Genomic DNA, 112,956 nt, shown 5'->3' on the forward strand with positions numbered 1-112,956 from the left:
CGGTGTACTCCCTGCGGACCTGCCTCCCCGTCGTGTCGACAGTGAGACCGAGGGTGTACCCGCCGGGCAGTGTCTCGGTGGTGAGGTTCCCGTCCGTGTCATAGGTCGCCGTGAAGGTGCCCGCCACGGAATCGGTGAGGTTCTTGACCTGGCTCCGGGTGTCGTAGGTGTAGGTGGTGGTGGAGGGCGCCGAGTCGGAGACCTTGGTGACCCGGTCGAGGGAGTCGTACGAGGTGGTCGTGGTGTTACCGGCTCCGTCCTCGTAGGAGACCAGGCGTCCCAGGGCGTCGTAGCTGTACCGCATGGTGCCGGCGGTGGTCGACTTGGTCGCGACCTGGCCGCCGGCCGGGTCGTACGTGGTGGTGAGGGCCGGAACCGCGGTACCCAGACCACCGGTCATGACGCTCTTGAGCGTCCGTCCCGCCGGGTCGTAGGTGAGGGTGAGCGTCCTGGACACCGAATTGATCGTCTGCGTCTGACTGACCTCACCGCCCCACCGGTTGTAGGTGTAGACCGTGCTGGCCAGCTTGTCGGGGTTGCTGCCTCCGCCGGTGATCGCGGCGGCGGGGTCGGTGCGGCACAGCAGGCCGGCCCACTCCGGGCGGCCGTGGCACTCGCCTGAGCCGGTGCCGTCGTAGTAGGTGTACTTGAGGGTGCCGGCGTCGGTGGCGGACGAGTCGGGCAGGCTCGTGCTCAGCAGCTTGCCGCCGTCATCGAAGGTGGAGCGCGTGGTGATGGCCGTGCCGTCGGCGTCCTCGGTGGACGAGGTCTCCTCCCCGGTGGACCAGTCGTAGGTGGTCTTCGAGACGAGCACGTCCGCGTCGGCGGTGTAGCCGTCCAGGGACGCGCCGGAGGCGGTGGAGGTCACCAGGTCCCGCAGGGACGCGTCCGAGGGACGCCCCTCGTCGTAGCGGTAGGCGGTGTGGGGGCGGGCGGGCACCGCGTCTCCCGCGTGCAGCGTCCCGTCCAGGTCGCGGGTCAGGGTGACGACGCGCACCGGACCGTAGGTGTCCGTCAGGCGCTGCCCGTCCTGGCTGAACACCGAGACGCTGGAGAGGCGGTAGGCGCGTTCGGCGGTGGAGAGGTCACCGACGCCCAGTTCACGCAGGGTGTCGTCGGCGTTCGCGGTCCGGCCGAGGGCCAGGTCACGGTTGGACGCGGTCAGCGAGCCGACGGTGTTGCCGAAGTCGTCGTACTCGGTGGTGGTGAGGCCGGCTCCGGACTCCGCCGTGTTGCTCTCCTCGCCGTCCGCGTTGATGTAGGTGATCGTCGCCTGACCGTAGACGTCCTTGGCCAGGTCGGCTCCGTTGTTCGAGGCGGGGACGTAGGCGGGCGAGAAGACCGCCGTGGCGTCGGTGGGTGCCTCGTCCTGGCCCCAGGTGGCGACGGTGGCGGCGTCCATCGTGTTGGGTGCGGCGCTGCCCGAGAGGGGCACGTCGTACACGAGGGAGGTGACCGCGTTGCCGGAGACCTGCGAGGTGGACCCCTCGGCCAGCGTGGGCCTGGAGGCGTTCAGCAGCATCCCCTCACCCGCTGTCGTGGCCGAGCCGGCCTTGCCGTAGGTGAAAGTCCACGGGAGCTGTCCGGCGTCGCTGAGGGTGCGCACCCGGCCGTCGGAGTCGTAGGTGTACTTGTCCTTCAGCGCGGGAGAGATGCGCGGGTCCCAGACCTCGACCAGTTTCCCGGTCGTGTCGTAGGTGTAGCGGGAGACCGTCTCCTGAGTCGCGTGGTCCGCGTCGGGGTCGGTCGCCCACAGCCTGAGCGAGGACACCTGCTGCTTGTAGTCGCCCGGGGTGGACGCGGTCGCGGTGGTCGCGGTCGCGTAGACGAACTCCAGGACGCGGCATCCCTTGGTGGACGGGTCGGCCTGGCAGGTGTCCGACGAGACCGCCTCGTTGGGGGAGATCACGTACTTCGGACGCGTCAGCGTCTTCCCGTCGACCGTGACCGCCTCGGAAGCGGTGACCACCGCGGAGTCGTCGACGGCCGAAGCGCTCGTCACCACGGTCCAGTTGGGCGTGGCAGCGGAGGCACGGGCGAAAACGGTGACGTTCGCCTCGTCGTCACGCAAGGTGAACTTCTGGTCGAACGAGCCGGTGAGCGTCATCGACTCGGCGCCGATCTCCGGCTTCCAGGTGCCTCCGGCGGCCGCGGTGAAGGCGGCCGACGAGCCGTCGGCGGAGAGGATCTCCAGCGAGGTGGCCGAGGTCTTGCGGAGCTGCGTGTACTCGGCACCACTGGTGGTGGCCGTGATCGAGGAGGTCCAGCCGGGCCCGAAGACGGAGGCGAGGCCCTCCTGCTCCGAGGAGTTCATCCGCGAGGAGAACGTCCGGGAGACGGTGGCGTCGAAGACCTTCACGTCGTTGCTGGACAGCGTGTAGTCGCCGGTCAGCAGGTTGACCGAACCAGGGCCGACGGCCCCCACCGGCGCGTCGCCGGCGTCCCGGTCCAACGTGGTCTCGACACTCTGGGAGTTGCCCGTGCTGCTGCCGTCCGTGAACGCGGCACGCAGCTCGACCACACCGTCCTCTGCGAGCGAATCGACCGTGTTCCAGACCAGCTTGGTCGCGACGCCGCCGGTGACCGGGACGGGCCAGGCGGAGACCGCGCTGCCCGACGCGGTGACGTCACCGACCGGGACCGTGTGCCAGTCGTCGGTCTCGCCGCGCCGGTACTGCCAGGTCACACCCGTGTAGGTGGACTTGCCCCGGGCGGCCAGGGTCAGCCGTCGTGCCGTGGTGTCGCCCTCCCTGGGGGAGATGACGGCGGCACCGTCCGCACCGACGCCGAAGCTGTAGGCGGTCGCAGTAGGAGAAACGTTTCCTCCGGAGTCGACGGTCTTGGCGTACAGCGTGTGCCAACCGTCGGCGGGAGTGATCGACACGGCGAGCGCGTCGCCGCCGGAGCCATTGGTGGTGTCGAGCTTCTTGTTCGGCACCGAGGCGTTGTCGAGACCCCAGTAGTAGCCGGCCCCGTCCGTGGAGTCGGTGTTCAGGGTGCAGGACACGGCGCCATCGGCCTTGGCGGTCCAGCCGTCCTGCTGGTACGGGTCGCAGGAGATGGCCGGTGCGTTCGGCAATCCGGTGTTCAGCACGAAGGCCGTGTAGCCGGACCAGGGACCGAAGTCCAGGCCGTCATTGGCGCGCACCCGGTAGCGCAGGTGCTTGCCCACCGGGAACGCGTTGCCCGAGGGGACGGTCATGGACGAGGTGGCGCCGGAGGCGACCGTCTTGCCGTAGCCGGTGTAGGAGTACGTGGTGTCGTCGACGGCCGGGTCCGGGGTGATCTCGAACTGGCCCTTGGTGCTGGAGCCGTCCGGATCGGCCACCTTCGCCGACAGCGTCGGCGTGAGCGAGGTGACGTACCGGTTGCCGTTGTACGCGTTGACCTGTGAAGGCGCGATGGTCGGCGAACTCGGCGTGTTCGGGTACGAGTTGTACGTGACCGTCAGGTGCGGCTCCATCGAGCCGTCGCCGGAGGTGTAGTTGGCCGAGCGGAAGCGGCGCCAGGTCAGGGAGTCCGTCTCCGACGCGCCCGCGATGCGCAGACCGTAGTTGGGCGAACCGTCCGCCCAGGCCTGCGTGATCGCGTCGATGTCGAAGTTCATCGTGCCCGCCGGGCACGAGCTGTCGTATCCGAGGGCCGCCTTGTTCACCACGGCGCCGGTGGCCGTGGTGGAGGGCTGGGCGGCCCAGGTGATGCCGGACGACGACCAGGACGAGGTGATCCGGCGCACCTCCGTGCCCGCCCCCGAAGTGGAGCAGGACGAGGAGTAGTACGAGTACAGCGCCAGGTTGGTGTCCATGATGCGCTTGCCCTTGAAGGCGGACACATCGAACTGCAGGTAGGAGCGGGCCTTGGTGGTGCCCGCGTCGTACGTGCCCGACTTCAGCTCGGCCGAGGAGACCTGGGAGTCGTTGTAGTTGGTGGCCACCCAGGTGTCGGTGGTCACAGCGAGCGTCGAGGTGGGGTCGACGACGACCGGATAGGTCAGGTCCTGCTTGAAGTAGCCGGCGTCCGGAGTCAGCACCAGGGTCTGCGTGCCGTCGTCGGACGTCTCGATCCGGGTGTCGACCCGGGCCAGGTGCTTCGACTCACCGGATGCAGCATCCTTGGACGCGTCCCACATCATCGGTGCCGGCGCCTCCGCCACCAGCTTGCCGGTGGAGTCCTTCAGCAGCAGGTGCCCGGACTCCGCCTGGGACAGCTTGAGGCCGTCGAGCTTGACGGGTATCCGGTACTCCGGCGCCTTCTCCGGCGCGGTGTCGAGGACCACGTTCTGGCTGAAGCCCTGGGACAGCGCCGTGACGGTGAGCTTCTGCCCGTCGCCCAGGTCGTACGAGGCGGTGTCGTCCTTCACCTTCGGGGTGGGGAGCTTCGCGTCCCAGCCGAGACCGAAGGACTTGTCCCCCTTGGACACGGTCGCCAGCGCCGAGTCACCACCGTCCGAGACGCTGATGTCGGCCGCCGCTACCGCCGGCTCCAGCGCCGGGCCGGTGTCGGCGAGCGTGGTGTCGATGTCCTGCCAGACACCGCCCACCTTCTGGCGCACCGGTCCGGGATAGGCCGTGGTCCGCAGCTCCCCCGTCGGCAGTGCGTACGTGGTCGAAGCGGCCGTCCGCTCGGACCTCACCTCGATCTGCCGGTCCTGGAGCCGCGCCATCAGCATGGCCGCTTCCACGGAATCCGCGGACGCCGGACCGGACTTGGCGTTGGCCGGCCGGGAGTCCGCCGCCGCCGCGTCGGACGCGGCCGCGAACGGCACTCCCGAGCCCAGCGAGACCAACGCCGCCTCTGTCAGCAGCACGGTGGCCACCGCCAGAGTCGCACGTCTCAGTACAGCGCGCGAAGGTGTCGCCCGCCCCCCGGAGACAGGGATACTCGTCCCCTTGTGTCTCATTTCCACCCTAGTTGTTCACTTGACGGAACCTTATGCTCCGTCAACTTGTGATCATAGGGTGAATGTTCATTGAACATAAAGAGACGGATTTCACGACACCGCAGGTCAGCGCGATGCGGTGAGCGGTGATGCGGTCGTGGTAGGGGCAGTTGCGCACTCCGCCCACACCACCTTCCCCGGCCCCTCCCCCCGCACATGCCAGTCCCAGGACGCGGCCAGCCGGGACACCAGCAGCAGCCCCCGCCCACCGTCCGACAGCCCCGGCTCCCCCAACTCCCCAGGCCGGGGCGGCACCCGCTCGCCCCGCGTATCGGAGACCTCGATACGGGCCGTACGCCCCAGCAGGGACAGCCGGAGGTGGAAGTCGCGCCCCGCCACATGCCCGTGCCGTACCGCGTTCGCGGCCAACTCGGCTGTGATCAGGACGATGTCGTCGTGGGCGTCGGTGCCGTACGGGATGCCCCACTCCTGCAACCGGACCCCGACGAGGCGACGGGCAAGGCGGGCGCCGCGTGGGGTGGACGTGAAGCGCATGGCGAATTCGGTCACCAACTGGTCCGTGGGACCACCGAGGTTGCTCATCATGGGCACCACGGTCCTCCCGGTGGCGTAGCGTGACCAGCGGTGACGCACTGACGCGACCCCGTTGTACGCGCGGTGCCGACGCCGGTACGAGCAGCACGGCGTGACGGCGCCCCCGCTACGGGCGTTGATCCGGGGAGGCGGTGGTGTGATGACTGACAACGAGACCAACCCCAAGTACGGCGGCGAAGGGCCCGACGACAGCGGGCCCCGTACAGCGGACAAGTCCGCGCAGGGCGTGGTCGCCGCGTTCGGACAGACCATGAAGACCCTGCGGCTACGGGCCGGCATGGACCGTGAGGAGCTTGGCAGGCGGCTCGGTTACTCGGCCGCCACCATCGCCTCCTTCGAGCAGGGGCGTCGCATTCCTCCGCCTCGCGCGATCGACCGGGCCGAGGAAGTGCTGAATGCGGGCGGGCTGTTGACGGTCTGGAAGGAGGAGGTCGAGAAGGCGCAGTACCCCGTCTTCTTCCAGGGCATGGCCCAGTTGGAGAAGCAGGCCCTGGAACTGCTCGCCTACGACACCCTCGTCGTCAAGGGATTGCTCCAGACCGAGGAGTACATGCGGGCACTCCTCGCCATGTGGCGTCCGCCGCTAGACGACGAGATCATCGAGCAGCGCGTGGCCGCACGCCTTGCCCGGCAGGACATTTTCGACCGGCGTCCGACGCCATTGCTCAGCTTCGTGATGGACGAGTCGGTTCTGCGGCATCAATATGGCGGAAAGGGCGTGCTGCGAGGCCAGTTGGAACACTTGCTCCTGATGGGCCAGCGGCGCAACGTCGAGATCCAAGTGATGCCGACCGTGTGCGACGACAACGCTGGAGTGGACGGTGCCTTCACCGTCGTCACCCGTAAGGACAGCAAGCGTTTCCTCTACATGGAAGCGCAGGTGACCAGCGCGTTGGAGACCGATCCCGAGCAGGTGAGCCTCGCCGCCGCACGCTATGGGATCATCCGTGCGCAGGCTCTCAACCCGCGAAAGTCGCTGGAGTTGATCGAGAAGTTGCTGGGAGAGCTATGAACACCACCGAGCCCCTCACCTGGTTCAAGAGCAGCTACAGCGGCACTCAGGGCGGCGACTGCGTAGAGGTCTCCCTCTCCTGGTTCAAGAGCAGCTACAGCGGAGCTGAAGGTGGCCAATGCGTAGAGATCGCCACCTGCCCCAACACCGTCCACGTCCGCGACAGCAAAGCCTCCTCCGGCCCCACCCTCCGCCTCACCCCCACCGCATGGGCCAACTTCCTCACCGCCGAGCGGTACATCTGACATCTGTACGCGCGAAGAGCCCTGCCCCTCCCCCCGAGCACGAGCGGAGCGGCAGGGCTCACCCGCGTCCCCTCAGGACCCGACCGTCAGCACCAGCTTCCCGGTGACCCGTCCCGTCTCCCCCACCGCATGCGCCTTGGCCGCCTCCGCGAGCGGGAACACCCCGTCGATGTGCGCCCGCAGCGCCCCCGAAGCCGCCAGCCCGGCAACCGCCTGCATGCCCGCCTGATCCGCCTCCACGAGCAACGTCTCCACCCGGACTCCCCGAGCCTCGGCCTTGGCCGGTTCCTCCGGATCGGTGCCCGGCAGGAGCGACACCAGCACGCCTCCGGGCCGCAGCACCTCCAGTGAACGCACCCGCGTCTCACCGGAGATGGTGTCGAGCACCACGTCGACGTCACCCACCGCGTCCCGGAAGTCCACGGACCGGTAGTCGATCACCTCGTCCGCCCCGAGCGACCGCAGGAACTCATGCTTGGGCTCACTCGCCGTCCCGATGACGTACGCACCCAGGGACTTGGCGATCTGCACCGCGAGATGGCCGACGCCGCCCGCCGCGGCGTGCACCAACACCCGCTGTCCGGGACGGACTTGCGCCGTGTCCACCAGCGCCTGGTACGCCGTCAGCGCGGCCAGCGGCAGCGCGCCCGCCTGGACGTGGTCGAGGGAGTCCGGCTTGTGGGTGAAGGCGCGGGCCGGGCCGGTCACGTACTCCGCGTGGGCGCCGACGCCGTACGGGTAGGGCAGCATGCCGAAGACCTCGTCGCCGGGCTTGAAGAGGGTCACGCCGTAGCCGACCTCCTCGACGACGCCGGAGACGTCCCAGCCGAGGACGAGCGGGAGCCGGTCGAGGAACAGGCCCCCGGTGCGGTGCTTCCAGTCGGTCGGGTTGAGTCCGGCGGCGCGGACGGCGACCAGGATCTCGCTCGGGCCCGGCTTCGGGCGGGGCAGCTCGGTCTCGTGGAGCACGTCGGGGGTGCCGTACTCGTCCTGGCTGATGGCGCGCATGGTGGCGTGGTTCGTCATACGTCCAGGTTCGCCGGGGCGGGGCCGGCGTACCATGGCATGAATGCCATCTTTCAACGGGATCGTGCCATGACCGCTCCGCACCGCGTCGTCGTCCTCGCCCTGGACGGGGTCTACCCCTTCGAGCTGGGCATCCCCAATCGCGTCTTCGGCACGGCCTGGGGCCGCTACGAGGTGCTGACCTGCTCGGCCGACGGCGGGCCCGTCGCCACCAACGCCGACTTCTCGGTCGCCGTCGGGCACGGTCCCGAGGTGCTGGCGACGGCGGACACCGTCGTCCTGCCACCGTTCGACATCTCCCTGGTCCAGCGCGGGCTGCCCCCGAAACTGGAGGCGGCGCTCGCCGCCGTACCGCCCGGCACCCGCATCGTCTCCATCTGCACCGGCGCCTTCGTCCTGGCCGCCGCCGGGCGGCTCGACGGCCGCCGCGCCACCACCCACTGGGCGCTCGCGGACACCTTCCGCGCCTGGTACCCGGCGGTGGACCTCAATCCGGACGTGCTCTTCGTGGACGACGGCGACCTCCTGACCTCGGCGGGCGCGGCCTCCGGGGTCGATGTGTGCCTGCACGTCGTACGCCAGGACCACGGCGCGGCCGTGGCCAACGACGTGGCCCGCGCGTGCGTCGTACCGCCGTGGCGGGACGGCGGGCAGGCGCAGTACATCCAGCACCCGGTGCCCGAGGAGCCGGCCAACGGCACCTCGGCCACCCGCCAGTGGGCGCTGGAGCGCCTGCACGAGCCGCTGTCGCTGGCCGAGCTGGCCGGGCACGCCCGGATGAGCCTGCGCACCTTCGCGCGGCGGTTCAACGAGGAGGTCGGCACGAGTCCGGGGCGCTGGCTCATCCAGCAGCGCGTCGCCCGCGCCCGGCACCTGCTGGAGACCACCGACCTCGCCGTGGACGACCTCGCGGCACAGGTCGGCTTCGCCACCGGCACCTCGCTTCGCGAGCATCTGCACGCGGCGATCGGGGTGACCCCGCTGGCATACCGGCGGACGTTCCGGGGAGCCGGGGTGGAGTAGACGCCGCAGCTCAGAGCAGCCTGGAGCTTCATTGGTGCCGCTGCGGGCACCCGTCTACGGTCGAGTGGGGAGCCGCTGTTCCCCGGACCTCAGAGTGCTTGGAGAGACCTCATGTCGAAGATCCTTTTCGTGGTGACCGGCGCCGACCACTGGACGCTGGCCGACGGCACCCAGCACCCGACCGGCTTCTGGGCCGAGGAGGCCGTCGCGCCGTACGAGGCGTTCAAGAAGGCCGGTGACGAGGTGGTCGTGGCCACGCCGGGCGGGGTCGTGCCCACCGTCGACCAGGGCAGCCTCGCGCCGGAGGTCAACGGCGGCCAGGAGGGCGCCGACCGGATCGCCGCCGCGCTGGAGGCCGCGCCCGAGTTCAAGCACCCGGTCAAGCTGGAGGACGTGGACCTCGACGGCTACGACGCCGTCTTCTACCCCGGCGGCCACGGCCCGATGGAGGACCTCGCCGTGGACGCCGCCTCCGGCCGGCTGCTGGTCGAGGCCCTCGACTCCGGCAAGCCGCTCGCCGTCGTCTGCCACGCCCCGGCCGCGCTCCTCGCCGCGACCCGGCCGGACGGCACCAACGCGTTCGCGGGCTACCAGGTCACCGCGTTCTCCAACACCGAGGAGGCGCAGGCCGGCTTCGCCGATAAGGCCAAGTGGCTGCTGGAGACGCGGCTCGGCGAGGAGGGCGTGAACGTCCAGGTGGGCGAGCCCTGGGCGCCGAAGGTCGTGGTCGACCGGAACCTGCTCACGGGGCAGAACCCGGCGTCCTCCGCGCCGCTGGCCGAGGAGGTCCTGAAGCGGCTGGGCTGACGGGGTCCGCTCAGGCGCCGGCCGCCTCCCGGCTGATGCGCTCGAACTGCGCGCCCATCGCCTCGGACAGCGCCTGAGCCGCCGAGAGGGGGCGGACCATGACGGTGAAGTCGTCGATCCGCCCCTCCTCGTCGAAGTGCAGGAAGTCGCAGCCCTGGATCTCCCGGCCGCCGACGGTGGCCGTGAACACGAAGGCGTGGTCGCGCCCGTCCGGGTCGGCGATCTCCTTCACGTACCGGAAGTCCTCGAACACCCGCAGCACGCCGCGCAGGATCGCGGCGGTGATCGGCTTGCCCGCGTACGGCTTGAAGGCGACAGGGCTGGTGAAGACGACGTCCTCCGCGAGGAGGGCCTCGATGGCGTCGGCGTCGCGGTTCTCCACGGCGGCACGGAAGGGATGCACTGGGTGCTCCTTACTCAACAAGTTGAATAGGTGTGTTGGAGAGTAGGGTGAGAACGTGACCCTGCGCAATGCGGTGATGGCCACCCTCCTGGAGGGCGAGGCATCCGGCTACGACCTGGCCAAGGGCTTCAACGCCTCGGTGGCCAACTTCTGGACGGCTACGCCCCAGCAGCTCTACCGCGAGCTGGACCGGATGGAGCGCGAGGGTCTCATCACCGCGCGCGTGGTCCGCCAGGAACGCCGCCCCGACAAACGCCTCTTCTCCCTCACCGAGGCCGGCCACGACACCCTCCGCGCCCACCTCGCCGACCCGATCACCCGCCCCACCGCCGTCCGCGACGGCCTCCTCGTCAAGGTCCAGTGCGCCGACATCGGCGAACTCGCCCCCGTCCAGGCCGACATCACCACCCACATGACCTGGTCCCGCGACAAGCTGGCGCGCTACGAGCGCCTGCGCGAACGGCTGCTGGCCGGCCGCACGGAGGAGGAGTTCCTGACGGAGGCGGACCGTGTGGGCCCGTACCTCACGCTCCTGCGGGGCATCGCCTTCGAGGAGGAGAACCTGCGGTGGGGCGAGCTGGCGCTGCGGGTGCTGGCGGCGCGCTCTTCGTGAACTCCCGTCCTGCCGAGGCCCATTGCAGGGCCCCGGCAGATACGCCACGGGTCAGGACCTGCCGGCGCGGCTCTCCTCGGCGAGCGTCCTCAGCTCAGCCAAGTCGTCTTCGTCCAGATCGAGTTGCTCCGCCGACTTCAGCAACGCGCCGATCTCGTCCCCCCGGTTCTGATCGGCGAGGAACTGCGCGTAGTAGACGTACGCGGTCTCGTCCTGGTGGGCAAGCGCCGCGCGGTAGTGCTGGTCGGCCCGGGCCCACTGCTCCAACTCCTCGTGGAGCAGGGCGAGGTTGAGGTACGCGTTGGTCTCGCCGTCCTCCTTGGCGGCCGCCTCGTAGTGGCGTACGGCCTCCTCGGGCGCGCCGGTGTCGGCCAGGTGGAGGGCGTAGGCGAAGTGGGCACCGGTGATGTCCTCGGCCAGGGCCTCGCGGAGGTGGGTGCGGGCCGACTCCAGGTCGCCCAGGGCGTGTTCGGTCTCGCCGAGTACGGCCAGTACGGAACGGTGCCCGGCGTCCAGGGCCTGCCGCAGCCAGGGCAGCGCCTCTTCGTACTTCTCCTCGTCCGCGAGGAGCCGGCCGAGGTTGCCGGACGCCATGGTGTCGCCGCGCTCGATGGCCCGGCGGAGCAAGTCGACCGCCTCGTCCAGCCGTTCGTCGTCCTCGCTGAGGAAGGCACCGTAGTCGTTGAGGGCGCGGGGGTTGTCGTCGACGAGCGCCTGCCGGTAGTACTCCTCGGCCTGCTGACGGTCCCCCAGTTCGTCGGCGAGGACGGAGGCGATCATCAGGGTGACGTCCCGGCCCCGGTCCGCCGCGGACCGGAGTGCCGTCAACGCCTCCTTGGGACGCTCCAGTTCGACCAGCAGTTCGGCGAGAGCCTCGTAGGCCGCCGGGTTGCCGCCCTGCGCCTCGGCCTCGACGGTCTTCAGCGCGGCATCGATGTCACCCCAGTCGGAGACGAGGTCGAAGATCTTCTCCGCCACCTCGTCGTCCGGACGGTTCCAGGCCCGCAGATAGAGGGAGAGGGCGGCGGCACGGTCCCCGGCCACGAGGCGCTGCGCGGCCTCGGCGGCCAGGTTGTTTTCTGTCATGGGGACATCTTCTCGAACCACCGTACGGGCGCTCGCCGCCACCCCGCCCTCAGCCCGCCCATCGATGCCGGGCACGCCCCATGTCCACCCGCGCGCCCGCCATCGGCACCCCTTCGTCCCGCAGCAACTCCGGCGCCCGTCCCTCGTGACAGGTGGCGGGCGTGCCGTCGGCGTGGACCACGCGCCACCACGGCACCCCGTCCCCGAGCAGGCCCATCACCCGCCCTACCTGCCGGGGCCCCACCCCGATCCGCCGGCCGATGTCGCCGTACGAGACGACTCGGCCGGCCGGGATCGTGGCGACGACCTCGCGGACCGCGTCGACGGTGTTCACGGGATCTTCGTCAGCGCGCGCCCCTTGTGCATGGCGACGTGATCCGTCTTGTCGCTCTTGATCTCGTACTGCGGGTCGCTCTCGCTGGCGTGGTGGGTGTAGCCCTTGTAGTCCACGTCGTGCGTGTGCTTCTTGATGATGACGCCCTGCACATGCCCCGCTTCCGAGTTCCACCGGACGTGGTCGCCGACACCGAATTGCTCCGACATCCCAGCTCCTTGGTCGTGGGTCGTGGGTCGTGGGTGACTCTCCATTGTCGGCCGTACGGTGGGCGAGCGAGAGTCGACGGGAAGAACCGCAGGTCAGGCGAGCGCGGTGGCCAGCAGGGCGAAGGCACCGATGAGGATGCCGACGCGGACGTAGTGGAAGCGGTCCCAGCGGCCCATCTGCTCCTTCCAGTCCTCGGGCAGGCTCTCGGTGACCCACACCTTGGTCCGGTTGTTGATCGGGACGAGCAGCACGATCGACATGATCACGCTCAGCATGAGCAGTCCGGCAGCGATGACGACGAGGCCGGCGCCCTGGTGGTGCCGTCCGGCGACGGCCCACACCACGCCGAGGACGAGCGAGCCGATGTACCAGAACGGCATCACGCCGCCGAGCATCCGTGCACCGTGGATGCGGCCGCGCAGCCCATTGTCGCCGGGGAGCCACACGCCGGCCGGCCGAGCGCATCGAGTACAGCCAGCCGGTCCTCTACAGCCACTTCCGGGGCAAGCGAGAGATCATCGGCGCGGTGGCCCTGGAGGGCGCCGCCGAGATGGCCGCAGCCCGCTGGCCGTGCCGTGACACGGGCGCCTTATCACACAAGTCGATCGCAAAGCTATTAGACATTGACAATATTGGTCGCTACACGCAAACTGGACGGAGTCTAAGTAGCTTTTGTCCGCTTCTGAGCGGTTACTTCGAGTTCAGGAGCGAACCCCATGGCATTCCCGTCCGAGAACCCGCGCATCACCCTCGCCGAGCACACCGCCGACCAGGTGATCCGGGGCGGCCGGCCGTTCCAGGTGGTCTCCCCGCACACCCCGTCCGGGGACCAGCCGCAGGCGATCGCCGGGCTGGAGAAGCACCTCCGCGCCGGGGAGAGCGACGTGGTCCTGCTGGGCGCCACGGGCACCGGCAAGTCCGCGACGACCGCCTGGCTGATCGAGAAGCTCCAGCGCCCGACCCTCGTACTCGCGCCGAACAAGACCCTCGCCGGCCAGCTCGCCAACGAGCTGCGCGAGCTGTTCCCGCACAACGCGGTGGAGTACTTCGTCTCCTTCTACGACCACTACCGCCCCGAGTCGTACGCCCCGAGCACGGACACCTACTTCGCCAAGGAGTCGGTCTCCAACAAGGAGGTCGACCGGCTGCGGCACTCGGCGACCTGGTCGCTCCTCAGCCGCCGTGACGTGATCGTCGTGGCGTCCGTGTCGTGCATCTACGGCCTCGGCACGCCCCAGTCCTACCTCGACCGCTCGTTCCAGTTGGCGGTGGGCGACACCGTCGACCGCGAGGAACTGCTCGCGGCCCTGGTCGACATCCAGTACACCCGCACGGACGGCGAGCCCGCCGCGGGCCGGTTCCGCGTGCGCGGCGACACCATCGACATCCACCCCGCGTACGAGAACACGATGCTCCGGGTGGAGATGTTCGGCGACACGGTCGAGCGGCTGACCGTCGTCGACCCGGAGACCGGCGAGGTGCGCGAGGTCATCGACCGCACCCGCGTCTTCCCGGCCACCCACTACTTCGCGGGCCCCGAGCGGATGCGCGCGGCGGCCGACTCCATCCAGGCCGAGCTGGCGGAGCGCGTCGCGGAGCTGAGCCGGGCCGGCAAGCTGCTGGAGGCCGACCGTCTGCGGACGCGGACGGAGTACGACATCGAGCTGATCCGGCACACCCAGGTGGCCTCCGGGATGGAGAACTACTCCCGGCACCTGGACGGCCGGGCACCCGGCGCGCCGCCGTCCACGCTGCTGGACTACTTCCCCGAGGACATGCTGGTCGTCATCGACGAGTCGCACGTCACGGTGCCCCAGCTCTCCGGCATGAGCCACGGCGACGCCGCGCGCAAGAGCACCCTGGTCGAGCACGGTTTCCGGCTGCCATCCGCGATGGACAACCGTCCGCTGACGTGGTCGGAGTTCGCCGCGCGCTGCCCGCAGCGGGTCTACCTGTCCGCGACGCCGGGCCGGTTCGAGCTGACCGCCGCGCGGGGCGCGGTCGTCGAGCAGATCATCCGGCCGACCGGGCTGCTCGACCCGCAGGTGACGGTCAAGCCGACCGCCGGCCAGATGGAGGACCTGCTCGCGGAGATCCGCGAGCGGTCCGCCCGGGGCGAGCGGACCCTCGTGACGACGCTGACCAAGCGGATGTCGGAGGAGCTGACCGACTACCTCGACGCGCAGGGCGTCCGCGTCCGGTACCTGCACTCCGGCGTGACCACCCTGCGCCGCGTCGAACTCCTCGCCGACCTGCGCCGCGGCGAGTACGACGTGCTGGTCGGCATCAACCTCCTGCGCGAGGGACTCGACCTGCCGGAGGTCTCGCTGGTCGCGATCCTCGACGCCGACCAGGACGGGATCTTCCGCAACGACACGGCACTGATCCAGATGATCGGCCGCGCGGCGCGCAACGTCAGCGGCGAGGTGCACATGTACGCGAACCGCCTGACCCCCTCGATGGCCCGCGCCATTGACGAGACCAACCGCCGCCGCACCCTCCAGGCGGCCCACAACGAGACCCACGGCATCCGCCCGACCGCGCTGCGCAAGAAGATCCGGCAGACGGTGTCCGCCCAGTACCCGGAGTCCCAGCACCCGACGACCGGCACGTCGTACAACCGGAAGATGGCGGCGTAGGCCGGTTACGCGGGGTCCAGCACGGGCTTCGGGGGGAGGCCGCCGTTCTTGTCGCAGCGGAGTTCTTTGGCCATGGCGAGGGAGAAGGAGTGGGCAACGGTGGCGTAGGCCCTCTTCAGTCCCTCTACGTTGTCCTGGGGGTCCCTCGGCATACCCCAGTACTCAACGGCGAGGGCGATTTGGGCGACACTGGTCGAGTCGAGCAGCCGGGGGCTCCGGCACGCGAAGAAGACATACGCCTTCTCCGTCGCCGCCACGGTCCGCTCGCCCATCTTCATCATGGTGAACTTCGAGGCGGGTTCACCCGTCGGCGCATGGTCCTCCAGGCTCCAAGTGATTCTGAGCTGAAAGTTCCGCGTGCCGAGGGGCAGGAAGATTCGGCAGGCGTCCTCTCTGCCGGTGACGGTCGGGAACACCTCGACAAGGTTCGTCGCGGCATGCGCGACGGTGTACTCCTTCGCGGATGCCTCGAAGCGCGATGACCCCGTGATCACCTTCAGCGCTTTGGACGCATCGGCCGAAATGGCCTGGCCACCGCACAATTGGGTCCCCGCGACTACCTTGTATCCCTTCGGAAGACCGTTCTTGTCCTCGTCGCCACCACAAGCCGTGGCTCCGAGAAGCAATGAACCGGCTACGGTCGCGGCAAGCAGTCCCCCGCGTACCGACCTGCAATTGAACACTGTTCGCATCCTCACGTGTCCTCGGCCGCCCACCGGCATCAGCCGGTCTCCGGGTCGTTGCCCTGCTGGTTCTCCCGGTCGTTGCCGACCCCGTAGCCGATCAGCATCGACTCGAGCAGGTCTTCCCTGAACTGGTCGTTCTTGCCCACCCCGTGGAGTGTCAGAAAATCCTGCGCGGGGGATTCGACCATGCTCTCGCCGGCGGTGTAGATCTTGATCCTCTCCTGCGCGGTGAGGTCCTCCAACTTCTCCTTGTGCTCATCCACCGAGCTGTCGGCGACGTCGCCGATCACTTGGCCGATAAACTGTTCCGCGGCCCCGCTCGCCGTGTCCGTCGCCAAGGGAATCAGCACCGCCGCGGCCCCTACCGCAGCGGTCGCGGGGAGGAAGGCGACGCCCGCCGCGATACCCGCCGTGGCCCCGAACTCGACCCAGCCCGCCCGCTTGGCGACCGCCTTCTCGTAGTCCTCGTGGGTTTTGAGGTTGGTCGCCTCGACCTGATCGGCCCGCGACTGGTCGAGCATGCCCTGTACCTCGGCGCCGGTGCGCACGGTCGCCCTGGCCTGTGCGGCGACCTCGTCGGTGATCTTTCCGTCCGGGCCCACCGCCCCTTCCAGCGCGCTGCGGGTGTAGACCTGCTCCGCCGCCGAGACCGTCGCGTACGCGTCCGGATGCTGACCCAGCGTGCTGAGGAAGCCCCGTACGACACTCCGCCCGTTCCCGTCCACCGTGTCCGAGAAGCTGACGTGCCCGTCCGGATTCTTGCCCGGCGCGAACACGCTGTCCGGATCGTTCTTGTCCAGCGCCCAGTTGATGTCGTCGATGTAGCCGGCGCCCATGACGCCCAGGCTGTCGGCCATCGCCTCGTGATGCTTCTTGAGCAGCTCGGGGTCGGAGGCGTACTTCTCCATGACCTTCTGCATGATCGCGGCGTTGTCCGCGTCCCGCACCACGTGCGCGTCGGGGTGCCCGGCCGGGTAGCCGAGGGTCGCCGCCTCCAGGGCGTGGCCGAGAGCGTCGGGCATCTGGTCGAGTGACGCCTCGTGCTCCTTGGGGTCCAGCGAGTTGACGTCGGGGAAGGACTCCCACTTCTCGTTGCCGAAGAAGTCGAGGTAGTTGTCGATCGCCTCGCCGTCCTTGTCCTTCCCGAGGTCGGCCGTGGCACCGTGGTTGACCGTGCCGTCCTCGTTGTACGCGGTCGGAGGGTCGGCGAAGAAGTGCTTCGCCGCGTCAGGGCTGTTGCCGAGCGCCTCCAGCATGGCGGTGGCCGGGTCGTAACCGGCTCCGTTCACACCGGAGGGGTTGAACGGGTTCTTCAACCAGCCGCTCACCTGCTTGTTCTCGGCGAACATGAACGGGTCCTTGGCATGCAGTTGAGCCACGTGCTCGGCGATGGGGTTGAGGAACTTGGCGTCGTAGTCCCCGTTCCGCATGATTCCGCCGAGGAGCTGGTAGCCGAACGGGCCGCCGTAGTCGTGCTTGGCCAGCGGGATGCGCTCGGTGCCCAACTTACGTAGTTCCGGACCCCACTTGTCGGTGAAGTCCTTGTCGTGGGAGGCGGTGGCCAGGTTGAGGCCGAGGTTCCTCTGGAGCTCCTGGACGTCCTTGAGGCGCTCCGGGTCGACCTTGCTGTACTCGTACGTGTCGGTGGAGAGCTGGCCGAAGAACGCGAGCGACTTCTCGGGGCCGAGCTGGTTGTAGAAGTCCTTGGCGAACTCCTTGGACGAACTGTTGTCCTTCAACAGCTCGTTGAGCTGCTGGAGTTCGGCGTGCGTCAGCTCCCGGCCCTTGGCGGCCAGAGCGGCGGCGCGGGCGGCCTCCTCCTGGTCCAGCTTGGTGTACGTGGGGGCGCTGAAGTCCTTGCGGTCGGTGACGTTGGCCTCGAGGGCGTTCTTGAGGGCGACGTCGGTGTCGTTGCAGTTGTCGACGATGAGGTCGATCTTCTTCTGCCACGACTCGATGTTCTTCCTCTCCTGCGCGATGAGGTCGATGTAGTCGGGATCGTGCCGCGCCATGTGCTGTTCGGACAACGGCTTCCGCGCCGTGACCTTGCCCTTGTCGTCCACGCGGATGCCGGCCGCGGGTCCCTCGTGATCCCGGATGCCGACCAGGTCGTCATGGGCCTGCTTGATGGCCGTGTAACCGTCTTCGAGGACCAGCTTCACACCCTTGGCCTCCGCTGCGGCGTCCTCGAACTCCTTGACGGTCTTGCCGATGAACGCCTTGGTGACACCCGCGTTGACGCCCTGCCAGTCGGCCTTGTCCGCCTTCGCCTTCATCCCGTCGGCGGCGTCGGCGGCGAGCTTGTCCAGCTTCCCGGCCATCTCCGACCAGTCGTCAACGGCTGCCTTGAGCTTCCCCAGCGGGGCGTCGACGATGTCCTCGTACTTCAGCATGTAGCGCGCTCCCCCGAGCCCTATTTCATGTAGTCCGTGAGTGCGGAAATCTGCGCCAGATCCCCGACGACCTTCACTTCGTCCTTGGCGTGCCGCGCCTTGCTGTAGTCGAGGTGGTTCGAGATCTGCGCACAGGCGTCCAGCAGCGTCTTGAGGTGCGTCTGCCAGAAGTCGTGCACCTTCAGTACGGCCGAACCGCTGACGAAGTTCCCGTTGGTCAACGCCGTGGCGGCGTCGAACGTGGACGCGCGGGCGATGTCGCCCTCTTTGCCCATCCGGCCCAGCAGGTCGTATGCGTCACTGCCGATGGCGCCGAGATCGTCCCGATTGACCACCAGGTCGTACCCGCCGCCACCGCCGCCCTCGGCCGGAACACCGTTGAGCCGCACGGCACTCCGCTCGGACGCCGCCGCCCGCATCGCTGCCCATTCCTGCTCGAACGCCACGAATACCCCCATGTCCATCCGGCAAAGCCACCCCACCATACCCACGCGCCAGCCGACCCGATCATCGCTCTTGTATAACCATCTGCCTACGGGACGGACATAACTGCCCGATTCCAGGATGACCTGCACGCCAGCCGCGCCAGCCGAGCCCCTATTCAAACCGCACAGTGAAGCGGTCTTCCCAGCCATAAGCCGCATCTTGCCTCTGAGCCCTCAGCAGAACATCCCCCAGATCGCCATAAGCAGACACCCCCATAACGTCTCGGCTACTCGCCGAGCTCTCGTCGGGCGACTTAATGTCCGCTCCATTGATATCGACAATGATGGCCATCACCCCTCGTCGGATATTTCACGCAGGAGGTCTGCGTACTCCGATTGACCACTTCCGGAGTGAACCACGACCGCCGGACTGCCACCGAACCGTGGCCTTCCGCGTGGATCTGAGACCGGCTTTGAGATCTGCCGTGGGGCGGGGTCGTAGAGCTCTGTGTGAGTGGTTCTGGGGGTGGGTATCCGTCGGACCTGACGGATGAACAGTGGGCGCTGGTGGTGCCGTTGCTTCCGTCGGCGCGGGTGGGTCCGAAGGGTGGTCGGCGGGAGAAGCACCCGCGGCGGCGGATCGTGGAAGCGATCTTCTACGTCGTGCGGACCGGCTGCGCGTGGCGGCAGCTTCCGAAGGACTTCGCCCCGTGGCCGACGGTGCGAGCATGCGGGACCGCGACGGCGCGAAGCGGCCGTTGCTGTGGACCAGGCTCGACCATCCCGGTGTAAAGAAGATCTGGGTGGACCAGGGCTTCGCCGGCCGCCTGGACGAGTGGGCCGCCCAGATCCTCGACCGCGACCTGGAGATCGTCCGCAAGGACTCTGACCAGCGCGGCTTCCAGTCCAGCCCAAGCGGTGGGCGGTGGAGCGGACCTTCTCGTTGCTCACCGCCCACCGCCAGCCCCCGGGCCGGTGCCGCGACGCGCCCCGGCCCACGACCGCTCGTGCGGCAATCCTCGGAGTGAGCCCGCCGACGCCCCGTCGGCGGCAGTTGCTGTCGCCGAGCTACCGAGCCAGGAACTCCTCGATCTCGCGTTTCAGGGCCGGCGGCACGTGGGCCAACTCCGAGGCGATCAACCGGACATCCCGTGCGAGTTCGGGGGCTTCCCTCCAGACCTCCGCACTCCTGGTGAGCACGGCGGCCAGCAGGTCGCCCTCGTACATGTCGCCTTCCGCCAGTGGGTCGGCCCGGAGGACCTCCACCGCCAGGGGCAGGAGATAGGCAAGGCCCACGTCTTGCCTGATCAGCAACCGCATGTCCTCGACCGTCAGGCCGCCGATCGGCTTGCACCGAAGCTCACGCACGGTCGCCATCAGCCGGGTTTCACTGCCCGACGGGGCCGACCAGCGGTCGCGCTCAAGCTCCTCAAGGGAGCGGTCACGGTTCACGAGTCGAGTCACCGACCGATCGTCCCATGTCAGATCTCAAACGCGGTCTGACGGGCTCACGGTGATCTGAAACAGATGGAGACCGAATCTCGAAGTCGCCCGAAAGACGAATCCCCATTCGACTTCACCGCATGCAGGAATTTCGCGAGCCCCGAATTCTCTCCCGACCAGCCAAGCAGCTTCTAGGTCCACGTTCCCCCATGGTTCACCGCGTCGAGCGCTCCGCCGTCTGCCGACCGGCGCAGCGGCCGGGTGACATGTTGCCCGCTTCGGACCAGTAGCGGCAGAGGCCGCCCGATCCGCACCCTCCCCTCCCCGCACTTGGCCGTCCGCGGCGGAGGCCGGCTCATCGTCACGTCGTCCGCCCAGGGCCAGCACGGCACGAAGCGGGGAGCCGCCCACTCGGCGTCCAAGTGGGGCCCGGCCGTCGTCTACCTCGCCTCCGACGCCGCCCGCATGGTGTCCGGAGGGCCGCGCTCCGCGCTGGGAGTGCGGCCCTCGGTGGGTGTGGTTACGAGGCCCAGCCGCCGTACGGCACGGTGATGAGTTCCATGGCGTGGCCCGCCGGGTCCATGAAGTACACGCCGCGGCCACCGTCGTTGTGGTTGATCGTGCCGGGCTGCTTCCGGTGGGGGTCGGCGTAGTGCTCGATGCCGCGCTGTCTGATCTGCGCGTACGCCGCGTCGAACTCCTCCTCGGAGATCAAGAAGGCGTAGTGCTGGGGGGTGATGCTGTCCGCGGGGACAGTGGCGAAGTCCAGCGTGACGCCGTTGCCCAGGGCGACCGCGATGAACGGACCCCACTCGGCGGTGATTTCAAGACTGAGCAGGTTCGCGAAGAACTCTGCGGACTCCCGGTTGTCCCGGGCGTGGACGATCGTGTGATTCAACTCGACTGACAAGGAATGCCTCCGAAGGCATGTCCCGACACCTCCATGTCTCACCCAGCCGGTGACCGACACGCGATGTTGCCGTAGACCATAGTCCGGTCGTCGTCCTGCCGTCCACGCAGCGAGTCGGCGGCAGTTGACGAAGGTCACGGGGTCACAGCAGCCGGTCGACCAGACCGTCGATGTAGTCCGGGGTGAGCGGGACCATGCCGAAGAGGACGCGGATGTACATCGGGGCCAGGATGTGGTCCAGCACGTCGAGTGCGTCGAGCGCGGGCTCGCCCCGGTCATGCGCGCGATCGAGCATGGACTGCAGTTGCCGGGTGCGTTCGGCGCTCAGAGCGGCGCCGGCCCGCAGGCCCTGCTTGCCTCCGCTCGACAGGGCGACGGCCAGGTGCAGCACCGCCGGACCGTCGGGTCCGGTGATCTCCCGGGCCACCTGGGCCGCGTAAGTACGCAGGTCACCGGCCAGGCTCCCGGTGTCGGGCATCGGTGACCGCGCGTTGAGGCGGGCGAGCGCCACCTCGGTGAGCAGGGTTTCCAGGCTGCCCCACCGGCGGTAGATGCTGCTGTCGGCCACGCCCGCACGGGCCGCGACATCGCCGACGGTGAAGTTGCCGTAGCCGCGCTCGCCGATCAGGTCGGTGACGGCCTGGTGCACCTGCGCGGCGACGCGGGCGCTGCGCCCGCCCGGCCGCCGGGCTCGCTCTTGTTCGTTCACGCCCCCACCTTAACGCAGTTGGCACTTGCGTTTGCATGGCGCACCCGCCTACAGTCCCTTAACGCAGTCGCCGACAGCTTTAGGGCGATCCGCTGTGTCGCCACCCGCGTCGCCTCCGACCGGGTGGACGTACCGATGGAAGGGAATCCCCATCACCGCATCGCATACGAGCGCAGGCAGTCGGTCGACCCGGGCCGTGCTGCTCACGGTGACGTCCCTGGGCCAGTTCATGGTCCTGCTCGACAACACGATCGTCGGAGCGGCGCTGCCCGATATGCAGCGCCGACTGCACACGCAACTGACCGGTCTGCAATGGATCGTCGACGCGTACGTACTGCTGGTCGCCATGCTGCTGCTGTCCGGCGGCGTCTTCGCCGACCGGTTCGGCCGCAAGCGGGTGTACCTGACCGGCGTTGCCGTGTTCACCGCCGCGTCCCTGGTGTGCAGCCTCGCGCCGTCGGTCGGCTGGCTGATCGCCGGCCGGGTGCTGCAGGGCATCGGCGCCGCAGCGCTGGCCCCCGCCTCACTCGCCCTGCTCGCCGCCGCCTGTCCCGCGCCGCAGGAACGTGTCAAGGCGATCGGGCTGTGGGCCGGCCTCAGCGGCATCGGCCTGGCCGCAGGCCCCGTCGCGGGCGGGGTACTGACGGACGCCTTCGGCTGGCCCGCCATCTTCCTGGTCAATCTGCCGATCGGTGCGGTCCTGATCCTGGTCGGTCTGCGCAACCTGGAAGAGTCCCGCAATCCGAGTGCCCCCGCGATCGACATCCCGGGCACGGCGCTGTCCGTTCTGGCGGTGGGGGCGCTGGCCTACGGGCTGATCGAGGGTGGTACCCGCGGCTGGACCTCGCCGCTGATCCTGGGAAGTTTCGCCGCCGCGGTGATCCTCCTCGCCGCTTTCGTCGCCGTCGAAGCGCGTTGCTCCGCACCGATGCTGCCCCTGCGGCTGTTCCGGCAGCGCCTGTTCACCGTGTCCAACACCGCCATGACCGTGGTGGGGTTCGCGCTCATGGGCTCGTCGTTCTTCTTCTCCCAGTTCTTCGTGTACGTCCAGGGCAGCTCGATCCTGCGCGCCGGCCTGCAGGCCCTCCCCGTCTCCCTCGCCATGGTGATCGTCAGTCCTTTCGCGGGCCGGCTCGCCGCCCGGCACGGCTTCCGCACCGTGGTCACCACCGGTCTCGCTCTGGCCGGCCTGGGACTCCTCACGCTCGGCATGGTGCACGCCGACACCGGCTACGGGAACGTGTGGTGGCGCCTGGCACTCGCCGGCACCGGCTTCGCCCTCGCCATGTCCCCCCTGACAGGCGCTGCCATCCAGGCCGTCAGCCCGCAGGAGGGCGGCCTCGCCTCGGGCATCAGCAGCACCACCCGGCAGATCGGCGCGGTGCTCGGCGTGGCCGTACTCGGAGCCGTCGTCCGCACCCGGCAGTCCGGGGGCGCCTCCTTCGAGACCGGCCTCGACAGCGCCTTCGTCGCAGCCGGTGCCGTCACCTTGGTGAGCGCGGTGTTCACCGGCCTGTGGCTGGCACGGTCCGAGCCCGCGGCGCCGCACCCTTCCACCGAGCCGAACGCGGTCACGGCCGCGAACGAGGCACCTGCGAACAGCCGTTGACTGTCGCGACCACCTCGGCCGGGAGAAGCCGCCCCGAACCCGCCCCTTGCCCGGCGCCGCTCCGCCAAGATCGTGTACGCCACTCCGCAACCGCCGAGCTTGCCCCCCGACCCGACCACTGTGCACCCGCTGGTCACCTCACCGAACATCACCGTGGGGTGAGCACACCTACTGCGACGACCCGGACGGCGCCACGGACTTCGAGCGGCGCAACGCCCTCTACGCCTACGGGCCGGAGCGCCTGATCATCGGGAAGTACCGCGCGCTCGCCTCGGGGAGCACGTCCCTGATGGCCGGCGCCGACCATCAGGCGATGTCGACGTACCCGTTCACCATGTTCGGCGGCCGGTGGACCGAGCAGACCCTCGACATCGTCACCGCCATGCCCAGCCGCGGCGACACGGTCGTCGGCGACGACGTCAGGTTCGGCTACCGGGCGACCGTCATGCCCGGCGTACGGATCGGTGACGGCGCCATCATCGCGGTCGGCGCCCAAGTCACCGCCGACGTCCCGCCGTACCGATCGTCGGCGGCAACCCGGCCAGACCGACCCGGCAGCGCTTCGACGACGCCGACATCGAACGCACCACCACCGAGCACGGATTGGGGAAGTCCCTTTGAGTCATGTGACCCAGGTGTCCATCGAGGAGCACACGGTGGCCAACGGCGCAGCGGGGCCCTACGCCCTCACCACAGGGCCGCACGGCGCGCTGTGGTTCACGCTCGTCCACAGCGGCCGGCTCGGCCGGCTCGTTCCCGGCGAGGAGCCGACCAGCCACCGACTCGCCCCCGACAGCGGGCCGACCGTCATCGTGGCGGGCCCCGACGGCGCGCTGTGGTTCACCGAGTACCGGGCGGACCGGATCGGGCGAATCACCACCGACGGCGTGATCGATGAATTCGGCCTGCCCACGCCCGGCTGCGGGCCGTTCGGTATCGCGGCGGGCCCCGACGGCGCGCTGTGGTTCGCCGAGACCGCCGCTGACCGTATCGGCCGTATCACCGTCGACGGCCACGTCACCGAGTTCCCGCTGCCCGTCACCGGCGCGTTCCCCTCGGCGATCACCGCCGGAGGCGATGGCGGGATGTGGTTCACCCTCAACCAGGCGGGCGCCATCGGGCGGATCGGCATGGACGGTGCAGTCGCCCTCCACCCCCTGCCGACGGTGGCGGCGGCGCCGGTCGGTATCGCCGCAGGCCGCGACGGGGCGCTGTGGTTCGCCGAGATCGCCGCCGGGCAGATCGGGCGGATCTCTCCCGACGGGCAGATCACCGAGTTCCCGCTGCCCGACCGGGCCGCCCGGCCGCACGCCGTCACCGTCGACGACGACGGGGCCGTGTGGTTCACGGAATGGGGAGGCAACCGCGTCGGCAGGATCACCCCCGACGGCTCGGTCACAGTCCACGACCTGCCCACCCCCCGCTCCGAACCGCACGGCATCGCCGTCGGCCCCGACGGCGCCCTGTGGACCGCACTCGAGATCGGCGCCCTCGCCCGCATCGCCCCTGCGGACAGTGCCGCCTGACCAGACCACCCACGTCCGCATCCCGCCAACGGCGATCGTCCGTACGGCGATCGGAGAGGAAAGCTCATGAAATTCGCCCTCGTGATCTTCGAGACCGACGAGTCGCGCCGCCGGGTCCAGGCCGACCGCGCCGCATACCGCAAGGAGTACGAAGGCTGGATCGGCGGCCTGGCCGCAGCCGGAAAGCTGGTCGGCGGCGACGCCCTGGAGACCGAGCACACCGCTCCCGCGACAGTACGAACTGCGGCCGACGGTACGTCGACGGTGACCGAGGGACCCGCCCACGCCGGCGCGGAGACCCTCGGCGGCTGGTTCGTCATCGACGTGGCCGACCGCCAGGAGGCCCTCGAACTGGCCAAGAGCCTCCCCACCCCGGAGACCGTCGAGATCCGCCCGATCCTCGAATCCGCCTGAACAACACCGACAGCCGGCCCGCCGGCACGACAGCACCAGGCCACAGAGCCGCCGTTGTCGCGCCGCCCGGCTTCGTCCAGGCCCCCCCGCTAAAGCCGCAGGTCAGCGGCCTTGTTTTAGGCAGGCTCCAGAACCACCACGCACTCCACATGATGCGTCATCGGAACCATGCCCGGATTCCCCGTCTGGAGAAGGCCGAAGGTGAGAGGGCCCTTTCCTGGCACCGGAACGGCCCACGCCGGGCCGGAGCGTCATATGAGCGTCACAGCCGCGCCCCCCTGACGCCGCCATTCGCCCCGTCCCGGCCACTTCGGCCGCCCTCCGCGATCGACGTCCTCCCGAGCCGGCCGCCGGATGGTCCGCCTGCTGCCCTTGATCAGCCCGCTTCGGTCAAGGCTGCGTACGCAGCGGCGAGGATCTCCCCGGAGAGCGGAGAGCCCTTGGTGGCCCGGGACAGGACCAGCGCACCGAACAGCGTGCAGAGCCGGACGATGCCGTCCTGGTCGTCACCGGCCAGGAAATCGGCGAAGTCGGCCACCCCCTCGGCGTAGACGCGACGGGCCTCGCGCCCCCCGCCCTCGCGCGCGATGTCGGTGGCGAGCGCGGCGACCGGGCAGCCGTCCGCCGGGTCGTCGCGGTGCTCGACGGAGAGGTAGGTGTCGATCAGCGCCTGCTGGGCGGCGGCGCGCTGCCCATCGTGCCGCTCGAGCCCGGCGCTGTGGCGTTGGGCAAGCTCGGCGAAGGCGTGGGCGGTGGCCTCGTCGACGAGCGCCTCCTTGGAGGCGAACTGCTTGTAGAAGGCGCCGTGAGTCAGACCGGCCGCCGTCATCAGGTCGGCGACGCTGACCTGCATGCCCTGCTCCCGAAACAGCCGGGACGCGGTGTCCACCACCCGCCTGCGATTCTCCTCCGCCTGCGCCTGCGATACGCGACCCATGACCACCTCCCATTTGGATGTCGACTGGCATCTATCATAGACCTGTGTTTAGATTGCATGCATAATCTAACCTGTGTGGGTGGCCGTCGGCGCCCGCCATGACCAGGAGCGAGAGCATGGAACTGAAGAACGCGGTCGCGGTCGTCACCGGCGCCAACCGGGGGCTCGGGCGGCACCTGGCCGCCCAACTCGTGGAGCGCGGCGCGAAGGTGTACGGCGCGGCCCGACGCCCCGAGACGGTCGACGTGCCGGGCGTCATCCCGCTGCGGCTGGACGTCACGGACGAGGCATCGATACGGGAGGCCGCGCGCGTGGCGTCCGACGCGACACTGCTGATCAACAACGCGGGCATCTCCACCGGCGCGTCGCTGATCGGGGGTGAAGTGGTTGAAGTGCGCCGGGAGATGGAGACCAACTTCTTCGGCCCGCTCGCCGTGACCCGATCCTTCGCCCCGGTCATCGAGGGCAACGGCGGCGGCGCCGTACTCAACGTCCTGTCCGTCCTGTCCTGGCTCCACCCGGCAGGACTCGGCTCTTACGCGGCCTCCAAGGCCGCCGCTTGGGCACTGAGCGACGCCACCCGTGAGGAGCTGGCACCACGCGGGATCACCGTCTCGGCGCTGCACGTCGGCTATATGGACACCGACATGGCCGCCGGTGTGCCCGCCGATCAGAAGGTCGCCGCCGCCGACGTCGCGACCCAGGCCCTCCACGGCATCGAGACGGCCCTGCCCGAGATCCTCGCGGACGAGACCAGCCGGTACGTCAAGCAGAGCCTGTCCGCGGCACCCAGGCCGAACGCGGACTGACGCTCACCCCTCCACCCCCGCGCGACCACCTTCACACCCCTTCATGCGAGGACACCTCATGCGTACACGGCCTTCGGCCGCCGGACCGGACTGCGCGTCTCCGAGTACGCGCTCGGCACCGCGAACTTCGGCACCGGCTGGGACACAGGCGCCGAGCCGGACGAGGCGCGCCGCATCTTCGACCGGTTCGCCGAGGCCGGCGGCACCTTTCTCGACAGCGCGGACGGCTACCAGTTCGGCGAGTCGGAGGAACTGACCGGAAAGCTGATCTCCGCCGACCGCGACCACTTCGTCCTGGCCACGAAGTTCACCCTCGGTGGAGGCCAGCCTGAAGCGCCTGGACACCGATCACATCGACCTGCTGTGGGTGCACTTCCCCGACGAGCTCACTCCGATGGAGGAGCTCCTGCGCGGACTCGACGACCTGGTGAGCGCCGGCGAGATCCACCACGCCGCGCTGTCCAACTTCCCCGACTGGCGCGTCTCGCGCGCGGTAACCCTCGCGGATCTGAAGGACTGGGCCCCGATCGTCGGCATCCAGCACGAGTACAGCCTCGTCGAGCGCACCGCCGACCGTGAGCTCCTGTCCATGGCCGAGAACCTCGGGCTCGGCGCCGCCCTGCGGTCTCCGCTCGGTGGCGGACTGCTCACCGGCAAATACCGCAGCTCCACCGAGGGACGCCTGAGCGACCTGGGCATGGTCATCCACACCGAGAGCACCGGCCAGAAGACCGCCGTCGTCGACACCGTCCTGGCGATCGCCGACGAGACCGGCGTGACGCACGCCCAGGTGGCGGTGGCCTGGGTGCGCGAGCGCGCCGCCCGTTCCGTGGCCACGCTCGTCCCGATCATCGGCCCGCGCGATCTCTCCCAGCTCGACAGCTACCTCAGCGCCCTCGACGTCCACCTGACCGATGATCAGTACACCCGCCTGACCGAGGTCAGCGCGGTGCCGCTCGGCATGCCTCACGAGGGGATCGCCAACTCCCTGGACCGCCTCCAGGGAGGCGCCGCCGACCACGTCATCGCCCCGGTCGTGCCGGTGGCCTGATGGGTGAACGCGGCTGAGGACGCCGGCGCCCACGCGCGGCCAGAACAACGACACGAACTGCCTCGTACTGGCAAGAGCCCAGGGCGAACGGAGACCCCGACCTTTCACGGACGGGAAACGGAACGGAGACGACGATGAAGGCTTTCATGGTCGAGAACTACGGCGACCAAGCCGGGATGCGCGCCGCCGAGATACCCGCCCCGCAGGTAGGTGCCGACGACGTCCTGGTGAAGATCCACGCGGCGGGCATCAACCCGCTTGACCTCAGGATCCGCAACGGAGACTTCAAGGCGTTCATGCCCTACCGTCTCCCGCTCGTTCTGGGCAACGACCTCGCAGGGACGGTCGTCCGGGTCGGCCCGTCCGTCACCCGCTTCGTGGTGGGCGACGAGGTCTACGCCCGGCCCGACAAGGACCGCATCGGCACCTTCGCCGAACTGATCGCCATCCACCAGGACGACTTGGCGCCCAAACCGGCCACCCTCACCATGGCCGAGGCCGCCTCCCTCCCCTTGGTCGCCCTGACCGCATGGCAGGCACTGGTCGAGCGGGCACGCGTGCAGCCGGGCCAGATGGTCCTCATCCACGCGGGCGCCGGCGGCCTCGGCTCCGTCGCCGTCCAGTTGGCCAAGGCGCTGGGCGCGCACGTGGCCACCACCGTGAGCACCGCCAAGGTCGACTTGGCCAAGGATCTCGGCGCGGACGTCGTCGTCGACTACCGCACCCAGGACTTCGAAGAGGTCCTCGACGGCTACGACGTCGTCCTCGACAGCCTCGGCGGCGAGAACCTCGCCAAGTCCCTGCGCGTTCTCAAGCCCGGCGGCACGGCCATCAGCGTCGCGGGCCCGCCCGACCCGGCCTTCGCCCGCGAACTCGGCGCGAACCCGCTCCTCCGCCTGGCCATGACAGCCCTCAGCTTCAAGACCCGGCGCAACGCCAAGCGCCACGGTGTGACGTACTCGTTCCTGTTCATGAGGGCCAGCGGCGACCAACTGCGCGAACTCACCCCCCTCATCGACACCGGGAAGGTCCGCCCGGTCATAGACCGCGTCTTCCCGTTCGAGCAAACCCTCCAGGCCATGGATTACGTGGAAAAGGGACGGGCAAAGGCCGGCAAAGTCGTCGTCGCAATGACGTAAGGGCGGTGACAAGTCGCAGGGGCCCGTCACCTCGTAGCCCTCGAACCCCGACAGGCCCGGCTCTTGGACCGCGTGGGACGCGACCCGCCGATGTGACGGGGCTTCAGGACGAGCGTCATACGAGCGTCAGCAGCCCGAGGAACGCGCGGACACGGCTTGCAACGCTGTCCCTACACCCGCCTGAATCCGTAGGTCAGGCGGGCCTTTACGGGCGATCGCCACCGTTCACCTGTTGGACGAGCGGAAACAGGTCGAGCAGGCTCCCCAACCGCAACCCGCAGGTCACGCGTCCTTCTTCACCGGCTCCAAAATCGCCACGCACTCCACATGATGAGTCATCGGAAACAGATCAAACGCCCGAAGCGTCCGCACCCGATACCCCCCCTCCCGGAAATACCCCAGATCCCGAGCCAACGCAGCCGGATCGCAGGCCACGTAAGCGATACGACGCGCACCCAGCGACGTCAGGTGCTCCACCGTCTTCCGGCCAGCCCCCGCCCGAGGCGGGTCCAGGACGATGAGGTCGACCTCGGTGATGCCGGTGCGGGGCAGGACGGACTCCACCTTGCCCTGCTCCACCCGCACCCGGGGAAAGTCCGCGAGGTTGTGCCGCGCGTCCTCCACCGCCCGCTTGCCGGACTCGATGCCGAGGACCGCGCCGGTCTCGCCGAGGCGGTCCGCGAGGGCGCCGGCGAAGAGGCCGGCGCCGCAGTAGAGGTCCAGCGCCATCTCGCCCTTGCGCGGGAGGAGGCCCTGCATGACGGCCGTCACCAGGGTGTCCGCCGCCTTCGGGTGGACCTGCCAGAAGCCGCCGCTGCCGACGCGGTACGTACGGCCGTCGGCGCGCTCGCGGACGAACGCGCGGCCGTGGACGCGGTGGACGCCGCCGTCCTTCTCGTCGACGCGCATCACCGACGCGGGCCGGTCCAGCTCGACGAGCGGCAGCCGGGCGCCGGGGCGGGGCTCCAGGATGACCATGCGGTCCTGCGAGCCCGTCGCGGCGATCGCGTCCACGGAGGCCATGCCGGACCAGTCCCGGTCCTCGATGCCCAGCTCGCTGACCCCCTCGGCGGCGATCATGCAGTGGTCGATCGGCTCGACCTCGTGCGAGCGGTGGCGGCGCAGGCCGGCGTTGCCGTCCGCGTCGACCGCGTACTGCATGCGGGTGCGCCACTGCGGCACCTGGCCGGCGGGCAGCTTGTCGCCCTCGGCCGGCATGACCGTGCCGTCCCAGCCGGCCTCCTCCGGGGTGAGGCCCGCGAGCCGCTGGAGCTGCTCGGCGATGACCTCGCCCTTCAGGCGGCGCTGCGCGCCCGGCTTCGCGTGCTGCCAGTCGCAGCCGCCGCACTTGCCGGGGCCGGCGAACGGGCACGGCGCCTCGACGCGGTCCTTGGACGCGTCCAGGATCTCCACCGCGTCGGCCCGCAGGAAGCGCGCGCCCTCCTCGCCCTCGGTCACCCGCGCCACGATCCGCTCCCCCGGCAGCGTGTGCCGGACGAACAGCACCTGGCCCTCGGCGGTACGGGCGATGCAGTGGCCGCCGTGGGCGACGGGGCCGACCTCGACCTCGTACTCCTCGCCCACCAGAGACTTCTTCTGTTCTGCCTGCATGGTGGGGTGACTCCAAGATCGGGGAGGGAGGGGCGGCGGACTGGCAACGGGCCCGCGCGGACAACAGCCGACCAGTCTACGGGGTTCCCGAGGCCCCCACGGTCACTCCTTCGCCCCCGCCCCGTCCTTCGGCCGCTCCGCCGGTCCACGCCGTACCGCGCCCGGCGCGCTCCACTCCTGCCTGCGGCGGGCCCGGTCGCGGGCCACCTGGGAGGACTCGAGCTGGTAGGGCACCGAGGTCACCATCACGCCGGGCGTGAACAGCAGCCGGCCCTTGAGCCGCAGCGCGCTCTGGTTGTGCAGCAGATGCTCGTACCAGTGGCCCACCACGTACTCCGGGATGATCACCGACACCGCGTCGCGCGGGGACTCCTTGCGGAGGTTCTTGACGTACTCGATGATCGGCCGCGTGATCTCGCGGTAGGGCGAGTCCAGCACCTTCAGCGGTACGTCGATCCCGCGCCGCTCCCACTCCTCGCGCAGCGCCCTGGTCTCCGCCGGGTCGACGTTGACGGTGAGCGCCTCCAGGGTGTCGGAGCGCATCAGCCGGGCGTAGGCCAGGGCCCGCAGCGTGGGGCGGTGGATCTTGGAGACCAGCACCAGGGAGTGCACCCGCGAGGGGCGCACGCTGTCGTCGGTGGGGCCGTCCACGGCGGCGATCTCGTCCGCGACCCGGTCGTAGTGCTTACGGATCGCGGTCATCGTCGCGTAGAAGATGCACATGCCCAGCAGGGCGACCCAGGCGCCGTGGGTGAACTTGGTGACCAGCACGACGACCAGCACCAGGCCGGTGAAGAAGGCGCCGAAGGCGTTGATGGCGCGCGAGCGGACCATGTGGCGGCGCTTGAGCGGGTCCTTCTCGGCGGCGAGGTGCCGGTTCCAGTGCCGGACCATGCCGGTCTGGCTGAGCGTGAAGGACACGAACACACCGACGATGTAGAGCTGGATCAGCCGCGTCGAGTCGGCGCCGTAGATCACCACCAGCAGCATCGCCGTACCGGAGAGCAGCACGATGCCGTTGGAGAACGCCAGGCGGTCGCCGCGGGTGTGGAGCTGGCGGGGTAGATAGCGGTCCTGCGCCAGGATCGAGCCGAGCAGCGGGAAGCCGTTGTACGCCGTGTTCGCCGCGAGGAAGAGGACCAGCGCGGTCGCGGCGGCGAGGACGACGAACAGGAAGCTGCCCTTGCCGAACACCGCCTCGGCGACCTGGGAGATCACCGGGTTCTGCACGTAGCCGGAGCCGACGGGCATGCCGTGGAGCAGCAGGTCGGTCGCCGGGTACTCGGCCATGCGGACCTTGGTGGTCATGGCGAGCGCGATGATGCCGCAGAACATGGTGACGGCGAGCAGGCCCATCATGGCCAGCGTGGTCGCCGCGTTCTTCGACTTGGGCTTGCGGAAGGCCGGGACGCCGTTGGAGATGGCCTCCACGCCGGTGAGCGCGGCACAGCCGGAGGAGAAGGCCCGCAGCAGCAGAAAGACCAGCGCGAAGCCCGCGAGGCCCTGGTGCTCGGCCCGGATGTGGAAGCCGGCCGTGGGCGCGCGCATCGTGTCCCCGAGGACCAGCCCGCGGAAGGCGCCCCACGCGATCATGATGAAGACGCCGCCGACGAACACATAGGTCGGGATGGCGAAGAGCTTGCCCGACTCCTTCACCCCGCGCAGGTTCATCAGCGTCAGCAGGAGGATCACGGCACAGGCGCACAGCACCTTGTGCTCGATCACGAAGGGCACCGCCGAGCCGAGGTTCTCGATGCCGGAGGCGATGGACACGGCCACGGTGAGGACGTAGTCGACCAGCAGGGCGCTGGCGACGGTCAGCCCGGCGCGGGGGCCGAGGTTGGTGGTCGCCACCTCGTAGTCACCGCCACCGCTGGGGTAGGCGTGCACGTTCTGCCGGTAGGAGGCGACCACCGTGAACATGAGCACGACGACCGCGACGGCGATCCAGGGGCTGAAGTGATACGCCGACACACCCGCGATGGACAGGACCAGCAGAACCTCCCCCGGCGCGTAGGCGACGGAGGACAGCGGGTCGGAGGCGAAGACGGGGAGGGCGATGCGCTTCGGCAGAAGCGTCTCGCCCAGCCGATCACTGCGCAGTGCGCGCCCGATCAGAATCCGTTTGGGCACGTCGGTCAGTTTGGACACGAGAGAGGATCGTAAGGCTTCGAACAGGCGGGCGCGCAACCGGTGGCCGCGTTCTGCCTCACGAGTGAAATCGCAGGCGCCCGGAAGTGGGGTGTGCGGGGCGCGCGCGCCCCCGTGCCTAGATGACAGCTCCGGCCCGTCGTCGCACTTCGGAGGTCCCATGCCCGCCGCCGCTGAGCTGCTCGGAGCCGTGCTGGCCCTGGCCGGTCTCGCCGTCCTCACCGGGTGCAGCGTGCGCAGCATCACTCGACGCCGGGCGCCCGGCGTGACCGCGGTCACGGAACAGCGCAGATGAACGCCGTCACGGCGGGTTGACGGCGGGCGGGACGCGCACGCGTGTGCAGCTTTGGGCCCCGGTCTGAGACCCTGATGCCGAGCAGCAACTTTTGGACACCGGAAGGACGGTCGTGCACATCGTCATCATGGGCTGCGGCAGAGTGGGTTCCGCTCTCGCCCAGACCCTGGAGCAACAGGGACACACGGTCGCGGTGATCGACCGGGACCCCACCGCCTTCCGCAGGCTGGGACCCGGGTTCGGCGGCCGCCGGGTCACCGGTGTCGGTTTCGACCAGGACACCCTCCGCGAGGCGGGCATCGAGGAGGCGGGCGCCTTCGCCGCCGTCTCCAGCGGTGACAACTCCAACATCATCTCCGCCCGGGTGGCCCGCGAGATGTTCGGCGTGGAGAACGTGGCCGCCCGGATCTACGACCCCCGCCGTGCCGAGGTGTACCAGCGCCTGGGCATCCCGACCGTCGCGACGGTCCGCTGGACCGCCGACCAGATGCTGCGCCGGCTGCTGCCCTCGGGCGCGGAGCCGCTGTGGCGCGATCCCACCGGCGGGGTCCAGCTCGCCGAGGTGCACGCCTCCGCGAAGTGGGTCGGCCACAAGATCAGCAAGCTCCAGGAGGAGACGGGCGTCCGCGTGGCGTTCCTGACCCGGCTGGGCGAGGCCGTGCTGCCCACCTCGCAGACGGTCCTCCAGGAGGGCGACCTGGTGCACGTGATGATGCGGACGGACGAGGTCCAGAAGGTCGAGGCCGCGTTCGCCGACGGCCCCGAAGAGGAGGGCGGTCACTGATGAGGGTCGCCATTGCCGGAGCCGGGGCGGTCGGCCGCTCGATCGCGGCGGAACTGCTGGAGAACGGCCACGAGGTCCTGCTGATCGACAAGGCGCCCACCGCCATCTCGGTCGAGCGGGTGCCGCAGGCGGAGTGGCTGCTGGCCGACGCCTGTGAGATCACGGCCCTGGACGAGGCCGCGCTCCAGCGCTGCAACGTCGTGATCGCCGCGACCGGCGACGACAAGGTCAACCTGGTCGTCTCGCTGCTCGCCAAGACGGAGTACGGCGTCCCGCGCGTCGTCGCCCGGGTGAACAACCCCAAGAACGAGTGGCTCTTCAACGAGTCCTGGGGCGTGGACGTGGCCGTCTCCACGCCGCGTCTGATGTCCGCGCTGGTCGAGGAGGCGGTGAGCGTCGGCGACCTGGTCCGGCTGCTGCGCTTCAGCCACGGCGACGCCAACCTGGTCGAGCTGACCCTGCCGGAGGAGTCGGCGCTGGCCGGCACCCAGGTCGGGGACGTGGAGTGGCCCGAGGACACCAGCCTGGTCACCATCATCCGCGGCACGCGTGTGCTGACGCCGTCCAAGGAGGACTCCCTGGAGGCGGGCGACGAACTCCTCTTCGTGGCCGCGCAGGCCCGCGAGGAGCAGTTGGAGGACCTGCTGTCGGTCCGCCGCGACAGCGCCTGAGGCACCACGTGAAGAGGGCGCCCCCGGATCTCTCCGGGGGCGCCCTCTTGGTGTGTGCTCACGCGCCCCTGCGGTGCCGTCCCGCGGCGGTCTCGCCGTCCTCGGCGGCGGCGGGCCCGGCCTTCGCCGCCTTCTCGGCCTCCTCCGCCTTCTCGGCGGCCTCCATCTCGGCGAACACGTCGATCGGCGGCGGCGCCTTGGCGAGGAAGACCCAGGTGAGCCAGACCGCCAGCAGGAAGGGCGGGATCTTGAGGATGACCAGGACCCAGCCGAGCTGCGTGGTGTCGGCCCACCAGTACAGCGGGAAGAGGATCGCGCACTTGGCCAGCAGGATCAGGCCCCAGGCCCAACTCGACTTGGCGTACGCCTTCTTGCGGCCGGGGTTGCGGGTGCGCCAGGAGAGGTTCTCCTTGAACACGGGCCCCAGCATCAGACCGATCAGCGGCACCCCGGCCAGCGTCGTGATGATGTACGCCAGCGCCAGGCCCAGGGTGTAGAGCATGCCGGGCAGGTAGAAGTCCTTGGCGTTGCCCGTGAACATCGCGAACACGACACCGAAGGCGACCCCGAAGACACCGCTGAAGGCGTGCTTCACGGTGTCCTTGCGCAGCAGCCGGACCACCAGCATGACGACCGAGACCGCCAGCGCGGCGATCGCGGAGAAGTGCAGGTCCTTGTTGATCGTGAAGATCGTGACGAAGATCAGGCCGGGCAGCACCGTCTCGACCATGCCGCGGATGCCGCCGAACGCCTCGAACAGCGCGGCCTCGGTAACCGTCCGGGAGTCATGGACTTGGCCGGCCTCGCGGCCGCCGTCCGGCGGGCTCTGTCCGGCGTCTTGGGTCGGCTTGTCGAGGGACGTCACCGGCTACTCCCGTCCGAGGGGTCGCAGTTCGTATTTCGGGTTGAACAGCACACGGCGGCCCCGGCTCATCGAGATCCGGCCCGATGCGATCAGCTTGCGTCCCGGTTCTATGCCCGTGATGGAGCGCCTGCCGAGCCACACCACGTCCAGCGCGGCGGTGCCGTCGAACAACTCCGCCTCCAGCGCCGGGACTCCCGCCCGCGGTCGCAGGGTGACCGTGCGCAAGGTACCAGTTACGGTGACGATCTGCCGGTCGTGGCAGTCGCCGATCCGGGTGCAGCCCGCGGTCTCGGTGTCCTCCCGCAGCTCCTCCGACTCCAGGTCCTCCTGGGAGGTGGAGAGCCGGTCCAGCATGCGACGGAACCGGCCTGCCGGCTTTTCGGATCGAGGAACGCCACTCATATCTGAAGCGTACCGGGGTGTGCCCGTCAGGCCGTACTCCAGAGGGACCCCGGCCGAACACCGGTTCACTTCTCGAAGCGGTAGCCCATGCCGGGTTCGGTGATGAAGTGCCGGGGGTGGGCCGGGTCGGCCTCCAGCTTGCGGCGGAGCTGGGCCATGTAGACCCGCAGATAGTTGGTCTCGGTGCCATAGGAGGGCCCCCAGACCTCCCGGAGCAGTTGCTTCTGGCCGACCAGCCGGCCGGTGTTGCGGACCAGCACCTCCAGCAGATGCCACTCGGTCGGGGTGAGCCGTACGTCCCTGCCTCCCCGGTCCACCTTCTTGGCGGCCAGGTCGACGGTGAAGCCGGCCGTCTCCACCGTGGTCACCTCGTCCTCGCCCGGCCCGACCGGCTCGGCCCGGCGCACGGCGGCCCGCAGCCGGGCCAGCAGTTCGTCCATGCCGAAGGGCTTGGTGACGTAGTCGTCGGCGCCCGCGTCCAGTGCCTCGACCTTCTCGTCGGAGGAGTGCCGGGCGGACAGCACCAGGATGGGCACCCGGGTCCAGCCGCGCAGTCCCCGGATCACCTCGACGCCGTCCATGTCGGGCAGGCCCAGGTCCAGGACGATCACGTCGGGGTGGCGGGAGGCGGCGAGCTGGAGCGCGGTGCGGCCGTCGGGGGCCGAGTCGACGTCGTACGAGCGCGCCTTGAGGTTGATCACGAGGGCCCGCACGATCTGCGGTTCGTCGTCGACCACCAGCACCCTGGTCATTGCGGCTGCCTTTCCTGTTCTGCGGTGTCCTCCCCGGCGCGCGGCGGCTCGGGGCGGGGCCGGGCGGCGCAGAGGCTGAGCACCATGGTGAGTCCGCCGCCGGGGGTGTCCTCGGCGGTCAGGGTGCCGTCCATGGCCTCGGCGAAGCCGCGTGCCACCGCGAGGCCGAGCCCGACCCCGGCGCCGCGCGGGGCGTCGCCGTACCGCTGGAACGGCTCGAAGATACGGTCCTTCGCGTCGTCCGGCACGCCGGGCCCCCGGTCCACGACCCGCACCTCGACCCGGTCCACCAGGGCGCTGGCGGACACGGTGACACGCCGGCCGGGCGGGCTGTACTTGACGGCGTTCTCCACGAGGTTGGCGACCGAGCGCTCCAGCAGGCCGGGGTCGACGGCGACCATGGGCAGCGTCTCGGGCACGTCCAGGCCGACACTGTCCTCGGGGACGCCGACCAGCGCCATCGGCACCACCTCGTCCACGTCGATCTCGCGGATCAGCGGGGTGACGGTGCCGGTCTGGAGGCGGGACATGTCGAGCAGGTTGCCCACCAGGTGGTCGAGCCGGTCGGCGCCCTCCTCGATCCCCTCAAGCAGCTCGGCCCGGTCCTCCTCGGACCACGCCACGTCGTCCGAGCGCAGGGAGGAGACGGCGGCCTTGATCCCGGCGAGCGGGGTGCGCAGGTCGTGGCTGACGGCGGCGAGCAGGGCGGTGCGGATGCGGTTGCCCTCGGCGAGCGCGCCCGCCCGGTCGGCCTCGGCCTTCAGGCGGCGCCGGTCGAGCACGACGGCGGCCTGCGCGGCGAAGGCGGCCAGCACCCGGCGGTCCTCGGCGGGGAGCACGCGGCCGGTGAGCGCGAGCGCCATGTGGTCGCCGACCGGCATGTCCACGTCGGCGTCCTCGGGCCGCTCCAGCGGGGGCCCGACTCCGGCGCGCCCCGCGCAGGTCCACGGCTCCAGGTCGCCCGCCCGTTCCAGCAGGGCGGCGGACTCCATGGCGAAGGTCTCCCGGACCCGCTCCAGCAGCGCCTCCAGGCTGGTCTCGCCACGCAGGACGTTGCCGGCGAGGAAGGAGAGGATCTCCGACTCGGCGCGCAGCCGGGACGCCTGGTGGGTGCGGCGGGCGGCGAGGTCGACCACGGAGGCGACCGCCATGCCGACGCCGAAGAAGATCGCGATGGCGACGATGTTGCGCGGGTCGGAGATGGTCAGCCGGTGCAGCGGCGGGGTGTAGAAGAAGTTCAGCAGCAGGGAGCCCAGCGCGGCCGAGGCGAGCGCGGGCAGCAGTCCGCCGAGCAGGGCGGCGGCGACCGTGACCGCCAGGAACAGCAGCATGTCGTTGGCGAGGCCGAGGTCGACGGCGCTCAGCAGCAGGGCCAGCAGGGCCGGGCCCGCCAGCGCCATCGCCCAGCCGGCGACGATCCGGCCCCGGCCGAGCCGGGAGCCGCGCGCCACGGGCAGTCCGCGCCCCTTGGCGACCTCCTCGTGGGTGACGATGTGCACGTCGATGTCGGGTCCGGACTCGCGCGCGACGGTGACGCCGACGCCGGGTCCGAAGACGTACTGCCAGGTCTTGCGACGCGAGGAGCCGAGCACGATCTGGGTGGCGTTGACGCCACGTGCGAAGGCCAGCAGGGCGGCGGGTATGTCGTCGCCGACGACGTGGTGGAAGGTGCCGCCGAGGTCCTCCACCAGGGTGCGCTGGAGGGCGAGTTCCTTCGGGGAGGCGGCGGTGAGGCCGTCGCTGCGGGCTATGTAGACCGCCAGCACCTCGCCGCCGGCGCCCTTCTCGGCGAGCCGGGCGGCGCGGCGGATCAGGGTGCGCCCCTCGGGTCCGCCGGTCAGGCCGACCACGATGCGCTCGCGGGAGCCCCAGATCCGGGAGACCCGGTGCTCGCTGCGGTAGGCGTTCAGATGCTCGTCGACCCGGTCGGCCACCCACAGCAGCGCCAGCTCGCGCAGGGCGGTGAGGTTGCCGGGGCGGAAGTAGTTGGACAGGGCCGCGTCGACCTTGTCGGGCTGGTAGACGTTGCCGTGCGCCATGCGGCGGCGCAGGGCCTGCGGGGACATGTCGACCAGCTCGATCTGGTCGGCCCTGCGGACCACCTCGTCGGGCACCGTCTCGCGCTGGCGGACCCCGGTGATCGACTCGACCACGTCCCCGAGGGACTCCAGGTGCTGGATGTTGACGGTGGAGACGACGTCGATCCCGGCGGCGAGGAGTTCCTCCACGTCCTGCCAGCGCTTGGTGTTGCGGGCTCCGGGCACGTTGGTGTGCGCGAGTTCGTCCACCAGGGCGACGGCGGGCGCCCGGCGCAGTACGGCGTCGACGTCCATCTCCTCGAAGGAGGCGCCCCGGTGCTCCAGCCGGCGGCGCGGCACCTGCTCCAGGCCGTGCAGCAGCGTCTCGGTGCGGGGACGGCCGTGGTGCTCGACGTACGCCACCACGCAGTCGGTGCCCCGCTCCAGTCGGCGGTGCGCCTCGGCGAGCATGGCGTAGGTCTTGCCCACGCCCGGTGCCGCGCCGAGGTAGATCCGAAGCTTGCCGCGTGCCATGGCCCCATTGTCTTCCGGTCACTGCCGTCTACGCCGGGTCGACCTTACGGCGGGCGGTGCGGACAAAGCGGACGGGGGGCCGCGCGACGGGACGCTTTGACGCAACCCTGACGCCTCGGGCGCGCGCGAAGGGCCGTACCCCCGGGGGTGCGGCCCTTCGCGGATGTCTCTCGACTCAGCGCACCTCAGTGCTCAGCGGACCTCGGTGATCTCCGGGCCGCGCTGGAGCTGGCCCATGCCGCCGGAGAAGCGGGAGCCCTCCTCCTGCTGCTGGACGCCCTCGGGGACCATCTGGGCGTCGTTGGGCAGCTTGAGGACGATCGGGTCGCGGGGCGCCATCGGGCCCTCGCCGCGCACCACGACCGTGTCCCGGAAGATCTGCTCCAGCAGTCCGGCGGCCTGCGGCTGCACCGCGCCCTGACCGGAGATCACTCCGCGCAGGAACCAGCGGGGGCCGTCCACGCCGATGAAGCGCACGACCTGGAAGCCGCCCGTGCCGTCGGGGAGCTGCACCGGCACCTGGGCCCGCAGCTCCCAGCCGAGGGGGCCCTCGACCTCGTCGACGATGCCGCCCTGCTGGGTGATGCCGCCCGCGATCTCTTCGCGGACCTCGCCCCAGATGCCCTCGCGCTTGGGGGCGGCGAACGCCTGGAGCTGGACGGCGCTGTCGCGCAGTACGACGGTCGCGGCGACGATCGCGTCACCGGCGACCTCGACCCGCAGTTCCATGCCGTCGACCCCGGGGACGAACAGACCGCCCAGGTCCACGCGGCCCTCGGCCGGGTCGCGCACCTCGGTGGAGTCCCAGGGTCCGTCGGGGCGCGGCTCGGGCTCGAGCCGTACCCGCGTCTGCTCTTCCGCCTCGGTGTCGACGCTGTCGACGACCTGCTCGGCCTCGCCGGCCGCGTCCTCGGCGGCACCCTTCTTGTTGCGACGTCCGAACACGTCACTGTCCTTCCCGGTCGGATACGACCGAAGCGTATCGATTCCCACCCGCCCGGCCACCCGCGGCGGCCGGACCGTCGTGCCGCGCTAGCCGTCCACCGAGGCGTGGCCTCCGGTGGACCCGAAGCCCCCCTCGGCCCTCACCGAACCGGGAAGTTCCGCGACCTCCTGGAAGCGGACCCTCTCGACCTGCTGGACGACCAGTTGGGCAATCCGGTCGAAGCGCTCGAACCGCACGCTGTCGCGCGGATCGAGATTCACCACGATCACCTTGATCTCTCCACGGTACCCGGCATCAACCGTCCCCGGGGCGTTCACAAGCGCCACTCCGCAGCGGGCCGCGAGACCCGAGCGGGGGTGCACGAAGGCCGCGTACCCCTCGGGCAGCGCGATGGCCACGCCCGTGGGCAGTACGGCCCGTTCGCCGGGCTTGAGTTCGCAACGCTCGGTGGTCCGCAGATCGGCCCCGGCGTCACCGGGGTGCTCGTACGCCGGAAGCGGTACGTCGGGGTCGATGCGGCGGAGTCGGACGTCCAGCGGCCGGCTCACGGGTTCACCTCGAAGGCGCGGGCGCGCCGGATCTGGTCCGGGTCGCTCATGGCGGCCTGGATCTCCTGCTCGCGGCCGTGCTCGGTGAAGTGGCCGACCTTCACCTCGACGAACAGCGCCTCCGCGCGGACGGCGACGGGGCCCTCGGGGCCGCCGATGCGGCCGGTCGCGCGGGAGTAGATCTTGCGTCCGGCGACCGCGGTGACCTCCGCCTGGAGGTGCAGCACGGTGCCGACGGGCACCGGGGCCACGAAGTCGGTCTCCAGCCGTCCGGTGACGGCGATGGTGCGCAGCAGCCAGTTCAGCGAGCCGAGGGTCTCGTCCAGGGCGGTGGCCAGCACGCCGCCGTGCGCGAGGCCGGGGGCGCCCTGGTGGGCGGGCTGGACGGTGAACTCGGCGGTCAGCGAGACGCCGTCGCCCGCGCGTGCCTCCAGGTGCAGCCCGTGCGGCTGGCCGGGCCCGCAGCCGAAACAGTGTTCGTAGTGGGCACCGAGCGGCTCACCGGGCGCGGGGGCGTCGGGGTGCCGGACGGGGCGCTGTGCGTCGGCGGGGGGCTGGAGGCTGGCTGAACTCACAGGCGCAGACCTTACCGCTCCGCCCTGTGGCCGCCACCACGCCGCCGCCCCGGCGTCCGGGATGTCCGTCCCGCGTGCCAAGCTTGGCTCATGCAGCCCTCCGCCGCCCCCTACGAAGAACGTCTGACCGCACCGCGCTCGTGGTGGCTGATCAGCGTGCTCGTGGGCGTCTCGTTCGCCCTGATCCTGCTGCCCTTCGGCACCCTGCCGCTGCTCGGCGGCCTGGTCGGCGGCACGGCCGTCGCCGCGGTGATGGCCAGCGCGTACGGCTCCCCGCGCATCCGCGTGGTGGGCGACGCGCTGATCGCGGGCGACGCGCGCATCCCGGTGTCGGCGCTCGGAGCGGCCGAGGTGCTGGACGCGGAGGAGGCCCGCGCCTGGCGCACCTACAAGGCCGACGTGCGCGCGTTCCTGCTGCTGCGCGCCTACATCCCGACGGCGCTGCGGGTCGAGGTGACCGACCCCGAGGACCCGACGCCGTACCTGTATCTGTCGACGCGGGAGCCGGAGCGGCTGGCGGCGGCCATCGCGGGCGCGAAGACCCCGGCGGCCTGAGCAGCGCCTGGTCAGCGGGGCGTCAACTGCCGGTGCCCCCGGGGTATCCGGTGATCTTCAGCGGGTCCTCGGGCTCCTCCAGCGGCGGCAGATCGGCCAGCCTGTCCCAGGGCACCTGGCTCTTGCGCAGGTCGGCCCGGACGCGTGCGGCGAGCTTCCTGGTGTCCCGGCGGTTCATGACCGCGCCCACGGCGGCGCCGACCATGAACGGCATGAGGTTGGGCAGGTTGCGGACCATGCGCTTCATGATCCGCTGGCGCAGTTCGCGCTTCATCCGGCCGCTGAGGGCGACGTCGATGGACGCCGGCTTCATCACGTCGATCCCGCGCTCCCCCGACCAGGAGGACAGATACGCGATGCTGCGGACGCGGAGGCCGCCCGGCGGGCGCAGGCCGTAGACCTCGTGGAGTTCGGCGATGAGTTTCAGCTCGATCGCGGCCACCCCGGTGATCTCGGCGGCCAGCTCGGTGGGCATGGCGGGCGGTACGGGGAGCATGGCGGCGGCGCCGATGCCGGCGCCGACCGTGGAGGTCCCGGCGGCCGCTCCGGCCACCAGTTTGTCGGCGAGCTGCTCGGGCCCGAGGCCCGGGAACTGCCGGCGCAGGGTCGCCAGGTCGCGTACGGGGACGCGCGGGGCGAGGTCGATGACCCGGTCGGCCACGTAGGCGAGTCCCGCGCGGGCGTGCGTACCGCCCCTGCGAGCGCTTTCTCGGGCCAGCAGGCGGGCGCGGGCGCGCATCGCCGCCGCACGGCCGGGGGACTCCCCCGTCCGGGCCGCGTCGATCTCGGACGCCGGTTCGAGCGAGGCCCCCGGTTCGGCGGGGCCCCGCTCGTCTTCGTCACGTGTGCCGTGCGAGCTCCTGAAGAGCCCTTTGTCCGCTCCCGGAAGGTGGAAGCGGCGCTTCCGCGGAGGGGTCGAGCCAGTCACGGCCGACCCGTCCTCAGTCGCAGTCGCGGCAGATCGGCTGGCCGTTCTTCTCACGGGCCAACTGGCTGCGGTGGTGGACCAGGAAGCAGCTCATGCAGGTGAACTCGTCCTGCTGCTTGGGCAGCACGCGGACGGCCAGCTCCTCGTTGGAGAGGTCGGCGCCCGGAAGCTCGAGGCCCTCTGCGGCCTCGAACTCGTCGACGTCCACCGCGGAGGTGGACTTGTCGTTCCGGCGGGCCTTCAGCTCTTCGAGACTGTCCGAGTCGACGTCGTCGTCGGTCTTGCGTGGAGTGTCGTAATCGGTTGCCATGTGTCGCTCTCCCCCTCTGGGTGTCTGCGGTGTCTTCAGCGCACGTAACGCGTGAGAGGCCGGACTTGTGCCCGACCTGAGGCGGAGATTTTGCCTCACATCAAGGTCTGTTACTCAATCGACACCCAACCCGGCCCCTCGTGAGTGATCGGCTTGGATGGCGGTGAGGACCGTACACGGTTCGAATGCCGCACCTCAAAGGCGCCTCATCGTGTACTTCCCGTGATCAGGAGCCTTGAAAACCCGGATTTTCCCGGCTTTCCGGCCCCCTTCATGATCACAGACAGTGCATGGCCGGAAATCCGCCCATGTGATTGATCACACAGAGAAAACCTCTTTCGGTGCTCGGAAAATTCCGCGCGAAGCGAACAACCTCCGCGAGTGTCCGGATCTGTGACAAGGGCGGTCACAACGGCAGCGTCACCCGCATCACCAGACCGCCGCCCTCGCGCGGAACGGCCGCGATGTGACCGCCGTGCGCCCGCGCCACGGACCGCACGATGGACAGTCCGAGCCCGACCCCCTTGTCGCTGCCCGTACGCTCCGTGCGCAGCCGCCGGAAGGGCTCGAAGAGGTTGTCGATCTCGTACGCGGGCACCACGGGACCGGTGTTGGCCACGGTCAGCACCGCGCGGCCGTGCTCGACCGCCGTACTGACCTCGACCCAGCCGCTCTCCGCCACCTCGCCGTCGCGCTGCGTCTCGTCGGGGACCACGTTGTAGCGCACCGCGTTCTGGACCAGGTTGAGCGCGATGCGCTCCAGCAGCACACCGTTGCCCCGCACCACGGCGGGCTCCAGTTCGCTGCGGATCTCCACGCTCCGCGCCTCGGCCTCGCCGCGCACCTGGTCGATGGCCTGCCCGGCCACCTCCGCCAGGTCCACCGGACCCCGCTCGACGATCTGGTTGTCGCTGCGGGCGAGCAGCAGCAGGCCCTCCACCAACTGCTCGCTGCGCTCGTTGGTGGCCAGCAGGGTCTTGCCGAGCTGCTGGAGCTCCACCGGGGCGTTCGGGTCCGAGAGGTGGACCTCCAGCAGGGTGCGGTTGATCGCCAGCGGGGTGCGCAGTTCGTGGGAGGCGTTGCCGACGAAGCGCTGCTGGGCGGTGAAGGCCCGCTGGAGCCGCTCCAGCATGTCGTCGAAGGTGTCCGCCAGCTCCTTCAGCTCGTCGTCCGGGCCGTCCAGCTCGATCCGGCGGGACAGGTCGGACCCGGCCACCTGGCGGGCGGTGCGGGTGATCCGGCCGAGCGGGGAGAGCACCCGGCCGGCCATCGCGTAGCCGAACGCGAAGGCGATCACCGCGAGGCCCAGCAGGGCCAGCAGCGAGCGGCTGAGCAGGTTGTCCAGGGCCGCCTGGCGCTGCTGGTCGACGCAGTGGCTGATCGCGGTGTTGAAGTCCTGGAGCGACAGGCTGGTGGTGTTGTTGATCACCGGGCAGTTGCCGCTGGAGACCCGCAGATCCTGATAGCCGACGATCTTGAACAGCGGCTGGTTGCCGGAGCTGATCGCCTGCGCGGCCAGCAGGTAGATGATCGACAGCAGCAGGATGCCGGCAATCAGGAACATGCCGCCGTACAGCAGGGTGAGCCGTATCCGGATGGTCGGGCGCAGCCAGGGATAGGGCGGCTGGGGGCGGGGGTCCCAGGTGGGCTTGGGGGGCGCCTGGGGCGGCGCGGGGGTGGCGGCCACGGGGGATCAGATCCGGTAACCGGAGCCGGGGACCGTCACGATCACCGGGGGCTCACCCAGTTTGCGGCGCAGCGTCATCACCGTCACCCGCACCACGTTGGTGAAGGGGTCGGTGTTCTCGTCCCACGCCTTCTCCAGCAGTTGTTCGGCCGAGACGACCGCGCCCTCGCTGCGCATCAGCACCTCCAGCACCGCGAACTCCTTCGGCGCGAGCTGGACCTCCTTGCCGTCGCGGAAGACCTCGCGGCGGTTGGGGTCGAGCTTGATCCCGGCCCGCTCCAGGACGGGGGGCAGGGGGACGCTGGTGCGGCGGCCGAGCGCGCGCACGCGCGCGATCAGCTCGCTGAAGGCGAACGGCTTGGGCAGGTAGTCGTCGGCGCCGATCTCCAGGCCCTCGACGCGGTCGCTGACGTCACCGGAGGCGGTGAGCATCAGCACGCGGGTGGGCATCCCCAGCTCCACGATGCGGCGGCAGACGTCGTCGCCGTGCACCAGGGGGAGGTCGCGGTCGAGGACGACCACGTCGTAGTCGTTGACGCCGATGCGCTCCAGGGCGGCCGCCCCGTCGTACACGACGTCGACGGCCATGGCCTCCCGGCGCAGTCCGGTGGCCACCGCATCGGCGAGCAACTGCTCGTCCTCGACGACGAGTACACGCACGTCGCTAGTCCTTCCTGAAGTCCACCCGCGTGGACCGCGCCGGGGCGCGGGCGGGCGGAGACGGCCGTGGGATCGGGCCTCCATCCTGCCCTTTTCGGCCATAAGTCGGCTGTAAGCCGGGGGCGGGGCCACGAGAAAGGGGGGTGACGGAGGGGACGGGACGAGAATGCCGGAATTTCTCCCGCCGACGAGGTTTCCGCGCGGAAGCGGGCGGGGAGGACGGCTTTACACCCCGCGATCACGCTCTGCATGTGCCGCAGCACCATGCGGTACTCCGCGATCACTCCGCGGAGCGGGCGCGGGTGTCCGGCACCGCCGCCGCCCAGCAGGGCAGCGCTGGGCACCCGCGGCGATGATCGCCCCTTCCTTGACCCGGCACACCCGTGCCACCGACCCACGACCCAGGACGAGGGGGCGCAGCATGGACGCTTTCACCACGGGACTTCTGCAGCGCATAAAGGCGACCGAGTCCGATCTGACGCGGGCGCGAGACGAGGGGGACGACTTCCTCGTCGAGGTGGAGCAGGGTGAGCTGGACGACCTGCGCCGTCTCGCCGCCGAGCACGGCGTCGAGGTCGGTGTCACTCCCGCCTGACCGGCCCGGAAACCTCGGCGGGACCCCGGCACGTCCTGTGCCCAGGGTCCCGCTCCCGTTTCATGGCCCCGAGGCGGTTCAGTCCCGCCAGGCGCCGAAGTCCCCCAGCAGCCGCTGGAGGGGCTCGAAGACGGCCGGGGTAGCGGCGAGCGTCAGCTCGCCCGAGGGGCGCTCTCCGGGCCGCCCACCGGTCACGGCGCCCGCTTCCCGCGCGATGAGGTCCCCCGCGGCCACGTCCCACGGGTTGAGCCCGCGCTCGTAGTACCCGTCGAGCCGGCCGCAGGCCAGGTCGCACAGGTCGATCGCCGCCGAGCCGCCGCGCCGGATGTCACGCACCAGCGGGATCAGCCGGGCCGCGATCTCCGCCTGCCGGGCGCGGACCTCGGTGACGTAGTTGAAGCCGGTGGAGACCAGCGCCTGGTCCAGCGGGGCCGGCGGACGGCAGGCCAGTGGCCGCTCGCCCTCCCACGCACCGGTGGCCCAGGCACCCCCGCCGAGCACGGCCTGGTAGGTCTCGCCGCGCATCGGGGCCGCGACCACACCGGCCACGGTCTCCCCGTCCACCTCGGCCGCGATGGACACGGCCCAGGTCGGCAGCCCGTAGAGGTAGTTGACCGTGCCGTCGAGCGGGTCGATCACCCAGCGCACCCCGCTGGTGCCCTCGGTACTGGCGCCCTCCTCGCCGAGGAACCCGTCGTCGGGACGGTGCCCGGAGATCAGGTCCACGATCAGCTTCTCGGCGGCGAGGTCCATCTCGGTGACCACGTCGACCGGACTGGACTTGGTCGCCGCCACCGCGAGATCGGCCGGCCGCCCGTCCCGCAGCAGCGCACCCGCCTGCCCGGCGGCCTCCTGGGCGAGGTGGAGCAGTTCGGTGTGGAGGGGGTCGGTCACGGGTCTCCTTACGCGTGGGGGGTGTCTTGTCGGTCAGGCCGGATCAGGGAGCGGCGTCCGGTGCCGTGCATCGCAAGGCGGAGGAGGGAGTCGATGCGGAGCGTCGGGGACCGACGACAACGCGGCGAGGTGCGGTGCCGGACGCCGCGAGCCCGGCGTGATCGACAAGACACCCCCCTAGCTGTCGGCGCCCGCGGCGGCGGGGCGGGGGGCGCGGGCCGGGCAGCAGCCGACCGGGCAGAGGTCGTGGCTCGGGCCGAGGGCGCCCAGGGCGCACCGGGTGGTCTCGCGGCCGCGCTCGGTTGCCGAGCGCTCCACGACCAGGTCCCGGACGGCGGCCGCGAAGCGGGGGTCGGCGCCCACGGTGGCCGAGCGGCGTACCGGCAGGCCCAGCTCCGCCGCCTTGGCGGTGGCCTCGGTGTCGAGGTCGTAGAGGACCTCCATGTGGTCGGAGACGAAGCCGATGGGGGCCATGACGACGGCCGGGACGCCGGCGGCGTGCCGCTCCTGGAGGTGGTCGCAGATGTCCGGCTCCAGCCACGGGATGTGCGGGGCGCCGGAGCGGGACTGGTAGACGAGCTGCCAGGGATGGTCGACGCCGGTGCGCTCACGGACCGCGTCGGCGACCAGCCGGGCGACTTCCAGGTGCTGGGCGACATAGGCGCCGCCGTCCCCGTGCTCCTCGGCGGGGCCGGAGGTGTCGGCGGCGGCGAGCGGGATGGAGTGGGTGGTGAAGGCGATGTGGGCGCCGTCGCGCACCTCGTCGGGGAGGTCGGCCAGCGAGCGCAGCACGCCGTCGACCATGGGCTCCACGAAGCCGGGGTGGTTGAAGTAGTGCCGGAGCTTGTCGACCCTGGGCGGCGTCAGCCCCTCCGCCTCCAGCGTGGCGAGCGCGTCGGCCAGGTTCTCCCGGTACTGGCGGCAGCCCGAGTAGGAGGCGTAGGCGCTGGTGGCGAGGACCAGCACGCGGCGGCGGCCGTCGGCGGTCATCTCGCGCAGGGTGTCGGTGAGGTACGGCTGCCAGTTGCGGTTGCCCCAGTAGACGGGCAGGTCGAGACCGTGGTCGGCGAAGTCCTTGCGGAGGGCGTCCAGCAGCTCGCGGTTCTGCTCGTTGATCGGGCTGACGCCGCCGAACAGGAAGTAGTGCTGCCCGACCTCTTCGAGGCGTTTTCTGGGGATGCCGCGCCCGCGCGTGACGTTCTCCAGGAACGGGACCACGTCGTCCGGCCCCTCGGGGCCGCCGAAGGAGAGCAGGAGGAGGGCGTCGTAAGGAGTGGCATCGAGCGCGTCTGGCATGAGTCGATCCTGCCATCCGCCACCGACAGGGAGGAAACGGCACGGGGACGGGCCGGGAAAGCGAGGGTTGGCGCCGATTCGTCCCGAGGGAAAAACGGCTGCGTTAGGTTCACCTAACTCGTAAGCTGTATCCACCCACTTCGCGCCTTACCGAGCAATCCAGACGGAGCCCCGCGTGCCCAGCCCCTACCGCGCCCTGTTCACCGAACCGGGCACCAAGAGCTTCTCCGCCGCGGGCCTCGTCGGCCGGATGCCGCTGTCGATGATGGGCATCGGCGTGGTCACGATGGTCTCCCAGCTAACCGGGCGCTACGGCCTGGCGGGCGCGCTCTCGGCCACCATGGCGCTCTCCGCGGCCGTGCTGGGCCCGCAGATCTCCCGTCTGGTGGACCGGCACGGACAGCGCCGGGTGCTGCGCCCCGCGACCCTGGTGGCGCTCACGGCCGGCGCCGCGCTGCTGCTCACCGCGCACTTCGGCGGGCCGGACTGGACGCTGTTCGCCGCCGCGGCCGGGGTCGGCGCGGTGCCCAGCCTCGGCGCGATGATCCGGTCCCGCTGGGCCGCGCTGTACGGCGGCGACCCGAGGCTGCACACCGCCTACTCGTTCGAGTCGGTCGTCGACGAGGTCTGCTTCATCTTCGGGCCCATCCTGTCCATCGGCCTGTCCACCGCCTGGTTCCCGGAGGCGGGCCCGCTGCTCGCGGCCTGCTTCCTGGCCGTCGGCGTCTTCTGGCTGACGGCCCAGCGCGCCACCGAGCCGGTGCCGCACCCGCGCGAGCAGCACGGCACGGGCAGCGCGCTGCGCTCCCCCGGTCTCCAGGTGCTGGTGGCGACCTTCGTGGCCACGGGCACGATCTTCGGCGCCATCGACGTGGTCACCGTCGCCTTCGCCGACGAGCGCGGCCACAAGAGCGCGGCCAGCGTGGTCCTCGCGCTCTACGCCGCCGGTTCGTGCGTGGCGGGCCTGGCCTTCGGCCTGCTGCGCTTCTCCGGTCCGCCGCAGCGCCGGTGGCTGCTGGGCGTGGGCGCGATGGCCATGAGTATGATCCCACTCCTACTGGTCGGAAACCTGGCACTTCTGGCCGCGGCACTGTTCGTAGCGGGGCTGTCCATCGCACCGACGATGATCACGACGATGTCCCTCATCGAAAAGCACGTACCTCGCGCGAACCTCACCGAGGGCATGACCTGGGTGAGTACCGGTCTGGCGGTCGGGGTCGCGCTCGGCTCCGCCATGGCGGGCTGGGTGATCGACGCGGCCGGCGCGCGCGCCGGGTACGGGGTCCCGGTCGCCGCCGGGGGCGCCGCGGTCGTGGTCGGTTTCCTCGGGTACCGCCGGCTGCGCAGGCCGGTCACGGGGCGGGGAGGCACCGTTGAGCAGCACGGCGAACGGGAAGCACGGAACGTGGCGTAACTGGGGCGGCAATGTCACCGCCCGGCCCGCCCGGCAGGTGACGCCGGCCTCGGTGGAGGAACTGGCCGCCGAGGTGCGCGCGGCCGCCGAGCGCGGGCAGCGGGTGAAGGCGGTGGGCACCGGGCACTCCTTCACCTCCGTCGCCGCCACGGACGGGGTGCTGATCCGCCCCGATCTGCTGACCGGCATCCGCGCGATCGACCGCGCCGCCATGACCGTCACGGTCGAGGCGGGCACCCCGCTGAAGCGGCTCAACGCGGCGCTGGCGCGCGAGGGTCTGTCGCTCACCAACATGGGCGACATCATGGAGCAGACCGTCGCCGGGGCCACCAGCACCGGCACCCACGGCACCGGCCGGGAGTCCGGCTCCATCGCCGCCCAGATCACCGGGCTCGAACTCGTCACCGCCGACGGCTCGGTGCTCACCTGCTCCGCCGAGCAGAACCCCGAGGTCTTCGCCGCCGCCCGGATCGGGCTCGGCGCGCTGGGCGTCGTCACCGCGCTGACCCTCGCGGTGGAGCCGCTGTTCCTGCTGGCCGCGCGCGAGGAGCCGATGCCGCTCGACCGGGTGCTGGCGGAGTTCGATCAACTCTGGGCGGAGAACGAGCACTTCGAGTTCTACTGGTTCCCGCACACCGGCAGCACCAACACCAAGCGCAACAACCGCAGCGAGGGCCCCGCGCGGCCGGTAGGGCGGGCGGCCGGCTGGTTCGAGGACGAGTTCCTGTCCAACGGCGTCTTCCAGGCGGTCCAGTGGGTGGGGCGCGCCGCCCCCGTCTCCGTCCCGGCGATCGCCCGCGTCTCCAGCCGGGCGCTGTCGGCGCGGTCGTACACCGACATCCCGTACCGGGTGTTCACCTCGCCGCGCCGGGTGCGGTTCGTGGAGATGGAGTACGCGGTGCCGCGCGCCGCTCTGGCCGAGACGCTGCGGGAGCTGCGGACGGTGATCGAGCGCTCCGGGCTGCGGGTCAGTTTCCCGGTCGAGGTGCGCACCGCCCCGGCCGACGACATCGCCCTGTCCACCGCGTCGGGCCGGGACAGCGCCTACGTCGCGGTGCACATGTTCCGGGGCACCCCGTACCAGGCGTACTTCAGCGCGGCGGAGCGCGTGTTCACCGCGCACGAGGGGCGGCCGCACTGGGGGAAGGTGCACACGCGGGACGCGGGGTACCTCGAAGGGGTGTATCCGCGCTTCACCGAGTTCACGGCGTTGCGGAACCGGCTGGACCCGGAACGGCTGTTCCAGAACGACTACTTGCGGAGGGTTCTGGGGTAGGGGGCGCCGATTCGGTCGCGCCCTCTGTGGGAGTGGGGGCCGGAGTGGCCGTGTCCTCGCCGGGCGCGCTGCTCGGGCCGTCGCCCGGGGTCCGGGTGGTCTCGGGCGTCGTCGGCCGGGTGGTGGAGGAGCCGCCCTCGGACGGGGTCTGCCGGTCGGGGTCCGTCGTACCGGACGGGGTGTCGACCGGGGTGGGGTCGTCGTTCCTGCGCTGGTGGTGGGAGTTGTGGCCGCCGACCGCGTCGCTGACCGTGGTGCCCTTGCCGCCGCTGAAGCTGCTGCCGGACACCGCCTCGTAGGCGGTGATGCCGCCCATGGTGACGCCGAAGACCAGGGCGGCCGCGAGCAGCGGGCGCTTCCAGCTCTTGACCTTCGCGCGGTAGACGGTGCCCTCGGTGAAGTCACCCGGCACCGGCTGACCGGCGTGCACCTGCGGACGGGGCCGGGTGGTGTCCCGCGCCTCGCGGAGCTGCTCGCCCGTGCGCCGGAAGAACTGCTGGAACACCGAGCCGCCGCAGGTGGCGACGATGCTGACCACTCCGGCGCCCAGGATCGTGCCGTACACCCCGAAGTAGGAGGCCATCTTGGCCGCCACGACGGCCGCGAGCGCGCTGCCCGCGACCTGGGGGACGTTCAGGTCGAATCGCTTCCGACCCGCATCGGGCGTTTCACGCATACCCGGAACCCGCTGCCTTTCCTTGCTCGGCGTCGACTCCTGTCGACCTGTGCCGAGTGAGGGACGTGCGGGCGAAACCATTAGTTCCGTTTCGCCGGATTGCGTGAACTTCGCCACGTTGGTGACCGCCGTAACCCGCCCACGGGCGGCCAAGTCGCACCCCCCGGCAGAAGTTGACGGGCGCGCCGAACGACGCCGATGGCCCGAATGGAGTACTGTTGCGAGCCCTGGGCACCGGTGTCCCATCGGGATGTCCGGAGCCCCGCAGGGCCGCCAGGAGGGGGAAAGTTGCACAGGGTGATGAAGTTCGTCACTCAGCGTTGCGAACAGGTAACCGTGCCATAACGGCGGTGCTCGGCTCGCGCCCGACACGCCGGGCAACTCGGCAAGGTTGTGGCAGGTTGCGCTCGGGCAGGCCACACTCGACTAGCGGAAGCAGCGACGCACGTGACGTCGGCAGGCACCATCCGGGAGGTCCCCATGCCCGAACTGCGTGTCGTGGCCGTCTCGAATGACGGCACACGGCTGGTGCTCAAGGCTGCCGACGCGACGGAGTACACCCTTCCGATCGACGAGCGGCTGCGCGCCGCCGTGCGCGGTGACCGCCCCCGCCTCGGCCAGATCGAGATCGAGGTCGAGAGCCACCTCCGCCCCCGTGACATCCAGGCGCGGATACGAGCCGGTGCCACCGCGGAAGAGGTCGCCCAACTCGCCGGCATCCCCGTCGACCGGGTCCGCCGCTTCGAAGGCCCCGTGCTCGCCGAGCGCGCCTTCATGGCCGAGCGCGCCCGCAAGACCCCCGTCCGCCGCCCCGGCGAGAACTCCGGCCCGCTGCTCGGCGAGGCCGTGCAGGAGCGGCTGTTGCTGCGGGGCGCGGAGAAGGACACCGTGCAGTGGGACTCCTGGCGCCGCGACGACGGCACCTGGGAGGTCCTGCTCGTCTACCTGGTCGCGGGCGAACCGCACTCGGCGAGCTGGACGTACGACCCGCCCCGGCGGCTCGTCCAGGCCGTCGACGACGAGGCGCGCTCGCTGATCGGTGAGTCCGACGACCTCGCGGTGGCGGAGCCCAGCTTCCCGTTCGTCCCGCGCATCGCCCGGCTGCCGCGCGACCGCGGCATGGACCGCGCGCTGGACCGGGTCGACCGTGAGCGGCCGAGCCTGCCCGCGCAGCCGTCCGAGCCCGTCGAGGAGAGCACGGGCGAACGCGACTCCCTGACCAGCCTGTTGGAGGCCGTGCCGAGCTTCCGGGGCGACCTGGTGGTGCCGGAGCGGCCGCCGGAGCCCCCGGAGGAGCCGGCCGAGGAGGTCATGGAGGAGGAGCCTCCGGCGCCCGCCGCGTCGGCCGGTTCCGCCTACGCGGACGTACTGATGCCCCGTGCCGTCTCCAGCCACCGCGACCGGCTGACCGGCGCGACGGACCGTCAGGCCGAGGCCGACGGGGTGCGCCCCGGACGCCGGGCCGCCGTGCCGAGCTGGGACGAGATCGTGTTCGGCACCCGGCGCAAGAAGCAGGAATAGCCGGAGCGGCAGGACCGTAGGGGTGGAGCGCGCGTGCGCTCCACCCCTCGCGTCTGCTCAGCGCGGGTCCGGCCCCACCGCGACCGGGCGGGACGGGTCGTTGGACCACTCCGACCACGAACCCACGTACAGCGCGGCCGGGATGCCCGCGATCGCCAGGGCCAGCGCCTCGTGGGCGGCGGAGACGCCGGAGCCGCAGTAGACGCCGACCGGGGTGTCGCCGGAGACGCCGAGGGCCTTGAAGCGGTCGCGGAGGTCGGCGGCGGACAGGAAGCGGCCGTCGGGGCCCACGTTCTCCATCGTCGGGGCCGACAGCGCGCCCGGAACATGGCCGCCGACCCGGTCGATGGGCTCGACCTCGCCCCGGTACCGCTCCCCCGCTCGCGCGTCCAACAGCACGCCGGAGCCCGCGAGTTCGGCCGCGCTGTCCGCGTCGAGGACACCGGCCGGCTCCGGCAGGGGCTCGAAGTCGCCCTGGGCCGGGACGGGTACCTCCGTGGACAGCGGGCCCTCCCATGCCGTCAACCCGCCGTCGAGCACCCTCACGTCCGGGTGACCCGTCGCCCGCAGCAGCCACCAGGCGCGGGCGGCCGCCCAGCCCTGGCCGCCGTCGTACACGACGACCGGGGTGCCGGTGGAGACGCCCGCGCGGCGCATGGCGGCGCCGAACTCCGCGAGGTCCGGCAGGGGGTGGCGGCCGCGCGGGCCGGGGGGCGCGGCCAGTTCCCGGTCCAGGTCGACGAAGACCGCGCCGGGGAGGTGGCCGGCCTCGTAGGCGGCGCGGGCGTCGAAGGCGGGGGCGTCCGGCGCACTCAGTTGCCAGCGCACGTCCAGCAGCGTCGGCGGGGTGGGTCCGGTCAGGTCCCCGGCCAGTTCGGCGGCGGTGATGATGACTGTCATGGCGCCATCCTCGCGCACGGGGTGGCCGCCACGCCCGGCTGCCACTACTCTGCTCGGCCGGACAGCCCCGATCACACGGCGTACCGTATCGGGCACACACTGTGCGTTCGGCGGTACTCGCCGGTCATCGCCCGCGGGGCGAACGGCGGCCGACCGGACCTTCCGCCTGGACCGCGCGCCGCCACGTACCGGTGGCGGCGCGGGCCCTCAGGCAGCGGATGCGACACGGCCCCCAAGAGGGACCGGAGAGAGAGTGAGCGATGACCGAGGCACCGGAGTCGGCCGGCCCGCGAGCGCCGCACGCGCCCGGCACGCCGTGCTGGGTGAGCCTGATGACGCGGGCGGCGGACGCCGCCGAGGAGTTCTACGGGGCCGTGCTCGGCTGGGAGTTCCGGGCCGGGCCGCTGGGCCGCCCGGTGCGGGCGTCGCGGGGCGGCCGGGATGTGGCGGTCATCAATCAACTCCCGCCGGACGCGGGGCTGTCGGCGGCCTGGACGCCGTATCTCGCCTCGGACGACGTGGACCTCACCGCGGAGCGGGTGCGGCTGTCCGGCGGCACGGTGGCGGTGGGGCCGCTGGACGCGGGGGAGAACGGCCGGGTGGCCATCGCCGCCGACCCGTCCGGCGCGGTCTTCGGCTTCTGCACCGTCTGGGCCCACCCCGTCCCGCCGGGCGCCGGTGGACCGGGCCTGCCCGCCTGGACCGAGCTGCGGACGGTGTCGGCGGTGCGCGTGACGGCGTTCTACGCGCGGGTCTTCGGCTACAAGGCGGAGCCCCCGTCGGCACCGGACCACATCACCCTGCGCAGCGGCGGCCGCCCGGTGGTGGCCCTGCGCGGAATGGGCCACGGTCTCCCCCGCGCCCTGGGCGCGCACTGGCTGCCGCACTTCGAGGTGGCGGACACCGACGCCACGGTCCGGCAGGTGCTGGACCTCGGCGGCAGCCTGCTGGAACCGGTCCAGGACGGCCCGTACGGCAGAGTGGCCACGGTGGCGGACCCGCAGGGGGCCCGGTTCGGCGTGGCACGCAGGGTCGGGACCGTGCCCCGGCCGCGCGGGTAGGTCAGCCCGAGGTCACCGGCAGGACGTCCGGGGAGAGGGCGCCGGCCTGGGCTCCGGCGGCGGTCATCCGGCGGCGGTGGTGGCGGCGGCACAGGACCTCGTAACCGACGGCCGTGGCGGGGCGGTTGACGTCGCCGACCACCACCTGCTCGCCCTCCACGACCATCTCGCCGCCGACGGTGCGGGCGTTGTGCGTGGCGCGGGCGCCGCACCAGCACATCGCCTCGACCTGGAGCGTCTCTATCCGGTCCGCGAGCTCGATCAGGCGCTGGGAGCCGGGGAAGAGCTTGGTGCGGAAGTCGGTGGTGATGCCGAAGGCGAAGACGTCGAGGTCCAGGTCGTCCACCACGCGGGCGAGCTGGTCGATCTGCTCGGGGCCGAGGAACTGGGCCTCGTCCACGATCACGTAGTCGACTCTGCCGCCGCGCGACATCAGGGCGACCACATGGCCGTACAGGTCCATGCCCGGCATCGCCTCGACCGCGTCGGTGACCAGGCCGAGGCGGGAGGACAGCTTGCCCTCGCCGGCGCGGTCGTCCCGCGTGAAGATCAGGCCCTGGAGTCCTCGCGCCGAGCGGTTGTGCTCGATCTGCAGAGCCAGGGTCGACTTCCCGCAGTCCATCGTTCCGGAGAAGAACACCAGCTCGGACATGAGGGGTTGAGCACCTTTCGGCGAGTGGGGGGTGGGGGGCGGGGGGCGGCGGCGGGGTCAGGAACGGACTTCGAGGAGGGGGACGAGCTGCTCGGCGGGGGTCATCGAGCCGTGGTTGCCGACCATCAGCGACTCCTTGGGCTCGCGCTCGGAGGCGGTGATCAGCACGTCGTCGTAGGCGGCGGCGACCACGTCACCGATCCTCGGGTACACCCGCTCGTCCACGTGCGGGCCGAACCAGCCCGCCTGGACCGCCTCGTCGCGGGAGGCGATCCAGAAGCGGTCGCCGAGGACCTCCCGCCAGCAGGTCAGCACGTCGTTCTCCGCGCCGGGCACCGCGTACACGTGCCGGGCGCGGCCCTCGCCGCCGAGGAGGGAGACACCGGCGCGCAGCTCCCAGTCCTCGTCGAAGTCGATGCGGTGCTCCTCGTCGAAGGGGATGTCGACCATGCCGTGGTCGGCGGTGACGTAGAGCGCGCTGCGCGGGGGGAGCTGCTCGGCCAGGCGCTGGGCGAGCCGGTCGACGTACATGAGCTGGCCGCGCCAGGTGTCGGAGCCGATGCCGTAGCGGTGACCGGCGCCGTCGAGTTCGGCGTAGTACGTGTAGACCAGCGAGCGGTCCCCGGCGGCGAGCTGCTGGGCGGCGAGGTCCATGCGCTCCTCGCCGGCGAGGCTGCCGACGAAGGTGCCGCCGCTGAGCGCGACCTTGGTGAGCGGGGTGTTCTGGAAGTGCGGCGAGGACACCTGGGCGGCGTGCACCCCGGCGCGGTCGGCCAGCTCGAACACGGTGGGGTACGGCTGCCAGGCGTGCGGCGGGGTCCAGGGCTGCCAGCGGAGCTGGTTCATCAGCCGGCCGGTGTCCGGGTCACGCACGGTGTAGCCGGGCAGGCCGTGCGCGCCGGGCGGCAGACCGGTGCCGACGGAGCCCAGCGAGGTCGCCGTGGTCGCCGGGTAACCGGCGGTGAGGGGGCGGCCGGTACCGCCGCGCGAGCTGCCCAGCAGGGAGTTCAGGAACGGCGCCTCGTCCGGGTGGGCACGCAGCAGCTCCCAGCCGAGGCCGTCCACGAGGAAGACGCAGACCCGGTCGGCGGGGGTCAGCTCGGTGATCGCCGGTGTCATGCCGGGGACGCCCAGGCCGGCGGCAAGGGTGGGCAGCAGGTCGGCGAGGGAGCCGTGGCCGTACTCGGGCAGCGGGGCGGAGGACACGGCGAGGGGTTCCAGGGCGTCCCAGGGAGAGGGCTGGGACATCAGCGGGTGACGTCCGCGGTCGCCTCGGAGATGGACTGCGCGAAGGCGAGCGCCTGGCGCACGGTCTCCGGGCCGTCCCCGGCCTCGCTCACCCGCAGGCTGAGGTCGTCGGCGGTGGAGCTGCCGGTGTAGCCGTGGTCGGCCTCGCAGTTCGGGTCGCCGCAGGCGGCGGGCTCCAGGTCGAGGCGGCTGACCGCGCCCCAGCCGATGGTGAGGACGACCTCGCGGGGCAGGGTGCCCGGCTTGTACTGCTCGGGGTTGGCCACCACCCGGCTGACCACGACGGAGGAGATCCGGCCGATCTTCACGGACTCGGTGGAGGTGGTGGCGTACGGCGTCGGGGAGGTGCCGTCGGCGGCCTGCTCGTCGGTGTGGCTGACGATGAAGCGGTTGGCGGTCAGGACGAGGACGGTGACATGGCGGCGGACCTCGTTCTGGTCGAACGTGGTCTCCTGGTGGACCAGGTACGACCGGACGGCCTCGCCGCCGACAGCGGCCTCCACCGCCTCGGCCACGAGGGCCGGGTAGTAGCCGCTGCGCTCGATCGCCGCGCGAAGCCCCTGGGTCGTCGTACTGGTCTTGGCCATGGCGTCCATCCTAATCCGTGGCCAGGTGCACTCCGGGCCAGTCGGGACGACCCGCGCACGGGCCCCGGCCGTATCCCGACCCCCTTGGTTCCCCCTTTGTTCCCGCTTTGTTCCCGCGGCGGTATCCGCTCAGTACGCCGGCAGCGTGCGGGGGCCCAGGTCGTTGCGGGCCGGGGGCGGGGCCAGGCGGATGGTGGCGTCGAGGACCGTGATGCCGTGCTGGGCGACGACGACGGGTTCGAGGGTGATGGCGACCACCTCGGGGTGGTCGTCGACCAGGCGGGAGACGCGGAGGAGCAGTTCTTCCAGGGCGGGGGTGTCGACGGGGGTGGAGCCGCGCCAGCCGAAGAGGAGGGGGGCGGTGCGGATGGAGCGGATGAGGGAGGTGGCGTCGCGGTCGGTGACGGGGACCAGGCGGTGTGCCATGTCGTCCAGGAGCTGGGAGGCGGCTCCGGCCAGCCCGAACGACAGCACCGCGCCGGCCGCCGGGTCGATGACGGCCCGTACGACGGTGTCCACGCCCCTGGGCGCCATGGCCTGCACCACCGGGCGCAGTTGCTCCGGCGGGCCGAACAGCTCAGTCAACTCAGCGTACGCGCGGCGTAGTTGCTCCTCGTCGGCGAGGTCGAGCCGGACCCCGCCGAGGTCGGCGCGGTGCCGCAGATGGGGCGCGGTGGCCTTGAGGGCGACCGGGTAGCCGAGGCAGCGGGCGGCGGACGCGGCGGCGTCCGGGGTGGGCGCGGGCAGGGCGGGCCGGACGTGGATGCCGTAGGTGGCGAGCAGCTCGCGGGTGTCCTCGGGGCCGACGGCGAACCCCTCGCCGCGTTCCAGCAGCCCGGCGATGATCTCGGCGGCCTTGCGCTCGTCGATGTCGTCGTACTCCGGCACCTTGCCGGGGTCGGCGGCCTCGCGGCGCCACTGCCCGTACCGGACGGCCTCGGCCAGCGCGCGCACGGCGCGTTCGGCGGCGGGGTAGGCCGGGATCAGCCGGGGGCCGTCCTCCTCGGCGGCGCCGTCCGGCACCGGCACGGGAGGCAGCACGGGCGCGCCCGCCCGCGGGGCGGTGCTGGTGGCGGCGGACAGCGCCTCGGCGAGCCCGCCCAGCTCGACGTGCACGACCAGCACCGGCTTGCCCGGCACCGCGGCTGCCGCCGAGCGCAGCGCCTCCGCCAGCTCGGCGTCGTCCGGCGAGCCCTCCCCGATCGCGGGGATGGCGGTGACCACGACGGCGTCGCAGGTGTCGTCCGCGAGGGCGTGGGCGAGCGCCCGGTGGAAGTCGGCGGCGGTCGCGCCGGTGGTCAGGTCCAGCGGGCGGGACGGCCGCAGCCCCTCCGCCAGGCAGCGGTCGTAGGTGAGGACGCCGAGGGACTCGGAGTTGCCGAGGATGGTGACGCGCGGCCCGGCGGGCAGCGGCTGGCGGGCCAGCAGCAGCCCCGCGTCGACCAGTTCGGTGATGGTGTCGACCCGGATCACCCCGGCCTGCCGCAGCAGCGCGGACACGGTGGCGTGCGGAAGCCGGGTGGCCCGTACGGCGTGCCCCTGCGGGGCGGAGCCCGCGCCCTGCACCACGACGAGCGGCTTGGCGGCGGCGGTGCGCCGGGCGAGCCGGGTGAACTTGCGGGGGTTGCCGATGGACTCCAGGTACATGAGGACGACATCGGTGTCGGGGTCGTCGAACCAGTACTGGAGGAGGTCGTTGCCGGAGACGTCCGCGCGGTTGCCGGAGGAGACGAAGGTGGAGACGCCCGTGACCCCGGTGACCCCTCCCCCGCGCCGGTGCAGCCGGGAGAGGAGGGCTATGCCGATGGCACCGGACTGGGCGAACATCCCGATGCGGCCCGGCCGGGGCATCTCGGGCGCGAGGGAGGCGTTGAGCCGTACGTCCTCGGCGGTGTTGATGACGCCGAAGGCGTTGGGGCCGATGATCCGCATGCCGTAGGCCCGCGCCTGCCGGACCAGCGCCCGCTGCCGCTCCCGCCCCTCGGGCCCGCTCTCGGCGTACCCGGCGGACAGCACGACGAGTCCCTGCACCCCGTGTTCACCGCACTCGGCGACCACCGCGGGCACCGCGTCGGCCGGTACGGCGACCACGGCCACGTCCACCGGGCCCTCGATCTCCTTCACCGAGCGGTGCGCGGGCACCCCGTCGACCTCGTGACAGCCGTCCGGGAAGGCGTTGTTGACCGCGTACAGCGGGCCCGCGTACCCGGCGTCCCGGATGTTGCCGAGGACGCCGCGGCCGACCCCGCCGGGCGCGCGGCCGACGCCGATGACCGCGACGGAGCCGGGGGCGAGCAGCCGCCGCACCGAGTGGGCCTCGGCCCGCTGCTCCCGCGCGAGCTGCACGGCCATCGAGCGGTCGGTGGGTTCGAGCCCGAACTCCAGCCGGACCACGCCGTCCTCGAAGCTGCGCTTCTGGGTGTACCCGGCGTCGGTGAACACCTTGATCATCTTGGTGTTGGCAGGCAGCACCTCGGCGGCGAAGCGCCGGATGCCGCGCTCACGGGCGACGGCCGCGATGTGCTCCAGCAGCGCGGAGGCGACACCCCGGCCCTGATGGGCGTCCTGCACCAGGAAGGCGACCTCGGCCTCGTCGGCCGGGGCGGAGGCGGCCAGGCCGTCGGCGCCGATGCGGTCGTAGCGTACGGTGGCGATGAACTCGCCGCCGACGGTGGCGGCGAGCCCCACCCGGTCCACGAAGTCGTGGTGCGTGAAGCGGTGCACGTCCTTGGCGGAGAGCCGCGGGTACGGCGCGAAGAAGCGGTAGTACTTCGACTCGTCGGACACCTGCTCGTAGAAGCTGACGAGACGGTCGGCGTCGTCGGCGGTGATGGGCCGGATGCGCGCGGTCCCGCCGTCGCGCAGCACCACGTCCGCCTCCCAGTGGGCGGGGTACTCGTGCCGGTCCTGCCGGTCCGCCGGGGTCTGCATGGGCCCCAGGGTACGGCTCGCGCGGGCGTACGGCGCGAGGCAGTGTGTGGGACACGGAAGTCGGGCCGAGGCCGCGGTCCGACGGCCGGTACGGAGAGGTTCCGGGGCGGTGAAGTGCCGCTCCGGGCACGCTTCGCCGTATGGGAAACTGGTCTAGACAACCTGAGAGACTGAAGGGCAGCATCACATGGCTGAGCGCCGCGTCAACGTCGGCTGGGCCGAGGGCCTCCACGCCCGCCCCGCTTCCATCTTCGTCCGAGCCGCCACGGCCACAGGCGTCCCGGTCACGATCGCCAAGTCCGGCGGCACCCCGGTCAACGCGGGCTCGATGCTGGCCGTCCTGGGCCTGGGCGCCCAGGGTGGCGAGGAGATCGTCCTCGCCTCCGACGCCGACGGCGCGGAGGCCGCGCTGGACCGGCTGGCCAAGTTGGTCGCCGAGGGCCTGGACGAGCTGCCCGAGACGGTCTGACCGCATTCTCGGCGGAAGCCGCGTCGCTCCTTTTGCGGGCGGCGCGGCTTCCGTGTTTCCGCGCGTTCGTTCAGGCACCTCGAATTGCGCGCCGTCGGCAATTGACGGCACGCCGGAAAAGGGCAGCACAATTGCCCGGCACGCGAATATCCCTCTTTGTATACAGCGCCCGTGTTAATTCCGGAGTCCCGCTGTGTTTACAGCATGTTGCGCGTGCCGGGCGCGGTCGCCCGGGGCGGTGCGCAGCCGGTGGGCGAGGGTCGCGCGCTCGGTGTGCAGCGCGGTGACCGCCCGCGCCCGCTCGCTGTCGCCGCGCGCCACCGCGTCCACGATCGCGCCGTGCTCCGCCCAGGTCTCCGGTGGCCCGGCCGGGCCTTCCACCGTGTACATCCAGGCGATCTTGCGGCGGAGCTGGGTGAGCGCCGAGGTCAGCGCGTGGCTGCCGCACGCCTGGGCGAGCGTCTCGTGGAACCAGCCGTCCAGCGCGCGCAGGTCGTCGCTGTTGCCGAGCCCGGCCCGCTCCTGACCCAGTCTGACCAGGCCGCGGAGCACCTTCAGATGGGCCTCGGTGCGCCGCTGGGCGGCCCGCGCGGCACCGAGCGGCTCCAGCAGCAGGCGCATCTCCAGCAGGTCGGCGGCCTCCTGCTCGCTGGGCTCGGCCACGCAGGCGCCCGCGTGGCGCCGGGTCACCACGAAGCCCTCCGCCTCCAGCGTGCGCAGCGCCTCGCGGACGGGGACACGCGAGACGCCGTACCGGCGGGCGAGGACCTCCTCGGTGAGCCGGCCGCCGCGCTCGTGGACCCCGGCGACGATGTCGTCCCGGATCGCCGTGCACACCGAATGCGCCGGAATTCGCATGACCCACCTCCGCCTTAATGCCCGTGAAACGCCGGCGACAGCGCTTGTCCCGTGACTCTATGACAATGCGCGAGGATTTCCGATGGCCTACCGGAATCCATGGCTATTTTTTGGACAGCACCCGTTGGACAGCACCCGGGGGAAATCGCGCAGCGAAAAGCCCCGGCCGGGTGGGCCGGGGCTTTTCGGGACCGGAGGGTCAGACGTTCACGCCGTGCTTGCGGAGGTAGGCGACGGGGTCGACGTCGGACCCGTAGTCGGGGCCGGTACGGGCCTCGAAGTGCAGATGCGGGCCGGTGACGTTGCCGGTGGCGCCGGACAGGGCGATCTGCTGGCCGGGGACGACCCGCTGGCCCACGCTGACGCCGATGGACGACAGGTGCCCGTACTGGGTGTACATCCCGTCGGCCATCCTGATCACGATCTCGTTGCCGTACGCGCCGCCCCAGCCGGCGGAGACCACGGTGCCGGCGCCGGCCGCGTGGACCGCGGTGCCGCTGGCGGCGTGGAAGTCGATGCCGGTGTGCGAACCGGACGACCACAGGGAGCTGGAGGACTGGTAGGCGGTGGAGACGTAGGAGCCGGTGATCGGCATGACGAAGGAGTTGAGGCGCTCGCGCTCGGCCTTGCGGGCGGCGCGCTCCTTGGCCTCGCGGGCCCGCTCGGCGGCGGCGCGCTCGGCGGCCTCCTCGGCGGCCTTGCGCTCGGCGGACGCTTTCTGGGCGGTGGCCTGCGCGGCGATCTCGTCGGCGAGGGTGTCGCTGACGGCGATGACGGGGGTGAGGCCGGTGTTCTCGACGGAGTTGTCCGCGGCGAGCGCCGGGGAGGCCGAGAGGGTGCCGACGACACCGGTGGTGAGGGCCGCGACACCGGCCGCCGTAGCGGTGGTGCGCTTGACCCGGCCGGGCTTGCGGTGCTTCCCGGTGGCGCACATGAACGCCATGAGCAGGCTGTTCCTTTCCTTCCCTCTCGCCTACCGGGTTAGCTGACGGGTTCGGAGCAGGAAGGTCTCCTACGGCCGCCCTCGCATCAGCGCGGGCGCCCGATTCACCCCAGGGACTGCGGTGGGTCCCCGGCTCCCCCTACGGGGGACTCGGCGATGGCTGTCCGGTGCCGCGGGCGCGGCGCACTGCCTGACGAACAGCCCGGAAGAAGCTAAAGGGGACCGGAGCGGATCTTCAAACGGGTCCGGACTTTTGTAGCGCATCCCACACGTCAGAGGGGGTAACCTCCGCCCCAATCCGGACATTTGGTGACCGGTGTTCGAGGATGCTCCCGAACACGCGTGTGGGCCCTGACGACTTGTGTGCCATCAGGACCCACTCGCGTCCGCCTACTCGGCCGAGACCACCTTCACCTCGCCGATGCCGAGCGCCTCGACGGGCTCCTTGATCTGCGCGGCGTCGCCGACCAGGACCGTGACCAGACGGTCGGCCGGGAAGGCGTTCACCACGGCGGCCGTGGCCTCCACGGTGCCGGTGGCGGCCAGCGTGCGGTACAGCTCCGCCTGGAAGTCGTCGGGGAGGTGCTGCTCGACCTGGTCCGCGAGGGTGCCGGCGACGGCGGCGGCCGTCTCGTACTTCAGCGGGGCCACGCCCACGAGGTTCTGCACGGCCACGTCCCGCTCGGCGTCGGTCAGGCCCTCGGCCGCCAGCGTGTGCAGCACCGTCCACAGGTCCGCGAGCGCGGGGCCGGTGTTCGGGGTGTCCACGGAGCCGCTGATGGCGAGCATCGCGGCGCCGGTGCCGTCCGGGGCGGAGCGCAGCACCTGGCCGAAGGCGCGCACGCCGTAGGTGTAGCCCTTCTCCTCGCGCAGGACGCGGTCCAGGCGGGAGGTGAGGGTGCCGCCGAGGCAGTACGTGCCGAGCACCTGGGCGGGCCACACGCGGTCGTGCCGGTCGGAGCCGATCCGGCCGATGAGGAGCTGGGTCTGCACGGCGCCGGGCCGGTCCACGATGACCACACGGCCGGTGTCGTCGGCGGTCACCGGCGGCACCGGGCGGGCCTGGCCCGGGGTGCCGGTCCAGGCGCCCAGGGTCTCGGCCAGCAGCGCGTCGAGGTCGATGCCGTCGAGGTCGCCGACGACCACCGCGGTGGCGGTGGCGGGGCGCACATGGCGGTCGTAGAAGGCGCGGACGGCGCCCGCGTCGATCTTCTCGACGGTCTCCTCGGTGCCCTGGCGCGGCCGGGACATGCGCGCGGAGGCCGGGAACAGCTCCTTGGACAGCTCCTTCGCGGCGCGCCGGGCCGGGCTGGCCAGCTCGTGCGGGATCTCGTCCAGGCGGTTGCGGACCAGGCGCTCGATCTCGCTCTCCGCGAAGGCGGGGGCGCGCAGGGCGTCCGCGAGCAGGGTGAGGCCCTTCTCCAGGCGGGAGGCGGGCACCTCCAGGCTGAGCCGGACGCCGGGGTGGTCGGCGTGCGCGTCCAGCGTGGCGCCCGCGCGCTCCAGCTCGGCGGCGAACTCCTCGGCGGAGTCCTTGTCGGTGCCCTCGGAGAAGGCGCGCGCCATGATGGTGGCGACGCCGTCGAGACCGGCCGGTTCGGCGTCCAGGGGGGCGTCGAGCAGCACCTCGACGGCGACGACCTGCTGGCCGGGGCGGTGGCAGCGCAGCACGGTCAGGCCGTTGTCCAGCGTGGAGCGCTCGGGCGCCGGGAACGCCCACGGCTTGGCCTCGCCGGCCTGCGGCTGGGGGTGGAACTCCATGGGGGCGAGCTCGGTCACTTGGCCGTCTCCTCGTCGTGGTTGCCGGCCTCTACGGTGGCCTCGTGCTCCGGGTCGTCGGGCAGGTCGATGTCCTCGACGGCCTCCGGGGACTTCGGCTCGTAGACGAGCACGGCGCGGTTGTCCGGGCGCAGGCGGGCCTTGGCGACCTCGCGGACCTCCTCGGGGGTGATGTCGAGGACCCGCTGGACGGCGGACAGGGCGAGCTGCGGGTCGCCGAACAGGACGGCGTACCGGCACAGTTCGTCGGCGCGGCCCGCGACGGTGCCGAGCCGGTCCAGCCACTCGCGCTCCAACTGGGCCTGGGCGCGCTCCATCTCCTCCGGGGTCGGGCCCTCCTCGGCGAAGCGGGCCAGCTCCTCGTCGATGGCGGCCTCGATGACCGGGACCTCGACGTCGCCGGAGGTCTTCACGTCCAGCCAGCCCAGCGAGGGGGCGCCGGCCAGCCGGAGGAGGCCGAACCCGGCGGCGACGGCCGTACGGTCGCGGCGCACCAGGCGGTTGTAGAGGCGGGAGGACTCGCCGCCGCCCAGGACGGTGAGGGCGAGGTCGGCCGCGTCGGACGCGCGCGTGCCGTCCTCCGGGAGCCGGTAGGCGGCCATCAGGGCGCGCGCCGGGACCTCCTCGACGACGACCTCGCGCAGCTCGTCCCCGATGACCTCGGGCAGCGAGCCGTCGCGCGGGGCGGGCTTGCCGTCGTGGCCGGGGATGGAGCCGAAGTACTTCTCGACCCAGGCCAGCGTCTGCTCGGGGTCGATGTCGCCGACCACGGAGAGCACCGCGTTGTTGGGCGCGTAGTAGGTGCGGAAGAACGCGCGGGCGTCCTCCAGCGTGGCCGCGTCCAGGTCGGCCATGGAGCCGATCGGGGTGTGGTGGTAGGGGTGGCCCTCGGGGTAGACCATGGCGGTCAGCTTCTCGAAGGCGGTGCCGTAGGGGACGTTGTCGTAGCGCTGACGGCGCTCGTTCTTGACGACGTCGCGCTGGTTCTCCATCGACTCGTCGTCCAGCGCGGCCAGCAGGGAGCCCATCCGGTCGGCCTCGAGCCACAGGGCGAGTTCGAGCTGGTGGGCGGGCATCGTCTCGAAGTAGTTGGTGCGTTCGAAGCTCGTCGTACCGTTGAGCGAGCCGCCCGCGCCCTGGACCAGCTCGAAGTGGCCGTTGCCCTTGACCTGGCCCGAGCCCTGGAACATCAGGTGCTCGAAGAGGTGCGCGAGGCCGGTGCGGCCCGCCACCTCGTGGCGGGAGCCGACGTCGTACCAGAGGCAGACCGCCGCGACGGGGGTCAGGTGGTCCTCGGAGAGCACCACGCGCAGACCGTTGGCCAGGCGGTGCTCGGTCGCTGTCAGGCCCCCGGAGCCTGCCTGGGCTGTGGTCGTGTGACCCATGGGCATGTACGTCCCTTCGCAAGCGGTGGCGGTCGAGTGAAACCGCGGTTTTCCTGCCGTTCCTGCCACTGTATGCAAAGCGTGCGAGGGCCCGGCGGAGTTCCCGCCCGACGTACGCCCACAGCGGATCGACTAGCCTGCGTCAGGCGTGCTCATGGCGAGCGCGCTCCCGGGCCGGCGTACGGCGGTGGAGCGCGGGGCCGCCGAGCACCGTGGGCCGACCCGTACGGACCGGGTCGCGGCCCGCGTTGTCAGTGCCCCGGTCCACAATGGTCCCCGTCCGATCCGTCCCACGCCTTCAGCAAGGAGCCGGCAGCGATGGCCCGCCGCAGCACCAAGACCCCGCCGCCCGACGACTCGTACGAGGAGAAGATCCTCGACATCGACGTCGTGGACGAGATGCGCGGCTCCTACCTCGAATACGCGTACTCGGTCATCTACTCGCGTGCACTGCCGGACGCCCGGGACGGTCTGAAGCCGGTGCACCGCCGCATCGTCTACCAGATGAACGAGATGGGCCTGCGCCCCGAGCGCGCCTACGTGAAGTGCGCGCGCGTGGTCGGCGAGGTCATGGGCAAGCTGCACCCGCACGGCGACGCGTCGATCTACGACGCGCTGGTGCGCATGGCGCAGCCCTTCTCGATGCGCGTCCCCCTGGTCGACGGACACGGCAACTTCGGCTCCCTGGGCAACGACGACCCGCCGGCCGCCATGCGGTACACCGAGTGCCGGATGGCCGCCGCGGCGGGCCTGATGACGGAGTCCATCGACGAGGACACGGTCGACTTCGCGCCGAACTACGACGGCCAGGAGCAGGAGCCGGTCGCCCTCCCCGCCGCCTTCCCGAACCTGCTGGTCAACGGCTCCTCCGGCATCGCGGTCGGCATGGCGACCAACATGGCGCCGCACAACCTGCGCGAGGTCATCGCGGCCGCCCGCCATCTGATCAAGCACCCCAACGCGGACCTGGACGCCCTGATGCGGCACGTCCCGGGCCCCGACCTGCCCACCGGCGGCCGGATCGTCGGCCTGGACGGCATCCGGGACGCGTACGCGACCGGCCGCGGCTCCTTCAAGATGCGCGCGACGGTCGCCATCGAGGCGGTGACCGCCCGCCGCAAGGGCCTGGTCGTCACCGAACTGCCCTTCGCGGTCGGCCCGGAGAAGGTCATCGCGAAGATCAAGGACCTGGTCAACGCGAAGAAGATCCAGGGCATCGCGGACGTCAAGGACCTCACCGACCGCGAGCACGGCCTGCGCCTGGTCATCGAGATCAAGAACGGCTTCGTGCCGGAGGCGATCCTGGAGCAGCTCTACAAGCTGACCCCCATGGAGGAGTCCTTCGGCATCAACAACGTGGCGCTGGTGGACGGCCAGCCGCTCACGCTGGGCCTCAAGGAGCTGCTGGAGGTCTACCTCGACCACCGCTTCGAGGTCGTGCGCCGGCGCAGCGAGTTCCGCCGGACCAAGCGCCGCGACCGGCTCCACCTGGTCGAGGGCCTGCTGACCGCGCTCGTCGACATCGACGAGGTCATCCGGGTGATCCGGTCCAGCGAGAACTCCGCGCAGGCCAAGGAGCGCCTGATGGAGCGCTACGGCCTGAGCGACATCCAGACCCAGTACATCCTCGACACGCCGCTGCGCCGCCTCACCAAGTACGACCGGATCGAGCTGGAGGCGGAGAAGGACCGGCTCAACCAGGAGATCGAGGAGCTGACCCGCATCCTGGATTCGGACGCGGAGCTGCGCAAGCTGGTCTCGGGCGAACTGGCCGACGTGGCCAAGAAGTTCGGCTCCGACCGGCGTACGGTCCTGCTGGAGTCGGCGGCCTCCCAGGTGGCCACGGTGCCGCTCCAGGTGGCCGACGACCCGTGCCGGGTGCTGCTCTCCTCGACCGCGCTGCTGGCCCGGACGAAGGGTGCCGAGCCGCTCTCGCAGGAGGGCGGCCGGGTCAAGCACGACGTGATCGTCTCCTCGGTGCCCGCGACCGCGCGGGGCGAGATCGGGGCGGTGACGTCGAGCGGGCGCCTGTTGCGGATCAACGTGGTCGACCTGCCCCAGTTGCCGGACACCGCGAGCGCGCCGAACCTCTCCGGAGGGGCGCCGCTGGCGGAGTTCGTCTCCCTGGAGGGCGACGAGACCGTGGTCTGCCTGACCACGCTGGACGAGAACTCGCCGGGCCTCGCGATCGGCACCGAACAGGGCGTGGTCAAGCGGGTGTTGCCCGACTACCCGTCCAACAAGGACGAGTTGGAGGTCATCACCCTGCGGGAGGGTGACCGGATCGTCGGCGCGGTGGAACTGCGCACCGGCGAGGAGGACCTGGTCTTCATCTCCGACGACGCCCAGCTCCTGCGCTACCAGGCGTCCCAGGTGCGCCAGCAGGGCCGTCCGGCGGGTGGTGTGGCGGGCATCAAGCTCACCGAGGGCGCGAAGGTGATCTCGTTCACGGCGGTCGACCCGGCCGTCGACGCGGTGGTGTTCACGGTGGCGGGCTCGCGGGGCACGCTGGACGACTCGGTGCAGACGACGGCCAAGCTGACCCCGTTCGACCAGTTCCCGCGCAAGGGCCGGGCGACCGGTGGTGTGCGGTGCCAGCGGTTCCTGAAGGGCGAGGACTGTCTCGCGCTGGCCTGGGCGGGTCCCGCTCCGGCGCGGGCGGCGCAGAAGACCGGGCTGCCGGTGGAGCTGCCGGAACTGGACCCGCGCCGCGACGGATCGGGGACCTCACTGGCGAAGACCGTGTCGGTGGTGGCGGGGCCGGTCGTCTAGCGGGGCCCCAGGGTGTGGCGGTTCTACGGTGTGCCGGGCTCGTCCTCGGAGCCCGGCACATAGCGGAGTACGCCCCACATGGCCCGTTCGTCGGTCTCGGCGGTCTCCCCGGCGCCGCCCCGGCAGGCGTCCAGCTCCTTGCCCAGGGCGTCGGCGTCGATGCCGGTGCCGATCAGGACGAGCTGGGTGAGGCGATCGGCGCCGGGCGGCCAGGGCTCGGGCAGGAAGCGCAGAAAGCGGCCGACGGCGTGTACGGCGTACCGGTTGGCGGGGTCGTGGGCGCCGAAGTCGACGTATCCCTTGATCCGGTACAGGCCCTCCGGGCGGGCGTCCAGGAAGCGCATCAGGGCGCGGGGGTCCATGGGGGTGTCCGAGGTGAAGGACAGGGTGTCGTAGGCGGAGTGCAGGTGGGCGGCGTGCGGGTGGCCGGGGTGCGCGTCGGCTTCGTCTTGTCCGTCGTGGCCGTCGTGTCCGTCGTGGCTGTGCAGGTCGTCGAAGGAGAGCTGGCCCACGCGCTCTTCGCTGGGGCGGCAGTCGAAGAGGAACTCCGGGTCGACGCGGCCGTAGGTGGCGGGGAGTACGGCACCCTCGGTGAGTTGGTGGACCAGGCCGAGGACGCGGTCGGCGTCGGGTGCCCGGTCGAGCTTGTTGACCACGACGAGGTCGGCGAGGGCGAGGTGCCGGTCGATCTCGGGGTGCCGGGCGCGGGTGTCGTCGAACTCGGCGGCGTCCACCACCTCGACGAGCCCGCCGTACATGATCTCCGGCTGCTCGCTGGCCAGCACCATCCGCACCAGCTCCTGCGGCTCGGCGAGCCCGCTGGCCTCGATGACGATCACGTCGATCCCGGCGGCGGGGGCGGCGAGCCTGGCCAGGTAGGTGTCCAGCTCGCTCGCGTCGACCGCGCAGCACAGGCAGCCGTTGCCGAGCGACACGGTGGAGTCCCCGAGCGCCCCGGCGACGGCCATCGCGTCGATCTCGATCGACCCGAAGTCATTGACGACGGCCCCGATCCGGCTGCCCCCGCTGCGGTGCAGCAGATGGTTGAGCAGCGTCGTCTTCCCGGACCCCAGGAACCCGGCCAGCACGACGACCGGAATCTGCGCATTACGGCTGTTCGCCAACGGGTGGCACCCTTCCCACGGTTCCCGCCGGCCGCCACACCCGGCGTGCGGCGCCCGGCGCACGGACTGTCCGACCAGGATACGAAGGGCGCGGGAGGCTGCGGCCGCGCGACGGCGGGCCGGGCTCAGATACCGGCGGGCACCGGGACGGGCACCGGCGGCTGGGGGCCGACGTAGCGGGCCACCGGGCGGATGATCTTCGGGTCGGCCGCCTGCTCCAGGATGTTGGCGCTCCAGCCGACGACGCGTCCGGCGGCGAAGGTGGGAGTGAACATCTCCCTGGGCAGACCGCACAGTTCCATGACCACTCCGGCGTAGAACTCGACATTGGTGTGCAGTTCACGGCCCGGCTTCAGTTCGGCGAGGATCGCCTCGACGCGCCGCTCGACCTCCACGGCGAAGTCGACACGCGAGCCACCGAAGCCGTGGGCGATCTCGCGGAGCATCCGGGAGCGGGGGTCCTCGGTCCGGTAGACGGCGTGGCCGAACCCCATGATCCGGTCACCGGCGAGCACGCGTTCCCGGACCCAGGGGTCGATCCGCTCGGGGGTGCCGATCGCGTCGAGGGTGTCGAGGGCGCGGCTGGGCGCTCCGCCGTGGAGGGGTCCGGAGAGCGCGCCGAGGGCGCCGACCAGGCAGGCGGCCACGTCGGCGCCGGTGGAGGCGATGACGCGCGCGGTGAAGGTTGACGCGTTGAATCCGTGGTCAATGGTGGAGATCAGGTATTGCTCGACCGCACGGGCCTGGCGGCCCTCGGGCTCCTCGCCGGTCAGCATGTACAGGTAGTTGGCGGCGTACGGCAGATCAACGCGGGGCTCGACCGGCTCAAGTCCCTGCCCGAGCCGGTACAGCGCGGTCAGCAACGTAGGTACGGCGGCGCAGGCGGCGAGAGTGTCCGCGCGGCGCCGGCCGGCGTCGATGTCGTACACGGGCCGGAAGCCGCGGGCCGCGCCGAGCAGGGACAGGGCCGTGCGGAGTCCGGCGAGCGGGCCGGCGACGCGGCTCGCGGCGGCTACGGCGGGCAGCGCCTCGCGGACCTCCTCGGGCAGGTGCCGCAGTCCGGCGACCTCGGCGGTGAAGGCGGCCCGCTGCTCGGGGGCGGGGAGGCCGCCGTGGACGAGGAGGTACCAGACGTCCTCGAAGCCGCGGGTGCGGGCCAGTTCGACGGCGGAGTACTGGCGGTAGTGGTAGAAGCCCTCGGCTCCCCGGACGTCGCCGATCTCGGTGTCGGTGACGACGACGCCGGCGAGTCCACGCGGTGCCTGGACGAGGGGTGCGGTCCTGTTGCTGGCCATGATGTTCCTCCCTGAACTTGATCCGACTGTCCATGCTTGACCAGTTTGCTGTCAATATTGATTGGATCAATATTGCCGGTCCACTTGTTCAGAGAGGACTACGGTGATCCCCATGCGCGCTCACGAACTCGCCCCGGGCCGACCCGAAGGGCGGCTGACCACCAAGGAGACCGCCGAATTGCTCGGCGTGAAGGCGGAGACGGTCTACGCCTACGTGAGCCGGGGACTGCTCAGCAGCAGACGGGAGCCCGGCAGCCGCGCCAGCACCTTCGACGCGCAGGAGGTGACGGCCCTGGCCCGGCGCAACAGGCGTGACGCGGCCGCGACTCCGGCCTCCGGCGTCGACCTGTCCGTACGGACCGGCATCACGTTGATCGAGGAGGACCGGTACTACTTCCGTGGGGTCGACGCCACGGAACTGGCGGCGCGTCACTCGTTCGAGGAGGTCGCGGAGTGGCTGTGGACCGGCCGGCTCGTCCCCGGCGCTTCCTTCACCGCGCCGGAATCAACCGTTGACGCCGCCCGTCGGGCCGTCAATGCCCTGCCCGCGCACGCCTCCCCGACCGACCGCCTGCGCGCGGCGGCCATCGCCGCGTCGGCCGAGGACCCGCTGCGCTTCGACCTGTCCGAGGAGTCCGTACTCGGCGCGGGGCGCGTGCTCATCCCCACGCTCGTCGGCGCCCTCCCCCCGGCCCGGCGCGACCACACCGGCGACGGCCCCCTGGCCAGCCGGCTGTGGCACAGGCTGACCGGCCGAGCCGCCGACGACGCCTCGGTGCGGGTGCTGGACACCGCGCTCGGTCTGCTCGCCGACCATGACCTGGCCGCCTCCACCCTCGCGGTCCGGGTCGCCGCCTCGGCCCGCGCGCACGCCTACGCGGCGGTCTCGGCCGGGCTGGGCGCCCTGGAGGGCCCGCTGCACGGCGCGGCCAGCGGCCTGGCGCACCGGCTGCTGCTCGAAGTGCTCGACCAGGGCTCGGCGGGTCCTGTGATCGCCGCCGAACTCCGGGCCGGACGCCGGGTACCCGGCCTGGGACACCGGCTCTACCCCGGCCAGGACCCGCGCGCGCAGGCGCTGTTCGGGCTTCTGGAGCAGATCCCGGCCGCGGAACCCGCGCTGCTCGCCGCGCGCGACATCGTCGCCACCACGGCCCGGCACACCCCGCTGCACGCCAACGTGGACCTCGCGCTGGCGGTCTTCACGGCCTCCCACGGCATGCCCGACACGGCGGGCGAGACCCTCTTCGCCGTGGCCAGGACCGCGGGCTGGATCGCGCACGCCCTGGAGGAGTACGGCGAGCGCCCGCTGCGCATGCGGCCGAGCGGCCAGTACGTCGGTCCGCGACCCCCGCGGACGCTGCCCGGACCCTGAGTCGTACCCGGCTCCAAGTCAGGTTAGGCTCACCTGCGTGAGTAGGTGTGCGACCGTCTCCCGGAACCTCGACGAGCCCGTTTCCGGTACGGCGGCCACGGCGACGACGTGGCTGCTGCTGGAACAGCCGGGCCCCTGGGGCGCGAAAGCGCTCACCGCCAGCCACCTGGACCCCGCGCTGGGCCGCGCCCTGGAAGCCGCCGCCAAGGACACCGGCGTACGGGTGGCGCTGATCAGACGCCCCGGCCGGCACGCCGACCCCGGCACCCCGCCCGTACGGCAGGTGTATGTGGCCCACACCGTTCCGGGAAATGTGTGGCTGTACGGCACCACCACCCGCGACCCCCGCCACCTCCTCGGCCTGGACTTCGCCGCCCTGGGCGCGGGCGACCCCCGTTCCTTCGCCTCGGTGCTCGGCGGGCGCCCGCAGACCGGTGACCCGCTCGCGCTGGTGTGCACCAACGGCAAGCGCGACCGCTGCTGCGCCCTGCTGGGACGCCCGCTGGCCGCCGAGCTGACCGCGTCCGACGTGCCCGGCGTCTGGGAGGTCACTCATCTGGGTGGTCATCGCTTCGCCCCGACCGTGCTCGTCCTGCCGTACGGCTACGCCTACGCACGCGCCGAGGCGCACACGGTCAAGGAGGCCCTGCACCGCGCCCGGGACGGGCAGGTGCTGCTGGAGGACTGCCGCGGCCGATCCGCCTGGGACCGCCCCGCCCAGGCCGCCGAACTGGCCGTAAGGGCGGCGACGGCCGAGTACACGGCGGACGCGCTGCACGTCGTCCGCACCGAGGGCGCCGCGCCCCGCTGGGAGGTCACCGTGGGCCACGCGGACGGCCGGGGCTGGCGGGTGACCGTGGCCCAGACCGCCGCGCTGCCACCGCGCCCGGAGAGCTGCGGGGTGGACGTGCTGGGCACCCCCGCGCGGATGGACGTCGTCGGCATCCGGGCGCTGCACACGGTGGCCCTGGCGGGCTGACACAGCGGCCGCCCTAGGAGCCGTGCGCGGTTCCGCGTACCGTCTCCGCATGTCTCCGACTCCCCCGGCCCGCCGTCCGCGACTCGGTCTGCCGCGGCGGGCGTTCGCGCAGGTCCTGCTCACCCAGGTGACGATCGCTGCCGGGGTCGCGGTCCTGGCGACCGGGCTCTTCCTGGCGCCGCTGAGCGGGCAGTTGGACCAGGAGGCGATGCGCCGGGCACTGGTCATCGCGCAGACCACCGCGCAGGACCCGGCGATCGCCCAGGGCGTCCTGCACACGCGCCCCACCCCCGACGGGCCGGTACAGCGGGAGGCCGAGCGGATCAGGCGGGCCACGCACGCCGAGTACATCGTGGTGATGGACGCGCGGGGCACACGCTGGTCCCACCCGACCACCCGGGAGATCGGCCGCCGCGTCTCCACCGACCCCAGCCGCGCCCTGTCCGGACGCCAGGTGATGGAGATCGACCGGGGCACCCTGGGCCGCTCCGCGCGCGGCAAGGTGCCGCTGTACGACACCGGGCACCGGATCGTCGGCGCGGTCTCGGTGGGCATCGCGTACGACAGCGTGCGCGCCGGGCTGCTCGGCGCGATCCCCGGCCTGCTGGCGTACGCCGGGGGCGCGTTGGCGGTGGGGGCGCTGGCCGCCTGGCTGATCTCCCGCCGGGTCCACCGGCAGACCCGTGACCTGGCCTTCTCCGACATCTCGGCGCTGCTCGCGGAGCGCGAGGCGATGCTGCACGGCATCCGGGAGGGCGTGGTGGCGCTGGACCGCAGCGGCCGGATACGGCTGCTCAACGACGAGGCGGCCCGGCTGCTCGGCATCGGGGACGAGGCGGTCGGACGCTCACCGGACGAGGCGCTCGGCGCGGGCCGTACCACGGACGTGCTGGCCGGCCGGGTGACCGGCACCGATCTGCTGACCGTGCGCGGCCGGCGCGTGCTGGTCGCCAACCGCATGCCCACCGAGGACGGCGGCGCGGTGGCCACCCTGCGCGACCGCACCGAACTGGAGCGCCTCGGCCGCGAACTCGACTCCACGCACGGCCTGATCGACGCCCTGCGCGCCCAGGACCACGAGCACGCCAACCGTATGCACACCCTGCTCGGCCTGCTGGAGCTGGAGATGTACGACGACGCGGCGGAGTTCATCGGGGAGCTGGTCGGGGAGCACCGGGCGACGGCCGAGCAGGTCACGGAGCGGATCGAGGACCCGTTGCTGGCCGCGCTGCTGGTGGGCAAGGCGACCGTGGCCGCCGAGCGCGGGGTGGCCCTCAGGCTGTCGGAGGAGACCTGGCTGCCGGACCGGCTGATCGACCCGCGCGGTCTGGTCACGGTGCTGGGCAACCTCGTCGACAACGCGCTCGACGCGGTCGCCGGCACCCCGCACGCGCGCGTGGAGGCCGAGTTGCGCCCCGAGGGCCGGACCGTGGTGATCCGGGTGCGGGACACCGGTCCGGGAGTGCCCGAGGAGCAGCGGGAGTCGGTGTTCACGGAGGGCTGGTCCACCAAGGAGCCGCCCGCGCACGGCAAGCGCGGCATCGGCCTGTCGCTGGTGCGGCGCCTGGCCGAACGCCAGGGCGGCTCGGCCTCGGTGGGCGCGGCGGCGGGCGGCGGCGCCGAGTTCACGGTGGTGCTGCCGGACGCGCTGGGCGACCCGGTGCTCCCGGCAACGGAGGAGGCGCGGGGGCACTAGGCACCCCGCGCCCACCGTCGGCTACTTGGCGGCCTTCTCCGCGAACTCGGTGGTGTACGTCTTGTCGAGGTCGACGTCGGCGTTCTTGATGTTGGGGTTGAATGCCTTGAGCACCTTCTCAACGGTCTCCGGTCCCCGCGCCGGCATGATGCCGTCCTTGGTGAACATCGGCAGGGTGCTCTTGATGGCGGCCGCGTAGAGCTTCTCGTCGCCCTGGGAGTAGTCGGACGGCATCTTGGCCGCGATCTCGTCGGCGCTGTGGGTGGACATCCAGTTGAGCGTCTTGACGAACGCGTTGACGAGCTTCTGGACGGTGTCCTTGTGACCGTTGACCCAGTCCGTGTTCATGTACAGGCTGGACGAGGGGTACGGGCCGCCGAGCGCCTCCTGCGAACCCTCGGGCGTACGCATGTCGATCAACACACGGCCGGCCTTCTTGGCCAGGATCGTGGCCACGGTCGGGTCGGTGGTCATCCCCCCGTCGATGGAGCCCTTCTGGAGCGCCGCGATGAACGTCGGCCCGGCGCCCACCGCGACCGGGCTGAACTCGTTCACCTGGACGCCGTGCTTGACCGCGAGGTACTTGGTGAGGAAGTCGGTCGACGAACCGAGCCCCGTGACACCGAGCTTGCGGCCCTTGAAGTCGCCGGGCGAGTGGATGTCGTCCGTCTTCTTCACGGAGACCACCTCCACCTCGCCGGGCGCGTGCGAGAACTGCACGACGGACTCGACCGACTTGCCCTTCACCTGGAGGTCGAGCGTGTGGTCATAGAAGCCGACGGCGCCCTGGACCTGGCCGGAGACGAGCGCGGTCTCCGCCTGGGCCCCGGCGGGCTCGGTCAGCAGCTCCACGTTCAGGCCCTCGGCGTCGAAGTAGCCGAGCCGCTGGGTGAGCATCGCGGGCAGGTAGATGACCTTGTCGAGACCACCGACCATGATCTTGACCTTGGTGCCCTTGCCGCCGCCCCCCGAACCGGCGTGGCTGGCCACGTCGTTGGCGCAGGCGGTGAGCGAGGTGAGGGAGAGCAGACAGACGGTGGTGAGCGAGGCGATTCTGGTGCGCTTGCGCATGACGAGTCACGTCCTTGGGACTGTGCGGGGGCGGGGAGTACGGCGGGTTCGGCGCGCGGACGGGCGGCTCAGTGCCCGGTGTCCGAGGACTTCCAGCGGAAGACGCGGCGCTCGGCGAAGGTCAGCAGCCCCTCGGCGAGGAGCGCCACGACCGCGAGGATCACCATCGCGGCGTACACACCGGCGGAGTTGAGTGTGCCCTGCGACTGGGCGACGAGCAGGCCGATGCCCCGGGTGGCACCGATGTACTCGCCCACGATGGCGCCGATGAGCGCGAAGCCGAAGCTGACGTGCAGGCTGGTGAAGATCCAGGAGGTGGCCGAGGGGATGACCACCTGGAGGGTGACCTGCCGGTCGGTGGCGCCGAGGATGCGGGCGTTGGCGACCAGGTCGCGGTTGACCTCGCGCGCTCCCTGGAAGGCGTTGAAGAACACCGGGAAGAACACCAGGACCACGGCCGAGGCGACCTTGGAGGCGGGTCCCAGGCCGAACCAGATCAGGAAGATCGGGGCGAGCACGATCCTCGGGATGGAGTTCAGTACCTTGATGTAGGGCCCGAACAGGTCGGCGAGGAAAGCGACCCGGCCGAGCGCGATACCGAGCACGACTCCGGCCACGACGCCGATGACCCAGCCCAGCAGCGCCTCGTACAGCGTGTACCAGATCTGTTCGCCCAGGGAGCCGAGCGCGGTGCCGTGCAGCACCCAGGAGGTGATCTGGTCCCAGATCTTCGAGGGCATCGAGAAGTTGAACGGGTCGATGACCTCGGCGCGGGACAGCCCCTCCCACAGGCCGAGCACGCCGACCAGCAGCAGTACGCGGGCCACCACCACGATCACCCGGCGTCTGCGGGCGGCCTGCGCCCGCGACCGGGACGGGGCCGCGGCCTGCGGCTTGACGGAATCGGCGAGCGGCGGGCTCACGGTCTCAGGCGACATCGGCGGCACCTCGCTCACGGGTGATGCGGACCTCTTCACCGAGGGACTCCCAGATCTCGCGGTAGATCTCGATGAACTTGGGCTCCAGCCGGATCGACTCGACCTTGCGCGGCCGGGGCAGGTCGATGGTGAACACCTGCTTGACCGTCGCGGGCCCGGCGGTCATCACGACGACCTTGTCGGCCAGCGCGATCGACTCCTCCAGGTCGTGGGTGACGAAGACGACGGAGGAACCGGTGCCCTCCCACAGCTCCAGCAACTCGTCCGACATCAGGGCCCTGGTCTGCACGTCGAGCGCGGAGAACGGCTCGTCCATCAGCAGGATCTCGGGGTCGTTGACGAAGGTCGCGGCGAGGGCGACGCGCTTGCGCTGGCCGCCGGAGAGCTGGTGCGGATAACGGTCCTCGAACGCGGCGAGCCCGACGCGGGCCAGCCACTCACGGGCCTTCTGCTTGGCCTCCGCCTTGGGCACGCCCCGGAAACGGGGGCCGGCCATCACATTGGACAGCACGGTGCGCCAGGGGAAGGTGGCGTCCTGCTGGAACACGAAGCCGACCCGGTCGCCGACGCCGTCGACCGGCTGCCCGGCCACCAGCACTTCACCCTCGGAAGGCTCCTCCAGCCCGCTGACCAGGGTCAGCGTGGTGGACTTGCCGCAGCCGGTCGGGCCGACGACGGCGACGAACTCGCCCCGCTCCACGGTGAGGTCCAGGCCGCGTACCGCGGTGTGCGGATCGCCGGAAGGGGTTCTGAATATCTTGCTCGCGCCCCTCAGCTCGATGGCGGGGCTGGTGTCTGCGCTCATGCACGGGGACGGTAGGGGCGGGGCCGCTCCGGCAGCAGTCTTGTGCGCGCAACCCCTTCTTTTGCTCGCAAGAACCTGTTGTGCTCGTTTTGCTCGCGCTACAACTGCGGAGCCGAAACACGGGTTTAACGCTCGCCGGCCTGGAAGGAAGGGCCCGATGATTGACGTGCTGGTCGTGGACGACGATTTCCGTGTCGCCGAGATCAACGCCAGGTACGTGGGCAAGGTTCCCGGCTTCCGGGTGGCCGCCCGCGCCCACAGTGCCGCCCAGGCGCTGGCCTCGGTCGAACGCGGCGGCGTCGACCTGGTGCTGCTCGACCACTATCTGCCGGACCGCACCGGCCTCGAACTCGTCCACCTCATGCGCCAGCACGGTCACGGCACCGACGTCATCATGATCACGGCGGCCAGCGATGTGACGACCGTCCAGCAGGCGATGCGGCTCGGCGCCCTGCACTACCTGGTCAAACCCTTCACCTTCAACGCGCTGCGCGGCCGCCTCGACTCCTACGCCGCCCTGCGCCGCACCGTCGACCGGATGGGCGGACGCGGGGTGACCGGCCAGGAACAGGTGGACCGCATCTTCGGCGCCCTGCGCACGGCCCCCGCGCCGTCGGCCCCCGGACTGCCGAGCGGCCACACGGAGCCGACCTCGGACCTGATCTGCGGTGTCCTGCACGGCGCGGAGCAGCCCCTGTCGGCACACGAGGTGGCCTCCCGCACGGGGCTGAGCCGCTCCACCGCCCAGCGCTATCTGCGTCACCTGGAGCAGGCGGGCCGCCTGCGGCTGTCCCTCAGATACGGGGACACCGGGCGGCCCGAGCACCGGTACGCCTGGGTGGCGCCGTGACGCCGTGACACCGCCCGGTTCCGGTTCCTACACGGCTCCGGCGCCGGTCAGCGAACGCACCTCGGTCTCCGCGTACTTGGCCTCGTCGGGCACCTCGTCCGAGGTGACCGTGCCCAGCCAGCCGGCGAGGAAGCCGAGCGGGATGGAGACGATGCCCGGGTTCTGGAGCGGGAAGTACTGGAAGTCGACGCCGGGGAAGAGCGCGCCGGGGCTCCCCGACACGACGGGTGACAGCAGCACCAGGATCACCGCGGGGATCAGCCCGCCGTACACGGCCCAGACCGCGCCGCGCGTGGTGAAGTTCCGCCAGAACAGCGAGTACAGCAGCGTCGGCAGGTTCGCCGAGGCGGCCACCGCGAAGGCCAGGCCGACGAGGAACGCCACGTTCAGGTCCCGGGCCAGCAGTCCGAGCGCGATCGCCACGACACCGATGGCGGCCGCCGCGACCCGCGCCACCGCCACCTCGCCGCGCGGGGTGGTGGGCCTGCGCCGCAGCGAGGCGTACAGGTCGTGGGCGACCGACGCCGACGAGGCGAGGGTGATCCCGGCGACCACCGCGAGGATGGTGGCGAAGGCGACGGCGGCCACGACCGCGAACAGCACGGTGCCCCCCGTGGAGGAGGCGCCGCCGCCCAGGTCGAGCGCCAGCAGCGGGATCGCCGTGTTCCCGGCCGCGTTGGACTTGCGCAGCGCGTCCGCGCCCACCACGGCGGTCGCCCCGAAGCCGAGGACGATCGTCATCAGGTAGAAGCTGCCGATGAGCCCGATCGACCACACCGTGGAACGCCGGGCGGCCCGCGCGGTCGGCACCGTGTAGAAGCGGGACAGGATGTGCGGCAGGCCCGCGGTGCCCAGCACCAGCGCCAGACCGAGGCTGATGAAGTCCATCCGCGCGGTCCAGTCACCGCCGTACTTGAGCCCCGGCGCCAGGAACGACGCCCCATGCCCGCTGCGCTCGGCGGCCGTCAGCAGCAACTGGTTGATGTCCCCGTGGAACCGCACGAGGACCAGCACGGTCATCACGACCGTCCCGGCCAGCATGAGGACGGCCTTCACGATCTGAATCCAGGTCGTCGCCCGCATCCCGCCCAGCGACACGTAGATCACCATGAGCGCGCCGACCCCGATGACCGTCCACGCCTGCGCGGCCCCGCCGGAGCCGCCGAGAAGCAGCGCCACCAGGCTTCCGGCACCCACCATCTGGGCGACCAGGTACATGACGGAGACGGTGACCGAGGCGGTGCCGGTGGCGATCCTGACAGGCCGCTCGGCCATCCGCGCGGCGACCACGTCGGCGAGGGTGAACCGGCCGCAGTTCCGCACCAGTTCGGCCGCGACGAACAGCACGACCAGCCACGCCACGAGGAACCCGACGCCGTACAGCAGCCCGTCGTAGCCGTACAGCGCGATGAGCCCGCTCACGCCGAGGAAGGAGGCGGCCGAGAGATAGTCGCCGGAGATGGCGAACCCGTTCTCCAGCGGGGTGAAGAGCCGACCGCCGGCGTAGAACTCCTCCGCCGACCCCTGTTTGCGGCGGCTCACCCAGGTGGTGATGCCCAGCGTCACGGCCACGAACGCGCTGAACAGGAGCAGCGCCAGCATCTGGTGGTGGCTGGTCACGGGGTGCCTCCCTGGATGCCACGGGTCAGCTCCTGGGTGTCCCAGCGCAGTTCCATCGCGGGCCGGTCGCGCCGCAGTCGGGCGTGGCGTGCGTAGGCCCAGGTGAGCAGGAAGGTGCTGGCGAACTGCCCCAGCCCGGCGAGCATCCCCACGTTCACCGCCCCTATGACGGGCCGTGCCATCAGTCCGGGCGCTGCCGTCGCGGTGACCACATACCCCACGTACCAGACGAGGAAGGCGGCGGCTCCCGGCACCACGAACCTCCGGTACCGGCTGCGCACCTCCTGGAACGCCTCGCTCTGCTGCACCGCGAGATACACGTCGCGAGCACGAGCCTCCGCGCTCTCCCCCTCGGCCTCACCGCGCGGGTGCGGTACGGCCGCCGGGGCGGGCATCCCCGCCCCGTCCAGCTCGCCCCAGCCGGCGGTCAGCGTGTCGTGCCAAGGGTCCTCTTGCCGCACGTCGCGGGAAGTCACGCTCTGCTCTTCCTGGTTGTCGGCCGGACTTCCGGGACCGTCCCCGGCACCGAAGTGTCGACCATTGCTTGACTGCATAGCCAAGGATGGACAGATCGGGAAGATCCTTGACACATCTTCCCGTACCACTTCACCCCATCAGGTGAGTCACTCCGCCCTCGGCCGCACCAGACCTTTCTGCGGCTTCCGGGCGATCTCCTGATTGCCGAGCCCCTCGCCGATGAGCACCGGCACCGGCACCGGCACCGGAGAAACGAGAACGGGAGCACCGGCCACAGCCAGCACTCCCGTTTCTCCCGCCCGCACCCGGTCAAGGCCGAGTGCACACGGCTACGCGTCGATCCGCGACCGGTCCAGCGTCGCCGCCGAGCTGGAGATGAACTCCTTGCGCGGCGCCACGTCATTGCCCATCAGCAGGTCGAAGACCTGCTCGGCGGCTTCGAGGTCCGCGAGGTTGATCCGGCGCAGGGTGCGGTGGCGCGGGTCCATCGTGGTCTCGGCCAACTGGTCGGCGTCCATCTCACCGAGGCCCTTGTAGCGCTGGATGGAGTCCTTGTACCGGACGCCCTTGCGCTGGAACTCCATGAGGGTGTCCCGCAGCTCGCGGTCGGAGTACGTGTAGACGTACTTGTCCTGGCCCTTCTTCGGCTGGATCAGCTCGATGCGGTGCAGCGGGGGCACGGCGGCGAAGACCCGGCCCGCCTCGACCATGGGCCGCATGTAGCGCTGGAAGAGCGTGAGCAGCAGGCATCGGATGTGGGAGCCGTCCACATCGGCGTCCGTCATCATGATGATCTTGCCGTAGCGGGCGGCGTCGATGTCGAAGGTGCGGCCCGAACCCGCTCCTATGACCTGGATGATCGCGCCGCACTCGGCGTTCTTGAGCATGTCGGTCACGGACGAGCGCTGCACGTTGAGGATCTTGCCCCGGATGGGCAGCAGCGCCTGGAACTCGGAGTTGCGCGCCAGCTTGGCCGTGCCGAGCGCGGAATCGCCCTCGACGATGAACAGCTCGCTGCGGTCGACGTCGTCGCTGCGGCAGTCGGCGAGCTTCGCGGGCAGGGACGAGGACTCCAGGGCGGTCTTGCGGCGCTGGGCGTCCTTGTGCTGGCGGGCGGCCACCCGGGTGCGGGCGGCGGCGACCACCTTCTCCATGACCGTGCGGGCCTGCGCGGCGTCGTCGCGCTTGGTGGAGGTGAGGAACGCCTTGAGTTCCCGGGCGATCACGGTGGAGACGATGCGGCGGGCCGCCGAGGTGCCGAGCACCTCCTTGGTCTGGCCCTCGAACTGCGGCTCGGCCAGGCGGACGGTGACGACCGCCGTCAGGCCCTCCAGGGCGTCGTCCTTGACCACGTCGTCCTCTGCGACGCGCAGCATCTTCTTGGCGCGCAGCACCTCGTTCATCGTCTTGGTGACCGCCTGCTCGAAGCCGGCCACGTGGGTGCCGCCCTTGGGGGTGGCGATGATGTTGACGAAGGACTTGAGGTTGGTGTCGTAGCCCGTGCCCCAGCGCAGCGCCACATCGACGCCCAGTTCGCGGGTGACCTCGGTCGGCGTCATCTGGCCGTGGTCGTCGAGGACCGGGACGGTCTCCTTGAAGGTGCCCTGGCCGGAGAAGCGGAGCGTGTCGCAGACCGGCTTGTCGGCGGCCAGGTACTCGCAGAACTCGCTGATGCCGCCGTCGAAGCGGAAGGACTCCTCGCCCTTGCTGCCGCCGTCGCCGAGGCCCATCTCGTCGCGCACGACGATGGTGAGGCCGGGCACCAGGAAGGCGGTCTGGCGCGCCCGCTGGTGCAGGTTGTTCAGGGAGAGCTTGGCGTCCTTGAGGAAGATCTGCCGGTCGGCCCAGTAGCGCACGCGCGTGCCGGTGCGGTTCTTCGGGATCTTCTTGGTCTTGGTGAGGCCGCTCCCGGCCTCGAACTTGGCCTCCGCGCCACCCCGGGCGAAGGCGCCCGGGACGCCGCGCCGGAAGCTGATGGCGTGGGTGCTGCCGCCCCGGTCCACCTCGACGTCGAGCCGGGCGGAGAGCGCGTTCACCACGGAGGCGCCGACGCCGTGCAGACCGCCGGAGGCCGCGTAGGAGCCGCCGCCGAACTTGCCGCCGGCGTGCAGCTTGGTCATGACGACCTCGACGCCGGACAGACCGGTCTTGGGCTCGACGTCCACGGGGATGCCGCGGCCGTTGTCCCGGACCTCGACGGAGCCGTCGTCGTGGAGGATCACCTCGATGCGGTCGCAGTAACCGCCGAGGGCCTCGTCCACGGAGTTGTCGATGATCTCCCAGAGGCAGTGCATCAGGCCGCGGCTGTCGGTCGAGCCGATGTACATGCCCGGACGCTTGCGCACGGCTTCGAGGCCCTCGAGGACGAGGAGGTGCCGCGCGGTGTAGTTGGAGCCGTCCCGGTCTGCTCCTGCCAGCAGCGCTGTGGACGGCACGGACGTATCGGCGGTCACGCGGTTCGCTCCTCGCTGAATTTCAGATGGGCCCCTGGTGGGTACGGGGCCGGCTTCGGTCGCCGCTCAGAGGGTACCGATGCCTGGTAGAGCCGGTGAAACGCCACCCTCGGCGGGAAACTCAGACTAGCCGAGGGTCGTACGGACGTTCGATCCCTCGATGGAGTGAAGCACACATCACGTTCCCTTCGAGGCATGAACCATTTAGGCTCCGGGCACGCCCTCATCAACAACCGGCAACCCAGCCGGGAGGACCGACCCCGAAGACCGCGCGAAACCGTACGCACCAGACCACGCACTACGGCACATTCGCCGCCAACCGGCAACACCCAGCCATCCCGAAAGAAATTTTCGACGGAAAGCCACGAGCGGGAACGAATTCGGCCTGGTTGGATGTTGACCCTGGTACGACAGCTCGTCGAGCTAGAGAAGAGGCGACGTGACTACTGTTCTGACCCCCGCGAGCCCGCTGACGGCCGCCGATCGCTGCGACCGCTGCGGCGCCCAGGCATACCTGCGCGTCGTCCTGCTGAGCGGCGGAGAACTGCTCTTCTGCGCCCACCACGGGCGCAAGTTCGAGCCGGAACTCAAGAAGATCGCCGCTGAGATACAGGACGAGACGGAGCGGCTCACGTCCGTTCCCGGCACTCCTGCCACCGAAGAGCGCTGAATCTCGCACCCACCCGACGAGCCAGCCCCGGCACAGGCCGGTTGAACGGGCGGCTGCTTCCCCAGGGGAGTGGCCGCCCGTTCTCGTACCCGAAAAGGCACTCCAGGCGCTCTCAGGCGCGCTGGGGGGTTTTCTCGGCCCCGTCCTCGGCCGGCTCCAGCGCGCGCACGACATCGGAGACCCGCGTGTAGACGCCCGGGCTCCCCGCCTGCCCGCAGCCACTCCCCCAGGACACCAGCCCGATCAGCCGACCCCCGGCCACCAGCGGGCCGCCGCTGTCGCCCTGGCAGGCGTCCGGCCCTCCGGCGGCCTCTCCCGCGCAGAGCATGGAGGCGGCGCGGTAGGTGCCGTTCCGGCCGCCCGGATAGGCACGGGCGCACAGGTCGTCGGCCAGTACATGCACCCGCGCGGCATGCAGCCGGTTCGTGTAGGCGCCACCGCCGCTGGTGTCGCCCCAGCCCGAGACCAGGGCTTCCGTACCGGCCGCGTACGCCTTGTCACCGGCGGCCGCCATGGGCACGACGGCGCTCTGCGGCACGGGGTCGGCGAGGGTGAGGACGGCGTAGTCCCCGGCGTTGGTGGCGGGGTCGTACTCCGGGTTCACCTTGATGTCCCGTACGGCCGTCTCCTGGCCGCCGGTGGCGAGCAGGTCGGTGCGGCCCGCGATGACCTTCAGGTCGGGCACCCGGTCCGGAGGCGTGCCCAGCACGTCGTCGGCGACGCAGTGGGCCGCGGTGAGGACGGTGGTCGGCGCGATCGCCACCCCGCCGCAGAACTGGCCCGCGCGGCTACCCCCGAACCGGTCACGGCTGGAGAGCGCCACCGTCCACGGGGCCTGGGAGACATCTATCGGGAACCCGCCGACCACGACGCTGTCGGCGACGGCCGGAGCCGCGCCGATCAGGGGTATCGCGGTCAGCGCGGCCGCGAGGGAGAGCGGCCGGATGAGTGCCCGGACAACGGAACGGCGCATGCGGACTCCTTGACTCAGGGTGCTTCTCGAACACCCAGAGTCATCCACCGCACGGCTGCCCGCAGCACGAAGGCCCGGCCCCACAAGGGGACCGGGCCTTCGGTGTCGGGGCGGACCCGACCTAGTCGAGGTAGTCGCGCAGCACCTGCGAACGCGACGGGTGGCGCAGCTTCGACATGGTCTTCGACTCGATCTGGCGGATGCGCTCACGCGTCACGCCGTAGACCTTGCCGATCTCGTCGAGGGTCTTCGGCTGGCCGTCGGTGAGACCGAAGCGCATCGAGACGACGCCGGCCTCGCGCTCCGACAGGGTGTCGAGCACCGAGTGGAGCTGCTCCTGGAGGAGCGTGAAACTGACGGCGTCGGCGGGGACGACGGCCTCGGAGTCCTCGATGAGGTCACCGAACTCGCTGTCGCCGTCCTCGCCCAGCGGGGTGTGCAGCGAGATGGGCTCGCGGCCGTACTTCTGGACCTCGATGACCTTCTCGGGGGTCATGTCGAGTTCCTTGGCCAGCTCCTCCGGGGTGGGCTCGCGGCCCAGGTCCTGGAGCATCTGGCGCTGCACACGCGCGAGCTTGTTGATGACCTCGACCATGTGCACCGGGATACGGATGGTGCGGGCCTGGTCGGCCATCGCGCGGGTGATCGCCTGACGGATCCACCAGGTGGCGTACGTGGAGAACTTGTAGCCCTTGGTGTAGTCGAACTTCTCGACCGCGCGGATCAGACCGAGGTTGCCCTCCTGGATCAGGTCCAGGAAGAGCATGCCGCGGCCGGTGTAGCGCTTGGCCAGGGAGACCACGAGTCGGAGGTTGGCCTCCAGCAGGTGGTTCTTGGCGCGGCGGCCGTCCTCGGCGATGATCTCCAGCTCGCGCTTGAGCTTCGGGGCGAGCTTGTCGGAGTTGGCGAGCTTGTCCTCGGCGAACAGACCGGCCTCGATGCGCTTGGCCAGCTCGACTTCCTGCTCGGCGTTGAGCAGGGGGACCTTGCCGATCTGCTTCAGGTAGTCCTTGACCGGGTCGGCGGTGGCACCGGCCGCGGCGACCTGCTGCGCGGGCGCGTCGTCCTCGTCCTCGTCGGACAGCACGAAGCCGGCGGCCTCGGTGCCCTCGGGCTCGTCGGCGGTCTTGGTCTCCTCGACGACCTCGTCCTCGAGAAGCTCGGCGTCGTCCTTCTTGGCGCTGGTCTTCTTGGCCGCCGTCTTCTTGGCCGTGGTCTTCTTCGCGGCCGTCTTCTTGGCGGTGGTCTTCTTGGCAGCGGCCTTCGTGGCGGAGGCGGCCTCGTCGGTGTCCTCGCCCGCGGCGGCGGACGCGGCCGGGGCGGCCGTGGCCTTCCGGGTGGTCACCGTCTTCGCCGCGACCGTCTTGGTGGCGGTGCGCTTGGCCGGGGTCTTCGCTGCGACGCTCTTGCGGGTGCGCTTGGGCTCTGCGGCACTGACCATCAGCGTCACACCCTCTTCCTCAAGGATCTGGTTGAGGCTGCGCAGTACGTTCTTCCACTGAGTGGCCGGAATCTGGTCAGCTTCGAAGGCCCGACGCACATCGTCGCCGGCGATCTGCCCCTCAGCCTTTCCCCGCTCAATGAGCGCCATGACAGAGACGGACTCGGCGATCTCCGGCGGGAGCGTACGGGATGTGCTGGCCGACACGAACAACCTCTCGGAACGTTGGAAAGCGGCTTCCGGCACCGTCCGTCATGGACAGGAGCCGACCACCGGCCTGGGGATGGGCCGACGGCGCGGGCGGGGCCGGGAAGAGACACAGCGCCTGGCACGGCGTCCGTATTCCCTTCGCGGCTGTTCACCTCTTAGGTCATCGCGCTGTTTCCGGGAGCGTTACGCCCAATCCGCGTGGCCCGAGTCACACCCTGCCGACAGCCAAATGCGATCAGATGTGAACGAAGCGGTCCGCTGTCGATTTCCGTCTTGATCACTTCGCTGGTCCAGGCGGCCTGTCGTACCGCCGGACTCGGCCGGAATCCAGGGAGTCCGGCCGAGTCCGGCGACGGCGGGACCCGGTCGAGGTACCGCCATCTCGATCACTGGGACGCGCCGCTGGCGAGCGCGCCGTCCGCTTCCCCGTCAGTGCTCGCGCGGCGCGGGGACCACGCGCTCCACCTCGGGGTGGACGGTGAGGAGCTGACGCATCGCCCCCTCGGCCACGGCGCCGTCGCCGCTGCCGAGCCCTTCCACGATCCGCCCGTGCTGTGCGACGGACGCCTCGGTCGGCCGCTCGCAGCCGGTGGCGGGGCCGCCGGAGACCTGGAGGGCGGCGGAGACGATCCCGGACAGGTGGTCCAGCATCCGGTTGCCCGCGACCTGGATGAGCAACGCGTGGAATTCGGCGTCCGCGCGCGAGAAGGTCAGCGCGTCGCCCTGGGCGAGGGCGTGGCTCATGATCTCGACCAGGTCCACGAGGCGCTGCTGCACGTCCTCGCGGCCGTGCCCGGCGGCGAGACGGGCGGCGAGCGGCTCGATCGTCCAGCGCAGTTCGTTCAGCTCGCGGCGCTGGTCGTCGCGCTGCGGGCCGAAGGCGCGCCATTCGATGATGTCCGGGTCGAGCAGGTTCCAGTCGCTCACCGGGCGCACGCGGGTGCCCACGTTCGGCCGGGCGCTGACGAGGCCCTTGGCCTCCAGGACCCGGAGGGACTCGCGCACGACGGTGCGGGAGACCTCGAAACGCTGGCCGATCTCCTCGGGCACCAGCGGGCGGTCGGCACCCAGGTCGCCGGAGACGATCATCTGACCGAGCTGCTGGACGAGCTGGCCGTGCAGTCCGCGCCCGCGGCTGCCCGCGGCGCGCCGGCCCACGCGGCCCAGGTCGGAATCGGCACCCTCCCAGGCGGGGGCCGTCACGCGGTCGGCCATCGGGGCCTCGGCGTAGGGGTAGCGGTCGAGTTCGCCCGGTCCGGCCAGGCCGGAGTCGGCGGAGCGGGCGGTGGTCATCATGGTGTGCGCAAGGGTACTCACGCATCTTTTGTCGGCGCTGCCTCCAACTGCCTTGAGGGCTTTGGTGAAAAGCACACGAAAGGGTGATCGCTCACCCCGTCGCAATTGACGCCTTATCGGAAATAAACGGCCTTTCTGTGGGGAGTTGTGTACACAGCGGCTCGTAAACCGCACCTCAGGACGTCATCTCGCCCTGGTGCGCAGGGTTGTGATCAGGTACGCACACAACAGCGCGGCGAGCGACAACGTCATTGCGCCACCCACGGGTTGAGCGATCACCCGCGCAAGTCCCAGCAGATACCGCTCCCCTCCGAAGGGCCACTGGAGCAGCAGAACCTCCCGCATGCGCACATGAATCCCGGCCGCGACTCGCACATATGAGCCTTCGAACAACCGGTGCACGAGCGGTACGACGGCCACGGGCACCGCGAGGACGGCGGCCAGGCCCGCCGCGGTGGACCGGAACACCCCGGCCGCCAGCACACCCGCCCACGCGCAGCCGACCACCAGCGCCAGCCAACTCGCGCACAGCGGAAGCCAGTCTCCGGGGACCTGGACCAATTCCCGGCCGTAGACGAGATAGAGAAGCTCGGCGTCACAGCCCAGCGCGAGAAAGGCCAGCATTCCGGCGGTGATTCCGGCGACGAGGAGCTTCGCGGTGAGCAGTCCCAGCCGGCGGGGAACGGTGCCCCGGTCCGCCGCCAGCGCGGGATGCCGGAACTCGTCCCCGAAGGCGAGCGCGCCGAGCAGTCCCGCCGCGAGCGCGACCGGCGGCAAGGGCAGTTCACGTGGCCAGGCGGCGAACAGCCGCGCCTGCGGGGTGTGCCCGATCCGGGCCAGCACCACGGCGGTGATCGCGGACAGGACGAGGGCGGCGCCGCAGACGACGAACCCGGTGCTGATCCCGGTGGCGCGCCGGAGTTCGTAGCGCAACGGGCGCAGGGGGCTGCGTACGGAGCGGACGGCGATGGGGAGCGGCAGGGGTTCGGGGGCTTCCGCCGTCCCGGCCTCTTCCTGCTCCGCTTCTCCCTCCGGCGTTGCGGCGCCCTCGGCCGGTACCGGCTGCTCCTCCTCGGGCGCCGGTCGCATGTCACCCACTTCGTCCGCGAGTTGGTGGATGAGGATGCCGTTGCGGAACGCCGTCTCACCGACGTCCGCCGTCGTGCTGCCGTACACGGAGAGGCGGTTGCCCTCCTCGCGGACGACTTCCACGGAACGCCGTTCGGTGCGGGCCTCCTTGGTCAGCAGGTTCGCCAGCCGTGCGGCGTGGGGGCTGCGGACGGCGACGCGCGGCCGGAGCCGGGTACGGGCGAACTCCGCCGCCTCCAGGTCGGCCGCGACCCGGCCCGCTTCGAGGGTGACGACGTGATCGGCGTGCCGGGCGGCCTCCTTGGGGTCGGCGGTCGTGAGGAGCACGGCACCGCCCTGGCCGGCGTACTCCCGCAAGGTGGAGTGCAGCCAACGGGCCTCCTGGGTGGAGAGTCCGGCGGCGGGTTCGTCCAGCACGAGGGTGTGCGGGTCGGGCAGCAGGGCGCAGGCCAGACCGAGCCGGCGGTCCATGCCGAGGGAGAGCGTGCCGAGCCGTTCCTCGCGCAGGCTGACGAGTCCGACCTCTTCCAGCACTTCGTCGGCCCGCCTGGCCGGGACACCGGCCGCCGCGCAGAGCATGCGCAGGTGGTTGCGGACCGTGCGGGAGGGGTGGCCCGGTACGTCGCCGAGGAGGACGCCGACTTCGCGTGAGGGGTGGGCGATGCAGTGCAGGGGCCGCCCTCTGAAGTAGGCGATGCCGCGCCCCCGCTGGAGTTCGAGCATCAGCCTGAGCACCGTCGTCTTGCCCGCTCCCGCCGCTCCGAGGAGTGCGGTCACATGGCCGGAGCGCGCTTCGAAGGAGACGTCCTCGACGGCGGGCGGCTGGTCTTTGGGGGAATCACTGGTCAGTCCGACAGCCTGGATCACCTGACGGAAGATAGCGCGCTATGTCCTGTTTTTCAGCTATCACCTCTTCTGTCCGGCAGTTGTTCGGTGGAGGGTCAACCTGCATGGCGCACTTGCCCGATGAGCGTCCCGCCCGCGACGGCTCCCAACTGCCGTGCCCATGAGGGCTCGACGCCCGGCCTCAGACCTCGGGACGGAGCATCGGGGGGTTGAGCAGCGTGGCGCCGCCCGCCCTGAAGAGCTGCGCGGGCCGGCCGCCCTGGCGCGTGGTGGTGCCCCCGGTGGGGACGAGGAAGCCGGGCGTGCCGGTGACCTTGCGGTGGAAGTTGCGCGGGTCGAGTGCCACGCCCCAGACCGCCTCGTAGACCCGGCGCAGCTCGCCGACCGTGAATTCCGGCGGGCAGAAGGCGGTGGCCAGCGAGGAGTACTCGATCTTGGAGCGGGCCCGCTCCACTCCGTCGGACAGGATCAGGGCGTGGTCGAAGGCCAGGGGCGCCATCGGTTCGCCGTCACGGCCGTGACCCCCCTGCTGGAGCAGTTCCTCCACCGGCGCCCAGCGGGCGTTGCTCGCGTCGCCGCCCGCGCGCGGGGCGGGGAGGTCGGGCGCGAGAGCGAGGTGGGCGACGCTGACCACGCGCATACGCGGATCACGCTTCGGGTCGCCGTAGGTGGCGAGCTGCTCCAAGTGGGCACCGTTGTCCTGCGCAGGAGTCGCCGGATCATGGGCCCGGAGCCCCGTCTCCTCGGCCAGCTCGCGCGCCGCGGCCTGGGCGAGGTCCTCGTCGTCCCGCACGAAGCCGCCGGGGAGCGCCCACCGCCCCTGGAAGGGCGACTCGCCCCGGCGTACCGCCAGCGCGCACAGGGCGTGGCGGCGCACGGTCAGCACGACCAGGTCCACGGTGACGGCGAAGGGCGGGAACGCTGACGGGTCGTAGGGCATGCCGCGATCATAGTCGTCTTCCTGACGATAAACACTCCGTTCGCTGGGAGGATCGGTGAAACCGCCGGGGCGGAGGGAAGGGTCGAGCCGTTCGCGGTGGTCGCTCAGTCGCCCTCCCTGTCGCGGCACCTCTTGCCGGCTCCGGAGGCGGTGGGGCGCGAGCGGGTCGGGCGCCGGTTCTGGGCCTGGGGCCGCTGGGTGCAGGGGCCGGTGCTGCCGGGAGCCGTCCTGCCAGGGGTGCTGTCGCCCGGACCGGTGGAGCGGGGCCGGCGCTTCCGGCGCGTGGGGGTGGCCGGGTCCGCATCCGTCGCGTCCCGCACGTGGAGGGTCGCGTCCGGCCGGAGCCGGGAGCCGGTTTTCTGCTGCGGGATGTCCGGCCCCGTGGACGATGGCAGCTCCCCCGGCCCCCGCCCGTCCCGATCCTGGCGCAGGCACCGGCGGATGGACTCCGGGTCCAGGCCCTCGTTGCACGCCCGGTGCAGGAGCTGGGCGAAGAGGTAGTGCGGGTCGGCGCCGAGGGCCATGGCCAGCGCCTCTCGGGCCTCCAGGTCGTCGCCGGTCGACCAGGCGACCCAGCCGGCCAGGGTCAGGGGGGCCGCCGCGTGTTCGCGGTACGGGCCGACGCAGCGGCGGGCCAGTGCCCGCCACAGCCGTAGGGCGGGTGCGCCTTCGTCGCCCTCCATCCAGGCGGCCGCCCGGTCGCGGGTCGTGCGGTCCTGGAGGCCGAGGATGAGGGTGGCCGCCTCGTCGTGGCCGAGGAGCGCGTCGTCGCGGACGTCCGCCGGGTGGATGCCCGACACCGGCGCGGCCTCGGCGAACCGGCGGATGAGGCGTCCGGCCAGGTCCAGTGTCTCCTCGGCCACCTCGGCGCGGCTCGCATCGTCCAGGATGCGGGGCACCAGCGACATGCCCGCCGCGTCCAGCGCGACCTCCTGCTCCAGTGCGGCCGAGGTCTCCCAGGGCTGCATCCTCGCGCGCAGCTCCCGCAGCGAGCCCCGCACCTGGATGCCGGCGTAGGTGGCGGCGGCCGCCATGGCCGAGGTGCCCGGCATGCCCATCGGCGTGCCCTCGGGCGGGCAGCAGCTCTCCACCGGGCAGACGTAGGACCAGAAGCGGGTGTCCGAGACGCACAGCGCCTCGATCACCGGTACGTCGAGGCTGCCGCACTCGGTGCGCAGCAACTGGGCGAGCGGGGCGAGCCGGAGCATCACGTCCCGCCCCGTCTCCCCCGGCCGTGGCTCCTGGCAGACGTAGGCCACGATGCGCTCGGGCCGGGAACCGCGCCGTCGGGCGCCGATCACCAGCCCTCTGGCGATCTGCCGCGCCGCCGCCTGCCAGTCCTCCACCCCGGCCGGAATGCCCAGGCGGGCACGGCTGCCGAAGCTGCCCCGGTCGAGCAGGCTGACCAGCACCATGCTGTCCTCCGGGCGGTACCCCAGCAGGTACGGCAGGGCGTCGGCCAGCTCGGCCGGGGTGCGCAGGGCGATCGGGGTGTCGGGCGAGATCTGCCCGTCGAAGGACACTCCCGCCGCGATGTCACCGTTTTCGAAGGGTTCGGTCGTTTCGCCGTGATTCGTCATGCGTTGACGATCCCGCGAATCCGAGAATTCCGCTGAGCCTGTGGATAAGTCGGACCAGGGACACGCCAACTCAGCCCGCCGCGGCCAGCACCAGCGGCAGAACCTCGCCCGCCCCCGCCCGCCGCAGCAACCGCGCGGCCACCGCCAGACTCCACCCGGACTCGGTCCGGTCGTCCACGAGCAGCACCGGACCCGGAGCGCCGGCCAGAGCCTCCGCCAGCTCCCCCGGCACCGTGAAGGCCGACGCCAGCGCCTGGAGCCGCTGAGCGGAGTTGCTGCGGTGCGCCTGATGCGCCCCGGCCTCCCCGGTGTACGCGAGCGCCCCCAGGTACGGCAGGCGTCCGATCCCGGCCACCCGTTCCGCGAGGGAGGCGACGAGCCGCGGGCGGTTCAGCGAGGGCATGGCGACGACACCGACCGGACGGGCCATGGCGTCCGGAGTATCCACCGCCCACCCGCCGGGCGAGCGTGCCCAGTCGGCGAGGACGTCCACCACGGCCCTCAGCACGTCCTCCGGGACCGGGCCGTCAGGCGTCTGCTCGGCCAGCAGCGGCCGGAGCCGGTTGCCCCAGCCGATGTCCGAGAGCCGGCCCAGGGCGCGTCCGGTGGCACACTGCTCCTTCGCCGGGATGCGGCCCTTGAGATCGATGCCCAGCGCGGGCATCCCCGTGGGCCACATCCGGCGCGGCTCGATCTCCACGCCCGGCCGGTCCAGTTCACCGGCGGCGGCCGTGAGCGCCTCGGCGGAGACGGCCGTGTCGATCCAGGCGCCCGCGCAGTTGTCGCAGCGTCCGCACGGCGTGATCTCCACGTCGTCGAGCTGGCGGCGCAGGAACGCCATCCGGCACTCGTCCGTGCCCACGTAGTCCCGCATGGCCTGCTGTTCGGCGGCGCGCTGACGGGCGACCCAGGCGTAGCGCTCGGCGTCGTAGACCCAGTCGGCGCCGGTGGCCGTCCAGCCGCCCTTCACCCGGTGCACGGCGCCGTCCACGTCCAGCACCTTCAGCATCAGCTCCAGCCGGGTGCGGCGGAGGTCCACCAGCGACTCCAGCGCGGGCACGGACAGCGGACGGCCCGCGTCGGCGAGGGCGGCCAGCGTCTGGCGGACCTGGGACTCGGGCGGGAAGGCGACCTCGGCGAAGTACCGCCAGATCGCCTCGTCCTCCTTGCCCGGCAGCAGCAGCACGTCGGCGTGCTCGACGCCTCGGCCCGCGCGGCCCACCTGCTGGTAGTAGGAGATCGGGGAGGACGGTGAGCCGAGGTGGACCACGAACCCCAGGTCGGGCTTGTCGAAGCCCATGCCCAGCGCGGAGGTCGCCACCAGAGCCTTGACCCGGTTGTCCAGCAGGTCGGCCTCGGCCTGCTGGCGGTCGGCGTTCTCGGTGCGGCCGGTGTAGGAGGCGACGGCGAAGCCGCGGGCGCGGAGGTAGGCGGTGACCTCCTCGGCGGCCGAGACGGTCAGCGTGTAGATGATCCCGGAGCCCGGCAGCTCGTTCAGGTGCTCCGCCAGCCACGCCAGCCGGTGCGCGGCGTCCGGCAGCCGCACCACGCCGAGCCGCAGGCTCTCCCGGTCCAGCCGCCCCCGCAGCACCAGTGCCTCGCCCGCGCCGGTGCCCAGTTGCTCGGCCACGTCCGCCGTGACGCGCGCGTTGGCCGTGGCGGTGGTGGCGAGGACGGGCACGCCGGGCGCCAGCTCCTGGAGCATGGTGCGCAGCCTGCGGTAGTCGGGCCGGAAGTCGTGCCCCCAGTCGGAGATGCAGTGGGCCTCGTCCACGACGAGCAGACCGGTGGTGGCCGCCAGCTTGGGCAGCATGCGGTCGCGGAAGTCGACGGAGTTGAGCCGTTCCGGGCTCACCAGCAGCACGTCGACCTCGCCGCGCTCCACCTCCTCGTGGATGGCGTCCCACTCCTCGGGGTTGGCCGAGTTGATGGTGCGGGCCTGGATGCCGGCCCGCGCGGCCGACTCGACCTGGTTGCGCATCAGCGCCAGCAGGGGCGAGACGATCACCGTGGGACCCGCGCCACGACGGCGCAGCAGCGCGGTGGCCACGAAGTACACGGCCGACTTGCCCCAGCCGGTGCGCTGCACGACCAGGGCCCGGCGCCGGTCCACCACCAGCGCCTTGACCGCCTCCCACTGGTCCTCCCGCAGCCGCGCCGAGCCCTCCGGCGCGCCGACCAGCTCGGCGAGGACGGCGTCGGCTTCGGTGCGCAACTGCTCCAGGTCGTTCATGCCCCCATGCAACCGCACCCCGCTGACATCCGGCCACTCGCCCTACGGGCGGCTCCGCGTCGGCCGGACCCGCTCGCCCTCGGGAGCCGGTACCGGCGCGTCCGCGCGGGCCCCGGCCAGGGCCACGAGGGCGGCGAGCAGTGCGATCAGGCCGCCCGCCGACAGTCCCGAGCGCGCGCCGAGGGTGTGGGTGGCGACGCCGACGAAGAGGGCGCCGAGCGGGGTGCTGCCTTGCAGGATCAGGGTGTAGAGGGCCATCACACGGCCCCGGTGTGCCGGGTCCCCGCCCAGTTGGATGCGGTGGTTCGCCGCCTGGACGAAGTACAGCGAGGCGAATCCGGTCGGCACCAGCAGCGCCAGCGCGACGGGCAGGTTCGGCGCCCACGCCGTGACCAGTTCCAGCGCCCCGAAGGCGCATCCCCAGGCGGCCACCAGTCGCGCCGAGGGGCGGGTCCGGCGCAGGGTGCCGGCCAGCGCGGGACAGGGAGCCGGCGGCGAGCGCGGCGGTGAGGAGGCCGAAGGAGGCGGCTTCGGTGTGGAACACGACGCGGGCCATGAGCGGCAGCGTCAGGGGCAGGTTGAGGCCGAAGAGGGCGACCGCCGCGACCAGGGCGAATGTCGTGAGCAGGTCGGGCCGGGTCCGCAGATGGGCCAGGCCCTCGGTGACGCGCGCGGGCGTGCCGGTGCGGGGCGCGCGGTGCAGCTCCGCCGGGCGCATGGCGCGCAGCCCGGTGACGGTGGCCGTGTAGCTGACGGCGTTGAGGAGCATCACCGTCCCCGTGCCCGACCACTGGATGAGCAGCCCGGCCAGCGAAGGGCCCAGTACGCGCGCGATGTTGAAGTAGGCGCCGCTGAGCGCGGAGGCGTTGGGGAGCAGTTCTGGGCCGACGAGTTCGGTGATGAAGGACAGCCGGGCCGGTACCTCCACGGCGTTGGCCACACCGAGGGCGGCGGCCGCGGTGTAGACGTGCCACAGCCGGGCGGCGTCGGCTGTCACCAGCAGGCCGAGGGCCAGGGCGAAGACGCCGGAGGCGATGTTGGCGCCGGTCAGAAGGGCGCGTTTGTCGTACCGGTCGGCGAGTCGGCCGCCGTAGAGGGTCAGCAGCAGGACGGGGGTGAATTGGAGGGCGGTGACGGTGGCGAGGGCGCCGCCCGAGTCGCCGGTCAGCTCCAGTACGAGCCAGTCCTGGGCGACGGCCATCATCCAGGTGCCGGTGGCGGAGGCGATCTGGCCCGCCGCGAAGAGCCGGAAGTTGCGCACCGTGAGGGAGCGCAGGCTGGTGGCGAGCAGGTGGCGGCCGGTTCCTCGCGTCATGAGCCGGTCCTACCAGGGGCGCCCGGCTGCGGGCCGAGCCGCGCCGCGCGCGACCCAGATCCCGGCTACGCGCGCGTGGCCGGGATCTGGGAAACGCCGCTTCACGTCACATTAAGTCACCGCGTCTTCTCAAACCCCGCAGTCACTCCCAGCGGCGGCGATCCAGCCTGGCCGCGATACCAGTCGGCATACACCGGGAAGCGCGCGGCGAAGCCGGGGCCCGGGTCGACGCCGGACCCGCTCCACAGCGACTCGTCGGTGAACCAGTGGTCGACGGCGAGCATGCCGAGGTGGTGACGGGCGGCGGGGTGGTCGAGCACCCGCTGCCGGGCGGTCTCGGCCGGGACGCGGGGGGCGCCCTCGGCGAAGAGTCCGAAGGTCTCCGCCACGGTGGAGAGCAGCAGTTCCCCCGGCACGGGGTCGGGGTGCGTGACGTAGTGGACGCGTCCCCCGCCGTCCGCCGGGCCCGTCGTGGCCGCCGCGAAGGCGACCCGGCCCAGGGTGTCCGCGTCGATCATCGACTGGAGGCCGGCCCAGCCGTCCGGGAGGCCGCCCAGGGTGCGCAGCAGGGCCAGGATGCCGGGGATCACCCAGCGGTCGCCCCTGCCGTGGACGAGGTGGGGGCGCAGAACCGTTCCGCCCGCCGCGAGCACGTGTTCCTCGGCTGCCGCGCGGGTGCGGCTGGTGTCGGAGACGGGGGCGACGGGGACCTCGCCGGGCCGGGCGTCGCGAAAGGGCCCGCGTCCGTGGACGGCGGCCGTGCCGAGGTACACGAACCGCTCGACTCCGGCCCGGCGTACCTCGTCCGCCAGGGCGCGGGTGCCGAGGTCGTTGGCGCGGCGGAGCAGCTCCGCGTCGCCGCCGATCAGCCCGGCGCAGTGCACGACGGCGTCGACGTCCGCGCAGGCGCCGCGCAGCGAGGCGGGGTCGGTGAGGTCGCCGAGCGCGTACTCGACCTCCGGGTCGGGCGCGGCCGGGAGGGTACGGACGAGCAGCCGGAGCCGTACGTCCTCGGCGGTGCGGGCGGCCCTCAGCACGTGTCCGCCGATGAAACCGCTCGATCCGGTGATGAGCACGCGCCGGGTCATCGGGCCGCCTCCGGGGTGTCGCCAAGGGTGGCCGTGAAGACGGCCTCGCCGCCCTGCACGCCCTCCACGTGGACCGAGACATCACCCTCGAAGGAGGTTTCGCGCCGGGCGCGGACAAGACACGGCTCGTTCAGTTCGGCGTACCGGTGGAAGGCGATCGCCAGCGAGGCGGGCAGGAAGCGGCCCTCGGGAGCCAGCGCGACGGCGGCCTGCCGGGCAGCCTCCAGCAGCACCATGCCGGGGACGTGGTCGTTGGCCCGCGCGAAGAGCGTGGGATGGCCGGTGTCGAGCCGCAGTTGCCATCCGGACCCCTCCTCCGACGGTGCGAGCACGACGTCCCGGGGGTCACGCCGCCCGACCCGCTCGGGCGGTACGCCGTCCAGCAGCGGTACGGGGTCACCGGCGGCGGCCAGCTTGTCGCCGCGCAGCCTGCGGTAGGCCCGCTCCGAGGTGGCGCTCAGGCTGCCCGTGCTCGTGGCCAGCAGCCGTCCGCCGCGCTCGAACGTGAGCCGCACCCTCATCCCGGCCAGGCTCCTGGCCCGCATCTGGACCTCGGAGCACTCCACCACGACATCTATGCGGCCCGACGCCTCCGAGAGGCCGAAGCCGGCCGTGGCGAGGGCGTATTGCATGTCCCACATGACGAAGTGGTGGTCGGCCGGGACGCCGTACTCGGCGTGGGCCAGCATCATCGCGGCCTGCCGCATGGTCTCCGCGATCAGCAGCGGGTCCTGGACGCCGCCGGGGAGCGGTGCGAAGAAGCGGTGGGCGGCGGGCCACTCGGCGGCGACCAGGTAACGGTGTTCGGCGAGCCGGGTCCATTCCACGGGGAAGGCGTCGTCGGCGTCCGGCCGGTGCACGAGTTCGCCGGTGGCCCGGCCGCCGTGTGCGGGAGGTTGACCGGCGCCGCCGGAGTCGGGTACAAGAACCACCGGGTCGGTCGGGTCTTCGGGGGGTGCGGCGGGGCCCGGTGCCTGCGTCATGACCGTCCGTGCGGCCGATGAGGTGCCGATGGCGGTGCGGTCGGCTATGAAGCTGATGCCTTCAGACATGGATTGCCCTTTGAGTCCGGTGTGATCAAGGCTCGTTCCCCCTCGACAAAATACTGACAGTCCGGTTCGCTTCGTGTGCGAACCTGACCAAGCTCTGACATAGAAACAGGGGCGACAGCCCATGGCACGCCAAGCACGCGCGATCCAGACCCGCAAGACGATCCTGCTGGCAGCGGCCGCCGTCTTCGACGAACGCGGATACAGCGCCGCCACGATCACCGAGATCCTCGCGCGCGCCGGAGTCACCAAGGGCGGCCTGTACTTCCACTTCGCCTCCAAGGAAGAGCTGGCCCTCGGGGTGATCGCGGCCCAGCTCGAAGTGGGCCCGCTGCCGCCGCAGCGCACCAAGGTGCAGGAACTCATCGACCAGGGGCTGCTGTTCGCGCACCAGCTACGGCACGACCCGTTGACGCGGGCCAGCGTTGGCCTGGCGATGGACCAGTGGGGAGAGGGGCCCGAGCGGAGCAACCCGTTCCACGGCACGCCGTTCCAGTCCTGGGCGAACCGGCTGACCCAGTTGCTCGTGGAGGCGCGGGAGCGCGGCGAGTTGCTGCCGCACGTCGACCCGGCGGAGACCGCCGACCTGCTCGCCGGCTCCTTCACCGGCATCCAGTGGATGTCGCAGATCCTGTGCGAGCGCGCCGACCTCGGCGAGCGGGTGACGGTCCTGCTGAGACACCTGCTTCCCAGCATCACCCTCCCCCAGCTCATGCCCACCCTGGACCTCGCCCCCGACCGCGCCGAACGCCTGCTGGCCCAGCGGCCCGTGGAGGCGGAGGAAGGCGAGGACGACGAGGGCGAACCCTCTGCTCGCATCAGCGCCTGAAACCTCCTCGCGCGGGCCGTCCGGGGACCCCCGTGCCGCCCCAGGCGTCGTCACCGGTCTCTGTGGGTAGGGATATAAGCCACGGACCATCAGATAAGCGTCGGCGGCCCCAATTGCTCGTTGCCGCATCGAAGTTCGACAGGAAGAATTGAGGTCCGCTCCCCGCACGGCTCGCCCGTGTTCCGGCTGGGCTTCACTGCGGTGCGCGCTCCCCCGAATTCCGACCTCGCCCGCAGTGTGGGCGCGTAGCCGAAGGGAGGAACGTGACCTTCGGATTCGCCTCGTCCTCGGCGGCCTCGTTGTCGACGTCCGCGTCCGCCGCTTCCGTCAGCCGCCTGCTCGAACCCGCGGAGTGGGCCGCCGCCGGAATCCCCCTGCTGCGCAACCCGCGCGAGGTCGTCAGCGGCCTGCACGTCCGCCATCGCCCAAGGCCGTCCACCGCGATCGTGGCCGTCCTCGATCCGGACGAACGGCTGCTGGCCAGCGCCTCGTTCACCCGGCGTGCCGCCCCGGCGGACGGCTGGATGTTCCGCAACGCGCTGCTGGACCAGTTGCGCCGGGTCATCCCGCACGACCTGCGCCGCCGCACCCCGGTGCGCACCGCCGTGCTGCTGTACTGCCGCGAGGGCGACGCCCGCTGGACGGAGGAGGACGGCGCCTGGATGTGGGGGCTGCGCGACGCGTGCACGCTGCACGGGCTGCGCTGTGGCGCGTACATCACGCTGACGCACGACGGCTGGCAGGTGCTCGGCGAGGGACGCGGCGGACGCCATCCCCATGCGCACTCCACGCCGGAGTCCTTCGCGCTGTCCGAGTCGCCACCCCTGATGCCGCGCACCGGCGGCCCGGTCTCCGAGGTCATGCGCCGGGTCGCGGCCCGCTGAGCGAACTCGGCCACCGGGCCCCGCACTTCGACGGCAATGCCCGGCAACGCACTGCGGCGCCGTGCGGGCCGAGCAGCCGCCCGCTGCCTTCTTGCGGCAGAGCGGCTGTCCGGCGCGCGCGGCGCCGTCGGTCGTGCGGTGGGGTCAGACGCCGGCGCCCAGCACCGCGTTGATCTGCTGCGGGTCGCCACAGACGATCAGCAGGGCTCCGGCCCGCGTGTGGGCGACCGGCAGTGCGGTGGCGGCAGCGGCGGTGTCGTCGCCGTTGACGGCGACGATGACCACGGGCCGGGAGGCGGCACGGGCGGCCATGGCGCCGTCGGCGTAGAAGACGTCGTCACCGGCGTCGTGCTGCGCCCAGTAGGACGCCTCACCGAAGGACAGCTCGTGCTCGGCCCACGGATGCCGGGCACCCGTGGTGAGCACCAGCACCTCGCCGGGGGCGCGGCCGGAGTCGAGCAGCAGGTCCAGCGCCTCCTCGGCGGCGTCGAGCGCGCCCTCGGCCGAGGCCGGGATCAACTGGATCTGGGGACCGGCCGCGGGTGCGGCGGGAACGGCCGGGCCCGACGGGCTCGGCTTGGCCGTGGCCACGTCACGCGGCGCGCGCTGCGCCGGCGGCGCGGGCCGCGGGGGGCCGGGACGACCGGGGCGGGCCGGAGCCGCGGGGCGGGGGCCGGGTACGGGACGAGGGGTCGGGACGACGCGGCTGCTGGCCGGAGTCGCAACGGGACCCTGGGCACTCTCGTGAATCTGAGGCTCCTCGGGAAGGAGAGGCATGAGCTGATTTTTATCAAACGTTGGTGCGACGCCGACGGCCGGGTGGCGCGTCGGCGGCGGGCGGAAGCGTCAGAAATCGAAGCCGAGCTGGCCTTCGATCACCGGAACGCCGCCGTCCACCAGGCTGCGGACCTTCTTGAGGTGCCGCCACCGGGGCAGCGCATCAAGATACGCCCACGACAGACGGTGGTACGGGGTGGGGCCCCGCTCCTCCAGTGCCGCCTTGTGCACCGGCGACGGATACCCGGCGTTGTCCGCGAATCCGAAGTCTGCATGGCCGGCACCGAGTTCGGCCATCATTTTGTCGCGGTACACCTTGGCGATCACCGAGGCGGCCGCGACGGCCACGCAGGACTGGTCGCCCTTGATCACCGTGCGCACCCGCCAGGGAGCGCCGAGGTAGTCGTGCTTGCCGTCGAGGATGACGGCCTCGGGCCGGACCGGCAGGGCTTCCAGGGCGCGTCCGGCGGCCAGCCGCAGGGCAGCGGTCATGCCCAGGTCGTCGATCTCCTCCGGGGAGGCGTGACCGAGGGCGAAGGCCGTCACCCACGACCGCAGTATCGCGTCCAGCTCCGCACGGCGCTTGACCGTCAGGAGCTTGGAGTCGGTGAGCCCTTCGGGCGGGCGGCGCAGTCCGGTGATCGCCGCGCAGACGGTGACGGGTCCGGCCCAGGCGCCCCGCCCCACTTCGTCGACGCCGGCGATGACCTTCGCCCCGGTCGTGGCGCGAAGGGAGCGCTCGACGGTATGAGTGGGTGGTTCGTACGGCATGGCGCACTCAGACTACGCCGCCCCGCCGGCGCCCCGACACCCCGGCCCCTCCTGGCCGCAAACATCACACCCGGCCCGGCACCCACCGGGGCAGCGACTCGGTCCGCTCCACCCACTCCGCGGGCGGCGCTCCCGCCTCGCCGGAGGCCAGGACGCCGCCGACGATCGCGCACGTCGTGTCCACGTCGCCGCCGGCCTGCGCGGTCGTCCAGAAGGCGTGCTCGAAGTCGCCGAGGGCCCGCGCGGCCGACCACAGGGCGAACGGGACGGTGTCGTGTGCGCTGGTCCGGCGCCCGCAGCCGAGGACGGCCGCCACGGTGGCCGCGTCCCCGTAGTCGAGCATGTCCCGCGCGCGGCGCAGACCGGCGCCCACGGCGCTCCGGGGCACCAGGGCGATCACGCCGTCCAGCAGGGCCTCCGGAGCCGGCGGGCCGTCCGGAGCGGCCGCCAGCGCGGCGGCCGCGGCCACGGCCATGGCGCCTGCCACCGCCTCGCGGTGCTGGTGGGTGGTGTAGGCGGAGATCTCGGCCTGGTGGGTCGCCTGCTCGGGGTCGTCGGCGTACCAGGCGCCCAGGGGCGCGACACGCATCGCGGCGCCGTTGCCCCAGGAGCCCCGGCCGTCGAAGAGCTGGGCGGCGAGTTCACGCCAGTCGGCGCCCTCGCGGACGAGCCGGAGAAGGCGGTTCACGGCGGGACCGTAGCCCCGGTCGAAGTCGTGGTGATCGGCGAAGGACCGGGCCAGTTCGTCCTGGTGGACCATCTGGTGCGTGGCCAGGATCGAGACGACGGAGCAGGCCATCTCCGTGTCGTCGGTCCACTGCCAGGGTCCGGCGGGCAGTTCGCGGCGCTTGAGCAGCGGGTGGTTCACCGGGACGAAGAACTGGGAGCCGAGCGCGTCGCCCACCGCGAGGCCGCGCAGGCTGGCCAGGGCGCGCTCCAGGCGCCCGGAGGGGACGGAGGAGGATTCAGGGATCATCTTCCCGCCAGCCTATCGGTCGATCCAGTGCGGGACCGGGTCCCGCCAGCGCTCGAAGGGCTTGTCCAGGGCGTACTTGCCGTCCTCCCCGAGAACGAGCATGCGGACCTCCGCGTTCCCCGGGTTCGACAGGGACTCGAAGTCGGCCACCGTCCAGTGGAACCACCGCATGCAGAACAGCCGCATCGCCAGGCCGTGCGTCACCAGGAGGACGTTCGGCGGGTGGTCGGGCTCCTCGAAGCTGCGGAACAGGCTCTCCAGGAAGCCGCCGACGCGGTCGTACACGTCGGCGCCGGACTCGCCCTGCGGGAAGCGGAAGAAGAAGTGCCCGTACGCGTCCCGGTACGCCTTCTGGAGCTTCACGTCGTCGCGTTCCTGCCAGTTGCCCCAGTCCTGCTCCCGCAGCCGGGGCTCCTCGCGCACGCGTATGAGGTCCGCGTCGAGCCGGAAGGCGTCCAGGGTCTCGTGGGTACGGCGGTACGGGGAGACGTAGACGCTCACGCGTTCGTCGTCGAAGAGCTCCCGCAGGTGCCTGCCGGTCTCCTCCGCCTGCTCCCGGCCGCGGCCGGTGAGCGCGAGGGCGTGGTCGGGCTCACGCTCGTACACGGAGTCATCGACGTTGCCCACCGACTCTCCGTGCCGGACAAGGACGATGCGCCGTGGTCGTGCCATGTCGGAAACCCTACGGGGAGCGGGGCGGGGCCGGGCACTCGTACGGCCCTCATACGGCGTAGGTCACACCGCGCGCCCGCTCAGACCGTCCAGGAGGGCTCCAGTTCCACGATGTCGCCGGTGAGGGAGGCGATGTCGGCCTCGGTCTGGGCGCGCAGGGCCAGCCGCTCCACGCGTTCGGTGCGGTACTTTCCGTGTTCGGCCGCCGCGCGCCACATCGACAGCACCAGGAAGTCGTGTTCGGCCGCCTCGCCGAACATGCCCCGGATCATGCCGGGCGAGCCGGCCATCGCCGGGTTCCAGACCTTCTCCTGCATCAGCGTGAAGTGCTCGACGCGCTCCTCGTGGACCCGGCACAGGGCGACCCGGACGAGGTCGGCGTCGGTGAACCGGGGCTCGAAGCCCGTCTTCACGTCGAAGCGGTACTCGAACAGCTTGACCTGGGAGTCCTTGAACGTGCCGGACTGGGACGCGGCCAGCCGGTCGTGCGAGCGGGCCATGAAGGAGTCGTAGAAGGCGCGGCTCTCCCAGAAGGCGAAGATGTGCGCCACTCCCGGCCGGTGCCGGCTCCAGCCTCCGCCCTGTCCCCGAAACCCCGGCTCCCCCAGAAGCCCCGCCCATTTCCGCTGCCCGCGCTCGAACCCGCGACGGTCCACGACGGTGCAGCGAATCCACTTGACCAGCACCGCGCCATCGTAAGGCCACCGGGCGTGGCGTCGGTCACGCTCTGGCGGAGTTCGCCCGCGCACCGGTGCCGTAGGCGTGACACGATGGGCAAGAAGTCCCTGCGACAAGGGAGTTGGGGATGATGGCGCTTCAGGGGGAAGGGGAGTCCTGGTGACCGGGGTCAGCAAGGGAATCCGCGAGGTCGAGGTCGCGCTCAAGTGGGACCCCAGTCCGGCGGGCCGGCCGCCCTCCGACCTGGACATAGTGGCCGCGACGTTCACGACGGCGGACGCGTACGGGGAACCGGCCTATCTGGTGCACTTCGACAGCCGCTCCCCGGACGGCACGATCTCCCTCAACCGGGACAGCCCCGACGGCAAGGGGTTCGGCTGGGACGAGGTCATGAAGCTCGAACTCGGCCGCCTGGACGCCCGCTACGGACGCGTGGTCGTCGGCGTCGTCATCCAGCAGAGCCAGAACCGCACGACGTTCGCCTCGGTCCTGAACCCGGCGGTCCGCGTCGCGGAGGGCTACACGGCCCTCTTCGAGGCCGACTTCGGCACCGCGCCGGACGCCACGGCGGCCGTCGTCGCCGAGTTCGTCCGCGACGGCTCGGGCGAGTGGACCTTCCATCCGGGCGTCCATGGCTTCGACGAGGACCCGGGGACGTTCACTCGGGTCATGGGTTCCAAACGTCAGGCTTGAGCATGTCGACGCCCCGGCCGGTGTGTACGCGGCCGGGGCGTTGTCAGTGGCGCGCTGTTGAATGACCGCCATGACCGTCCACGACCTGCTGCCCCTGCTGCCCGCCCCCGCCGAACTGGCGGCCCGCTGCCGCGCCTTCGCGGTACTGGACACCCTGGCGCGAGACGGGTGCCGACGTCTGGCGGTGCGGGCCGGTCCGGTTCGCGCCCGATGAATCGGACGGCGCCGACTGGCTGTTCGGCCTGCTGGCCGACGGCAGCCCGGAGGCGTACGCCGAGAACGCCGGGGACTACTGGGGACGTTCGGTCGACATCGAGGCCGTCCGCGCCGTCCTGGCCGGAGCCGTCCTGACCCCCGGCATCACCGAGGCCCTGTCCCCCGCGGCCGACTTCGCGCCCATAGCCAGGGCCGTCCGCGCGCTTGGCCACCCCGTGCACCCCTGACACGAAAGGGGCGCCGGCCCACTGGCCGACGCCCCTTCACCGGGCCCGTGTCACGGGCTCAGCCGTTGATCAGCTGCAACCGCTGGTCGAGCCGCAGCCCTCGCAGATGTAGCAGGAGCCGGCGCGCTGCATCTTGGTGCCGCAGGAGAAGCAGAGCGGGGCGTCGGCCTGGATGCCGAGCTGCATCTCGACCAGCTCGGCGCTGGTGTGAGCCTGCTTGGGGGCGGGCTTGGCGGCCTCCGACTCGGTGTTCGGCGTGGCGACGGCCGTCAGGTCGGTGTGCCGCGGGGCGGACTGGGCCAGACCCTCGACGTCGACCTCGTCCTCCTCGAGGGACGGCTCGTACGAACCGGTCTCCAGGTGACGCTGACGCTCCTCGGCGGAGTGGATGCCGAGCGCGGAGCGGGTCTCGAAGGGCAGGAAGTCCAGCGCCAGGCGGCGGAAGATGTAGTCGACGATCGACTGCGCCATCCGCACGTCCGGGTCGTCGGTCATACCGGCCGGCTCGAAGCGCATGTTGGTGAACTTCGAGACGTAGGTCTCCAGCGGCACGCCGTACTGGAGGCCGACCGACACGGCGATGGAGAAGGCGTCCATCATGCCCGCGAGCGTGGAGCCCTGCTTGGACATCTTCAGGAAGACCTCGCCGAGACCGTCGTCCGGGTAGGAGTTGGCGGTCATGTAACCCTCGGCGCCGCCGACCGTGAAGGACGTGGTGATGCCGGGACGGCCCTTGGGCAGGCGCTTGCGGACCGGGCGGTACTCGACGACCTTCTCCACGGCCTCGCGGATGGTCGCCTCGGCCTTCTCGGTGACCTCGGCCTTCTCCTCCTCCTTCTTCTTGGCGGAGAGCGGCTGGCCGACCTTGCAGTTGTCGCGGTAGATGGCGAGCGCCTTGACGCCCAGCTTCCACGCCTCGAAGTAGATCTCCTCGACCTCCTCGACGGTCGCCGTCTCCGGCATGTTGACCGTCTTGGAGATGGCGCCGGAGATCCAGGGCTGGATCGCGGCCATCATGCGGACGTGGCCCATCGGGGAGATGGCGCGCTCGCCCATGGCGCAGTCGAACACCTCGTAGTGCTCGGGCTTGAGACCGGGGGCGTCGATCACATTGCCGTTCTCGGCGATGTGGGCGACGACCGCCTCGATCTGCTCCTCCTGGTAGCCCAGGCGGCGCAGGGCCTGCGGCACGGTGCCGTTGACGATCTGCATCGAGCCGCCGCCGACGAGCTTCTTGAACTTCACCAGCGCGAGGTCCGGCTCGACACCGGTGGTGTCGCAGGACATCGCCAGACCGATGGTGCCGGTCGGAGCGAGCACGGACGCCTGCGAGTTACGGAAACCGTTCTTCTCGCCCAGGCGCACCACGTCCTGCCACGCCTCGGTGGCAGCGGCCCACACCGGGTTGTCGAGGTCGTCCATGTGGACGGCCACGGCGTTGGCGTCGGCGTGCTGCTTCATGACGCGCTTGTGGGCGTCGGCGTTGCGGGCGTAACCGTCGTACGGGCCGACGACCGCGGCCAGTTCGGCGGAGCGGCGGTAGGCGGTGCCGGTCATCAGGGAGGTGATGGCACCGGCGAGGGCGCGGCCGCCGTCGGAGTCGTAGGCGTGGCCGGTCGCCATCAGCAGGGCGCCGAGGTTGGCGTAGCCGATGCCGAGCTGGCGGAAGGCGCGGGTGTTCTCGCCGATCTTCTGGGTCGGGAAGTCCGCGAAGCAGATCGAGATGTCCATCGCGGTGATGACCAGCTCGACGACCTTCTGGAAGCGCTCGGTCTCGAAGGACTGGTTGCCCTTGCCGTCGTCCTTCAGGAACTTCATCAGGTTCAGCGAGGCGAGGTTGCAGGACGTGTTGTCCAGGTGCATGTACTCGCTGCACGGGTTCGACGCGGTGATCCGGCCGGACTCGGGGCAGGTGTGCCAGTTGTTGATCATGTCGTCGTACTGGATGCCCGGGTCGGCACAGGCCCAGGCCGCCTCGGCGATCTTGCGGAAGAGCGCCTTGGCGTCGACCTCCTCGATGACCTCACCGGTCATCCGGGCACGCAGGCCGAAGTCGGTGCCCTGCTCGACCGCGCGCATGAACTCGTCGTTCACCCGGACCGAGTTGTTGGCGTTCTGGTACTGGACGGACGTGATGTCGTCGCCGCCCAGGTCCATGTCGAAGCCCGCGTCGCGCAGGACGCGGATCTTCTCCTCCTCGCTGACCTTCGTCTGGATGAAGTCCTCGATGTCGGGGTGGTCGACGTCGAGGACGACCATCTTGGCCGCGCGGCGGGTGGCGCCACCGGACTTGATGGTTCCGGCGGAGGCATCGGCGCCCCGCATGAAGGAGACGGGTCCGGAGGCGTTGCCGCCGGAGGAGAGCAGCTCCTTGGAGGAGCGGATGCGGGACAGGTTCAGGCCGGCGCCCGAACCGCCCTTGAAGATCATGCCCTCTTCCTTGTACCAGTCGAGGATCGACTCCATGGAGTCGTCGACGGACAGGATGAAGCAGGCGGAGACCTGCTGGGGCTGCGGCGTGCCGACGTTGAACCAGACCGGGCTGTTGAAGCTGAAGATCTGGTGCAGCAGGGCGTAGGCCAGCTCGTGCTCGAAGATCTCGGCATCGGCGGGCGAGGCGAAGTAGGAGTGGTCCTCGCCGGCCTTGCGGTACGTCTTCACGATGCGGTCGATGAGCTGCTTGAGCCCGGTCTCCCGCTGCGGGGTGCCCACGGCGCCCCGGAAGTACTTGCTGGTGACGATGTTGACCGCGTTCACCGACCAGAAGTCGGGGAACTCGACGCCACGCTGCTCGAAGTTGATCGAGCCGTCGCGCCAGTTGGTCATGACGACGTCACGGGGCTCCCACGCCACCTCGTCGTACGGGTGCACGCCGGGGGTGGTGTGGACGCGCTCGATGCGCAGCCCCTTGCCGGCCTTGGTGCCCTTGGTACGGGAACCTCGTGCCGGACCGCTCGCCGTCTCTGTCATGCCGCCTCCCATGTACGGGCGAAAACGCCCTGAAATGCCCCGATGTTCCCAGGGCACGTGTTCTGTCTGGTGTCGCGGGCGGCCTCAGCCACCACCCACGACAGGTCTTCGGTGCGCCGGCCGGTCAGTCGGCGGCGCGCGCGGGCACGGGGACCTGGGTGGTCCGTCCCGTCCCGCTCTGGTCTTCCCGGCTCCCCGCGGCCGCGTCCTCGACGTCCTCGTCGTCCGCGGCGGGGTCCGGCGTCGCTTCACGCAGTTCGGCGATGGCGGCCTCGAAGTCCTCCAGCGAGTTGAACGCCCGGTAGACCGAGGCGAACCGCAGATAGGCGACGAGGTCGAGCTCCTGCAACGGGCCGAGTATGGCCAGCCCCACGTCGTGGGTGGTCAGCTCGGCACTCCCGGTGGCCCGCACGGCCTCCTCGACCCGCTGGCCGAGCTGGGCGAGCGCGTCCTCGGTCACGGGACGCCCCTGGCACGCCTTGCGCACACCGTTGATGACCTTGGTGCGGCTGAACGGCTCGGTGACACCGGACCGCTTCACCACCATGAGCGAACACGTCTCCACGGTCGTGAAACGACGGGTGCAGTCGGGGCACTGGCGGCGCCTGCGGATCGACGTGCCGTCGTCGGTCGTACGACTGTCGACCACCCGGCTGTCGGGGTGCCTGCAGAAGGGGCAGTACATGATCTCCAACCCTCCTCACAGCAGACTCGATGGCCCCGCCGGGCCTCAGGGGCCTCACGAAGCAGCCCCCAGCATAGGCGATCGCGGACGCCCGGAAGACCCAGGGGCCAAGATCAACCACAACTTGTGGGGGCCTGTAGCCGCCTCACCACTACATGTAGGGATAGCCCAGATTTCGCGGCAAACGCGCGTGTCGCTGTGGACAGAGGCGTCGGACACGGTCCGGGAGCCCGCCGGGCCGACACGCGGCGGCATCCGGCGCGACCTCGGCGGACCCGCGGGGATACCGTGAACACCGCGCGGAGCCCATGGGGAATTTCCGCGAATCACGGCGGGGATCACACCGCGGGTGGACCCGGCCACCGGTCGGTCACTGTTCGAATGGCACACTGGCGGCGGCCACGAGGCCGTCCGCCCCGGCGGTGAAGCGTACAACAATGGGCGCTTTTGCCCGCCGACCATCGCGCGAGCTATACACCCGGACACTTGATCGCGTCAGGTGAATCCGCCTTTTTCACTCGAACGTGTGTTTGGCGCAACCTTTCGAAAGCTACTACCGTTGTGCAGCAGGGAGACCATCGAGAGGGGCCGACGTGACCACGACCGCAGACAGTGCCGCCATCACCGCCCAGGACCGCTCCCAGGGCCGGGTGGAGCCGGTACACGCGATGAACGAAGCCGCGCCCGAGGGCCACAAGCGCTCCCTGCCGGGTCGACCTCCAGGTATCCGCGCGGACAGTTCGGGGCTCACCGACCGCCAGCGCCGGGTGATCGAGGTCATCCGGGACTCCGTGCAGCGTCGTGGCTACCCGCCGTCCATGCGGGAGATCGGCCAGGCCGTCGGCCTCTCCAGCACCTCCTCGGTGGCGCACCAGCTCATGGCGCTGGAGCGCAAGGGCTTCCTGCGCCGCGACCCGCACCGGCCGCGCGCCTACGAGGTGCGCGGCTCGGACCAGGCGGTCAGCGTGCAGCCCACGGACACCGCCGGCAAGCCCGCCGCGTCGTACGTCCCGCTGGTCGGCCGGATCGCGGCCGGTGGCCCGATCCTCGCCGAGGAGTCCGTCGAGGACGTCTTCCCTCTCCCCCGGCAGCTCGTCGGCGACGGTGAGCTGTTCGTCCTCAAGGTCGTCGGTGACTCCATGATCGAGGCCGCGATCTGCGACGGCGACTGGGTCACGGTCCGCCGCCAGCCGGTCGCTGAGAACGGCGACATCGTGGCGGCCATGCTCGACGGCGAGGCCACGGTCAAGCGCTTCAAGCGCGAGGACGGCCATGTCTGGCTCCTCCCGCACAACGCGGCCTACGAGCCCATCCCCGGCGACGACGCCACCATCCTCGGCAAGGTCGTCGCGGTACTCCGCCGCGTGTGACGCCCGCACCGGACAAGCCCCGCGGCTCGTCCCCCTGCACCGGGCCCCGGAACCCCTGCGCCGGTTCCGGGGCCCTGCCATCGCCGTCAGCGGCGGGAACGGGCCCTTGTGCCGGGCCGCCCCCGCCTCCGGCTCACTCCCCCTCGGCCTCCCTGGCCATCGCGTCGATCGACGCGAGCGACTTGCGCACCTGATTGCGGTCGGTCGTCGTCCAGAAGTCGGGCAGCGACGCCTTCAGGTACGACCCGTACCGGGCGGTCGCCAGCCGCTGGTCCAGTACGGCGACCACGCCACGGTCCCCGGACGCCCGGACGAGCCGGCCGGCTCCCTGCGCCATGAGCAGCGCGGCGTGGGTGGCCGCGACCGCCATGAAGCCGTTGCCGCCCGCGTCCTCCACCGCCTTCTGGCGGGCGCTCATCAGCGGGTCGTCGGGGCGCGGGAACGGGATCTTGTCCATCACCACGAGCTGACAGCTCGGACCCGGCACATCCACGCCCTGCCACAGTGACAGCGTGCCGAACAGACAGGTGCGGGGGTCGGCCGCGAAGTTCTTGATCAGTTCGCCGAGCGTCTCCTCGCCCTGGAGCAGGATGGGGAACTCGGGGATGCGGGCCCGGAGTTCCTCCGCCGCGAGCTGGGCGGCCCGCATGGAGGAGAAGAGGCCGAGCGTACGGCCGCCGGCGGCCTGGATCAGCTCGGTCAGCTCGTCCAGCATGTCGCCGCGGTCGCCGTCCCGGGCGGGGCGGGCCAGATGCTTGGCGATGTAGAGGATGCCCTGCTTGCGGTAGTCGAAGGGCGAGCCGACGTCGACGCCCTTCCACTGCGGCAGGTCGTCGCCCTCGGTCCCCTCCGGAGCCAGGCCCAGCGAGGCGCCGACGCCGTTGAAGTCGCCGCCGAGTTTCAGGGTCGCCGAGGTCAGGACCACGCTGCGGTCGGTGAAGAGCTTCTCCCGCAGCAGCCCGGACACCGACATCGGGGCTACCCGCAGGGCCGCGCCGAAGCGGTCGTGGCGCTCGTACCAGACGACGTCCCACTCCGAGCCGTTCAGCACCCGCTCCGCGACGGCGTACACCGTCTCGACCGAGGCCACCGCCTGCTTGCGGACGGCGTCCTCGTCCTGCACGGACTTGTCGCGGGTCGAGCCCAGCGCGGTGATCACGGTGCGGGCGGCGTCGCGCAGGGCGGCCAGGGCGTAGCCGAGGTCCTCCGGGATCTCCTCCAGGCGGCCGGGCAGGGCCAGCTCCATCAGCCGCTCGAAGCCCTCGGCGGCGGTCAGGAGCTGGTCGGCGGCCTTCTCGTTGACGAGCTTCGCCGAGCGGCGGACCGCCCGATTGACCTGGCCGGGGGTGAGTTCACCGGTGGCGGCGCCGGTGACCCGGGAGACGAGTTCGTGCGCCTCGTCCACGATCAGCACCTCGTGCTGGGGCAGCACCGGGGCGCCCTCGATGGCGTCGATCGCCAGCAGGGCGTGGTTGGTCACCACGACATCCGCGAGCTTGGCGCGCTCGCGGGCCATCTCCGCGAAGCACTCGGCCCCGTACGCGCACTTCGAGGCGCCGAGGCACTCGCGCGACGACACCGACACCTGGGCCCAGGCCCGGTCGGAGACGCCCGGGGTCAGGTCGTCCCGGTCGCCGTTCTCCGTCTCGTCGGACCAGTCGCGCAGCCGGAGCAGGTCCTGGCCCAGCTTGCTGGTGGGGGCGGCCGCCTCGAACTGGTCGAAGAGGCCGTCCTCCTCGTCCTGCGGCATGCCCTCGTGCAGCCGGTGCAGACACAGATAGTTGGAGCGGCCCTTGAGCATGGCGAACTCCGGCCGGCGCCGCAGCAACGGGTGCAGGGCGTCGACCGTGCGCGGCAGGTCGCGCTCCACGAGCTGGCGCTGGAGCGCGAGCGTGGCGGTGGCGACGACGACCCGCTCCCCGTGCGCGAGCGCGGGCACGAGGTAACCGAGCGACTTTCCGGTGCCGGTACCGGCCTGGACCAGCAGATGGGAGGTGTCGTCGATCGCCTCGGCGACCGCTTCGGCCATGGTCACCTGGCCGGGGCGCTCCGTGCCGCCGACGGCGGCGACGGCGGCGTGGAGGAGTTCGGGGAGTGAGGGCTTCGTCATAGCCCGACCACCCTACGGCCCCGCACCGACAATCGTGTCCGGCCGCCCGGGCGGCCGGAGCGGGATGCGAACACTTCCGAACTCCTGAACTTTCTCCGAAAGCGGGAACTCGGCGGAATCACCGTACGTACAACAAGTGAGCATCCGAACACGTGGTGCTACGAGGGTTCCTGCCGGACCCGGTCCCGGATCATGAGGGCGGCCCGCTTGCCGGGCAGATCGACCTCCGCCCGGCACCGGAAGCCGGCTTTGCGGAAAGCGGTCACCGAGGGGGTGTTGCGCATGTCAGGTTCCGCGACGACGCGTGTACAGGCGCGGCGGCGTTCCACAACCAGTTCGGCCACGGCCGTGAGCAGGGCGGAGCCGAGCCCTCGTCCCCGGTACGCGGCGTCCCCGATCAGCAGGTGGATACCCGTGTCGTGGGGACGCGCCTGATAGAGGCGGGCCAGCAGCGGGTCGAGGTCCGCCCGGTAGATCTCCCAGTAGCTCATGGCGGTGCCGTCGAGCATGCCGAGGCAGGGCACGCTGCGTCCGTCGCCGTCGAGCTGGGCGCGCAGGTGGCGCTCGGTCCGGGCTCGGGGTCCGGCCAGCTCCCAGAACTCGGCGACCGCGGGGTCGTTCATCCACCCGTGGATCAGGGGGAGATCGCGATCGGGCCGGACGGGGACCAGTTCGAAGGTGCCCACCGGGGTGTCGGTCGGCCCCCAGGTGTGGACGCCGTCCAGTAGGTCCGCCTCGCGGGGAGAGGCCGCCGGCTCGGGCAACGCGGCTCGCAGCGCGGTGAATTCGGCGGGCAGGCGCAGGTCGAGTGTCTCTTCGGTGTCCCAGAGGAGCGCGGTCGCCCCGGTGTCGGCGCTGCCTGGGGTTGCCGGGACGGAAGGGGCGTTGGCGGCGTCGGTGTCGGTGTCGGTGTCGGTGAGGGACACGTGCGCTCCTCTCATGGGGCGAGTGGACGAGGGGTCAGGAATGAAGGGGGTTGGCGATGGTGACGTAGACGGACTGGGTGTCGACGGGTCCGACGAGTTCGTCCAGGCCGTGCAGCCGGGTCAGCAGGTTGGCCTTGCAGCGCAGGACGGGTGAGTCGAGCAGGTTGCCCGGCAGGGAGCTGCGCAGGGCGGCGGGGCCGGAGGCGGCGGCGGTCAGGAAGCGGCGGAACGCGGCGAGGAGGAGGTGTTCGTCTGCCAGGCGCTGGGAGC

Annotated in this window: 100 protein-coding genes, 7 pseudogenes and 1 riboswitch (2 of these 108 running past the window's edge); of the genes and pseudogenes, 37 read left to right on the plus strand and 70 right to left on the minus strand. The window is 71.3% G+C overall.

What is annotated here, in order from left to right:
* On the minus strand, positions 1–4,807 hold the 5' portion of the coding sequence (locus ACZ3HQ_RS14650; protein WP_467510801.1) for a DNRLRE domain-containing protein. The gene continues 1,364 nt to the left of window position 1, outside the view; the window shows 4,807 of its 6,171 coding nt (coding positions 1–4,807); its start codon is at positions 4,805–4,807; its stop codon lies beyond the left edge, outside the window.
* 198 nt (positions 4,808–5,005) lie between these two features.
* Positions 5,006–5,485 (minus strand): ATP-binding protein, encoded by a 480-nt coding sequence (locus ACZ3HQ_RS14655; protein WP_467510803.1) that lies wholly within the window; start codon positions 5,483–5,485, stop codon positions 5,006–5,008.
* Positions 5,486–5,633: 148 nt separating this feature from the next.
* Between ACZ3HQ_RS14655 and ACZ3HQ_RS14660 the strand changes: the two genes are divergently transcribed.
* Complete coding sequence (locus tag ACZ3HQ_RS14660) at positions 5,634–6,506, plus strand: helix-turn-helix domain-containing protein (protein WP_467510805.1); 873 nt, start codon at positions 5,634–5,636, stop codon at positions 6,504–6,506.
* Complete coding sequence (locus ACZ3HQ_RS14665) at positions 6,503–6,751, plus strand: DUF397 domain-containing protein (RefSeq protein ID WP_467510807.1); 249 nt, start codon at positions 6,503–6,505, stop codon at positions 6,749–6,751. The genes ACZ3HQ_RS14660 and ACZ3HQ_RS14665 overlap by 4 nt, the downstream gene beginning before the upstream one ends.
* Before the next feature lie 72 nt (positions 6,752–6,823).
* On the opposite strand, the gene ACZ3HQ_RS14670 is transcribed toward ACZ3HQ_RS14665, so the two are convergent.
* Positions 6,824–7,759 (minus strand): NADP-dependent oxidoreductase, encoded by a 936-nt coding sequence (locus ACZ3HQ_RS14670; RefSeq protein WP_467511076.1) that lies wholly within the window; start codon positions 7,757–7,759, stop codon positions 6,824–6,826.
* An 87-nt stretch (positions 7,760–7,846) separates the two neighbouring features.
* On the opposite strand from ACZ3HQ_RS14670, the gene ACZ3HQ_RS14675 reads away from it, so the two are divergent.
* Positions 7,847–8,800, plus strand: a complete 954-nt coding sequence (locus ACZ3HQ_RS14675) for a GlxA family transcriptional regulator (protein ID WP_467510809.1) — start codon at positions 7,847–7,849, stop codon at positions 8,798–8,800.
* Positions 8,801–8,911: 111 nt separating this feature from the next.
* Complete coding sequence (locus ACZ3HQ_RS14680) at positions 8,912–9,607, plus strand: type 1 glutamine amidotransferase domain-containing protein (protein ID WP_467510811.1); 696 nt, start codon at positions 8,912–8,914, stop codon at positions 9,605–9,607.
* Between the two features lie 10 nt (positions 9,608–9,617).
* Here the strand turns inward: ACZ3HQ_RS14680 and ACZ3HQ_RS14685 are convergent, their stop codons facing one another.
* Complete coding sequence (locus ACZ3HQ_RS14685) at positions 9,618–10,010, minus strand: nuclear transport factor 2 family protein (RefSeq protein ID WP_467510813.1); 393 nt, start codon at positions 10,008–10,010, stop codon at positions 9,618–9,620.
* 55 nt (positions 10,011–10,065) lie between these two features.
* Between ACZ3HQ_RS14685 and ACZ3HQ_RS14690 the strand changes: the two genes are divergently transcribed.
* Positions 10,066–10,623 carry a PadR family transcriptional regulator gene (locus ACZ3HQ_RS14690; RefSeq protein ID WP_467510815.1) on the plus strand — a complete coding sequence of 186 codons (558 nt, stop codon included), beginning with the start codon at positions 10,066–10,068 and terminating at the stop codon, positions 10,621–10,623.
* A 51-nt stretch (positions 10,624–10,674) separates the two neighbouring features.
* Here ACZ3HQ_RS14690 and ACZ3HQ_RS14695 read toward each other — a convergent pair whose 3' ends face one another.
* The 4 genes and pseudogenes from ACZ3HQ_RS14695 to ACZ3HQ_RS14710 form a co-directional block, all read right to left on the minus strand.
* On the minus strand, positions 10,675–11,709 hold the full coding sequence (locus tag ACZ3HQ_RS14695) for a tetratricopeptide repeat protein (RefSeq protein ID WP_467510817.1): 1,035 nt from the start codon (positions 11,707–11,709) through the stop codon (positions 10,675–10,677).
* A 49-nt stretch (positions 11,710–11,758) separates the two neighbouring features.
* Positions 11,759–12,043 (minus strand): MGMT family protein, encoded by a 285-nt coding sequence (locus tag ACZ3HQ_RS14700; protein WP_467510819.1) that lies wholly within the window; start codon positions 12,041–12,043, stop codon positions 11,759–11,761.
* Positions 12,040–12,252, minus strand: a complete 213-nt coding sequence (locus ACZ3HQ_RS14705) for a hypervirulence associated TUDOR domain-containing protein (RefSeq protein WP_467510821.1) — start codon at positions 12,250–12,252, stop codon at positions 12,040–12,042. Before ACZ3HQ_RS14705 ends, ACZ3HQ_RS14700 begins: the two co-directional genes overlap by 4 nt.
* Before the next feature lie 93 nt (positions 12,253–12,345).
* Positions 12,346–12,693, minus strand: a pseudogene (locus tag ACZ3HQ_RS14710) (anthrone oxygenase family protein); the annotation flags it as partial.
* A 2-nt stretch (positions 12,694–12,695) separates the two neighbouring features.
* On the opposite strand from ACZ3HQ_RS14710, the pseudogene ACZ3HQ_RS14715 reads away from it, so the two are divergent.
* Positions 12,696–12,815, plus strand: a pseudogene (locus tag ACZ3HQ_RS14715) (TetR family transcriptional regulator); the annotation flags it as partial.
* 154 nt (positions 12,816–12,969) lie between these two features.
* Positions 12,970–14,892, plus strand: coding sequence for an excinuclease ABC subunit UvrB (gene uvrB, locus ACZ3HQ_RS14720; protein ID WP_467510823.1), 1,923 nt, complete (start codon positions 12,970–12,972; stop codon positions 14,890–14,892).
* A 5-nt stretch (positions 14,893–14,897) separates the two neighbouring features.
* Here uvrB and ACZ3HQ_RS14725 read toward each other — a convergent pair whose 3' ends face one another.
* Genes ACZ3HQ_RS14725 through ACZ3HQ_RS14735 form a run of 3 tightly spaced genes read right to left on the minus strand, consistent with a single transcriptional unit; the run spans position 14,898 to position 18,417 of the window.
* Complete coding sequence (locus ACZ3HQ_RS14725; RefSeq protein ID WP_467510825.1) at positions 14,898–15,584, minus strand: hypothetical protein; 687 nt, start codon at positions 15,582–15,584, stop codon at positions 14,898–14,900.
* 29 nt (positions 15,585–15,613) lie between these two features.
* Positions 15,614–17,971 (minus strand): hypothetical protein, encoded by a 2,358-nt coding sequence (locus ACZ3HQ_RS14730; protein ID WP_467510827.1) that lies wholly within the window; start codon positions 17,969–17,971, stop codon positions 15,614–15,616.
* A gap of 20 nt (positions 17,972–17,991) precedes the next feature.
* Positions 17,992–18,417: a hypothetical protein gene (locus ACZ3HQ_RS14735; protein WP_467510829.1), complete on the minus strand. Its 426-nt coding sequence runs from the start codon at positions 18,415–18,417 to the stop codon at positions 17,992–17,994.
* A 489-nt stretch (positions 18,418–18,906) separates the two neighbouring features.
* Between ACZ3HQ_RS14735 and ACZ3HQ_RS14740 the strand changes: the two are divergent.
* Both ACZ3HQ_RS14740 and ACZ3HQ_RS14745 read left to right on the plus strand, forming a co-directional pair.
* A pseudogene (locus ACZ3HQ_RS14740) lies at positions 18,907–19,119 on the plus strand (transposase); the annotation flags it as partial.
* Positions 19,107–19,424, plus strand: a complete 318-nt coding sequence (locus ACZ3HQ_RS14745) for a hypothetical protein (protein ID WP_467510831.1) — start codon at positions 19,107–19,109, stop codon at positions 19,422–19,424. The pseudogene ACZ3HQ_RS14740 and the gene ACZ3HQ_RS14745, both read left to right, overlap by 13 nt.
* Positions 19,425–19,464: 40 nt before the next feature.
* Here the strand turns inward: ACZ3HQ_RS14745 and ACZ3HQ_RS14750 are convergent, their stop codons facing one another.
* From ACZ3HQ_RS14750 to ACZ3HQ_RS14760, 3 genes are all read right to left on the minus strand, one after another.
* Complete coding sequence (locus ACZ3HQ_RS14750) at positions 19,465–19,860, minus strand: contact-dependent growth inhibition system immunity protein (protein ID WP_467510833.1); 396 nt, start codon at positions 19,858–19,860, stop codon at positions 19,465–19,467.
* 499 nt (positions 19,861–20,359) lie between these two features.
* The gene (locus tag ACZ3HQ_RS14755; RefSeq protein WP_467510834.1) at positions 20,360–20,749 is read right to left on the minus strand and encodes a VOC family protein; all 390 of its coding nucleotides are present in this window, start codon (positions 20,747–20,749) and stop codon (positions 20,360–20,362) included.
* 142 nt (positions 20,750–20,891) lie between these two features.
* Positions 20,892–21,458 carry a TetR/AcrR family transcriptional regulator gene (locus ACZ3HQ_RS14760; RefSeq protein ID WP_467510836.1) on the minus strand — a complete coding sequence of 189 codons (567 nt, stop codon included), beginning with the start codon at positions 21,456–21,458 and terminating at the stop codon, positions 20,892–20,894.
* A gap of 196 nt (positions 21,459–21,654) precedes the next feature.
* On the opposite strand from ACZ3HQ_RS14760, the gene ACZ3HQ_RS14765 reads away from it, so the two are divergent.
* The 4 genes and pseudogenes from ACZ3HQ_RS14765 to ACZ3HQ_RS14780 all read left to right on the plus strand — a co-directional run bounded on the left by ACZ3HQ_RS14765 (position 21,655) and on the right by ACZ3HQ_RS14780 (position 25,007).
* Positions 21,655–23,067, plus strand: a complete 1,413-nt coding sequence (locus ACZ3HQ_RS14765; RefSeq protein WP_467510838.1) for an MFS transporter — start codon at positions 21,655–21,657, stop codon at positions 23,065–23,067.
* Between the two features lie 99 nt (positions 23,068–23,166).
* Positions 23,167–23,652, plus strand: a pseudogene (locus tag ACZ3HQ_RS14770) (CatB-related O-acetyltransferase); the annotation flags it as partial.
* A gap of 32 nt (positions 23,653–23,684) precedes the next feature.
* Positions 23,685–24,593 carry a Vgb family protein gene (locus ACZ3HQ_RS14775; protein WP_467510840.1) on the plus strand — a complete coding sequence of 303 codons (909 nt, stop codon included), beginning with the start codon at positions 23,685–23,687 and terminating at the stop codon, positions 24,591–24,593.
* 66 nt (positions 24,594–24,659) lie between these two features.
* Complete coding sequence (locus tag ACZ3HQ_RS14780; RefSeq protein ID WP_467510842.1) at positions 24,660–25,007, plus strand: YciI family protein; 348 nt, start codon at positions 24,660–24,662, stop codon at positions 25,005–25,007.
* A gap of 376 nt (positions 25,008–25,383) precedes the next feature.
* Here the strand turns inward: ACZ3HQ_RS14780 and ACZ3HQ_RS14785 are convergent, their stop codons facing one another.
* A complete protein-coding gene (locus tag ACZ3HQ_RS14785) occupies positions 25,384–25,944 on the minus strand; it encodes a TetR/AcrR family transcriptional regulator (RefSeq protein WP_467510844.1) in 561 nt (186 codons plus the stop codon).
* Between the two features lie 116 nt (positions 25,945–26,060).
* Between ACZ3HQ_RS14785 and ACZ3HQ_RS14790 the strand changes: the two genes are divergently transcribed.
* From ACZ3HQ_RS14790 to ACZ3HQ_RS14800, 3 genes and pseudogenes are all read left to right on the plus strand, one after another.
* Positions 26,061–26,753: an SDR family oxidoreductase gene (locus tag ACZ3HQ_RS14790; RefSeq protein ID WP_467510846.1), complete on the plus strand. Its 693-nt coding sequence runs from the start codon at positions 26,061–26,063 to the stop codon at positions 26,751–26,753.
* 90 nt (positions 26,754–26,843) lie between these two features.
* Positions 26,844–27,804: pseudogene (locus ACZ3HQ_RS14795) on the plus strand (aldo/keto reductase).
* Between the two features lie 134 nt (positions 27,805–27,938).
* On the plus strand, positions 27,939–28,943 hold the full coding sequence (locus ACZ3HQ_RS14800; RefSeq protein ID WP_467510848.1) for an NADP-dependent oxidoreductase: 1,005 nt from the start codon (positions 27,939–27,941) through the stop codon (positions 28,941–28,943).
* A gap of 282 nt (positions 28,944–29,225) precedes the next feature.
* Here ACZ3HQ_RS14800 and ACZ3HQ_RS14805 read toward each other — a convergent pair whose 3' ends face one another.
* Positions 29,226–30,554 (minus strand): class I SAM-dependent RNA methyltransferase, encoded by a 1,329-nt coding sequence (locus ACZ3HQ_RS14805; RefSeq protein ID WP_467510850.1) that lies wholly within the window; start codon positions 30,552–30,554, stop codon positions 29,226–29,228.
* A 102-nt stretch (positions 30,555–30,656) separates the two neighbouring features.
* Positions 30,657–32,705 carry an APC family permease gene (locus tag ACZ3HQ_RS14810; RefSeq protein WP_467510852.1) on the minus strand — a complete coding sequence of 683 codons (2,049 nt, stop codon included), beginning with the start codon at positions 32,703–32,705 and terminating at the stop codon, positions 30,657–30,659.
* Between the two features lie 160 nt (positions 32,706–32,865).
* Here ACZ3HQ_RS14810 and ACZ3HQ_RS14815 point away from each other — a divergent pair, with 160 nt between their 5' ends.
* The 3 genes from ACZ3HQ_RS14815 (at position 32,866) to ACZ3HQ_RS14825 (ending at position 34,455) form a co-directional block, all read left to right on the plus strand.
* Entirely contained in the window at positions 32,866–33,000 is a 135-nt protein-coding gene (locus ACZ3HQ_RS14815) for a hypothetical protein (protein WP_267881251.1), read from the plus strand.
* Between the two features lie 112 nt (positions 33,001–33,112).
* Entirely contained in the window at positions 33,113–33,784 is a 672-nt protein-coding gene (locus tag ACZ3HQ_RS14820) for a potassium channel family protein (protein WP_030803045.1), read from the plus strand.
* Positions 33,784–34,455 (plus strand): potassium channel family protein, encoded by a 672-nt coding sequence (locus tag ACZ3HQ_RS14825; RefSeq protein ID WP_030803048.1) that lies wholly within the window; start codon positions 33,784–33,786, stop codon positions 34,453–34,455. The genes ACZ3HQ_RS14820 and ACZ3HQ_RS14825 overlap by 1 nt, the downstream gene beginning before the upstream one ends.
* 58 nt (positions 34,456–34,513) lie before the next feature.
* Here ACZ3HQ_RS14825 and ACZ3HQ_RS14830 read toward each other — a convergent pair whose 3' ends face one another.
* The 7 genes and pseudogenes from ACZ3HQ_RS14830 to ACZ3HQ_RS14860 form a co-directional block, all read right to left on the minus strand.
* The gene (locus ACZ3HQ_RS14830) at positions 34,514–35,320 is read right to left on the minus strand and encodes a DUF3159 domain-containing protein (RefSeq protein ID WP_467510854.1); all 807 of its coding nucleotides are present in this window, start codon (positions 35,318–35,320) and stop codon (positions 34,514–34,516) included.
* A 3-nt stretch (positions 35,321–35,323) separates the two neighbouring features.
* Positions 35,324–35,722 (minus strand): OB-fold nucleic acid binding domain-containing protein, encoded by a 399-nt coding sequence (locus ACZ3HQ_RS14835; RefSeq protein WP_078858303.1) that lies wholly within the window; start codon positions 35,720–35,722, stop codon positions 35,324–35,326.
* Between the two features lie 65 nt (positions 35,723–35,787).
* Positions 35,788–36,474: a response regulator gene (locus ACZ3HQ_RS14840; protein WP_030803057.1), complete on the minus strand. Its 687-nt coding sequence runs from the start codon at positions 36,472–36,474 to the stop codon at positions 35,788–35,790.
* Positions 36,471–39,026 carry a sensor histidine kinase gene (locus ACZ3HQ_RS14845; protein WP_467510858.1) on the minus strand — a complete coding sequence of 852 codons (2,556 nt, stop codon included), beginning with the start codon at positions 39,024–39,026 and terminating at the stop codon, positions 36,471–36,473. The genes ACZ3HQ_RS14840 and ACZ3HQ_RS14845 overlap by 4 nt, the downstream gene beginning before the upstream one ends.
* Positions 39,027–39,218: 192 nt before the next feature.
* Entirely contained in the window at positions 39,219–39,971 is a 753-nt protein-coding gene (locus ACZ3HQ_RS14850; RefSeq protein ID WP_130337232.1) for a DUF3710 domain-containing protein, read from the minus strand.
* A 1-nt stretch (position 39,972) separates the two neighbouring features.
* Positions 39,973–40,520, minus strand: a pseudogene (gene dut, locus ACZ3HQ_RS14855) (dUTP diphosphatase).
* Complete coding sequence (locus ACZ3HQ_RS14860; protein WP_467510860.1) at positions 40,517–41,095, minus strand: PaaI family thioesterase; 579 nt, start codon at positions 41,093–41,095, stop codon at positions 40,517–40,519. The pseudogene dut and the gene ACZ3HQ_RS14860 overlap by 4 nt, the downstream one beginning before the upstream one ends.
* Positions 41,096–41,185: 90 nt before the next feature.
* Between ACZ3HQ_RS14860 and ACZ3HQ_RS14865 the strand changes: the two genes are divergently transcribed.
* The gene (locus ACZ3HQ_RS14865; protein ID WP_467510862.1) at positions 41,186–41,650 is read left to right on the plus strand and encodes a DUF3093 domain-containing protein; all 465 of its coding nucleotides are present in this window, start codon (positions 41,186–41,188) and stop codon (positions 41,648–41,650) included.
* A gap of 22 nt (positions 41,651–41,672) precedes the next feature.
* Here the strand turns inward: ACZ3HQ_RS14865 and ACZ3HQ_RS14870 are convergent, their stop codons facing one another.
* The 4 genes from ACZ3HQ_RS14870 to ACZ3HQ_RS14885 all read right to left on the minus strand — a co-directional run bounded on the left by ACZ3HQ_RS14870 (position 41,673) and on the right by ACZ3HQ_RS14885 (position 45,235).
* Positions 41,673–42,578, minus strand: coding sequence for a hypothetical protein (locus ACZ3HQ_RS14870; RefSeq protein ID WP_467510864.1), 906 nt, complete (start codon positions 42,576–42,578; stop codon positions 41,673–41,675).
* Positions 42,579–42,591: 13 nt separating this feature from the next.
* Entirely contained in the window at positions 42,592–42,888 is a 297-nt protein-coding gene (locus ACZ3HQ_RS14875; RefSeq protein ID WP_005481602.1) for a DUF4193 domain-containing protein, read from the minus strand.
* A gap of 406 nt (positions 42,889–43,294) precedes the next feature.
* Positions 43,295–44,575, minus strand: coding sequence for a sensor histidine kinase (locus ACZ3HQ_RS14880; protein WP_467510866.1), 1,281 nt, complete (start codon positions 44,573–44,575; stop codon positions 43,295–43,297).
* Between the two features lie 6 nt (positions 44,576–44,581).
* A complete protein-coding gene (locus tag ACZ3HQ_RS14885) occupies positions 44,582–45,235 on the minus strand; it encodes a response regulator transcription factor (protein ID WP_007387794.1) in 654 nt (217 codons plus the stop codon).
* A gap of 421 nt (positions 45,236–45,656) precedes the next feature.
* On the opposite strand from ACZ3HQ_RS14885, the gene ACZ3HQ_RS14890 reads away from it, so the two are divergent.
* Positions 45,657–45,830 (plus strand): hypothetical protein, encoded by a 174-nt coding sequence (locus tag ACZ3HQ_RS14890; protein ID WP_165425622.1) that lies wholly within the window; start codon positions 45,657–45,659, stop codon positions 45,828–45,830.
* Between the two features lie 78 nt (positions 45,831–45,908).
* Here the strand turns inward: ACZ3HQ_RS14890 and ACZ3HQ_RS14895 are convergent, their stop codons facing one another.
* Both ACZ3HQ_RS14895 and ACZ3HQ_RS14900 read right to left on the minus strand, forming a co-directional pair.
* Positions 45,909–46,724, minus strand: coding sequence for an inositol monophosphatase family protein (locus ACZ3HQ_RS14895; protein WP_467510868.1), 816 nt, complete (start codon positions 46,722–46,724; stop codon positions 45,909–45,911).
* A gap of 177 nt (positions 46,725–46,901) precedes the next feature.
* The gene (locus ACZ3HQ_RS14900) at positions 46,902–48,020 is read right to left on the minus strand and encodes a ferrochelatase (RefSeq protein ID WP_467510870.1); all 1,119 of its coding nucleotides are present in this window, start codon (positions 48,018–48,020) and stop codon (positions 46,902–46,904) included.
* A 175-nt stretch (positions 48,021–48,195) separates the two neighbouring features.
* Between ACZ3HQ_RS14900 and ACZ3HQ_RS14905 the strand changes: the two genes are divergently transcribed.
* Complete coding sequence (locus ACZ3HQ_RS14905; RefSeq protein ID WP_467510872.1) at positions 48,196–49,434, plus strand: MFS transporter; 1,239 nt, start codon at positions 48,196–48,198, stop codon at positions 49,432–49,434.
* A complete protein-coding gene (locus tag ACZ3HQ_RS14910; protein ID WP_467510874.1) occupies positions 49,394–50,710 on the plus strand; it encodes a D-arabinono-1,4-lactone oxidase in 1,317 nt (438 codons plus the stop codon). Before ACZ3HQ_RS14905 ends, ACZ3HQ_RS14910 begins: the two co-directional genes overlap by 41 nt.
* On the opposite strand, the gene ACZ3HQ_RS14915 is transcribed toward ACZ3HQ_RS14910, so the two are convergent.
* Positions 50,637–51,386 carry a hypothetical protein gene (locus tag ACZ3HQ_RS14915; RefSeq protein ID WP_467510876.1) on the minus strand — a complete coding sequence of 250 codons (750 nt, stop codon included), beginning with the start codon at positions 51,384–51,386 and terminating at the stop codon, positions 50,637–50,639. The genes ACZ3HQ_RS14910 and ACZ3HQ_RS14915 overlap by 74 nt on opposite strands.
* A gap of 480 nt (positions 51,387–51,866) precedes the next feature.
* On the opposite strand from ACZ3HQ_RS14915, the gene sepH reads away from it, so the two are divergent.
* Entirely contained in the window at positions 51,867–52,907 is a 1,041-nt protein-coding gene (gene sepH / locus ACZ3HQ_RS14920) for a septation protein SepH (RefSeq protein WP_467510878.1), read from the plus strand.
* Between the two features lie 57 nt (positions 52,908–52,964).
* Here sepH and ACZ3HQ_RS14925 read toward each other — a convergent pair whose 3' ends face one another.
* Entirely contained in the window at positions 52,965–53,807 is an 843-nt protein-coding gene (locus tag ACZ3HQ_RS14925; RefSeq protein ID WP_467510880.1) for a sulfurtransferase, read from the minus strand.
* A gap of 260 nt (positions 53,808–54,067) precedes the next feature.
* On the opposite strand from ACZ3HQ_RS14925, the gene ACZ3HQ_RS14930 reads away from it, so the two are divergent.
* Positions 54,068–54,868 (plus strand): VOC family protein, encoded by an 801-nt coding sequence (locus tag ACZ3HQ_RS14930; RefSeq protein ID WP_467510882.1) that lies wholly within the window; start codon positions 54,068–54,070, stop codon positions 54,866–54,868.
* Between the two features lies 1 nt (position 54,869).
* Here ACZ3HQ_RS14930 and ACZ3HQ_RS14935 read toward each other — a convergent pair whose 3' ends face one another.
* From ACZ3HQ_RS14935 to ACZ3HQ_RS14950, 4 genes are all read right to left on the minus strand, one after another.
* On the minus strand, positions 54,870–55,520 hold the full coding sequence (locus ACZ3HQ_RS14935; RefSeq protein ID WP_467510884.1) for a thymidine kinase: 651 nt from the start codon (positions 55,518–55,520) through the stop codon (positions 54,870–54,872).
* Positions 55,521–55,577: 57 nt separating this feature from the next.
* On the minus strand, positions 55,578–56,768 hold the full coding sequence (locus ACZ3HQ_RS14940) for an alkaline phosphatase family protein (RefSeq protein ID WP_467510886.1): 1,191 nt from the start codon (positions 56,766–56,768) through the stop codon (positions 55,578–55,580).
* Positions 56,768–57,355, minus strand: coding sequence for a DUF5998 family protein (locus tag ACZ3HQ_RS14945; RefSeq protein WP_467510888.1), 588 nt, complete (start codon positions 57,353–57,355; stop codon positions 56,768–56,770). Before ACZ3HQ_RS14945 ends, ACZ3HQ_RS14940 begins: the two co-directional genes overlap by 1 nt.
* A 129-nt stretch (positions 57,356–57,484) precedes the next feature.
* Positions 57,485–60,286: a bifunctional acetate--CoA ligase family protein/GNAT family N-acetyltransferase gene (locus ACZ3HQ_RS14950; RefSeq protein WP_467510890.1), complete on the minus strand. Its 2,802-nt coding sequence runs from the start codon at positions 60,284–60,286 to the stop codon at positions 57,485–57,487.
* Between the two features lie 187 nt (positions 60,287–60,473).
* Here ACZ3HQ_RS14950 and ACZ3HQ_RS14955 point away from each other — a divergent pair, with 187 nt between their 5' ends.
* Positions 60,474–60,755 (plus strand): HPr family phosphocarrier protein, encoded by a 282-nt coding sequence (locus ACZ3HQ_RS14955; protein ID WP_086695433.1) that lies wholly within the window; start codon positions 60,474–60,476, stop codon positions 60,753–60,755.
* Between the two features lie 174 nt (positions 60,756–60,929).
* Here the strand turns inward: ACZ3HQ_RS14955 and ACZ3HQ_RS14960 are convergent, their stop codons facing one another.
* From ACZ3HQ_RS14960 to ACZ3HQ_RS14975, 4 genes are all read right to left on the minus strand, one after another.
* Positions 60,930–61,613 (minus strand): GntR family transcriptional regulator, encoded by a 684-nt coding sequence (locus ACZ3HQ_RS14960; protein WP_467510892.1) that lies wholly within the window; start codon positions 61,611–61,613, stop codon positions 60,930–60,932.
* Positions 61,614–61,812: 199 nt separating this feature from the next.
* Positions 61,813–62,556, minus strand: coding sequence for a M23 family metallopeptidase (locus tag ACZ3HQ_RS14965; RefSeq protein ID WP_467510894.1), 744 nt, complete (start codon positions 62,554–62,556; stop codon positions 61,813–61,815).
* Between the two features lie 12 nt (positions 62,557–62,568).
* Positions 62,569–62,722, minus strand: a riboswitch (cyclic di-AMP (ydaO/yuaA leader).
* 224 nt (positions 62,723–62,946) lie between these two features.
* On the minus strand, positions 62,947–64,335 hold the full coding sequence (locus ACZ3HQ_RS14970) for a M16 family metallopeptidase (RefSeq protein ID WP_467510896.1): 1,389 nt from the start codon (positions 64,333–64,335) through the stop codon (positions 62,947–62,949).
* Positions 64,332–65,726: a M16 family metallopeptidase gene (locus ACZ3HQ_RS14975; protein ID WP_467510898.1), complete on the minus strand. Its 1,395-nt coding sequence runs from the start codon at positions 65,724–65,726 to the stop codon at positions 64,332–64,334. The genes ACZ3HQ_RS14970 and ACZ3HQ_RS14975 overlap by 4 nt, the downstream gene beginning before the upstream one ends.
* 312 nt (positions 65,727–66,038) lie before the next feature.
* On the opposite strand from ACZ3HQ_RS14975, the gene ACZ3HQ_RS14980 reads away from it, so the two are divergent.
* On the plus strand, positions 66,039–68,492 hold the full coding sequence (locus ACZ3HQ_RS14980) for a DNA gyrase/topoisomerase IV subunit A (protein WP_467510900.1): 2,454 nt from the start codon (positions 66,039–66,041) through the stop codon (positions 68,490–68,492).
* Between the two features lie 23 nt (positions 68,493–68,515).
* On the opposite strand, the gene ACZ3HQ_RS14985 is transcribed toward ACZ3HQ_RS14980, so the two are convergent.
* Positions 68,516–69,616: a CobW family GTP-binding protein gene (locus ACZ3HQ_RS14985; protein ID WP_467510902.1), complete on the minus strand. Its 1,101-nt coding sequence runs from the start codon at positions 69,614–69,616 to the stop codon at positions 68,516–68,518.
* A 125-nt stretch (positions 69,617–69,741) separates the two neighbouring features.
* The gene (locus ACZ3HQ_RS14990; protein WP_467510904.1) at positions 69,742–70,911 is read right to left on the minus strand and encodes a citrate synthase; all 1,170 of its coding nucleotides are present in this window, start codon (positions 70,909–70,911) and stop codon (positions 69,742–69,744) included.
* A 112-nt stretch (positions 70,912–71,023) separates the two neighbouring features.
* On the opposite strand from ACZ3HQ_RS14990, the gene ACZ3HQ_RS14995 reads away from it, so the two are divergent.
* Genes ACZ3HQ_RS14995 through ACZ3HQ_RS15005 form a run of 3 tightly spaced genes read left to right on the plus strand, consistent with a single transcriptional unit; the run spans position 71,024 to position 74,958 of the window.
* Positions 71,024–72,283 carry a citrate synthase gene (locus ACZ3HQ_RS14995; protein WP_467510906.1) on the plus strand — a complete coding sequence of 420 codons (1,260 nt, stop codon included), beginning with the start codon at positions 71,024–71,026 and terminating at the stop codon, positions 72,281–72,283.
* A gap of 37 nt (positions 72,284–72,320) precedes the next feature.
* Positions 72,321–73,262, plus strand: a complete 942-nt coding sequence (locus ACZ3HQ_RS15000) for a sucrase ferredoxin (RefSeq protein WP_467510908.1) — start codon at positions 72,321–72,323, stop codon at positions 73,260–73,262.
* A gap of 49 nt (positions 73,263–73,311) precedes the next feature.
* Complete coding sequence (locus ACZ3HQ_RS15005; RefSeq protein ID WP_467510910.1) at positions 73,312–74,958, plus strand: ATP-binding protein; 1,647 nt, start codon at positions 73,312–73,314, stop codon at positions 74,956–74,958.
* A gap of 21 nt (positions 74,959–74,979) precedes the next feature.
* Here the strand turns inward: ACZ3HQ_RS15005 and ACZ3HQ_RS15010 are convergent, their stop codons facing one another.
* From ACZ3HQ_RS15010 to ACZ3HQ_RS15020, 3 genes are all read right to left on the minus strand, one after another.
* Positions 74,980–76,029 carry an ABC transporter substrate-binding protein gene (locus ACZ3HQ_RS15010; RefSeq protein ID WP_467510912.1) on the minus strand — a complete coding sequence of 350 codons (1,050 nt, stop codon included), beginning with the start codon at positions 76,027–76,029 and terminating at the stop codon, positions 74,980–74,982.
* Positions 76,030–76,097: 68 nt separating this feature from the next.
* On the minus strand, positions 76,098–76,967 hold the full coding sequence (locus ACZ3HQ_RS15015; RefSeq protein ID WP_467510914.1) for an ABC transporter permease: 870 nt from the start codon (positions 76,965–76,967) through the stop codon (positions 76,098–76,100).
* On the minus strand, positions 76,957–77,772 hold the full coding sequence (locus ACZ3HQ_RS15020; RefSeq protein WP_161190780.1) for an ABC transporter ATP-binding protein: 816 nt from the start codon (positions 77,770–77,772) through the stop codon (positions 76,957–76,959). The genes ACZ3HQ_RS15015 and ACZ3HQ_RS15020 overlap by 11 nt, the downstream gene beginning before the upstream one ends.
* A 157-nt stretch (positions 77,773–77,929) precedes the next feature.
* Here ACZ3HQ_RS15020 and ACZ3HQ_RS15025 point away from each other — a divergent pair, with 157 nt between their 5' ends.
* Positions 77,930–78,622 carry a response regulator gene (locus ACZ3HQ_RS15025; protein ID WP_467510916.1) on the plus strand — a complete coding sequence of 231 codons (693 nt, stop codon included), beginning with the start codon at positions 77,930–77,932 and terminating at the stop codon, positions 78,620–78,622.
* Positions 78,623–78,649: 27 nt separating this feature from the next.
* On the opposite strand, the gene ACZ3HQ_RS15030 is transcribed toward ACZ3HQ_RS15025, so the two are convergent.
* The 4 genes from ACZ3HQ_RS15030 to ACZ3HQ_RS15045 all read right to left on the minus strand — a co-directional run bounded on the left by ACZ3HQ_RS15030 (position 78,650) and on the right by ACZ3HQ_RS15045 (position 83,172).
* The gene (locus ACZ3HQ_RS15030) at positions 78,650–80,242 is read right to left on the minus strand and encodes a solute symporter family protein (protein ID WP_467510918.1); all 1,593 of its coding nucleotides are present in this window, start codon (positions 80,240–80,242) and stop codon (positions 78,650–78,652) included.
* The gene (locus ACZ3HQ_RS15035; protein ID WP_467510920.1) at positions 80,239–80,796 is read right to left on the minus strand and encodes a DUF485 domain-containing protein; all 558 of its coding nucleotides are present in this window, start codon (positions 80,794–80,796) and stop codon (positions 80,239–80,241) included. The genes ACZ3HQ_RS15030 and ACZ3HQ_RS15035 overlap by 4 nt, the downstream gene beginning before the upstream one ends.
* 69 nt (positions 80,797–80,865) lie before the next feature.
* Positions 80,866–81,003, minus strand: a complete 138-nt coding sequence (locus ACZ3HQ_RS15040) for a hypothetical protein (RefSeq protein ID WP_467510922.1) — start codon at positions 81,001–81,003, stop codon at positions 80,866–80,868.
* A 45-nt stretch (positions 81,004–81,048) separates the two neighbouring features.
* Entirely contained in the window at positions 81,049–83,172 is a 2,124-nt protein-coding gene (locus ACZ3HQ_RS15045) for a DNA gyrase/topoisomerase IV subunit B (RefSeq protein ID WP_467510924.1), read from the minus strand.
* A gap of 439 nt (positions 83,173–83,611) precedes the next feature.
* Between ACZ3HQ_RS15045 and ACZ3HQ_RS15050 the strand changes: the two genes are divergently transcribed.
* Positions 83,612–83,842, plus strand: a complete 231-nt coding sequence (locus ACZ3HQ_RS15050) for a DUF7455 domain-containing protein (protein ID WP_030803173.1) — start codon at positions 83,612–83,614, stop codon at positions 83,840–83,842.
* A gap of 112 nt (positions 83,843–83,954) precedes the next feature.
* Here ACZ3HQ_RS15050 and ACZ3HQ_RS15055 read toward each other — a convergent pair whose 3' ends face one another.
* From ACZ3HQ_RS15055 to ACZ3HQ_RS15105, 11 genes and pseudogenes are all read right to left on the minus strand, one after another.
* Positions 83,955–84,815, minus strand: coding sequence for a serine protease (locus tag ACZ3HQ_RS15055; protein ID WP_467510926.1), 861 nt, complete (start codon positions 84,813–84,815; stop codon positions 83,955–83,957).
* Between the two features lie 121 nt (positions 84,816–84,936).
* Positions 84,937–86,463 (minus strand): RNA polymerase sigma factor, encoded by a 1,527-nt coding sequence (locus ACZ3HQ_RS15060; RefSeq protein WP_467510928.1) that lies wholly within the window; start codon positions 86,461–86,463, stop codon positions 84,937–84,939.
* A gap of 432 nt (positions 86,464–86,895) precedes the next feature.
* The gene (locus ACZ3HQ_RS15065) at positions 86,896–87,783 is read right to left on the minus strand and encodes a FadR/GntR family transcriptional regulator (protein ID WP_467510930.1); all 888 of its coding nucleotides are present in this window, start codon (positions 87,781–87,783) and stop codon (positions 86,896–86,898) included.
* A gap of 162 nt (positions 87,784–87,945) precedes the next feature.
* Entirely contained in the window at positions 87,946–89,718 is a 1,773-nt protein-coding gene (locus tag ACZ3HQ_RS15070) for an ABC transporter ATP-binding protein (RefSeq protein ID WP_467510932.1), read from the minus strand.
* Between the two features lie 160 nt (positions 89,719–89,878).
* Positions 89,879–90,637 carry an NUDIX hydrolase gene (locus tag ACZ3HQ_RS15075; protein WP_467510934.1) on the minus strand — a complete coding sequence of 253 codons (759 nt, stop codon included), beginning with the start codon at positions 90,635–90,637 and terminating at the stop codon, positions 89,879–89,881.
* Positions 90,638–90,741: 104 nt separating this feature from the next.
* Positions 90,742–92,217, minus strand: a complete 1,476-nt coding sequence (locus ACZ3HQ_RS15080) for a DUF4192 domain-containing protein (RefSeq protein WP_467510936.1) — start codon at positions 92,215–92,217, stop codon at positions 90,742–90,744.
* A gap of 70 nt (positions 92,218–92,287) precedes the next feature.
* Positions 92,288–94,450 (minus strand): RecQ family ATP-dependent DNA helicase, encoded by a 2,163-nt coding sequence (locus ACZ3HQ_RS15085; RefSeq protein ID WP_467510938.1) that lies wholly within the window; start codon positions 94,448–94,450, stop codon positions 92,288–92,290.
* Between the two features lie 42 nt (positions 94,451–94,492).
* Positions 94,493–94,882: a hypothetical protein gene (locus ACZ3HQ_RS15090; protein WP_467510940.1), complete on the minus strand. Its 390-nt coding sequence runs from the start codon at positions 94,880–94,882 to the stop codon at positions 94,493–94,495.
* A gap of 100 nt (positions 94,883–94,982) precedes the next feature.
* Positions 94,983–95,765, minus strand: a pseudogene (locus tag ACZ3HQ_RS15095) (MFS transporter); the annotation flags it as partial.
* A gap of 116 nt (positions 95,766–95,881) precedes the next feature.
* On the minus strand, positions 95,882–96,853 hold the full coding sequence (locus ACZ3HQ_RS15100; RefSeq protein ID WP_467510942.1) for an NAD-dependent epimerase/dehydratase family protein: 972 nt from the start codon (positions 96,851–96,853) through the stop codon (positions 95,882–95,884).
* Positions 96,850–97,905 (minus strand): ScbA/BarX family gamma-butyrolactone biosynthesis protein, encoded by a 1,056-nt coding sequence (locus ACZ3HQ_RS15105; protein ID WP_467510944.1) that lies wholly within the window; start codon positions 97,903–97,905, stop codon positions 96,850–96,852. The genes ACZ3HQ_RS15100 and ACZ3HQ_RS15105 overlap by 4 nt, the downstream gene beginning before the upstream one ends.
* Before the next feature lie 121 nt (positions 97,906–98,026).
* Here ACZ3HQ_RS15105 and ACZ3HQ_RS15110 point away from each other — a divergent pair, with 121 nt between their 5' ends.
* Together ACZ3HQ_RS15110 and ACZ3HQ_RS15115 are read left to right on the plus strand one after the other, a co-directional pair.
* Complete coding sequence (locus ACZ3HQ_RS15110) at positions 98,027–98,731, plus strand: ScbR family autoregulator-binding transcription factor (protein WP_467510946.1); 705 nt, start codon at positions 98,027–98,029, stop codon at positions 98,729–98,731.
* Positions 98,732–98,994: 263 nt separating this feature from the next.
* Entirely contained in the window at positions 98,995–99,615 is a 621-nt protein-coding gene (locus tag ACZ3HQ_RS15115) for a hypothetical protein (protein ID WP_467510948.1), read from the plus strand.
* A gap of 144 nt (positions 99,616–99,759) precedes the next feature.
* Here ACZ3HQ_RS15115 and ACZ3HQ_RS15120 read toward each other — a convergent pair whose 3' ends face one another.
* The 5 genes from ACZ3HQ_RS15120 to ACZ3HQ_RS15140 all read right to left on the minus strand — a co-directional run bounded on the left by ACZ3HQ_RS15120 (position 99,760) and on the right by ACZ3HQ_RS15140 (position 103,497).
* A complete protein-coding gene (locus ACZ3HQ_RS15120) occupies positions 99,760–100,392 on the minus strand; it encodes a hypothetical protein (RefSeq protein ID WP_467510950.1) in 633 nt (210 codons plus the stop codon).
* A 69-nt stretch (positions 100,393–100,461) separates the two neighbouring features.
* Positions 100,462–101,163: a ribonuclease HII gene (locus ACZ3HQ_RS15125; protein WP_467510952.1), complete on the minus strand. Its 702-nt coding sequence runs from the start codon at positions 101,161–101,163 to the stop codon at positions 100,462–100,464.
* A gap of 64 nt (positions 101,164–101,227) precedes the next feature.
* Positions 101,228–102,139, minus strand: a complete 912-nt coding sequence (locus ACZ3HQ_RS15130) for an ADP-ribosylglycohydrolase family protein (RefSeq protein WP_467510954.1) — start codon at positions 102,137–102,139, stop codon at positions 101,228–101,230.
* Positions 102,140–102,151: 12 nt separating this feature from the next.
* Complete coding sequence (locus tag ACZ3HQ_RS15135) at positions 102,152–102,811, minus strand: histidine phosphatase family protein (RefSeq protein WP_467510956.1); 660 nt, start codon at positions 102,809–102,811, stop codon at positions 102,152–102,154.
* Between the two features lie 80 nt (positions 102,812–102,891).
* Positions 102,892–103,497: a YdbC family protein gene (locus ACZ3HQ_RS15140; RefSeq protein ID WP_030803228.1), complete on the minus strand. Its 606-nt coding sequence runs from the start codon at positions 103,495–103,497 to the stop codon at positions 102,892–102,894.
* Positions 103,498–103,648: 151 nt separating this feature from the next.
* Between ACZ3HQ_RS15140 and ACZ3HQ_RS15145 the strand changes: the two genes are divergently transcribed.
* The gene (locus ACZ3HQ_RS15145) at positions 103,649–104,182 is read left to right on the plus strand and encodes a TerD family protein (protein WP_467510958.1); all 534 of its coding nucleotides are present in this window, start codon (positions 103,649–103,651) and stop codon (positions 104,180–104,182) included.
* Between the two features lie 70 nt (positions 104,183–104,252).
* Positions 104,253–104,396 (plus strand): hypothetical protein, encoded by a 144-nt coding sequence (locus tag ACZ3HQ_RS15150; RefSeq protein WP_467510960.1) that lies wholly within the window; start codon positions 104,253–104,255, stop codon positions 104,394–104,396.
* 298 nt (positions 104,397–104,694) lie between these two features.
* Here ACZ3HQ_RS15150 and ACZ3HQ_RS15155 read toward each other — a convergent pair whose 3' ends face one another.
* Positions 104,695–107,595 carry a vitamin B12-dependent ribonucleotide reductase gene (locus ACZ3HQ_RS15155; RefSeq protein WP_467510962.1) on the minus strand — a complete coding sequence of 967 codons (2,901 nt, stop codon included), beginning with the start codon at positions 107,593–107,595 and terminating at the stop codon, positions 104,695–104,697.
* Between the two features lie 124 nt (positions 107,596–107,719).
* Complete coding sequence (nrdR, locus tag ACZ3HQ_RS15160) at positions 107,720–108,280, minus strand: transcriptional regulator NrdR (protein WP_467510964.1); 561 nt, start codon at positions 108,278–108,280, stop codon at positions 107,720–107,722.
* Positions 108,281–108,873: 593 nt separating this feature from the next.
* On the opposite strand from nrdR, the gene lexA reads away from it, so the two are divergent.
* Complete coding sequence (lexA, locus tag ACZ3HQ_RS15165) at positions 108,874–109,650, plus strand: transcriptional repressor LexA (protein ID WP_030803240.1); 777 nt, start codon at positions 108,874–108,876, stop codon at positions 109,648–109,650.
* Positions 109,651–109,783: 133 nt separating this feature from the next.
* On the opposite strand, the gene ACZ3HQ_RS15170 is transcribed toward lexA, so the two are convergent.
* From ACZ3HQ_RS15170 to ACZ3HQ_RS15180, 3 genes are all read right to left on the minus strand, one after another.
* Positions 109,784–111,760, minus strand: a complete 1,977-nt coding sequence (locus ACZ3HQ_RS15170) for an ATP-dependent DNA helicase (RefSeq protein ID WP_467510966.1) — start codon at positions 111,758–111,760, stop codon at positions 109,784–109,786.
* Between the two features lie 158 nt (positions 111,761–111,918).
* Positions 111,919–112,701: a GNAT family N-acetyltransferase gene (locus ACZ3HQ_RS15175; protein ID WP_467510968.1), complete on the minus strand. Its 783-nt coding sequence runs from the start codon at positions 112,699–112,701 to the stop codon at positions 111,919–111,921.
* Positions 112,702–112,720: 19 nt separating this feature from the next.
* Positions 112,721–112,956 carry the 3' portion of an IucA/IucC family protein gene (locus ACZ3HQ_RS15180; RefSeq protein WP_467510970.1) on the minus strand. 1,690 nt of this gene lie beyond the right edge of the window, so the window shows 236 of its 1,926 coding nt (coding positions 1,691–1,926); the start codon falls outside the window, past its right edge; it ends in the stop codon at positions 112,721–112,723.

Source organism: Streptomyces sp. NPDC018263 (assembly GCF_055562575.1).

Bases quoted from the DNA above. Each gene is read 5' to 3' on its own strand.
- ACZ3HQ_RS14695 (WP_467510817.1), bottom strand. From the start codon at position 11,709: ATGACAGAAAACAACCTGGCCGCCGAGGCCGCGCAGCGCCTCGTGGCC.
- ACZ3HQ_RS15075 (WP_467510934.1), bottom strand. From the start codon at position 90,637: ATGCCCTACGACCCGTCAGCGTTCCCGCCCTTCGCCGTCACCGTGGAC.
- ACZ3HQ_RS15005 (WP_467510910.1), top strand. From the start codon at position 73,312: ATGTCTCCGACTCCCCCGGCCCGCCGTCCGCGACTCGGTCTGCCGCGG.
- ACZ3HQ_RS15025 (WP_467510916.1), top strand. From the start codon at position 77,930: ATGATTGACGTGCTGGTCGTGGACGACGATTTCCGTGTCGCCGAGATC.
- uvrB (WP_467510823.1), top strand. From the start codon at position 12,970: ATGGCATTCCCGTCCGAGAACCCGCGCATCACCCTCGCCGAGCACACC.
- ACZ3HQ_RS15020 (WP_161190780.1), bottom strand. From the start codon at position 77,772: ATGAGCGCAGACACCAGCCCCGCCATCGAGCTGAGGGGCGCGAGCAAG.
- ACZ3HQ_RS14980 (WP_467510900.1), top strand. From the start codon at position 66,039: ATGGCCCGCCGCAGCACCAAGACCCCGCCGCCCGACGACTCGTACGAG.
- ACZ3HQ_RS14945 (WP_467510888.1), bottom strand. From the start codon at position 57,355: ATGGCCAAGACCAGTACGACGACCCAGGGGCTTCGCGCGGCGATCGAG.
- ACZ3HQ_RS14670 (WP_467511076.1), bottom strand. From the start codon at position 7,759: ATGCGCGCCATCAGCCAGGACGAGTACGGCACCCCCGACGTGCTCCAC.
- ACZ3HQ_RS15010 (WP_467510912.1), bottom strand. From the start codon at position 76,029: ATGCGCAAGCGCACCAGAATCGCCTCGCTCACCACCGTCTGTCTGCTC.
- ACZ3HQ_RS14990 (WP_467510904.1), bottom strand. From the start codon at position 70,911: ATGGCCAGCAACAGGACCGCACCCCTCGTCCAGGCACCGCGTGGACTC.
- ACZ3HQ_RS14935 (WP_467510884.1), bottom strand. From the start codon at position 55,520: ATGTCCGAGCTGGTGTTCTTCTCCGGAACGATGGACTGCGGGAAGTCG.
- ACZ3HQ_RS14900 (WP_467510870.1), bottom strand. From the start codon at position 48,020: ATGCCAGACGCGCTCGATGCCACTCCTTACGACGCCCTCCTCCTGCTC.
- ACZ3HQ_RS14930 (WP_467510882.1), top strand. From the start codon at position 54,068: ATGACCGAGGCACCGGAGTCGGCCGGCCCGCGAGCGCCGCACGCGCCC.
- ACZ3HQ_RS15125 (WP_467510952.1), bottom strand. From the start codon at position 101,163: ATGCCGTACGAACCACCCACTCATACCGTCGAGCGCTCCCTTCGCGCC.
- ACZ3HQ_RS15080 (WP_467510936.1), bottom strand. From the start codon at position 92,217: ATGACGAATCACGGCGAAACGACCGAACCCTTCGAAAACGGTGACATC.
- ACZ3HQ_RS14660 (WP_467510805.1), top strand. From the start codon at position 5,634: ATGACTGACAACGAGACCAACCCCAAGTACGGCGGCGAAGGGCCCGAC.
- ACZ3HQ_RS14705 (WP_467510821.1), bottom strand. From the start codon at position 12,252: ATGTCGGAGCAATTCGGTGTCGGCGACCACGTCCGGTGGAACTCGGAA.
- ACZ3HQ_RS15110 (WP_467510946.1), top strand. From the start codon at position 98,027: ATGGCACGCCAAGCACGCGCGATCCAGACCCGCAAGACGATCCTGCTG.
- nrdR (WP_467510964.1), bottom strand. From the start codon at position 108,280: ATGTACTGCCCCTTCTGCAGGCACCCCGACAGCCGGGTGGTCGACAGT.
- ACZ3HQ_RS14840 (WP_030803057.1), bottom strand. From the start codon at position 36,474: ATGACCAGGGTGCTGGTGGTCGACGACGAACCGCAGATCGTGCGGGCC.
- ACZ3HQ_RS14730 (WP_467510827.1), bottom strand. From the start codon at position 17,971: ATGCTGAAGTACGAGGACATCGTCGACGCCCCGCTGGGGAAGCTCAAG.
- ACZ3HQ_RS14875 (WP_005481602.1), bottom strand. From the start codon at position 42,888: ATGGCAACCGATTACGACACTCCACGCAAGACCGACGACGACGTCGAC.
- ACZ3HQ_RS14965 (WP_467510894.1), bottom strand. From the start codon at position 62,556: ATGGCGTTCATGTGCGCCACCGGGAAGCACCGCAAGCCCGGCCGGGTC.
- ACZ3HQ_RS15035 (WP_467510920.1), bottom strand. From the start codon at position 80,796: ATGCAGTCAAGCAATGGTCGACACTTCGGTGCCGGGGACGGTCCCGGA.
- ACZ3HQ_RS15150 (WP_467510960.1), top strand. From the start codon at position 104,253: ATGACCGTCCACGACCTGCTGCCCCTGCTGCCCGCCCCCGCCGAACTG.
- ACZ3HQ_RS14805 (WP_467510850.1), bottom strand. From the start codon at position 30,554: ATGCAGGCAGAACAGAAGAAGTCTCTGGTGGGCGAGGAGTACGAGGTC.
- ACZ3HQ_RS14675 (WP_467510809.1), top strand. From the start codon at position 7,847: ATGACCGCTCCGCACCGCGTCGTCGTCCTCGCCCTGGACGGGGTCTAC.
- ACZ3HQ_RS14940 (WP_467510886.1), bottom strand. From the start codon at position 56,768: ATGTCCCAGCCCTCTCCCTGGGACGCCCTGGAACCCCTCGCCGTGTCC.
- ACZ3HQ_RS14975 (WP_467510898.1), bottom strand. From the start codon at position 65,726: ATGCCCATGGGTCACACGACCACAGCCCAGGCAGGCTCCGGGGGCCTG.
- ACZ3HQ_RS15100 (WP_467510942.1), bottom strand. From the start codon at position 96,853: ATGACCCGGCGCGTGCTCATCACCGGATCGAGCGGTTTCATCGGCGGA.
- ACZ3HQ_RS14825 (WP_030803048.1), top strand. From the start codon at position 33,784: ATGAGGGTCGCCATTGCCGGAGCCGGGGCGGTCGGCCGCTCGATCGCG.
- ACZ3HQ_RS14725 (WP_467510825.1), bottom strand. From the start codon at position 15,584: ATGCGAACAGTGTTCAATTGCAGGTCGGTACGCGGGGGACTGCTTGCC.
- ACZ3HQ_RS14815 (WP_267881251.1), top strand. From the start codon at position 32,866: ATGCCCGCCGCCGCTGAGCTGCTCGGAGCCGTGCTGGCCCTGGCCGGT.
- ACZ3HQ_RS14665 (WP_467510807.1), top strand. From the start codon at position 6,503: ATGAACACCACCGAGCCCCTCACCTGGTTCAAGAGCAGCTACAGCGGC.
- ACZ3HQ_RS14865 (WP_467510862.1), top strand. From the start codon at position 41,186: ATGCAGCCCTCCGCCGCCCCCTACGAAGAACGTCTGACCGCACCGCGC.
- ACZ3HQ_RS14800 (WP_467510848.1), top strand. From the start codon at position 27,939: ATGAAGGCTTTCATGGTCGAGAACTACGGCGACCAAGCCGGGATGCGC.
- ACZ3HQ_RS14955 (WP_086695433.1), top strand. From the start codon at position 60,474: ATGGCTGAGCGCCGCGTCAACGTCGGCTGGGCCGAGGGCCTCCACGCC.
- ACZ3HQ_RS14780 (WP_467510842.1), top strand. From the start codon at position 24,660: ATGAAATTCGCCCTCGTGATCTTCGAGACCGACGAGTCGCGCCGCCGG.
- ACZ3HQ_RS15170 (WP_467510966.1), bottom strand. From the start codon at position 111,760: ATGACGAAGCCCTCACTCCCCGAACTCCTCCACGCCGCCGTCGCCGCC.
- ACZ3HQ_RS15175 (WP_467510968.1), bottom strand. From the start codon at position 112,701: ATGAGAGGAGCGCACGTGTCCCTCACCGACACCGACACCGACACCGAC.
- ACZ3HQ_RS15135 (WP_467510956.1), bottom strand. From the start codon at position 102,811: ATGGCACGACCACGGCGCATCGTCCTTGTCCGGCACGGAGAGTCGGTG.
- ACZ3HQ_RS14790 (WP_467510846.1), top strand. From the start codon at position 26,061: ATGGAACTGAAGAACGCGGTCGCGGTCGTCACCGGCGCCAACCGGGGG.
- ACZ3HQ_RS14915 (WP_467510876.1), bottom strand. From the start codon at position 51,386: ATGCGTGAAACGCCCGATGCGGGTCGGAAGCGATTCGACCTGAACGTC.
- ACZ3HQ_RS14845 (WP_467510858.1), bottom strand. From the start codon at position 39,026: ATGGCACGCGGCAAGCTTCGGATCTACCTCGGCGCGGCACCGGGCGTG.
- ACZ3HQ_RS14785 (WP_467510844.1), bottom strand. From the start codon at position 25,944: ATGGGTCGCGTATCGCAGGCGCAGGCGGAGGAGAATCGCAGGCGGGTG.
- ACZ3HQ_RS15155 (WP_467510962.1), bottom strand. From the start codon at position 107,595: ATGACAGAGACGGCGAGCGGTCCGGCACGAGGTTCCCGTACCAAGGGC.
- ACZ3HQ_RS15105 (WP_467510944.1), bottom strand. From the start codon at position 97,905: ATGTCTGAAGGCATCAGCTTCATAGCCGACCGCACCGCCATCGGCACC.
- ACZ3HQ_RS15130 (WP_467510954.1), bottom strand. From the start codon at position 102,139: ATGATCCCTGAATCCTCCTCCGTCCCCTCCGGGCGCCTGGAGCGCGCC.
- ACZ3HQ_RS15085 (WP_467510938.1), bottom strand. From the start codon at position 94,450: ATGAACGACCTGGAGCAGTTGCGCACCGAAGCCGACGCCGTCCTCGCC.
- ACZ3HQ_RS14835 (WP_078858303.1), bottom strand. From the start codon at position 35,722: ATGAGTGGCGTTCCTCGATCCGAAAAGCCGGCAGGCCGGTTCCGTCGC.
- ACZ3HQ_RS15055 (WP_467510926.1), bottom strand. From the start codon at position 84,815: ATGCGCCGTTCCGTTGTCCGGGCACTCATCCGGCCGCTCTCCCTCGCG.
- ACZ3HQ_RS14950 (WP_467510890.1), bottom strand. From the start codon at position 60,286: ATGCAGACCCCGGCGGACCGGCAGGACCGGCACGAGTACCCCGCCCAC.
- ACZ3HQ_RS14995 (WP_467510906.1), top strand. From the start codon at position 71,024: ATGCGCGCTCACGAACTCGCCCCGGGCCGACCCGAAGGGCGGCTGACC.
- ACZ3HQ_RS15120 (WP_467510950.1), bottom strand. From the start codon at position 100,392: ATGCCTCTCCTTCCCGAGGAGCCTCAGATTCACGAGAGTGCCCAGGGT.
- ACZ3HQ_RS14890 (WP_165425622.1), top strand. From the start codon at position 45,657: ATGGACGCTTTCACCACGGGACTTCTGCAGCGCATAAAGGCGACCGAG.
- ACZ3HQ_RS14960 (WP_467510892.1), bottom strand. From the start codon at position 61,613: ATGCGAATTCCGGCGCATTCGGTGTGCACGGCGATCCGGGACGACATC.
- ACZ3HQ_RS14925 (WP_467510880.1), bottom strand. From the start codon at position 53,807: ATGACAGTCATCATCACCGCCGCCGAACTGGCCGGGGACCTGACCGGA.
- sepH (WP_467510878.1), top strand. From the start codon at position 51,867: ATGCCCGAACTGCGTGTCGTGGCCGTCTCGAATGACGGCACACGGCTG.
- ACZ3HQ_RS14680 (WP_467510811.1), top strand. From the start codon at position 8,912: ATGTCGAAGATCCTTTTCGTGGTGACCGGCGCCGACCACTGGACGCTG.
- ACZ3HQ_RS15015 (WP_467510914.1), bottom strand. From the start codon at position 76,967: ATGTCGCCTGAGACCGTGAGCCCGCCGCTCGCCGATTCCGTCAAGCCG.
- ACZ3HQ_RS14655 (WP_467510803.1), bottom strand. From the start codon at position 5,485: ATGATGAGCAACCTCGGTGGTCCCACGGACCAGTTGGTGACCGAATTC.